The organism is Paenibacillus sp. JCM 10914, from assembly GCF_001315105.1.
Taxonomy (GTDB): Bacteria; Bacillota; Bacilli; order Paenibacillales; family Paenibacillaceae; genus Paenibacillus_AQ.
The window spans coordinates 346029-461371 of record NZ_BAZR01000002.1; the positions used below are offsets into that span (position 1 = coordinate 346029).

The 115343-nt window shown below is 46.7% G+C and carries 126 protein-coding genes, 10 pseudogenes and 1 riboswitch (2 of these 137 cut by a window edge); of the genes and pseudogenes, 108 read left to right on the forward strand and 28 right to left on the reverse strand.

The window, feature by feature from the left end; translation table 11 throughout:
• The 7 genes and pseudogenes from JCM10914_RS29715 to JCM10914_RS04965 all read left to right on the forward strand — a co-directional run.
• On the forward strand, nt 1–4908 hold the 3' portion of the coding sequence (locus tag JCM10914_RS29715) for an SDR family NAD(P)-dependent oxidoreductase (RefSeq protein ID WP_036716996.1). It extends 2133 nt beyond the left edge of the window; only the last 4908 of its 7041 coding nucleotides appear in the window; its start codon lies off the left edge, out of view; the stop codon is at nt 4906–4908.
• Complete coding sequence (locus JCM10914_RS29720; protein ID WP_231638492.1) at nt 4794–9227, forward strand: SDR family NAD(P)-dependent oxidoreductase; 4434 nt, start codon at nt 4794–4796, stop codon at nt 9225–9227. Before JCM10914_RS29715 ends, JCM10914_RS29720 begins: the two co-directional genes overlap by 115 nt.
• Nucleotides 9228–9299: 72 nt before the next feature.
• A pseudogene (locus tag JCM10914_RS04945) lies at nt 9300–9973 on the forward strand (MBL fold metallo-hydrolase).
• Between the two features lie 17 nt (nt 9974–9990).
• Nucleotides 9991–10653 (forward strand): acyltransferase domain-containing protein, encoded by a 663-nt coding sequence (locus JCM10914_RS04950; RefSeq protein WP_023958110.1) that lies wholly within the window; start codon nt 9991–9993, stop codon nt 10651–10653.
• 596 nt (nt 10654–11249) lie between these two features.
• Nucleotides 11250–11986: pseudogene (locus tag JCM10914_RS04955) on the forward strand (GTP pyrophosphokinase family protein).
• Nucleotides 11987–12342: 356 nt separating this feature from the next.
• Nucleotides 12343–13742 (forward strand): annotated as a pseudogene (locus tag JCM10914_RS04960) (protoporphyrinogen oxidase).
• Between the two features lie 19 nt (nt 13743–13761).
• Nucleotides 13762–14331: a DUF1697 domain-containing protein gene (locus tag JCM10914_RS04965; protein WP_023958120.1), complete on the forward strand. Its 570-nt coding sequence runs from the start codon at nt 13762–13764 to the stop codon at nt 14329–14331.
• A gap of 79 nt (nt 14332–14410) precedes the next feature.
• Here JCM10914_RS04965 and JCM10914_RS04970 read toward each other — a convergent pair whose 3' ends face one another.
• Nucleotides 14411–14821 (reverse strand): hypothetical protein, encoded by a 411-nt coding sequence (locus JCM10914_RS04970; RefSeq protein ID WP_023958122.1) that lies wholly within the window; start codon nt 14819–14821, stop codon nt 14411–14413.
• Between the two features lie 437 nt (nt 14822–15258).
• Here JCM10914_RS04970 and JCM10914_RS29725 point away from each other — a divergent pair, with 437 nt between their 5' ends.
• Together JCM10914_RS29725 and JCM10914_RS29730 are read left to right on the forward strand one after the other, a co-directional pair.
• The gene (locus JCM10914_RS29725) at nt 15259–17292 is read left to right on the forward strand and encodes a lamin tail domain-containing protein (RefSeq protein ID WP_023958124.1); all 2034 of its coding nucleotides are present in this window, start codon (nt 15259–15261) and stop codon (nt 17290–17292) included.
• Nucleotides 17289–20468 (forward strand): S-layer homology domain-containing protein, encoded by a 3180-nt coding sequence (locus JCM10914_RS29730; RefSeq protein ID WP_023958126.1) that lies wholly within the window; start codon nt 17289–17291, stop codon nt 20466–20468. Before JCM10914_RS29725 ends, JCM10914_RS29730 begins: the two co-directional genes overlap by 4 nt.
• A 165-nt stretch (nt 20469–20633) precedes the next feature.
• On the opposite strand, the gene JCM10914_RS04980 is transcribed toward JCM10914_RS29730, so the two are convergent.
• From JCM10914_RS04980 to JCM10914_RS04995, 4 genes are all read right to left on the reverse strand, one after another.
• A complete protein-coding gene (locus tag JCM10914_RS04980; protein ID WP_023958128.1) occupies nt 20634–21863 on the reverse strand; it encodes an aminopeptidase in 1230 nt (409 codons plus the stop codon).
• 144 nt (nt 21864–22007) lie between these two features.
• A complete protein-coding gene (locus tag JCM10914_RS04985) occupies nt 22008–22829 on the reverse strand; it encodes a carbohydrate ABC transporter permease (RefSeq protein WP_023958130.1) in 822 nt (273 codons plus the stop codon).
• A gap of 15 nt (nt 22830–22844) precedes the next feature.
• On the reverse strand, nt 22845–23804 hold the full coding sequence (locus JCM10914_RS04990; protein ID WP_023958132.1) for a carbohydrate ABC transporter permease: 960 nt from the start codon (nt 23802–23804) through the stop codon (nt 22845–22847).
• Between the two features lie 68 nt (nt 23805–23872).
• Nucleotides 23873–25129, reverse strand: coding sequence for an ABC transporter substrate-binding protein (locus tag JCM10914_RS04995; protein ID WP_023958134.1), 1257 nt, complete (start codon nt 25127–25129; stop codon nt 23873–23875).
• A gap of 230 nt (nt 25130–25359) precedes the next feature.
• Here JCM10914_RS04995 and yqeK point away from each other — a divergent pair, with 230 nt between their 5' ends.
• A complete protein-coding gene (gene yqeK / locus JCM10914_RS05000) occupies nt 25360–26019 on the forward strand; it encodes a bis(5'-nucleosyl)-tetraphosphatase (symmetrical) YqeK (protein WP_023958136.1) in 660 nt (219 codons plus the stop codon).
• On the forward strand, nt 25994–26722 hold the full coding sequence (locus JCM10914_RS05005; protein WP_036717095.1) for a metallophosphoesterase: 729 nt from the start codon (nt 25994–25996) through the stop codon (nt 26720–26722). Before yqeK ends, JCM10914_RS05005 begins: the two co-directional genes overlap by 26 nt.
• A gap of 56 nt (nt 26723–26778) precedes the next feature.
• On the opposite strand, the gene JCM10914_RS29185 is transcribed toward JCM10914_RS05005, so the two are convergent.
• Nucleotides 26779–26946, reverse strand: a complete 168-nt coding sequence (locus tag JCM10914_RS29185) for a hypothetical protein (RefSeq protein ID WP_023958140.1) — start codon at nt 26944–26946, stop codon at nt 26779–26781.
• A 219-nt stretch (nt 26947–27165) separates the two neighbouring features.
• Between JCM10914_RS29185 and pxpB the strand changes: the two genes are divergently transcribed.
• Genes pxpB through JCM10914_RS05025 form a run of 5 tightly spaced genes read left to right on the forward strand, consistent with a single transcriptional unit; the run spans nt 27166 to nt 30303 of the window.
• A complete protein-coding gene (gene pxpB / locus JCM10914_RS05010) occupies nt 27166–27891 on the forward strand; it encodes a 5-oxoprolinase subunit PxpB (protein WP_023958142.1) in 726 nt (241 codons plus the stop codon).
• Nucleotides 27888–28133: a hypothetical protein gene (locus tag JCM10914_RS29735; RefSeq protein WP_231638493.1), complete on the forward strand. Its 246-nt coding sequence runs from the start codon at nt 27888–27890 to the stop codon at nt 28131–28133. The genes pxpB and JCM10914_RS29735 overlap by 4 nt, the downstream gene beginning before the upstream one ends.
• Nucleotides 28043–28909 carry a biotin-dependent carboxyltransferase family protein gene (locus JCM10914_RS05015; protein ID WP_023958144.1) on the forward strand — a complete coding sequence of 289 codons (867 nt, stop codon included), beginning with the start codon at nt 28043–28045 and terminating at the stop codon, nt 28907–28909. The genes JCM10914_RS29735 and JCM10914_RS05015 overlap by 91 nt, the downstream gene beginning before the upstream one ends.
• Nucleotides 28891–29649, forward strand: coding sequence for a LamB/YcsF family protein (locus JCM10914_RS05020; RefSeq protein ID WP_023958146.1), 759 nt, complete (start codon nt 28891–28893; stop codon nt 29647–29649). Before JCM10914_RS05015 ends, JCM10914_RS05020 begins: the two co-directional genes overlap by 19 nt.
• Before the next feature lie 24 nt (nt 29650–29673).
• Nucleotides 29674–30303 (forward strand): pyroglutamyl-peptidase I, encoded by a 630-nt coding sequence (locus JCM10914_RS05025; RefSeq protein ID WP_023958148.1) that lies wholly within the window; start codon nt 29674–29676, stop codon nt 30301–30303.
• 73 nt (nt 30304–30376) lie between these two features.
• On the opposite strand, the gene JCM10914_RS05030 is transcribed toward JCM10914_RS05025, so the two are convergent.
• The 6 genes and pseudogenes from JCM10914_RS05030 to JCM10914_RS05040 all read right to left on the reverse strand — a co-directional run bounded on the left by JCM10914_RS05030 (nt 30377) and on the right by JCM10914_RS05040 (nt 34217).
• Nucleotides 30377–30778, reverse strand: coding sequence for an immunity 7 family protein (locus tag JCM10914_RS05030; protein WP_023958150.1), 402 nt, complete (start codon nt 30776–30778; stop codon nt 30377–30379).
• 19 nt (nt 30779–30797) lie between these two features.
• The gene (locus JCM10914_RS29740) at nt 30798–30971 is read right to left on the reverse strand and encodes a restriction endonuclease fold toxin (protein WP_023958152.1); all 174 of its coding nucleotides are present in this window, start codon (nt 30969–30971) and stop codon (nt 30798–30800) included.
• Nucleotides 30972–31053: 82 nt separating this feature from the next.
• Nucleotides 31054–31887 (reverse strand): hypothetical protein, encoded by an 834-nt coding sequence (locus tag JCM10914_RS29745; RefSeq protein ID WP_023958154.1) that lies wholly within the window; start codon nt 31885–31887, stop codon nt 31054–31056.
• 23 nt (nt 31888–31910) lie between these two features.
• Nucleotides 31911–32624: a PrsW family glutamic-type intramembrane protease gene (locus JCM10914_RS29750; RefSeq protein ID WP_023958156.1), complete on the reverse strand. Its 714-nt coding sequence runs from the start codon at nt 32622–32624 to the stop codon at nt 31911–31913.
• Nucleotides 32621–32818: a hypothetical protein gene (locus JCM10914_RS29755; protein WP_023958158.1), complete on the reverse strand. Its 198-nt coding sequence runs from the start codon at nt 32816–32818 to the stop codon at nt 32621–32623. Before JCM10914_RS29755 ends, JCM10914_RS29750 begins: the two co-directional genes overlap by 4 nt.
• 260 nt (nt 32819–33078) lie before the next feature.
• A pseudogene (locus tag JCM10914_RS05040) lies at nt 33079–34217 on the reverse strand (phosphodiester glycosidase family protein).
• Nucleotides 34218–34445: 228 nt separating this feature from the next.
• On the opposite strand from JCM10914_RS05040, the gene JCM10914_RS05045 reads away from it, so the two are divergent.
• From JCM10914_RS05045 to JCM10914_RS05055, 3 genes are read left to right on the forward strand one after another with little or no spacing between them, the layout of a single operon-like run.
• Nucleotides 34446–34814, forward strand: a complete 369-nt coding sequence (locus JCM10914_RS05045; RefSeq protein ID WP_036716998.1) for a GntR family transcriptional regulator — start codon at nt 34446–34448, stop codon at nt 34812–34814.
• Nucleotides 34814–35701 (forward strand): ABC transporter ATP-binding protein, encoded by an 888-nt coding sequence (locus JCM10914_RS05050; RefSeq protein ID WP_023958166.1) that lies wholly within the window; start codon nt 34814–34816, stop codon nt 35699–35701. Before JCM10914_RS05045 ends, JCM10914_RS05050 begins: the two co-directional genes overlap by 1 nt.
• On the forward strand, nt 35701–36384 hold the full coding sequence (locus JCM10914_RS05055; RefSeq protein ID WP_023958168.1) for a hypothetical protein: 684 nt from the start codon (nt 35701–35703) through the stop codon (nt 36382–36384). The genes JCM10914_RS05050 and JCM10914_RS05055 overlap by 1 nt, the downstream gene beginning before the upstream one ends.
• A 30-nt stretch (nt 36385–36414) precedes the next feature.
• Here the strand turns inward: JCM10914_RS05055 and JCM10914_RS05060 are convergent, their stop codons facing one another.
• From JCM10914_RS05060 to garR, 4 genes are all read right to left on the reverse strand, one after another.
• Nucleotides 36415–37740, reverse strand: coding sequence for a voltage-gated chloride channel family protein (locus tag JCM10914_RS05060; protein WP_081739733.1), 1326 nt, complete (start codon nt 37738–37740; stop codon nt 36415–36417).
• Nucleotides 37741–37813: 73 nt separating this feature from the next.
• A riboswitch (Fluoride riboswitch) is annotated at nt 37814–37875 on the reverse strand.
• Nucleotides 37876–37930: 55 nt separating this feature from the next.
• Nucleotides 37931–39367 (reverse strand): four-carbon acid sugar kinase family protein, encoded by a 1437-nt coding sequence (locus tag JCM10914_RS05065; RefSeq protein WP_023958172.1) that lies wholly within the window; start codon nt 39365–39367, stop codon nt 37931–37933.
• A gap of 82 nt (nt 39368–39449) precedes the next feature.
• Complete coding sequence (locus JCM10914_RS05070) at nt 39450–40796, reverse strand: GntP family permease (protein ID WP_023958174.1); 1347 nt, start codon at nt 40794–40796, stop codon at nt 39450–39452.
• Nucleotides 40797–40855: 59 nt separating this feature from the next.
• Nucleotides 40856–41740, reverse strand: a complete 885-nt coding sequence (garR, locus tag JCM10914_RS05075; RefSeq protein WP_023958176.1) for a 2-hydroxy-3-oxopropionate reductase — start codon at nt 41738–41740, stop codon at nt 40856–40858.
• A gap of 208 nt (nt 41741–41948) precedes the next feature.
• Here garR and JCM10914_RS05080 point away from each other — a divergent pair, with 208 nt between their 5' ends.
• Nucleotides 41949–42566, forward strand: coding sequence for a GntR family transcriptional regulator (locus tag JCM10914_RS05080; protein ID WP_023958178.1), 618 nt, complete (start codon nt 41949–41951; stop codon nt 42564–42566).
• Between the two features lie 75 nt (nt 42567–42641).
• Here JCM10914_RS05080 and JCM10914_RS05085 read toward each other — a convergent pair whose 3' ends face one another.
• Complete coding sequence (locus tag JCM10914_RS05085; protein WP_023958180.1) at nt 42642–43265, reverse strand: dihydrofolate reductase family protein; 624 nt, start codon at nt 43263–43265, stop codon at nt 42642–42644.
• Nucleotides 43266–43398: 133 nt separating this feature from the next.
• Between JCM10914_RS05085 and JCM10914_RS05090 the strand changes: the two genes are divergently transcribed.
• Nucleotides 43399–44262, forward strand: a complete 864-nt coding sequence (locus tag JCM10914_RS05090) for an SDR family NAD(P)-dependent oxidoreductase (RefSeq protein WP_023958183.1) — start codon at nt 43399–43401, stop codon at nt 44260–44262.
• Between the two features lie 2 nt (nt 44263–44264).
• On the opposite strand, the gene JCM10914_RS05095 is transcribed toward JCM10914_RS05090, so the two are convergent.
• A complete protein-coding gene (locus JCM10914_RS05095) occupies nt 44265–45125 on the reverse strand; it encodes a helix-turn-helix transcriptional regulator (protein ID WP_023958185.1) in 861 nt (286 codons plus the stop codon).
• Nucleotides 45126–45314: 189 nt separating this feature from the next.
• Between JCM10914_RS05095 and JCM10914_RS05100 the strand changes: the two genes are divergently transcribed.
• From JCM10914_RS05100 to JCM10914_RS05145, 10 genes and pseudogenes are all read left to right on the forward strand, one after another.
• Nucleotides 45315–47174 carry a beta-L-arabinofuranosidase domain-containing protein gene (locus JCM10914_RS05100; protein ID WP_023958187.1) on the forward strand — a complete coding sequence of 620 codons (1860 nt, stop codon included), beginning with the start codon at nt 45315–45317 and terminating at the stop codon, nt 47172–47174.
• Nucleotides 47175–47860: 686 nt separating this feature from the next.
• Nucleotides 47861–48798, forward strand: a pseudogene (cysK, locus tag JCM10914_RS05105) (cysteine synthase A).
• Between the two features lie 600 nt (nt 48799–49398).
• Nucleotides 49399–50121 (forward strand): SDR family NAD(P)-dependent oxidoreductase, encoded by a 723-nt coding sequence (locus JCM10914_RS05110; RefSeq protein ID WP_023958195.1) that lies wholly within the window; start codon nt 49399–49401, stop codon nt 50119–50121.
• A 41-nt stretch (nt 50122–50162) separates the two neighbouring features.
• On the forward strand, nt 50163–50798 hold the full coding sequence (locus JCM10914_RS05115) for a ThuA domain-containing protein (RefSeq protein ID WP_023958197.1): 636 nt from the start codon (nt 50163–50165) through the stop codon (nt 50796–50798).
• Between the two features lie 430 nt (nt 50799–51228).
• Nucleotides 51229–52185 carry an acetamidase/formamidase family protein gene (locus tag JCM10914_RS05120; protein ID WP_023958199.1) on the forward strand — a complete coding sequence of 319 codons (957 nt, stop codon included), beginning with the start codon at nt 51229–51231 and terminating at the stop codon, nt 52183–52185.
• 427 nt (nt 52186–52612) lie between these two features.
• Entirely contained in the window at nt 52613–52813 is a 201-nt protein-coding gene (locus JCM10914_RS29765) for a hypothetical protein (RefSeq protein ID WP_023958201.1), read from the forward strand.
• Nucleotides 52791–53399: an alpha/beta fold hydrolase gene (locus JCM10914_RS05130; protein ID WP_023958203.1), complete on the forward strand. Its 609-nt coding sequence runs from the start codon at nt 52791–52793 to the stop codon at nt 53397–53399. Before JCM10914_RS29765 ends, JCM10914_RS05130 begins: the two co-directional genes overlap by 23 nt.
• Nucleotides 53387–54433 (forward strand): ATP synthase subunit B, encoded by a 1047-nt coding sequence (locus JCM10914_RS05135; protein WP_036717004.1) that lies wholly within the window; start codon nt 53387–53389, stop codon nt 54431–54433. Before JCM10914_RS05130 ends, JCM10914_RS05135 begins: the two co-directional genes overlap by 13 nt.
• Before the next feature lie 198 nt (nt 54434–54631).
• Nucleotides 54632–55105 (forward strand): hypothetical protein, encoded by a 474-nt coding sequence (locus tag JCM10914_RS05140; RefSeq protein ID WP_023958207.1) that lies wholly within the window; start codon nt 54632–54634, stop codon nt 55103–55105.
• A gap of 185 nt (nt 55106–55290) precedes the next feature.
• On the forward strand, nt 55291–55611 hold the full coding sequence (locus JCM10914_RS05145; RefSeq protein WP_023958209.1) for a DUF3221 domain-containing protein: 321 nt from the start codon (nt 55291–55293) through the stop codon (nt 55609–55611).
• 65 nt (nt 55612–55676) lie between these two features.
• Here the strand turns inward: JCM10914_RS05145 and JCM10914_RS05150 are convergent, their stop codons facing one another.
• The gene (locus JCM10914_RS05150; protein ID WP_081739734.1) at nt 55677–56660 is read right to left on the reverse strand and encodes a DNA-3-methyladenine glycosylase; all 984 of its coding nucleotides are present in this window, start codon (nt 56658–56660) and stop codon (nt 55677–55679) included.
• Between the two features lie 147 nt (nt 56661–56807).
• Between JCM10914_RS05150 and JCM10914_RS05155 the strand changes: the two genes are divergently transcribed.
• The 17 genes and pseudogenes from JCM10914_RS05155 (at nt 56808) to JCM10914_RS05215 (ending at nt 68800) form a co-directional block, all read left to right on the forward strand.
• Nucleotides 56808–57413, forward strand: coding sequence for a bifunctional transcriptional activator/DNA repair enzyme AdaA (locus tag JCM10914_RS05155; RefSeq protein WP_036717006.1), 606 nt, complete (start codon nt 56808–56810; stop codon nt 57411–57413).
• A complete protein-coding gene (locus JCM10914_RS05160) occupies nt 57397–57942 on the forward strand; it encodes a methylated-DNA--[protein]-cysteine S-methyltransferase (RefSeq protein ID WP_036717099.1) in 546 nt (181 codons plus the stop codon). Before JCM10914_RS05155 ends, JCM10914_RS05160 begins: the two co-directional genes overlap by 17 nt.
• Nucleotides 57935–58647 (forward strand): annotated as a pseudogene (locus JCM10914_RS05165) (2OG-Fe(II) oxygenase). The gene JCM10914_RS05160 and the pseudogene JCM10914_RS05165 overlap by 8 nt, the downstream one beginning before the upstream one ends.
• Before the next feature lie 88 nt (nt 58648–58735).
• Nucleotides 58736–59554, forward strand: a complete 819-nt coding sequence (locus JCM10914_RS05170; RefSeq protein ID WP_023958220.1) for a radical SAM protein — start codon at nt 58736–58738, stop codon at nt 59552–59554.
• A 317-nt stretch (nt 59555–59871) separates the two neighbouring features.
• Nucleotides 59872–60300, forward strand: coding sequence for a DUF4362 domain-containing protein (locus tag JCM10914_RS05175; RefSeq protein WP_036717008.1), 429 nt, complete (start codon nt 59872–59874; stop codon nt 60298–60300).
• A 21-nt stretch (nt 60301–60321) separates the two neighbouring features.
• Nucleotides 60322–60390, forward strand: a complete 69-nt coding sequence (locus JCM10914_RS29770; protein ID WP_231638524.1) for a putative holin-like toxin — start codon at nt 60322–60324, stop codon at nt 60388–60390.
• A 99-nt stretch (nt 60391–60489) separates the two neighbouring features.
• Nucleotides 60490–60624 (forward strand): annotated as a pseudogene (locus JCM10914_RS29775) (radical SAM protein); the annotation flags it as partial.
• A 94-nt stretch (nt 60625–60718) separates the two neighbouring features.
• Entirely contained in the window at nt 60719–61645 is a 927-nt protein-coding gene (locus JCM10914_RS05180; protein ID WP_023958224.1) for a DUF2268 domain-containing protein, read from the forward strand.
• Complete coding sequence (locus JCM10914_RS05185) at nt 61620–62402, forward strand: MerR family transcriptional regulator (protein WP_023958227.1); 783 nt, start codon at nt 61620–61622, stop codon at nt 62400–62402. Before JCM10914_RS05180 ends, JCM10914_RS05185 begins: the two co-directional genes overlap by 26 nt.
• Before the next feature lie 437 nt (nt 62403–62839).
• Nucleotides 62840–63301 carry a hypothetical protein gene (locus JCM10914_RS05190; protein ID WP_052019628.1) on the forward strand — a complete coding sequence of 154 codons (462 nt, stop codon included), beginning with the start codon at nt 62840–62842 and terminating at the stop codon, nt 63299–63301.
• A 276-nt stretch (nt 63302–63577) separates the two neighbouring features.
• Nucleotides 63578–64099, forward strand: a complete 522-nt coding sequence (locus JCM10914_RS05195) for a GNAT family N-acetyltransferase (RefSeq protein ID WP_023958231.1) — start codon at nt 63578–63580, stop codon at nt 64097–64099.
• Nucleotides 64100–64664: 565 nt separating this feature from the next.
• Entirely contained in the window at nt 64665–64862 is a 198-nt protein-coding gene (locus tag JCM10914_RS05200; RefSeq protein WP_036717010.1) for a hypothetical protein, read from the forward strand.
• A gap of 358 nt (nt 64863–65220) precedes the next feature.
• Complete coding sequence (locus JCM10914_RS29780) at nt 65221–65316, forward strand: putative holin-like toxin (protein ID WP_227011709.1); 96 nt, start codon at nt 65221–65223, stop codon at nt 65314–65316.
• A gap of 1063 nt (nt 65317–66379) precedes the next feature.
• Nucleotides 66380–66523: a hypothetical protein gene (locus JCM10914_RS28755; protein WP_156332302.1), complete on the forward strand. Its 144-nt coding sequence runs from the start codon at nt 66380–66382 to the stop codon at nt 66521–66523.
• A 319-nt stretch (nt 66524–66842) separates the two neighbouring features.
• Complete coding sequence (locus JCM10914_RS05205) at nt 66843–67316, forward strand: GNAT family N-acetyltransferase (RefSeq protein WP_231638494.1); 474 nt, start codon at nt 66843–66845, stop codon at nt 67314–67316.
• A 257-nt stretch (nt 67317–67573) separates the two neighbouring features.
• A complete protein-coding gene (locus tag JCM10914_RS05210; protein ID WP_052019630.1) occupies nt 67574–67888 on the forward strand; it encodes a hypothetical protein in 315 nt (104 codons plus the stop codon).
• A 391-nt stretch (nt 67889–68279) separates the two neighbouring features.
• Nucleotides 68280–68800: pseudogene (locus JCM10914_RS05215) on the forward strand (Crp/Fnr family transcriptional regulator).
• Here the strand turns inward: JCM10914_RS05215 and hmpA are convergent.
• Entirely contained in the window at nt 68764–69972 is a 1209-nt protein-coding gene (gene hmpA, locus JCM10914_RS05220) for an NO-inducible flavohemoprotein (protein ID WP_023958237.1), read from the reverse strand. The pseudogene JCM10914_RS05215 and the gene hmpA sit on opposite strands and share 37 nt — an antisense overlap.
• Nucleotides 69973–70483: 511 nt before the next feature.
• Here hmpA and JCM10914_RS29785 point away from each other — a divergent pair.
• The 5 genes from JCM10914_RS29785 to JCM10914_RS05250 all read left to right on the forward strand — a co-directional run bounded on the left by JCM10914_RS29785 (nt 70484) and on the right by JCM10914_RS05250 (nt 74638).
• Entirely contained in the window at nt 70484–71071 is a 588-nt protein-coding gene (locus JCM10914_RS29785; RefSeq protein ID WP_036717012.1) for a fibronectin type III domain-containing protein, read from the forward strand.
• Between the two features lie 255 nt (nt 71072–71326).
• On the forward strand, nt 71327–71653 hold the full coding sequence (locus JCM10914_RS29790; protein WP_036717013.1) for a hypothetical protein: 327 nt from the start codon (nt 71327–71329) through the stop codon (nt 71651–71653).
• A 413-nt stretch (nt 71654–72066) separates the two neighbouring features.
• On the forward strand, nt 72067–72549 hold the full coding sequence (locus tag JCM10914_RS05235) for a hypothetical protein (RefSeq protein ID WP_036717015.1): 483 nt from the start codon (nt 72067–72069) through the stop codon (nt 72547–72549).
• 437 nt (nt 72550–72986) lie between these two features.
• A complete protein-coding gene (locus JCM10914_RS05245; protein ID WP_036717016.1) occupies nt 72987–74156 on the forward strand; it encodes a DHHA1 domain-containing protein in 1170 nt (389 codons plus the stop codon).
• A gap of 59 nt (nt 74157–74215) precedes the next feature.
• A complete protein-coding gene (locus JCM10914_RS05250) occupies nt 74216–74638 on the forward strand; it encodes a hypothetical protein (RefSeq protein ID WP_023958246.1) in 423 nt (140 codons plus the stop codon).
• Nucleotides 74639–74684: 46 nt separating this feature from the next.
• Here the strand turns inward: JCM10914_RS05250 and JCM10914_RS05255 are convergent, their stop codons facing one another.
• From JCM10914_RS05255 to JCM10914_RS05280, 7 genes are all read right to left on the reverse strand, one after another.
• Nucleotides 74685–75020, reverse strand: a complete 336-nt coding sequence (locus JCM10914_RS05255) for a hypothetical protein (protein WP_023958248.1) — start codon at nt 75018–75020, stop codon at nt 74685–74687.
• 218 nt (nt 75021–75238) lie between these two features.
• Nucleotides 75239–75856, reverse strand: a complete 618-nt coding sequence (locus JCM10914_RS05260; RefSeq protein WP_036717019.1) for a hypothetical protein — start codon at nt 75854–75856, stop codon at nt 75239–75241.
• A 393-nt stretch (nt 75857–76249) separates the two neighbouring features.
• Nucleotides 76250–77173, reverse strand: a complete 924-nt coding sequence (locus JCM10914_RS05265; RefSeq protein WP_023958252.1) for a ferrochelatase — start codon at nt 77171–77173, stop codon at nt 76250–76252.
• Between the two features lie 37 nt (nt 77174–77210).
• On the reverse strand, nt 77211–78230 hold the full coding sequence (locus tag JCM10914_RS05270) for an ABC transporter substrate-binding protein (protein ID WP_052019632.1): 1020 nt from the start codon (nt 78228–78230) through the stop codon (nt 77211–77213).
• Complete coding sequence (locus tag JCM10914_RS29795; RefSeq protein ID WP_231638495.1) at nt 78227–78544, reverse strand: hypothetical protein; 318 nt, start codon at nt 78542–78544, stop codon at nt 78227–78229. Before JCM10914_RS29795 ends, JCM10914_RS05270 begins: the two co-directional genes overlap by 4 nt.
• The gene (locus JCM10914_RS05275; protein ID WP_023958258.1) at nt 78481–79023 is read right to left on the reverse strand and encodes an ABC transporter ATP-binding protein; all 543 of its coding nucleotides are present in this window, start codon (nt 79021–79023) and stop codon (nt 78481–78483) included. The genes JCM10914_RS29795 and JCM10914_RS05275 overlap by 64 nt, the downstream gene beginning before the upstream one ends.
• Nucleotides 79020–80084 carry an iron ABC transporter permease gene (locus tag JCM10914_RS05280; protein ID WP_023958261.1) on the reverse strand — a complete coding sequence of 355 codons (1065 nt, stop codon included), beginning with the start codon at nt 80082–80084 and terminating at the stop codon, nt 79020–79022. The genes JCM10914_RS05275 and JCM10914_RS05280 overlap by 4 nt, the downstream gene beginning before the upstream one ends.
• A gap of 279 nt (nt 80085–80363) precedes the next feature.
• Between JCM10914_RS05280 and JCM10914_RS05285 the strand changes: the two genes are divergently transcribed.
• The 34 genes and pseudogenes from JCM10914_RS05285 to JCM10914_RS05435 all read left to right on the forward strand — a co-directional run bounded on the left by JCM10914_RS05285 (nt 80364) and on the right by JCM10914_RS05435 (nt 100162).
• On the forward strand, nt 80364–80858 hold the full coding sequence (locus JCM10914_RS05285; RefSeq protein ID WP_023958263.1) for a GNAT family N-acetyltransferase: 495 nt from the start codon (nt 80364–80366) through the stop codon (nt 80856–80858).
• A gap of 2 nt (nt 80859–80860) precedes the next feature.
• Nucleotides 80861–81151 carry a hypothetical protein gene (locus JCM10914_RS05290; RefSeq protein WP_023958265.1) on the forward strand — a complete coding sequence of 97 codons (291 nt, stop codon included), beginning with the start codon at nt 80861–80863 and terminating at the stop codon, nt 81149–81151.
• A gap of 65 nt (nt 81152–81216) precedes the next feature.
• Nucleotides 81217–81546, forward strand: a complete 330-nt coding sequence (locus tag JCM10914_RS05295) for a YobA family protein (protein WP_023958267.1) — start codon at nt 81217–81219, stop codon at nt 81544–81546.
• Nucleotides 81547–81570: 24 nt separating this feature from the next.
• Nucleotides 81571–82062 carry an NUDIX hydrolase gene (locus JCM10914_RS05300; RefSeq protein WP_023958269.1) on the forward strand — a complete coding sequence of 164 codons (492 nt, stop codon included), beginning with the start codon at nt 81571–81573 and terminating at the stop codon, nt 82060–82062.
• Nucleotides 82063–82144: 82 nt separating this feature from the next.
• Nucleotides 82145–82420 (forward strand): hypothetical protein, encoded by a 276-nt coding sequence (locus JCM10914_RS05305; protein WP_023958271.1) that lies wholly within the window; start codon nt 82145–82147, stop codon nt 82418–82420.
• The gene (locus JCM10914_RS05310; RefSeq protein ID WP_023958273.1) at nt 82390–82743 is read left to right on the forward strand and encodes a hypothetical protein; all 354 of its coding nucleotides are present in this window, start codon (nt 82390–82392) and stop codon (nt 82741–82743) included. Before JCM10914_RS05305 ends, JCM10914_RS05310 begins: the two co-directional genes overlap by 31 nt.
• A gap of 91 nt (nt 82744–82834) precedes the next feature.
• On the forward strand, nt 82835–83365 hold the full coding sequence (locus JCM10914_RS05315) for a YdcF family protein (protein WP_036717110.1): 531 nt from the start codon (nt 82835–82837) through the stop codon (nt 83363–83365).
• A gap of 70 nt (nt 83366–83435) precedes the next feature.
• Nucleotides 83436–83978, forward strand: a complete 543-nt coding sequence (locus JCM10914_RS05320) for a hypothetical protein (protein ID WP_023958277.1) — start codon at nt 83436–83438, stop codon at nt 83976–83978.
• Between the two features lie 152 nt (nt 83979–84130).
• Entirely contained in the window at nt 84131–84667 is a 537-nt protein-coding gene (locus JCM10914_RS05325) for a GrpB family protein (protein WP_023958279.1), read from the forward strand.
• Nucleotides 84668–84695: 28 nt separating this feature from the next.
• Complete coding sequence (locus JCM10914_RS05330) at nt 84696–85256, forward strand: chloramphenicol phosphotransferase CPT family protein (RefSeq protein ID WP_023958281.1); 561 nt, start codon at nt 84696–84698, stop codon at nt 85254–85256.
• A gap of 46 nt (nt 85257–85302) precedes the next feature.
• The gene (locus JCM10914_RS05335; RefSeq protein WP_023958283.1) at nt 85303–86121 is read left to right on the forward strand and encodes a GNAT family N-acetyltransferase; all 819 of its coding nucleotides are present in this window, start codon (nt 85303–85305) and stop codon (nt 86119–86121) included.
• 35 nt (nt 86122–86156) lie between these two features.
• A complete protein-coding gene (locus JCM10914_RS05340) occupies nt 86157–86684 on the forward strand; it encodes a GNAT family N-acetyltransferase (protein ID WP_231638496.1) in 528 nt (175 codons plus the stop codon).
• Nucleotides 86641–87678 (forward strand): phosphotransferase, encoded by a 1038-nt coding sequence (locus tag JCM10914_RS05345; protein WP_231638498.1) that lies wholly within the window; start codon nt 86641–86643, stop codon nt 87676–87678. The genes JCM10914_RS05340 and JCM10914_RS05345 overlap by 44 nt, the downstream gene beginning before the upstream one ends.
• Before the next feature lie 32 nt (nt 87679–87710).
• Complete coding sequence (locus JCM10914_RS05350; RefSeq protein WP_023958287.1) at nt 87711–88496, forward strand: hypothetical protein; 786 nt, start codon at nt 87711–87713, stop codon at nt 88494–88496.
• A gap of 407 nt (nt 88497–88903) precedes the next feature.
• On the forward strand, nt 88904–89083 hold the full coding sequence (locus tag JCM10914_RS31670; protein ID WP_148300180.1) for a zinc ribbon domain-containing protein: 180 nt from the start codon (nt 88904–88906) through the stop codon (nt 89081–89083).
• Nucleotides 89084–89199: 116 nt separating this feature from the next.
• A complete protein-coding gene (locus JCM10914_RS05355) occupies nt 89200–89991 on the forward strand; it encodes a hypothetical protein (protein WP_023958288.1) in 792 nt (263 codons plus the stop codon).
• Nucleotides 89992–90207: 216 nt separating this feature from the next.
• Complete coding sequence (locus JCM10914_RS05360; protein ID WP_023958289.1) at nt 90208–91236, forward strand: serine hydrolase; 1029 nt, start codon at nt 90208–90210, stop codon at nt 91234–91236.
• A gap of 120 nt (nt 91237–91356) precedes the next feature.
• Entirely contained in the window at nt 91357–91878 is a 522-nt protein-coding gene (locus JCM10914_RS05365) for a shikimate kinase (RefSeq protein ID WP_023958290.1), read from the forward strand.
• Nucleotides 91879–92159: 281 nt separating this feature from the next.
• The gene (locus JCM10914_RS05370; protein WP_052019637.1) at nt 92160–92624 is read left to right on the forward strand and encodes a VanZ family protein; all 465 of its coding nucleotides are present in this window, start codon (nt 92160–92162) and stop codon (nt 92622–92624) included.
• 461 nt (nt 92625–93085) lie between these two features.
• A complete protein-coding gene (locus tag JCM10914_RS05380; protein ID WP_023958292.1) occupies nt 93086–93364 on the forward strand; it encodes a hypothetical protein in 279 nt (92 codons plus the stop codon).
• 132 nt (nt 93365–93496) lie between these two features.
• Nucleotides 93497–94039 (forward strand): GNAT family N-acetyltransferase, encoded by a 543-nt coding sequence (locus tag JCM10914_RS05385; RefSeq protein WP_023958293.1) that lies wholly within the window; start codon nt 93497–93499, stop codon nt 94037–94039.
• 165 nt (nt 94040–94204) lie between these two features.
• The gene (locus JCM10914_RS05390) at nt 94205–94759 is read left to right on the forward strand and encodes a GNAT family N-acetyltransferase (RefSeq protein ID WP_231638499.1); all 555 of its coding nucleotides are present in this window, start codon (nt 94205–94207) and stop codon (nt 94757–94759) included.
• 26 nt (nt 94760–94785) lie between these two features.
• A complete protein-coding gene (locus JCM10914_RS31265) occupies nt 94786–94908 on the forward strand; it encodes a hypothetical protein (protein ID WP_269433837.1) in 123 nt (40 codons plus the stop codon).
• 356 nt (nt 94909–95264) lie between these two features.
• Nucleotides 95265–95834: an N-acetyltransferase gene (locus JCM10914_RS05395; protein ID WP_023958296.1), complete on the forward strand. Its 570-nt coding sequence runs from the start codon at nt 95265–95267 to the stop codon at nt 95832–95834.
• Between the two features lie 16 nt (nt 95835–95850).
• Nucleotides 95851–96027, forward strand: a pseudogene (locus tag JCM10914_RS28255) (HAD hydrolase-like protein); the annotation flags it as partial.
• 76 nt (nt 96028–96103) lie between these two features.
• On the forward strand, nt 96104–96418 hold the full coding sequence (locus tag JCM10914_RS05400; protein ID WP_023958297.1) for a hypothetical protein: 315 nt from the start codon (nt 96104–96106) through the stop codon (nt 96416–96418).
• A gap of 76 nt (nt 96419–96494) precedes the next feature.
• On the forward strand, nt 96495–97025 hold the full coding sequence (locus JCM10914_RS05405; protein ID WP_023958298.1) for an N-acetyltransferase: 531 nt from the start codon (nt 96495–96497) through the stop codon (nt 97023–97025).
• Nucleotides 97026–97074: 49 nt separating this feature from the next.
• Nucleotides 97075–97593, forward strand: a complete 519-nt coding sequence (locus tag JCM10914_RS05410; RefSeq protein ID WP_231638528.1) for a GNAT family N-acetyltransferase — start codon at nt 97075–97077, stop codon at nt 97591–97593.
• A gap of 48 nt (nt 97594–97641) precedes the next feature.
• On the forward strand, nt 97642–98214 hold the full coding sequence (locus JCM10914_RS05415) for a hypothetical protein (protein WP_023958300.1): 573 nt from the start codon (nt 97642–97644) through the stop codon (nt 98212–98214).
• A gap of 26 nt (nt 98215–98240) precedes the next feature.
• Complete coding sequence (locus JCM10914_RS05420; protein ID WP_023958301.1) at nt 98241–98561, forward strand: GRAM domain-containing protein; 321 nt, start codon at nt 98241–98243, stop codon at nt 98559–98561.
• Nucleotides 98562–98586: 25 nt separating this feature from the next.
• Entirely contained in the window at nt 98587–98940 is a 354-nt protein-coding gene (locus tag JCM10914_RS05425; RefSeq protein ID WP_023958302.1) for a hypothetical protein, read from the forward strand.
• A 33-nt stretch (nt 98941–98973) separates the two neighbouring features.
• On the forward strand, nt 98974–99150 hold the full coding sequence (locus JCM10914_RS29805) for a hypothetical protein (protein ID WP_023958303.1): 177 nt from the start codon (nt 98974–98976) through the stop codon (nt 99148–99150).
• On the forward strand, nt 99150–99587 hold the full coding sequence (locus JCM10914_RS05430; protein WP_023958304.1) for an SUKH-4 family immunity protein: 438 nt from the start codon (nt 99150–99152) through the stop codon (nt 99585–99587). The genes JCM10914_RS29805 and JCM10914_RS05430 overlap by 1 nt, the downstream gene beginning before the upstream one ends.
• 158 nt (nt 99588–99745) lie before the next feature.
• Nucleotides 99746–100162, forward strand: a complete 417-nt coding sequence (locus tag JCM10914_RS05435) for a hypothetical protein (RefSeq protein ID WP_231638503.1) — start codon at nt 99746–99748, stop codon at nt 100160–100162.
• Between the two features lie 91 nt (nt 100163–100253).
• Here the strand turns inward: JCM10914_RS05435 and JCM10914_RS05440 are convergent, their stop codons facing one another.
• A complete protein-coding gene (locus tag JCM10914_RS05440) occupies nt 100254–102548 on the reverse strand; it encodes an Ig-like domain-containing protein (RefSeq protein WP_023958307.1) in 2295 nt (764 codons plus the stop codon).
• A gap of 372 nt (nt 102549–102920) precedes the next feature.
• Here JCM10914_RS05440 and JCM10914_RS05445 point away from each other — a divergent pair, with 372 nt between their 5' ends.
• From JCM10914_RS05445 to JCM10914_RS05530, 21 genes and pseudogenes are all read left to right on the forward strand, one after another.
• Entirely contained in the window at nt 102921–103547 is a 627-nt protein-coding gene (locus tag JCM10914_RS05445) for a polysaccharide deacetylase (RefSeq protein ID WP_370570216.1), read from the forward strand.
• A 36-nt stretch (nt 103548–103583) separates the two neighbouring features.
• On the forward strand, nt 103584–104210 hold the full coding sequence (locus JCM10914_RS05450) for a DUF6320 domain-containing protein (protein ID WP_036717028.1): 627 nt from the start codon (nt 103584–103586) through the stop codon (nt 104208–104210).
• 44 nt (nt 104211–104254) lie between these two features.
• Nucleotides 104255–104854 (forward strand): GNAT family N-acetyltransferase, encoded by a 600-nt coding sequence (locus tag JCM10914_RS05455; protein WP_023958313.1) that lies wholly within the window; start codon nt 104255–104257, stop codon nt 104852–104854.
• A gap of 180 nt (nt 104855–105034) precedes the next feature.
• Nucleotides 105035–105682 carry a hypothetical protein gene (locus tag JCM10914_RS05460; RefSeq protein WP_036717030.1) on the forward strand — a complete coding sequence of 216 codons (648 nt, stop codon included), beginning with the start codon at nt 105035–105037 and terminating at the stop codon, nt 105680–105682.
• Between the two features lie 18 nt (nt 105683–105700).
• Entirely contained in the window at nt 105701–106246 is a 546-nt protein-coding gene (locus tag JCM10914_RS05465) for a hypothetical protein (protein WP_023958317.1), read from the forward strand.
• Nucleotides 106243–106551 (forward strand): hypothetical protein, encoded by a 309-nt coding sequence (locus JCM10914_RS29810; RefSeq protein ID WP_231638504.1) that lies wholly within the window; start codon nt 106243–106245, stop codon nt 106549–106551. The genes JCM10914_RS05465 and JCM10914_RS29810 overlap by 4 nt, the downstream gene beginning before the upstream one ends.
• Nucleotides 106548–106784, forward strand: coding sequence for a hypothetical protein (locus JCM10914_RS29815; protein WP_231638505.1), 237 nt, complete (start codon nt 106548–106550; stop codon nt 106782–106784). The genes JCM10914_RS29810 and JCM10914_RS29815 overlap by 4 nt, the downstream gene beginning before the upstream one ends.
• A gap of 17 nt (nt 106785–106801) precedes the next feature.
• Nucleotides 106802–107269: a hypothetical protein gene (locus JCM10914_RS28260; protein ID WP_081739739.1), complete on the forward strand. Its 468-nt coding sequence runs from the start codon at nt 106802–106804 to the stop codon at nt 107267–107269.
• Nucleotides 107270–107415: 146 nt separating this feature from the next.
• Nucleotides 107416–107787: a hypothetical protein gene (locus JCM10914_RS05475; protein ID WP_023958321.1), complete on the forward strand. Its 372-nt coding sequence runs from the start codon at nt 107416–107418 to the stop codon at nt 107785–107787.
• A 112-nt stretch (nt 107788–107899) separates the two neighbouring features.
• A complete protein-coding gene (locus tag JCM10914_RS28770) occupies nt 107900–108046 on the forward strand; it encodes a hypothetical protein (protein ID WP_156332304.1) in 147 nt (48 codons plus the stop codon).
• An 80-nt stretch (nt 108047–108126) separates the two neighbouring features.
• Nucleotides 108127–108663, forward strand: coding sequence for a GrpB family protein (locus JCM10914_RS05480; RefSeq protein ID WP_023958323.1), 537 nt, complete (start codon nt 108127–108129; stop codon nt 108661–108663).
• Between the two features lie 32 nt (nt 108664–108695).
• Entirely contained in the window at nt 108696–109166 is a 471-nt protein-coding gene (locus tag JCM10914_RS05485) for a DinB family protein (protein ID WP_023958325.1), read from the forward strand.
• 52 nt (nt 109167–109218) lie between these two features.
• A complete protein-coding gene (locus tag JCM10914_RS05490) occupies nt 109219–110001 on the forward strand; it encodes a GNAT family N-acetyltransferase (RefSeq protein ID WP_023958327.1) in 783 nt (260 codons plus the stop codon).
• 13 nt (nt 110002–110014) lie between these two features.
• Nucleotides 110015–110485: a GNAT family N-acetyltransferase gene (locus tag JCM10914_RS05495; RefSeq protein ID WP_023958329.1), complete on the forward strand. Its 471-nt coding sequence runs from the start codon at nt 110015–110017 to the stop codon at nt 110483–110485.
• Nucleotides 110486–110500: 15 nt separating this feature from the next.
• On the forward strand, nt 110501–110728 hold the full coding sequence (locus JCM10914_RS05500) for a hypothetical protein (protein ID WP_023958330.1): 228 nt from the start codon (nt 110501–110503) through the stop codon (nt 110726–110728).
• A gap of 21 nt (nt 110729–110749) precedes the next feature.
• A pseudogene (locus JCM10914_RS05505) lies at nt 110750–111449 on the forward strand (YjjG family noncanonical pyrimidine nucleotidase).
• A gap of 89 nt (nt 111450–111538) precedes the next feature.
• Nucleotides 111539–111931 carry a zinc ribbon domain-containing protein gene (locus JCM10914_RS05510; protein ID WP_231638506.1) on the forward strand — a complete coding sequence of 131 codons (393 nt, stop codon included), beginning with the start codon at nt 111539–111541 and terminating at the stop codon, nt 111929–111931.
• A 31-nt stretch (nt 111932–111962) separates the two neighbouring features.
• The gene (locus JCM10914_RS05515; protein WP_023958333.1) at nt 111963–112610 is read left to right on the forward strand and encodes an HAD family phosphatase; all 648 of its coding nucleotides are present in this window, start codon (nt 111963–111965) and stop codon (nt 112608–112610) included.
• Nucleotides 112611–112926: 316 nt separating this feature from the next.
• Complete coding sequence (locus JCM10914_RS05520; RefSeq protein ID WP_023958334.1) at nt 112927–113553, forward strand: YqaA family protein; 627 nt, start codon at nt 112927–112929, stop codon at nt 113551–113553.
• 54 nt (nt 113554–113607) lie between these two features.
• Entirely contained in the window at nt 113608–114849 is a 1242-nt protein-coding gene (locus JCM10914_RS05525) for a glycosyltransferase (protein WP_023958335.1), read from the forward strand.
• 19 nt (nt 114850–114868) lie between these two features.
• A protein-coding gene (locus JCM10914_RS05530; RefSeq protein WP_023958336.1) for a DedA family protein crosses the window boundary here: on the forward strand, nt 114869–115343 show its 5' portion. Its footprint extends 161 nt past the window's final position; the window shows 475 of its 636 coding nt (coding positions 1–475); the start codon lies at nt 114869–114871; its stop codon lies off the right edge, out of view.

Here is a 115343-nt window from a genome sequence, read left to right on the forward strand (position 1 = left end):
AAAACCAATGGAATTACGGCTCCAAGCGGAATTGCTCAGAGTAATTTATTGCAAGAGATTTATGCTCAATATCAAATAAATCCCGAAGAAATAGAGTACGTCGTAACCCACGGCACGGGCACAAAGTTGGGCGATCCTGTAGAAATCAATGCATTGAATGAAGCTTTCAAAGCGCATACGGGAAAACAGGGTTATTGTGCGCTTACCTCCTCGAAGACGAATTTCGGACATGCCTTTGCAGCTTCCGGTCTGGTCAGTCTGATCAATCTGGTGCTTTCTATGCGCCATGAACGGATTCCGCCAAGCCTCCATTTTGAACAGAAGAACGATTACATCCATTGGGATGCCAGTCCGTTCTATGTTAACAGGGAAGCGAGAGCCTGGAGCAGCAAGGATGGAGCAGCCCTTACCGGGGCAGTAAGCGCATTTGGCATGAGCGGGACCAATGCGCATATGGTTCTGGAGAGTTATACAAGGGATAAAGGGGAGGTGTCCAAGGAACGTCCACCATACCATTTGCTTGCACTGTCAGCGAAAACGAAGGAAGCACTCGATGAAAAGATTCGGGATATGGTTCAAACGCTTGATCATGAGACATGGAATGAGGAAGATCTCCAGCATATAAGCTATACGTTATTGAAAGGACGCCGCCATTTCAGCCATCGCTGCGCCGTGGTCATTCAGGATTTAGGCGATGCGAAGTATGTGCTGAAGTTGTCTGCTGGCAGCGAGAAAGCGCCGAATCTATTTAAGGGCAGAGTTTCAAGGGACTTTACCGGGCAAAAAGCGATGCAATTATATATACAGGAGCTTCTGACCAAGATCCGCACCCAGCATCATAATAAAAGCGCATTTCAAGAGACGTTATTTGCGCTGGCGGATTTTTATTGCCAAGGGTACGACATCGAGTGGAATCTGCTGTTTGGCGAAGATCAACCTTATAAGGTAAAACTTCCAACCTATCCTTTTGAAAAAGGGGAGTATTGGGTGGATTCTGCTGAGACAGCGGTAAACGAGGCGGCAGCTGCATGGGTGGAAAAAGAGACGGGCTTCGATTACGTGGTGGAAGCGGAAGAGCATCCAACTGCTAGTCACATAGAGGATTTGGAGCCGGAATTTAATGAAGAACAGGCTCCTCATCAGGGTAGCGTGGATGAGGAAGCGATGGTATTAGCAGCCTCAGCGCGATTAAGAATGCTCCTTGGAGAGGTTACCGGAATTTCCAATGATAAATTGGAGGATGAAGCTTCCTTTGAAGAATTAGGACTGGATTCCTTGATGATTACTGCACTGAATCGAAAAATCGAGTTATGGGTCGGGAAATTGGATACCACCCTCTTTTATACGTACAACAGCATTAAGGCATTAGCCGCTTATATAGCCCAGGAGTACAAGGAAGTGGTATCCAAGCTCGTCGGTACGGCTGCGGCCGGGCAGGCCCTGAAGAACCTGAAGCAAGTTGAAACACCAAAAAAACAAGCTTCATCGGCCTCCAATCCAATAGCCAGATCGTCTAACCAACAGGTAGCTTTGACAGAACGCCAAGTAGACATGCCTACGGATATTGCCATTGTTGGAGTGGCTGGCCGCTATCCGAAAGCAGATACGCTTGCGCAGTTCTGGAATAACCTGTACGAAGGAAAGGACTGCATTGAAGAGATTCCGGCAAGCCGCTGGTCGCTGGAGGGCTTCTACGAGCCGGATCGGACGAAAGCCGTTGCGAAAGGATTGAGTTATAGCAAATGGGGGGGCTTCTTAGATCGCATCGATCATTTCGATCCTTTGTTTTTTAATATTTCGCCAAGAGACGCGATGTATATGGATCCTCAGGAACGGCTGTTTCTGGAGGTTGCCTGGGGATGCATGGAGAATGCGGGTTATACCCGGGAATCGTTGAAGCATGGCGGGTATGGCAATCAAATCGGAGTTTTTGTAGGTGCTACCTTTAACAATTATCAGCTGTTTATGGCCGATGCGGCCAAGCAAGCCAATCAAGATATGTATCTGGCGACGAGTCAGATGTTCTCGATTGCGAACAGGGTGTCCTATATCATGAACTTCACGGGACCAAGTTTAACGGTGGACACAGCCTGCTCGTCATCTCTGTATGCTGTTCACTTGGCTTGTGAAAGCATCCGAAACGGGCAGTCCAAGATGGCTATCGCAGGCGGCGTTAATCTGTCCCTCCATCCAAGCAAATATATTACGTTATGCCAGGGGCAATTCAGCGCCTCGGACGGAAGATGCCGTGCTTTTGGTGAAGGCGGAACAGGCTATGTACCTTCTGAGGCGGTAGGCGCCGTCTTTTTGAAACCTTTGCAAGAAGCAATCAAGGATCACGACTACATTTACGGAGTCATAAAGGGCACCGCGGTCAGTCACGCGGGCAGGACGAACGGTTACACTGTGCCAAGCCCGGTGTCCCAATCACAGGCCATCGAGAACGCCCTTAGCCAAAGTGGAATCGACCCAAGAAGCATCAGCGCCATTGAGGCTCACGGTACGGGGACGGCGCTTGGTGATCCGATCGAGATTAAAGGTTTGACGGATGTTTTCGGTAAGCACACCAAAGCAACAGGATATTGCTCCATCTCCTCGGTCAAATCGAATATCGGACATGCAGAGGCAGCGGCTGGCATCGCACAGCTTACCAAAGTGCTGCTTCAATTAAAGCATCAAACGCTGGTGAAAAATGTCATGCATGGTCAAGGGCTAAATCCTAACATTGACTTCGATCTGACGCCTTTTGTCGTGCAGAGGGAAACGGCGTATTGGGAACGGCCTACAATCAATGGACAGGAGGTTCCGCGCCGGTCCGGAATTTCGTCCTTCGGTGCAGGGGGAGCCAATGCTCATATCGTTGTTGAGGAGTATATTCCTGAGAACAGCCCTAAGGCTCAGATTGCCGTCCATTCACAAAGCCCTGCATTGATACTCTTATCTGCCAAAAATGAAGACAGACTCCGGGAACAGGCCAGGCAGCTGTTGCACGCGATCAGCGAAGAACAGCTGACAGACGCAAGCTTGCCTGATATGGCGTACACGCTTCAAGTGGGACGCGAGACCATGGAAGAGCGCTTGGCCATGATCGTTGAATCCATGGACGATCTAAAGGCGAAATTGCACCAATTCATGGAGGGCCGAGATCATATCAAGGATATGTTTAGAGGGCAGGTCAAGCGCAATAAGGAGACGATGTCGCTCCTTGAGGCCGATGAAGAAATCCAGGATGCCATCGTTAGATGGATCCGGCGAGGAAAGTACGCCAAACTTCTCAATCTATGGGTGAGAGGGCTGAGTGTGGACTGGAGCCAGATTTATGGCGATGTTAAACCTAGCCGCATCGGCTTGCCAACCTATCCTTTTGCCGGAGAACCGTACTGGATACCTGAAACGGAGGCACAGGCCGGAACTAGCAAGCCTTCTGAAGCATTAGCGATGTCTGTTGTTCATCCCTTACTTCATCAGAATACTTCTGATCTATCGGGGCTGCGGTTTACTTCGATTTATAACGGGAACGAGTTTTTCCTGAAGGATCATGTCGTGAAGGGATCGCCAGTCCTGCCTGGAGTGGCTTATCTCGAAATGGCGCGGGCGGCCGTCGAACAAACGGCTGGGGAGATGCTGAAGAAAGACCGCACGGGAATACGGCTTAAGAATGTGGTTTGGGCCCGGCCCATTGCGGTGAGGGATAAACCCGTTCAAGTCTATATTGATCTGTATCATGAAGACAACGGCGAAATTGCCTACGAAGTATACAGTAGTGAACAAGAAGCTGCCAGCGAAGCGTTCCTGCATAGTCAGGGAAGTGCGGTATTATTCAGCTTGGATGATCATGCAGCGCTGGATATCAAAGCACTTCAGGCTGAATGTAATCGAGATGTCATCTCTTCAAGGCCGATTTATGAAACATACAAAGCCATGGGCATTCATTACGGTCCGGCTCACCAAGGGATACAGGAAGTCTATTTAGGAAATGGTCAGGCGTTGGCTAAGCTGTCCCTTCCGGCTGTGGTTTCCGAAACAAGTCAATCGTTTACCCTGCATCCCAGCTTGATGGATTCGGCTCTGCAAGCAACGATTTCTATGATGATGAGCTCAGATCCTGCATCGTCCGCTGCGTTGAAAGCGGGACTTCCGTTCGCACTTCAGGAACTTGAAGTATTGGGCCGCTGCCCATCCGAAATGTGGGCTCTGATCCGGTACAGCGAGGGAAATAAAGCAGAGAGTAAAGTGCAGAAACTGGATATCGATTTATGTGATGCTCAAGGGAATGTGGTTGTAAAAATGAAGGGCTTTTCAACCAGGGTGCTTGACGGTGAAGTGAAGTCACAGGGCGTTTCAGAGACGCCTGGTACGCTTATGCTTGAGCCGATCTGGAGGGAGCAGCCTGTTCCTCGGATAGTAAGCGCTCAGGGTTATGCCAAACACCTGGTCTTCCTGTGTGAGCTCGGTCTGGACTTGCAGCAGAGTTTGAACCGACAGATGAGTCAGGCACGCAGTATAACGATGGAATCGTCTCAGGAACGAATGGAGGATCGGTTTACAAACTATGCCAGCCGGATATTTGAAGAAATCCAAGCTGTCCTGAAAGAGAAGCCGAAAGATAAAGTTCTGATTCAGGTTGCATCTCTATCACAGCATGATCGGCTGCTGTTCTCGGGTCTTTCGGGATTGATGAAGGCAGCACAGACGGAAAACTCCAAGCTGGTATGTCAATTTATCGAAATAGAATCAGGATCGATCGAAATGATGAAATGGGCTGATGTATTCATGGAAATAGCCACCATCCATTGGATCAACGCATCCGATATCGGGACGGTAAACGTTGGATTGCCGGATGGGGCGAGCTTCATGCCGACGGTCAGGAAGCGGTTGCTCCATGGAAAGACCGGGGCATCTACCTGATCACGGGTGGTGCTGGGGGTCTGGGCATCATTTTTGCCAGAGAAATCATGAATAAAACCAGAGAAGCCGTGTTGATTCTTACCGGACGTTCGCCTCTGCACGCGGGGATGCTAACCGAACTGGAGGAACTGGGTAATCGGGGTGCAAAGGTGGACTATAGACAGGTGGACGTGACGGACAGGCAGCAGGTTTCCGCCTTGATTCAAAGCATCCATGATGAATATGGACATCTGAACGGCATCATTCATGGAGCGGGCATCATCCGGGACAATCTTATTCTTAGAAAAGACGTGGCAGAGCTGCAAGACGTGATGGCCCCAAAAGTAAAAGGTCTCTTAAATTTGGATGAAGCCAGTAAACATATTCAACTGGATTTATTTATTGCCTTTTCTTCTGTGGCCGGGGCGACGGGAAATCCGGGCCAGGCTGATTATTCTGCCGCCAATGCGTTTATGGATGCCTTCTCGGAGTATAGAAACTCGCTCACCGCATCCAAGCAAAGGCATGGACGAATGTTATCCATCAATTGGCCGCTGTGGAAAGAAGGCGGCATGCGTGTCGGCGAGGATGTTGAGAAAATCATGATGAAGAGTTTGGGCACCGTCCCTATGCAGACCTCTGCAGGAATTCAAGCGTTGTATCAGGGACTGGCTTCGGGAAGAGATCAGGTTCTGGTGATGACAGGCATGATGTCACGAATGAAACCTAGAATGCTGCCTCCAGCAACCGCGATCAGTCCAGCAACAGCCATCACTCCACAGCCGAACATGACGGCTTCCGTCAAACATGAAGACGGCACCCTGCGGGATAGCGTAGAGACGGCATTGATGCAGAACGTGTCCAAACTATTGAAGGTTAAGCTGGAAGATATCGATATTCAATCGGAACTCAGCGAGTATGGATTCGATTCGATCTCGCTTACGCAATTCGCCAATATGCTGAATGATGCCTACGGCCTTGAATTGACACCGACCGTGTTTTTTGAATATACGACGCTGGATAGTTTTGCCGAATACTTGATCGCGGAACATCCGGCTGCATTTGCCGCAGAGAATCCATCCGACGTTCAGTCGGACGTTTCAGAGGTTCAGACAATAGAGGTCGAGAAGGAAGCTGTGACTTCCATCAGAAAATCGCGCTCCGGGTGGGCACCGAAAGTGGTCCATCCTGTACTGCAAGCGCAGGTTTCTCAAGATTCTCAAGACACCCCTTCCGAATCTGAGCCGATTGCAATCGTGGGTATCAGCGGCCAGTTTCCGATGGCACAGGATGTGAATGAATTCTGGAAGAACATCGTGGAGGGCAAGGATTGTATTACGGAAATACCAAAGGAACGATGGGACTGGAGGGAGTGCTTGGATGATCCTTCGGAGGCTAACGGGCATACCAGTTTACAGTGGGGAGGCTTCATTAAAGGCGTGGAGGAATTTGATCCGTTATTCTTCGGCATTTCTCCGAGGGAAGCCGAAATTATGGATCCCCAGCAGCGTCTCCTGCTGACCCAGGTTTGGAAGGCGGTTGAAGATGCCGGTATAGCGCCGAGCAAGCTGTCGCAAGATCCTACGGGCGTATTCGTAGCCGCAGGTCCCGGCGATTATATGAACATTACTTCGATTTCGCAAGGGAATCCTCAAGCGATGACAGGGGTAGTTCCATCCTTGATTCCGAACCGCATCTCCTATGCCTTAAATTTGCAAGGGCCGAGCGAATATTATGAAACCGCTTGTTCCTCAACGTTGGTAGCCTTGCATCGTGCAATTCGCTCGATTCGCAATCAAGAATGCGAACAAGCCATTGTCGGTGCCGTAAACTTGCTGATCTCTCCCATAGGCTTCATTGGTTTTGATGCCATGGGTTACCTTAGCCCAGATGGACGCGCTAAATCTTTTCAGTCCGACGCAGACGGGTTCGTGCGGAGCGAGGGGGTTGGTGCGATGATCATCAAGCCTTTGTCAAAAGCGATCAAGGACAATAACCTTATTTATGCGGTAATCAAAGGAACAGGCGTAGCCCATGGGGGCAAGGGGATGTCATTGACCTCTCCCAATGCTGCAGGCATGAAGGCAGCGATGTCCCAAGCCTTTAAAGGCTCGGGAGTCCATCCCCAGACGATATCTTATATCGAAGCGCATGGCATTGCATCCCCAATGGCGGACGGCATTGAAGTGAATGCTCTGAGATCGGGATATCAGGAGATCTCGTCATACGCCGCTCCGTCTTCAACCGAATCGCCTCGGGACAATGTTTGTTATATCAGTACCCTGAAGCCTGCATTGGGTCATGGGGAGGTGGCTTCCGGTATGGCTTCGTTGATCAAGGCCGTACAGGCGATAAGGCATAAACTTATCCCGGGGGTGGTCGGATTTACAAGGCCGAGCGAACATATTTCGCTGGAGGGCAGCCCGCTGCGAATCTCTGCAGAGCATCAAGAATGGGAAGCCTTAACCGGTGTTTACGGGAAGACGATTCCACGGCGTGCAGCGATAAATAGCTACGGGATCGGCGGCGTGAATGCGCATGTCATTCTGGAAGAGTATATTCCTGCAGATGAAGAGAGCCCTCGGGATGACCCTTCCGGTGAGCCTCAGATTATCGTGCTGTCGGCAAAAAAACCAGAGCGTCTAGAAGAATATGCTTCGCAGATGCTTGAATACGCAGAACGCCATGCCGGATGCTCATTAAAAGATTTGGCATATACCTTACAGGTCGGAAGGGAGCAGATGGAGTTCCGTTTAGCCTTTGTAGCCAGCAGCAGGGAGGAGCTGATCCTCGGTTTGAAGTTATTCCTGAAAGCGTCACAGAATCATTCCGGGGAGCGTGCATCCAATCTCGTCATTTTCACGGGAGATGCCACCTTCTCAAGCTCCAAGACGGATGCAGATGCGGTTCAGGCGCTTTTTGCAGCCAACGACTTGGCCAATATCGCTTCGCAGTGGACAAAAGGCGGGAAATTCCCTTGGGAAGGGCTCCATGCAGGAGAACGAGTCCATCGATTGTCTCTTCCCGTTTATCCATTTGAGAAGAGAAGGTGCTGGCCCAACCTTGACGATGTGCGTGAAACGGAAACCGATCCTTATATAAGCGGCCGAGTGAGTGAGATCGTATCGAGGATACTGGGAATGGAACCGGCCGAGTTGAATCCGGGCCTGCCGTTGGATCAATATGGACTTGACTCCATTCTACTGATGCAGTTGCTACAACAGCTCCAGAATCAGCTGGATCCCGGGGTTGACCTTGTCAAGCTGCAGGAGTGCAGGACGCTGCAGGATATTATCGGCATCATCGAATGGACGCCGGAGGAAGACAGACAGCACATACCCAAGCCGCATCATGAGTCTATTGCACCCGTCAATTGGCCGCAATTTCCCGAGCTCATCCTGCTTAACAAAGGAACGCAAGGTTTGCCCGTATTTTGGTTTCATGGAGGCTTGGGCGGCGTCGAAATGTACCAGAAGCTGGCGCTGCAGAGCGGGCGGCCATTTTACGGAATTCAGGCGAGGGGCTGGTTGACTGACCGTCCCCCATTAAAAGGGGTGGGAGCCATGGCCGCTTATTATGCCCATATTATTCAATCGGTTCAGCCCGTCGGTCCTTATGATTTGGGAGGATACTCCTTAGGCGGGGTTCTGGCCTATGAGGTGACGCGTCAATTGCAGGAGCTGGGGCATTCAGTGAATTCGGTCGTGATGCTGGATTCACCATACGGCAAGGAGTTCCAGCAAGGAGCCGTCTCAAGAACGACGGCCGTGTTGCAGGCGGTTAACCTGGCACTTGCTTCAAGGAATTTTGAGGAGCCGGATCAATTTATCCAGACGCTGATTCATAGGGATGAACTGGACTTTAATGTTGAAGAGTCGAAACTGCTCGAGCAGCTTATTAAGCTCGGCAATACACGCGGACTAACCAAGAGCGAGGATCAGATTATGTCCATGATCGAGGCGAATATCAAGATACAGCATGCTTACCAATTCGATCAATTTGCGGTAATGCCGCTCGCTGACCCTAATGCCGTAACCTGCTACTATTTCCGCAATAAGGGCGGCCTGATCTTCGGGGAGCTGGAGCCGTACTTCTCGACAACCGAAGATTCATCGGCTCTTGACCAAGCAACCTATTGGGAAGAGTGGGAACGCCAGTTCCCGGATCTGCACGTCATGGACATTGATCCTTCTAATCATATGGTGCTGTTGTCGGAAGCTAAATCGTATGAAACGATTTTTGCATTTTGTGAAGAGTTATATTCTGAGCATGGCATAACCCAGGAGTTTCTCCGCAAGTTTAAAGACCTAACGAAAGATTTACACGGAAGCAAGGTTTGAACAGATCCCGGCTAAGCTGTGATACAAGGCGCTTAGTCGGGAATTTTCATGCCCTATGCGAAAGGAAGGACAATGGTTAATTACGAAGTGTTTGCACTACGAACGGTCTCGCTCCCCTATATTAATTATTGTTACATCGTTTTGGACAAAAGCAGTCGTTCTGCCTTGTTAATCGATCCTTCGTGGGAACTCGATGCCATTCTGGGCAAGCTGAACGATATAGATGCAGACGTGAAGGGAATTATGTTGACGCACTCCCATTATGATCACGTGAATTTAGCACTGGTGCTGACGGAGATCTTTGAATGTGATGTCTTCATGTCGAAGGCGGAAATCGAAGACTACGGATTCCATTGCACAAACCTGGTAAGCGTATCGGATCAAGAAGTCATCTTCATCGGGGAAACAAGAGTCACTTGCCTGTGGACTCCCGGGCACACCTCGGGCAGCATGTGTTTTTTGCTTGAGGACTGTATTTTTACAGGGGATACTTTATTTATAGAAGGCTGCGGAGCATGTAATTTTAGAGGCGGTTCAGCGAGGCGATGTTTGAGAGCGTTCAAAAGATTAAATCGTTGGCAGCTCTGGACTTGCGCGTGTATCCCGGACATTCCTACGGGGCCGAGCCTGGGCAGGCCATAAGCAAGCTGCACGATCTGAACATCTACTTTCAATTGAATTCGCGTAAGCATTTTGTGGATTTCCGAATGAGGCCGAATCAGAAAAGCGTCTTTAATTTTCAATGACATGGGAGTGAATGAAGGTGGGGAAATCCATCGTATTTTTGTTTTCCGGGCAAGGTTCACAATACTACCAGATGGGCAAGGATTTATTTCGGGATCAACCGGTGTTCCGTCACTGGATGCAGCATCTGGACCAACATTATTATGGGATTACTGGGAACTCGGTCATCGACGAGCTGTACGGTAAGGATTATCCAATAAGTCAACCGTTTGATTCATTGCAACTCACGCATCCCGCTATATTCATGATCGAGTATGCCTTAGCTCAAGTATTCAAGGAGCAACAGATCTACCCCGATTATGTACTAGGCACCAGTCTGGGCGAATTTGCGGCTTGTACGGTTGCCGGAGCGCTGGATTACGCTTCCGCATTGGAGAGTCTGGTCGTGCAAGCAGATATCATTCAGAACCATTGTGAACCCGGAGGCATGATGGCTATCCTTGATCAAGTGTCGCTGTTCCATAACGAACCGGAGCTTTATCGGAAGTGTGAGCTGGTTTCCGTTAATTTTGACACTCATTTTGTCGTTTCAGGAGGAGCAGCAGGCCTCTCCGAAGCGGAGTCTTATATCAAAGCTCGTAGAGTAATGTATCAGCGATTACCTATTCATTATGCTTTCACTCTAAATGGATCGATCCTGCCGGAGCGCCATATCAGCGTTATGCAGCCTCGTGTTCCTTAAAGTCTCCTCAATCAGCAGTCATATCATCTCTAACGGGAGGAAGCTGCGCTTCTTTTGAACCTGCATATTTATGGAATGTTGTGCGAGAACCAATCCGGTTTCGCGAGGCTTTGAATTCTTTGTTGCCCCTGGAGGATAAGATTTTTGTGGATTTGGGACCAGGGGGAACCCTTGCAACCTTCATAAAGCACAATCATCCATTATTTGTCCCGGACGGAGTCCAGAGCATCCATACCGTGTTGAGTCCTTTCCACAAGGATAAGAGCAGACTGGAGCAGGTTATATCCAAAATAAAAATGGAGCGGGTAACGACATGATTGCAGAGCGCGGCTCGGTGTCGAAACCGATATTATTTTGCGATTGCCCGAGAAATAATGAACACGCTCAAGCTCAATAATCGTAATGGACGTAAAGCAAATCAAACAACAGCATATCGGCATTTTATGAAGACGGGGGCGACAATTTTGTTGCCCCGTCTTTTTGGCGTTATCGCACTAAAGTTGCAGGCACCCCTCCTTTTCAACTAATATTTAGAGAGGGAACAGAACGATCGAGTCGGAACGACTCTGAATCACACAATCGAAAGGAAGTATCCCATGAATTCTTTGCAAATCGAACAGCTCAAAATCATTCGGAATGAAATTACCCGATTTATGATGAAATACAAATTCGCATTAGATGAGATCGAAACCAAAATGGAAATATTGAAAGAGGAGTTCCAGGCTCTTCATGATTATAGCCCGATTGAACATACGAAATCTCGATTGAAGACACCGGAAAGTATCATGAAGAAGCTGATTCGCAAAGGGGGGAATATATCCTTATCGTCCATTGAGGAGCAGATCAAGGACATCGCGGGCTTGCGAATTACATGCTCCTTTATATCCGACATTTATAAAATTAGCGAAATGCTCCAGAATCAGAGTGATTTGACGGTTCTTGACGTAAAGGACTATATCCAGAATCCTAAACCGAATGGTTATCAGAGTCTGCATCTGCTTGTCCAAGTACCTGTCTATTTCTCAGACCGGGTGGAGAAGGTATGCGTGGAAGTTCAGATCCGTACGATTGCGATGGATTTCTGGGCGAGCCTGGAGCATAAGATCTTCTACAAATACAATAAATCCGTTCCAGAACGGCTCCTGGAAGAGTTAAAGTCCGCTGCGGATACGGCGAATGCCTGGATCGCCAGATGGAGCAGTTGCATCTTGAGGTGCAGGCCATCAAAGATTCACATTCTGACGATTCACTGCTAGAGGACCTGAAGAGCATTCAGATTAACAACCGTAAATACCAGCTACCTGCTGGTTTGCTTGAAATTCTGAACGATTAAAAGAAATTGGATCGTAGTGGTTCATTCTTCTGTCACCGGGTATATATATCCTAAGTGGGAAGTGGAAGTCGATCATACCAGACGGAAAAGATGACGTTAGTCGGAAATGCCGAAAGGATGTAGATACCCATGGAGAACTTAATCTGGAATAGAGATGGCCCAGCCTGAAATATTCCGAAATGGTTAGCCTAGCAATTGCAAGATTGCATGGATTGAATGAACCGCTTCCCACTCCTTAAAAACTCTGTGAGCGTATGCTCGCGGAGTTTTTGTTTTTTGCGCAATAACTAATATAATAGAAGGTACAACATTTGAAATTAGAACCAAGAGACTTACATAGACTGAGGTGTACAGTAATGACAACTACCGTAGTGATTGGCGGAGGGATAACCGGACTTTCTACCCTATATTATCTGCAAAAAGAGCGGAAGCGTCAGGCGCAACAAATGAACTTGATCTTGATTGAAGCGAGCGAAGCGCTCGGCGGCAAAATCAGAACGGTGCATGAAGGCGACTTCATTATGGAGACGGGTGCGGATTCCATCGTATCACGCAAGAGCAACGTAGCTCCGCTGCTCGACGAGCTGCAATTAACGAGTCGCGTGGTATATAACGCCACAGGCACTTCGTTTATCTATACCGACCAGGGACTGAAGAAGATCCCGGAAGAAAGTGTATTTGGCATCCCGCTTAGCATGCAAGCTCTGGCTGAGAGTGAACTTGTCTCTGCCGAAGGCAAAGTTGAGGCTTTGAAGGACTATTATACGCCGAACAAGTCGTTCACGAAGACCGATTCGCTTGGTCATTTTCTGGAAGCGTTCCTCGGCAAGGAACTGGTCGCGAAACAGATTGCCCCGGTCATCTCGGGCGTATATTCAGGAGACTTGTATGAGTTAACGATAGCCTCCACGTTTCCGTTCCTGCTTGATTACAAGGATCAGTATGGAAGTATTATGAGGGGCTGGCGGAGAATAAAGCAAAGTATCTGGGAGCGGGCAACAAAAAGTTTCTGTCGTTCGATAACGGTTCGGCTGTTCTGATTGAAGCGCTGGAGCAGCATTGTATCAACGCGGGGGCAGAGATTTACACAGGGCGAATGGCGCAAAAGGTGGAAAAAACGGCTAACGGGTACGAGGTGCTTCTGACTGACGGCATAAAGCTTGAAGCGGATTATGTAGTGCTTAGTACGCTTGCATCAGCTGCGCAGTCGATCCTGCAAGATCCGCGGCTGGATGAGAATTTCGATCAGCTAATCACCAAATCACTAATCAGCGTATACGTCGGCTTCGATATTAAGGATAGTGAGCTGGCTTATGACGGGACAGGCTTCATTACGACGGAAGGTACGGATTTGAAATGTGACGCTTGTACCTGGACAAGCCGCAAATGGGAGCATACTTCGAAGAATGACCGGCTGCTCATGCGCCTGTTCTACAAGAGCTCGAATCCGAACTATGAACGCTTGATTCAGCTTTCGGATGATGAACTGGGACAGGTCGCGTTACGTGATATCAGACAAAGTCTAGGTATTACGGCAGAGCCCGTATCTTGTGAGGTAACGAAATGGCATGACAATATGCCGAACTATCATTTACAGCACAGACAGGTCGTAGAATCACTGGAACAACAGCTGGACACCTACTATCCTGGCGTCATTCTCGCCGGTTGTTCCTACTATGGTGTGGGCATTCCTGATTGCATTGCGAACGGTGAACAGAGTGCGCGGCTGGTTATGGAGCAAGCATCGAAATCTTGAATGAAGGAAGCGGTGGGTGATGATGACAACTTATATTGCGCTGCTCCGCGGTATTAACGTTGGCGGACATCATAAGATCAAGATGGCGGATTTACGTGCTTTGTTCAACAGCCTTGGCTATGATCACGTACAGTCTTATATACAGAGCGGCAACGTCTTGTTTCAATCATGGGAGAAAAAGGAGTCCCTGCATGAGCAGATCGAAGAGGCAATTCTGAACGAATTCGGTTTTTCAGTCCCTGTCATTCTGAGGACAGCAGGCGAAATCGAAGAAATCGTTAGTTCATGCCCATTTCCGGAAGAGTGGATCCTGGAGGCGGCAAATGCTTCGGAACATGAAAGCCTGTATGTTGTGATGCTGTCTGAACCTGCAACAGATGATAGACTAGCATTGCTTCAATCTTATGTGAATGATTATGAACGGATTGAGGTAGCAGGAGAGAATGCCTATCTGCTCTTCAGGGATAGCGTACGTCATTCGAAGCTGGCCGGTCAGCTCCATAAGCTGGGAGAACCCCAAACGATGCGGAATTGGAAAACGATGAACAAGTTGCTCCAGTTGGCCAATGGTATTCGAGAGGATGAGTAGCGGACTGGAACTAAATATAACGCTAAGAACAGATGGACACGTCGGTGCGACGATCCATCTGTTCTTTTTTAGCATGAGACTAGAGAAACTGGAAGCATAGCACCATGACGAGAGTACCTAACGCAAGCAGGACCGTCCCGGCAAACTTGAAGTATTTAATTCTCATGTACTGATCGCCGCCATCGCCTAAATTTTTGTATAACCAGGATTGTCGATATCGAATGAGGGAAATACCGATTGCAATCAGAATGACGGCAGCCATGAATCCGAAAGCGAACAGATGGACTACTTCTGATATACCAATCAGAAATAGTAAGATCCCAAAACCAATCGAAAGAATGCCTCCACGCTGCATCCGTAGCAAATCTACATCGGTCTGCTCCACATCCTCGGGAATTCTCGATAACCACCTCGCCCAATCCGAATCGGGTTCCTTGATCGTATGTCTGCCCAATAAAGCAAAAGCAACTCCCATAATAATCCAGAACAAAATCACCACTCCTTACAGATCTATTACGATACAAATCGATCCAGGGTTCCATCATATGTAAATCGGGATCATATAATCAACTTATGTGAAAGGACACCTCATCCTTGAATAGACCAAGCTAACTATGACTTATGGTGCTTGAGAAGCAAGTGTTTGCTGAAAGTATAGGTCTATTCTATCGTTTCTCACATTTTACATAAAGTGGTTTAAAAAGCGGCAGAAATATGCAATTATGAATCAGGGAGGTGATGAATGACTTGCTAGATTCACCTCATCCTGTGCCGGGTGTCAAGCACCAAGAGCGCGAGGATGTATAGCATGAAGATGTGAGGATTTTGTAATGTAAACGCTTTATTTTTGATTAGGCTATCCCATGGAGACCTGGAGAATTGGGAACTTGAGAATGGTACAACAAATCATTTCTAGGAGGTTTTCCATTGTCTAAGATCGTCTTAAATCGCTTTCTGATGTATTTCTTGATTCTTTGCATCGTTGCATCCGGTTCGCTTACCGTGGGCCTTGATCAAGCGTCAGCGCAAACAACGAAAGCACAGCCATTGGTACCCGAATTATTAATTACCGAGCTTGTACCTGATTCCACGAATGTAGGCACGGCCGATGGATATGAATTTATTGAGGTATACAACAATACCGATCAAGAGATCGATTTCAGCAATTATAAAATTCGCTACCGCTATCTCGAGAGCGATACGCTGTGGGCGCATGTTCCGGATAAGGTAACGATTCCATCCGGAGAGACGCTCGTATTCTGGATTATTAACGCCCAGAACGCGAAATCGACGATTGACGATTTCAATGGCAATTACGGCACGAATCTGACCGAGAATACGCAAGTTGTCAAAATATTCTCCGGCGGCATGTCCAACTCGCGTATGAGGGAGCTGCTGATCGTAACGAATACCGGGCAGCCTGTTGTGTCGGCCTTTTATAATGACGGGGAAGTTCAAAACGGTGAGGATCTCGGAATCTTCTACAAGTATCCCGAGAACGGCAGTATCAAGATGCAGCGTATCTCTTATCTGCAACATAAGGCAACACCAGGTTCATTAGCACATTCTATCGTACCTGATTCACCGGTACATATTGATACCTCGCAAGAGCCGACCGTTATCAATTGGACGGATACAACGAGCATTGCTCCTGGTGAAAATTTGGAGATTTCCGCACAAGCTCATGATCAGCGCAGGGTGACTACGCTGGAGCTCTCCTATCGAACGGATGGACAAGGCGATTATCAAACGGCACAGCTCGTAGGCGATGAACAACAAGGATATCGCTATACCATCCCTTACTTGGAGCTGCTCGGTAAGAAGGAACTGGAATATTTCTTTACCGTGTCCAATACGTTCAATGAGGTTGAGAGCGAGAAATATACCGTTGATCTGACAGGCGACGGCTCATCCATACGGCTGAATGTGGAGGAGCAGCAGACGGTCAGCGGAGTCACGTATCTTCGGGGTGCGGCCGATGGCGCCGTCCCGGCGGACCTGCAAATGACGGTAGCTGGTCAACCGGTTCAAGGAACGCCTGCGCTGGAATATGCCGCTTACTTCCTGTTTGAAGCGGACGGTATCGACGATGGCATTAACACGGTCACCGTCGGGAATGACATCCTGTACCAAACCGAGCCGAATATTGACGGGTATCAGACGATCGTGGCACCGATAGATCCGCAGTGGCTGACAGCAGGTCCTAACACAATCACGCTGCGTGCCGGCGACAATGACAAAACCTATTTTGACCACGATAAGCCGACCGGCAATCTGGACGACTTCAATGCCCGTAACATAAGACTGCTGCTTGGTGATGGAACGGTGATCACCGATCCGAACAACAATAACCCGTCCCAAATCTATGATCTTGGTGACGACGGACGCTTTTTGCCATTCGTGCCGTTCACCTTCGCAATTCCTGCCGACAAGTTGAACGCGGTCTCTTACGGCTGGGATACGGCGGGACTGGCCGACGGTCCGTATACGATCTCCTTGACGGCGGATAATCAGCCTGAGGTATCCGTTGAGGTACTGGTAGATAACAACGGACCTGAGATCGATATATCGCTGGAAGATGGAAGGACGTACAGGGACAACATCGTAATCAACGTCACTGCGCTTGATGCCGTATCAGACGTTGAGAACGTAACGGTGAACTTGGACGGCAAGCCGATTGCTGTGCCATTCCACACTTCTTCCGCAGAGCTTACCCCTGGTGAGCATAAACTAGAAGTGACGGCCGTCGATACACACGGAAACCGTTCGGAGAGAACGGTTGCGTTCCATACACCGGAGGAGCATCCGAACGCCCCTGTTCTCGTATCGCCAACTGATCGCGATTCCTTGAGTGGCCTGACCGCCGAGTTGAAGGTTCAGGTTAGCGATCCGACGGATGATCCGCTGGAGGTATCCTTCCATCAGGCCTACATGTATAACGCTCTAAGCATGAGCATGTGAGGATATACAAGAATGCAACGGATCAGGAACCGCCCAAGGAGCAGACGCCTGCGGGCGAGACGGAACTGACGAAAGAAGAACGGGTCTCCATCGCCGAATCGAATGATCAATATGTAACGGTGGATTCAACCAATCAGTTTCCCTATATTCGCTTCGAAGTAGAGCTCCAACATCAGGTTGAGCCAGGCGATCAGATCGAAGTGAATTGGGAAGGGCACACGCTTGAAGGACGCAAGGTAACGATGTATGGTTTTAATCATGCCACGAACCAGTGGACGGCGATCGCGAATCATATCGCGAAGTCGGAAGATGATTTTACGCTGGCTGGAGAATTGGCTGTTGACGATTATGTCCGTAACGGACAAGTGGACGTCATTGTACAGGATGAAATTCCTACACGCGACAAATATGACTACACGTTTGCCTGGGTATCGGATACGCAGTTCTTGACGGAACTTTATCCACACATTCAACAGCAGCAGTTCGACTGGATCGTGGATTCCATCGATGAGATGAACATCAAATATCTGTTCCATACCGGTGATATCGTGAATGATCCGACCGCGGAGTATCAATGGAAACGGGCGGATGAATACATGAAGTTGCTGGAGAATGCGAACCTCCCGCATGGCGTGCTGGCCGGTAATCATGATGTGGGAAGTTACGACTGGGATTATACGACCTACAGTCAATATTTCGGAGAAGCCCGTTATATGAATCAACCATATTACGGAGGATCATATAAAGATAACCGCGGTCATTATGACTTGATCTCGGTTGAAGGTAATGACTTTATAATGATGTACATGGGATGGGGCATTGAAGATGAGGATATTGCCTGGATGAACGAAGTGCTGGCCGAACATCCGGACCGGATTGCCTTCCTCAGTTTCCATGATTATATGCTGGCTAACGGCAATCGCTCTGCGATCGGCAATAAGCTGTTCGAACAGGTCGTTGTTCCGAACCCGAACGTGGTAGCCGTCCTTAGCGGTCACTACACAGGAGCAAGTCTCAAACAGGATAACCTGGACGATAACGGGGACGGAACGCCGGATCGGACGGTCTATCAGATGCTTGCCGATTATCAAGGGCATGCAGAAGGCGGCATGGGCTTTATGAGATTGCTGCATATAGATCAAGATCATAATCAGATTTATGTGAATACGTACTCGCCGTATAAGGACGAATATAACTATTATAAAGATGGTCGTGACGAATTTATCATCAATCTGGATCTGGAGCCACACGTCAAGCGAGTCGCAACGGATACCATCCAGGTGAATCATCTGAGGGCTGCAACGATTGGCGATATACAACAAGTGGCCAGCGGTTCCGAAGCGACGCAGTCATGGAGTGATCTTCAGCCTAACTCGGCCTATGCTTGGTATGCTATTGCCGAGGATGCATTCGGCGGAAGAACGGTGTCGGACGTCTGGACGTTCACAACCAATGAGCAGGGAGATTTAGCTGCTCCAACGAATCTAACGGCGTTAGAGGTGTCTTCAACGTCCGTGAAGCTTGGATGGGACCCGGTTAACACTGAACCAGGACAATCGATCCAGTATCATGTCTATCAAGATGGTGCACGAATGGCATCCGTAACGGATTCCGTATATGATGCGGGCGAGCTAACACCGGATACGAGATACGAGTTCTATGTCACCGCTGAGGATGAGCAAGGTCATGAGTCAGCGCCAAGCGAAGTAGTTGAGGTATATACCGCTGCGGAAGTGGACCCTGATGCACCCGTTTGGGGGACTGGCGAGTTAACAGCGGCCGATATATCAACGAATCAGGTAACGTTGGAATGGCCTGAAGCTGCTTCCAATGCTGGCGTGGAAGGGTACCGCATCTATATGAACCAGGGAACGGAGCCTGTGATTACTGTCACGAACGACGTATACACCCACAGCGTGACGGGTCTAGATCAGGGAACCCGGTATCATTTTACGGTCAAGGCTTATAATAAGGCAGGCGAGAGTGCCGGACTGCATAAGACGATAACGACTGCCATCGATCGCAGCGAGTTGACGGCGTTGATTGAAGCTGCACAGCAGAAATTGGATTCTACGAGGGAAGGGAACGCGCCTGGAGAGTATCCTGCTGTCGCAAGGACCCAGTTCCGTTCAGCGATTGCACTTGCGGTCTCTGTAGCGAATCAAGCCGATGCGACAGCGGATGAGGTCGAGTCCGCCCAACTGGCATTGGAAGCGGCCATACGAACGTATGCGGCATCTGTCATGCCGTATCCGGTAGATCCTCCGTCAACGAATCCGCCAGCGATGGAGACGGATTTCCGTTCGGGCAACGCCGGCTTGAAATCGCTGGAGATTGTCATTGATGGCGTCATTGCCGCCTTGACTCCGGCATTCAGCGAACAAATAACGAGTTATCGATTGGCTACGGAATCGTCATCGATTAAGTTGAGGTTCGACGTAGCACATAACGGAGCGAAGGTCATGCTGGGTAATGAGGTGCTGAATCCGGATCGTGAAATCGCTTTGAAGGAAGGCGATAACGTCCTTGAACTGGTCATCATCGCCGAGAACGGCAACAAGAAGAGTTATACGTTAACGATTCATCGTAAAGCAAAGGAAGATACGGAAGGGCAGAAGCCTGAGCCGCAACCCGTACCGGAGCTGGAGGACATCAAGGGACATTGGGCTACAACCGCCATTGAAGAGGCACTTACGCTCGGTATCGTGAATGGCTATCCGGACGGTTCATTTAAGCCGGATCGGAGCGTGACGCGTGCCGAATTTATCGTCATGATGGCCAAGGCGCTGCAAGGAACAGCGATGAATGAGCTTTCATCAGACTTCAGCGACTCTGAAACGGTCGGTGCTTGGGCGAAGAATGCGTTGCAGTGGGCTTTGGATGAAGGGATCGTGAATGGCTATCACGATAACAGCCTCAGACCGAATCTTGTGGTTAACCGGGCAGAGATGGCCGTCATGATCGTGAGATATTTGGGATTAACCAGTCTTCAGAGTGAGACTGGGTTCCGCGATCAAGACCAGATTCCAGCTTGGGCATCGAAGGAAATAACAGCGGCCGCCGAGAACGGGATTGTAAACGGACGTTCGGGCAATCGATTCGCACCTTCGGAAGTTACGACACGGGCCGAAGCGGTCATGGTCATTCTTCGTATGCTAGAGCAAGTACAGAAGTAATGTAAGGCGAGTTTGAAACAGGCACCCGCTTAAAGCTCATGCTTTAGGGGGTGCCTGTCTTATGTCAATACATCGGCCAGCCCTGGGCTTCCCAGTTCAGGTCATTGATCAGCTTTTGTTCGTCCATATTGTTATATCCGTTTCGAAAATCGTATTAGAACGAAATCAAACCCATTGTCCCGCACGGAATACCGGTTCAACCGTCCCGTCGGGTAGTTCTCCATCAATATCCAGTTCGGCGGAGCCCATCATGAAATCGACATGGGTCAAACTTACATTCGCGCCCTTAGCGAGCAGTTCTTCCTTGCTCATCTTAGTGCCGCCCTCGATGTTGACCGGATAGGCGCTGCCCAGTGCAAAGTGACACGAAGCGTTCTCATCGATCCCGGTGTTGTAGAACACCCGATTCAGCTGAGAAATGGGGGAGTTGTGCGGAACGAGTGCCATTTCTCCGAGATAAGAAGCGCCTTCGTCGGTTTCAAGCAGCGTGGTCATATGCTCTCTGCCGGATTCGGCATCGTACTCGGTGACCTTACCGTCCTTGAATGTCAGCTTCAAGCCTTCAACCAGTCGTCCATTCAGGTTTAACGGCAGCGTGCTCGTCACGGTTCCGTTAACGCCGGTACGGTGCGGCATCGTATAAATCTCTTCGGTTGGCATATTGGCTACAAAATATACGCCTGATTCGTTCTCATCACCGCCGCCAAGCCATTGATAACCCTCAGGCATCTCGACGCGCAGATCCGTACCCGGAGCACGATAATGGAAACTCTTGTAGCGTTTCGCATTCATGGCGTGCTGGCGCTGCTTCAATTCGCTGATATGATCGCGCCATGCGGCCACAGGATCATCGCTGTGGACACGGGTCATCTGGAAGACGGCTTCCCACATTGCCGGCACCCGTTCTTCTTCCGGCAGGTCGGCATATACCTTGTTCGCCCATGCCCGGGTCGGAGCTTTGATAAGCGACCAACTGATCTTGTTGTTGCGTACATAGACTTGATATTTCTCATTAGCCACCGCCGCTGCTCTCACCGCCGTCGATACTTTGGTTGAATCAATGCCGCGGAACAGTTCCGGGTCAGGTACCTTAATCCGCAGGATGGCGCCGCCGCCTTCAGCGAGCTGCTGCATCGTATCGGCTTGCCATTGCGGGTAATAGCCGAAGGAGTCGTCCGGAGCTTTCTCGTATCGAATGCGGGTAACGGCTTCGTCTTCCCAGTCGACTTGCACGTATTTGGCACCGGCATCATAAGCCTTGGCGACGATGTGACGTGTTAACGCTACGGTTTCAATAGGAGCATTGACGAGCAGAACTTGGCCCGGTTGTATGTTAACGCCAACCTTGACAACGAGCTCTGCGTATTTCTCCAGATTTTTCTCGAAATTGTCCATATGTAGCTTTCCTCCATTTCAGATGTACATCTTATTCTATCATGTTCAGTTGCGACACTGCATACGAGAATACCCGGAGGTCTGTTGGAGGAAGAAAAAGGAGCTGTCCGATCTCGGATTAACCGCCTCGGCAGCCCCTTGCTCTTAACTCTTAATCGCGCCTGCGGCGATGTCCGAGATGAACTGTTTGCTAATGAACAGGAACATCACGATCAATGGAATCACCGCGAGTAAAGTTCCGGCTATGACCATGGAATAATCCGTGGTATAGATTCCGTTCAAGGACGAGAGAGCGACCTGAAGCGTAAACTTGCTCTCGTCGTTTAGAATAATGAGCGGCCACAGATAGTCGTTCCAGACTCCGATAAAGGTAAAAGCCGCCAGGAACGATAGTGCGGGGCGCAGAATCGGCAGCGATATGTTCCAGTACAGCCGGAAGAAGCCGCAACCGTCGATTTTGCCGGCATCCAGAAGTTCGGACGGCACGGATTCCGAGGCGTATTGACGAATCCAGAAGATGCCGAAAGCGTTCACCATGCCCGGTATAATGAGCGCTTTGAACGTGCCAACCCAACCGAACTGGGCCATGATGACAAAGGAAGGAACCAGCGAGAGTTGGGCCGGGGCCATCATCGTGGCCAGGAGCAGCACGAACAGCCATTTTCTACCCGGGAATTGGAACTTCGCAAACGTAAATCCGGCCAAGGAGTCGAAGAACAATACCAGAATCGTTACGGCCGAAGCGACAAACAGCGTGTTCCAGAAAGCACCAAAGAAATCGATGCTGCTTAGTACCCGTGAGATATTATCGAATAGGTGCGGTCCAAACCACAATTTTGGCGGATAACTGTAAATATCGGACGTGGTGCGGGTGGCCATGACCATAAGCCAGTAGAAGGGGAAAATCGACAGGAGCAGTCCGGCGATTAACCCAAAATGCAGCAGAATGGATTTCCATTTGAACATACGATTCACCCCTAATCAGTCTTTGGCTGGATTGCCTTGTACCATTCTCCAGTTCACGATGGAAAAGAGCGCGATCAACACGAACATGCCCCAACCGACAGCCGCACCATAACCAAAATAATTGTTCACGAAGGCTTCGCGATATAAATACAGCACGACGGTTAGCCCACCGCCGCTTACGCCGCCGTCATTGCCTACCAATACTTGCGGTTCCGTAAATATTTGCAGGCCGCCGATGGTAGATGTAATGACCGTAAACAAAATGATTGGCCGCAGGTTCGGAATCGTGATTTTGAAGAAGGACTGAATACCAGAGGCTCCGTCGATCTTGGCCGCCTCATAGAGCACAGTGGGAATGCTCTGAAGTCCTGCCAAATAGATGATGGCGTTATATCCGGCCCAGCGCCAGATCACCATGACAGAGATCGCGAGTTGAATCCCCCAGGTTTTGTTTAACCATTCCACGGAGTTCAGCCCGATCAGGTTCAATACATAATTCAGCAGTCCGTAATTGTTCGAGAACACAGTGCCGAATACGATGGCAACCGCAACGAGCGACGTGACGTTTGGCAGGAAATAACCGATGCGGAAGAAGGTGCGAAACCGGACGAAGGAAGCGTTGAGCAGGAAAGCAACGACGAGCGCAATGAACAGCATCGGGATCGTAGAGTAGATCCAGATTAACAGCGTGTTGCCAACCGATTTCCAAAACTCTGGATCGGTAAGCATGAATTGATAATTGTTCAGTCCGTTAAAGGTCATCTCGCCGATTCCGTCCCATTTCTGGAACGAAAGAAACATTGAGAATGCAATCGGGAACAAGCCAAACACCGCAAACAAAATATAGAACGGGGATATCGCCAAATATTCTTTGCGGTGTTTCCAGATCTGTGCTGTCAAACGTTCTTTGGACTTTTGGCGTTTCGGTAAGGGAGCTTTCTCTGTCGGTGTGTGATTCAGCATCGGATTACCCATGGTACAACAACCTCCTGTTTACCGTTGTTAAGTACATGATTGATGGAATGCTTAAGAATCTTCTTTAGTTACCGCAGCAGTTCTTTCTTGGATCTGGCAAGTGCATCTGCCCAAGCACGGTCCGGATTTTTCCCTTGTAAGCCTACTGATGTCAGCTCGCGTCCAACAATCCCGTTTATGTTGGCGTATTTGTCGCCGAAGAAGACAGATTTGACGTTCTGCGCCGATTCCGAGAAGACCTCACCGGTTGCTTGATTGCCGAAGAAGGGCTCTTCCTGTTTCATGATGGGTGTATCCAGAGACTTGGTCGCAGAAGGGAAGAGGTTGATATTAGTAAACGCTTCAACCTGATTGTCTGGATTCTGGATCCACGAAATGACATCAAATGCTTCTTGGGGATATTGACTATTATTCATAATGGCTAAGAAGGAGCCGCCATTATTCCCATCACCGCCAGGAGCCCTGGCTGTACGCCATTTGCCTTCCGTATCGGGTGCGGCATCCATCAGGATTTCCTTCATCCATACGGCACCGACGAAGGAGGCGACCCTTCCGTTGTTCATCGCGGCATTCCATTCGGAGGAGGAAGTTGTCACATTAGCGCTCAGTTTCATTTCCGCAGCTTTGACAGCGGTGTCCCAGGCGGGTTTCATGGACGAGTTCGGGTCTTCCCCGATAAACGTACCGTCTTCGTTGAAGTAGATGTGCTCGGATTGGGCGATATATTGGGTGTAGATGTTATTGATGTTGTCCAGCATTTTTACCTGGTCATTGAAGTGTTCCTGGAGCTGTTGCCCTGCTTCAAAATACTGGTCCCAGGTACCCATCTGCTCATGCACAGCCTCCGGATCAGTAGGAAGACCGGCTTCCTCGAATAAATCCGCCCGGTAGTAGAGAGCCGTCGGACCGGTATCGATCGGTAATGCCACCATGACGCCATCAGGGGATACGCCCAGATTCCATTTCCAATCCAGGTAGTCTGGTTGAATTTCTTCAGCTCCCAGATCATATAGATCGTAGAAATGCTCGGAGCTGTTGAACAGTTCCGCGACCCAATCATTAATGGCTACAATATCGGGTCCGCCAGAGCCAGCCGCCAGCGTCGTCTTGATCTTGGATCTGAAATCGCCACCAATCTTCTGGGCATTAATGCGGATGCCGGGGAACTGCTGCTCGGCCGCTTTGATTACTCCATCATCCAAGCTTCGATTCCAGTACCAGAGTGTAAGCGTTTTCGTCTTTTCCGTTGACGAAGGACCCGCACACCCGCTAATTACCATAATCAGAACCAGTAATCCCAAGCTAATCATCCTGTGCGTGTTCACGATTGTCAGCCTCCTAACATGGTGAATGTCGGTCAAACGTAATCTTATTTACTTACCAAGCACTTGTTACAAATATATGATTCAATTTACAAACCATTGACTATAAAATGAAACATTCACTTGTGAAGTAAATATTGACATATGAGACTTCAAACCTAATTTGAATTCAGTTATTATGGAGAGATACGAATGATTTGGCAAAAAAATTAATGGCTGAGGGGGCATTCACGATGAACACTTACCGAGAATTGCGTACACCTGTGCTGACCGGTCATCTTCGTGAAGATGTGTTTCGTTTTTTAAATGATCATCAGTGTCCGAAGACAGCAGATCACGTACTGAGGGTAGGCGATGAAGCGCGAAGAATCGCCACGCTCTATAGCGCAAATCCAACGGCAGCACAATTTGCAGGTTACCTGCATGATATAAGCGCTGTCTTCCCCAGTCATACTCGAGTGGAGGTAGCTCGCGAGATTGGAATCGATGTACTCCCGGAGGAAGAACAATTTCCGATGATTATTCACCAGAAGATATCGCAATTCATGGCGGAGGATCTATTCGGGATTACGGATACGGAAATATTGCATGCGATAGGCTGCCATACTACCTTGAGAGGGAATTCATCACGGTTGGACCGGGTGGTCTTCGTCGCCGACAAGATCGAATGGGATCAAGTTGGGTGCCCGCCATATTTAAAAACTATACAGGATCAATTACATAAATCGCTTGAACATGCCGCTTTTGCGTATCTTCAATATCTCTGGGATAGACGCGACTCACTAAGGGTTATCCATCCATGGCTGGCAGATGCATATTATGACTTAAAGGATATGCTGAGTCGAGATGAAAGGAGGCAAGGGTATGATAACGAGGATAGCATTAATCTCTGATATCCATGGCAATATTCCGGCGCTGCGGGCCGTATTGGAAGACATTAAGCGGCGTGGGGTGGACACCATCTATTGTCTGGGCGATCTGGCCGGTAAAGGCCCGGATGGGCATGTCGCGGTGGATCTGGTTCGAACGCATTGCCAGCAAGTCGTTCGTGGCAATTGGGATGATTTCATTGGCAAGGATACAACCGATACCGCGCTGCGATGGCAGCAGCAGAGGCTGGGCGGGGAGCGGCTGCAATATTTAGGCAACCTTCCCTATACGATTGAATTCGTGATGAGTGGCAAGCGCATTCGATTATTCCATGCATCGCCTCGCAGCGTATATGAGCGGATACAGCCTTGGGACGAGAAGGAGAAGCAGGCAACGCTCTTTCACGGCTCTGCTCTTTGCGCAAGCGAATACGTGGCGGATGTGGTTGGTTACGGGGACATTCATAATGCCTATATTCAACACCTGGATGGCAAAACGCTATTTAATACCGGCAGCGTCGGTAACCCGCTCGAACTGCCGGAAGCCTCATATGTCATATTAGAGGGGTACTACGAAAGCAAGGAGCCTGGACCGTTTACTATACAATTCATACGGGTTCCCTACGACAATGAACAAGCCGTTCAGGATGCAATTCAATCGGGCATGCCGTATCCAGATACGTATGTGCTGGAGATCAGAACAGGGAAGTATCAAGGTAAGAAATAGGAAACCCCACGATTGATCGGCATCATGCTAATCATTCGCAGGGTTGCTATGGTCGATTATTGTTCGTTCTCAGCATGTTGATCTGCATTCGGTTGCTGTTCGAACACCTCAGCTGCTTCCTCAGCAGAGAATTCGGTTTCGAATTTCCCTGGAACCGGCATTTGATTCAGCTTCGTGGTCTGAACCTCCGCTTTTGTCGGTTGGTTGTGGTCTGATTTGCTCATGATGGCACCTCCTTTATCAAGAAACGACAAAGTTATTCTGCCAAGAATGTCCTGTTTTTATGCAAAATACCAGCATTTGATCTGCTTCGACTGGATCAAATGCTGTTTTTCTTATCGTTACGTATTCAACGGGACTCGGGTAGTCTGCTATCATAGAAGAAGTATATTTTTTATAAAGAAGGATTGTTTCTGTTTATATACAAGAATGGAGTGATTGGCATGCATAAGTCCTATTCGTTCTATCCGCTGGGTGACTCCGCGGTTCTTGTTCAATTAGCCGAGAAGGTAAGCCTGTCTGTACACCGGCAAATCATTCGCCTTGTTCGGCAGCTCGCTCAGTACCCTTTTCCCGGATTTATTGAGTGTATCCCTTCATATACGACCGTTGCCGTCTATTATGATCTGGAGCAGGTCGGTCCAGCGGAGGGCTTCGATACGAGATATGCTTATATCTGTTCCTTACTGGAACCACTGCTGGAACAAGACGATTCCGAGAAGATGATGCCCGGCAACAGTGCCGAGATTATCGATGTTCCTGTGTGTTACGGCCAGGAATTTGGACCCGATCTGGGCTACGTGGCGGATTGGAATAAGCTGTCGGTGGAGGACGTTATTCGCATTCATACGGAGCAGGATTACCTGATCTATGCGATCGGATTCGCCCCGGGCTTCCCCTATATGGGAGGAATGTCAGAACTTATAGCTACGCCGAGAAAAGAAACTCCCCGACTGCAAGTTGCTTCAGGCTCGGTAGGTATTGCAGGGACACAGACCGGCATCTATCCAATTGAAACGCCAGGAGGATGGCAGATTATCGGCCGCACGCCGCTATCTTTGTTCCGAACGGATCATCGCCCTCCGACGTTATTGCAGGGAGGGCAATATATCCGCTTTCGTTCCATCGGCCGTGCGGAATACGAACGCTTAAAGGATGTGAGTAGATGAGCCTAAAGATTCTAAAACCGGGGATGCTCGCTACGATCCAGGATTTGGGCAGGTACGCGTATGGCAAGTACGGGATTATTGCGGCAGGCGCAATGGATGCTACGCGTGCCAAGTCGCAAATTGGCTGGTCGGTAACGAAACTGACGCGGCCGTGCTTGAGATTACATGGTCCGGTTTGGCGCTGGAGATTCAGACGACGATGTGGCTGTCCATTACCGGGGGAGATTTATCGCCGAGAGTAAATGGAAGCAAACTGCCGATGTGGCGTCCTGTACGCGTTAAGGCCGGAAGCGTCTTGAGCTTTCAGATGCCGATTACAGGATGTCGCGCTTATCTGGCGATATCTGGTGGGTTTCAGGTTGATCCAGTCATGGATAGTTATAGTACATACATTAGGGCTGGTATCGGCGGTTACGAAGGCAGACCGCTCCAGAAGGGGGATGTCCTACATACACGTCCATCCAATCTACCTTTAAACCCAAATGAAGACAGCCGTCTTGATGATGGCGATTATTATGCGGTACCGTGGTCGGTCTCCGCTGAGGATTATGCACTGCACAAGGAGCAACGGAGGGTGCGGGTGCTGAGAGGGCGCCAATTTGAGGATTTTGACAACCAGAGTCAGCAGCACTGGCTCGGCCAAGCTTACCAAGTTACACCGCAGTCGGATCGGATGGGCTACCGTTTATCTGGTTCACCTTTGCAGTTGATTAGCGCCAAGGAATATATATCCGAACCGGTATCGCTTGGAACCGTGCAGGTTCCTGCCGATGGGCAGCCGATCATTCTGATGGCAGATCGACAGACGCTGGGAGGTTACCCCAAAATCGCGCAGGTGATCTCAGTGGATATTCCACGTATTGCACAGATTCCGCCTGGCGGCAGGCTGTTATTCGAGGAAGTAACATTAAGCGAAGCGGAATCATTATATTGTCGTCGCAGCCGGGAGATGCGTGTCATGGAGTATATGATCAGGCTTAAATTGAAGGAGGAAACAGGATGGTTGTCGTCGATCTGAACTGCGACATGGGAGAGAGTTTTGGGAATTACGCGATAGGCTCCGATACCGAGTTGCTGGGCTTCATAACATCCGCGAATATTGCCTGCGGCTATCATGCCGGAGACCCTGCCGTGATGCGCACAACTGTTCAAGCAGCAATGGCAAGCGGCGCGGCAGTCGGCGCACACCCGGGACTGCCTGACCTTGCAGGTTTCGGCAGAAGGAAGATGGAAATTACGCCACAGGAAGCGCACGATATGGTTACCTACCAGATCGGAGCATTGATGGCGTTCGTTCAACAGGAAGGTGGTACACTGCATCATGTTAAGCCCCATGGCGCTCTGTATAACATGGCAGCCGTATCAAGACCGCTGGCAGATGCGATCGTCGCGGCTGTGCAACGAATCAATCCAGCGCTGATTCTATACGGGTTAGCGGGAAGTGAATTGATTATAGCGGGTGAAGCGGCCGGACTCTGCACGGCCAGCGAAGTATTCGCGGATCGAACGTATCAAGACGATGGGACGTTAACACCAAGACAGCTTCCGGGTGCGGTAATAACCGATTTGGAGCAATCGCTAAACCAAGTATTGCGCATGGTGAGAGACAAGACTGTGATTACGCTATCCGGTTCAATCATTCCGATTACAGCGGACACGATCTGCATTCACGGGGACGGTGCACACGCCTCTGTGTTTGCAAAGACGTTACGTATCCGGTTAGAGCATGAAGGGGTGCTTGTCCGCGCCATGTCTTGATAAAAAGATATAGGAGATGTGAACATGAAAAAAATACTGGTATCCGGTTTTGAACCCTTCGGTGGCAGCTCCATTAATCCGACCGAGCGTTTGATTCATGACATTGCAGAATATTCCTTTCATGAAGCGATGATAAGGACGATCCTGCTCCCCGTTAACTATGATGAATGCGCGAAGATCCTGTTGCAAGAGATGAAGGAGTATCGGCCAGATGCTGTGATTGCTTGCGGAGTTGCAGTTGGGAGAACGGCGATTACGCCGGAGCGGATCGCGATCAACGTAAAAGATGTACCGACCGAGTCAACCGTTGCCGATAATCGTGGCGCAAGACCACAGGATGAACCGATCGATTCGAAGGGGCCGGACGGAATATTCTCGTCCTTGCCGATCCGCGCCATGGTCAACCGGTTAAAGGAAGCGGGAATCCCGGCAACCATATCCAATACAGCGGGTACGTATATATGCAATAATACGATGTATGCTTTATTAAATGAGATACGCAGCGAGCAATTAAGCTCATTAGGCGGCTTTGTACATTTTCCTGCTTCTACGGAGATGGCGCTGGACAAGCCGACCGTGCCCACGCTATCGCATGAAATCATGCTGAAGGCACTGCACATCATGATCCAGACCACCCTTGATGAATTGAGATAATCCGATCGAAACCCCCGTCATTTCTGAGAAATTGACGGGGGTTCTTATATTTCATCGGAGGGATACGGAGTTCTTAGTCGACTTCATCCTCAATAACCGGAATGCAAGGAGAGAGGAAGGGATCAGGCTGCTCCGTTAGTTGACCGCGTGCCAGCACCATGACCCGGAATTCGTTATCGAGACCTTGGGCATTCTCATCATCTCTCGTGTAGAGGAGCCCGTATGAGCCTGGTGCGATCCGGGCGATCAATTGATACAACGAGGCGATCTCATCGGCCTCAGCGCCTTTGCGATTCGTGAAGGCGCCCACGTGCAGATAGTATGATCCATTCACTGCATTTAATGATAATAAACCGCTGCCCCAGTTGAATTCCGTAATCTTAAGCTGAATTTTCTGAATGATTGTATCCAGTTGCCCTGCATCAACTTCAGCAGGACTCTCCTGAATCGTGGCCCAGCCGTGAAATTCATACATGAATGCTCACTCCTCGTCGTTATAATGGATCGGTATCGATATGGACGTCTATTCCATATCTTTGGCTGTATTCATGTAATTTGTCAATGACCGATTGGGCAGGCTCCCCTTCAAAATGGTAATACACCTTTTTGCCGGTCTGCTCGGCAGCTTCAAATGTTGCCTTCATCTGGTCGCGAACTTTCTTGTTCACCTGCTGCAGGGCAGGCTTGGTCTGTGCGATGTATTCATGCTTATGGCGTCAAATTCACGGCCGATTGGATCGGAATCAAACTTCATTCTGGATTCGCCACCAACCGTTCGGCAAGCGAGTCCGCAGCGGCATCCGGTTTGTTCACCTTCTGCAGCTCTCCGGAATATCGCGGGATTTCTTGTGGTGTGCTGCCGGAGTCATCTGACTTCTCATCGCCTTGCTTATTGTCATTGGGTCGTTCCTCGTCCGGTTTTTTCGCATTCGGTTGAGCAGTATTTGGCTCATCCGGTTTATGTGTTGATGGGGTATCCGGTTCACGGCGTGATTTCCAGCCGATTTTCTCGGAGAGGGAATTCAGCCACTTTCTAGCTTGCGGCCCCAACTTCCTAGATAGCCAGTCGAATCCTTTGCCTATCGGAATGCGGCTAAGCAGGACAGCAACTACGACAGCGGCCGCGTTCTGAGGCGATAAGAGTTTCTTCGGGTTCCGAATATATCCGGCGATTTCATGTCCACCGCCGGCGATGCCCGCTCCGGTCAGTGCAATGCCTAGTGCCGGCCAGAAGCTGACGAAGAGCAGGGATAAGGCGAAGGCACCGATAACAAGGCCAGCTTGTTCCCAGCCGCTCAGACGATCCCACCAATTCTGAAGGGAGTCGAAGAGGCAGGCGAAACAAGAAGCGTCGTTTGCCAGCATCCTGGTGTTCAAGTTGGATAATAACGCGGCAGCCAGGAGCAGAAAGCCGATAGCACCCAGAATTGCGATGCGTCTTCGTACCTTCTCCTGAACATGTTCCCTTTGAGTAGCGGCTTCCTGGTTCCCATACAGGATCGAGTAGCCCAGCTCGCGCCGATCGCGATAAAAAACGATGAGGTCAATCAAACGTTTACGGTCTGTAAACAGTTTGGTTATCATGTGCCATAGTTCCGTCATCGGATTTATGATGGTTTCGCCTCGAAGAAAGGGCAGCCGTTCACGGACACGGTGCAGATCCAGTAGTCCTTGAGCAAGCCTGCCATGAGCAGCAGAAGGAAGAAACCTTCGGTTCGATAGCCCTCGCCGGTCCATTCATGTATGGTCAGGATCCAGTCTGGCAGGCGATTCTGACCATTCCAGGCAGCATGATTGAGGATCGCCCAGCATAACAATAGTGCGGGGAAGACGTAGACCCAGCGAGTGAGACAGCTGGTGTAACGGTAAGCGATGCCGAATCCGAGTGCTATCATGGCACTATGTACAGGATGAGTTACGTTCATCATGGTCGGAATGAAACTTTCTTCGAAGTAACCCGGGAATAGATCGAACAATTCCCAATGCAGCGTCTTGCCCCCAAGAAAAGAAACTCCGTAATGGCTCTGAGTCAAGCGCCTCGATAACTCTTCTGCGAATTGAAATCCAATACCCGGTGCAGCGCCCAGCAGAACATAATCACTTAGGCTGAGCGAAGTAGCTCTTCTGGAAAAGAATAAGAATAGTGCAAGTGGAAGTAGTTTATAAACTTCTTCGATAATGGGCGTCATAACGGCAAAAGACCAGGTGTCGGTTGTTTGTCCACCAAATATCAAATGAAGTCCTTGCATCGTCCAGTTGGTTAGGGGAATGACCACAAGCACACCGGACAGGACAAACAGGCTGACCTGTTTCCAGGTCACCGTCTTGCTTGGCACAGGAACCAGAATTGCAACACCACGTAAAGGGACCACATATATTGCAAGAGCATCGTACGCGATTCTTTGACCAGCATGAGACTTATCACAAGCACGACAAGGGACAGCCAGGAAAATAGATGATAGGTCTTGACGATAAATGGATATTTCTCGATCCATGCGCTCCATACACGATGCACGCTTTCGAACGCGTCCCTGGTTCTCGTTCGAATGATCTTCATTGAAGATAAAATGGTTTTCGCCCCCTCACTGAATGCGCCTCGAAATACCAATCGAACACCATGGACAGTTTGCTATATATTTACACAAATGGTCTTGAAGAGAAACAATTTCTCGACCAGCATATGCGGCAACAGAGCAAGGTATAGCTTCTCAATATAAAAAAACTCCTCTAGTGTCCAGAAGAGAATATCCTGGAAACTCGAGGAGTTGTTGCGTCTTACTTATATTTAACCACGATGGCATTGCTGATTTGCCGGCCTGGTGTCGTGATGTAAGAGCCATTATAATACAGGCCGCTTGATGCCCCGCCATCGAGGTTCATCGCTTGATATGCACCGGCTTGTTTCATTATTTCAGCCAGCTGAGGAATGGTTGCCCCTCCGGTCGTTAACAATATCAGCTTGTGATCCTTCGTAATCCCGAGTGCGCTTCGCGCGCCACCGCCTGTCAGAATCTTCGGATCTTTGAATCCTTCCTTCTTCACGTCCAAGGTCACTTTGCCATCCGTCAGTAATCGCGGACCGGCTTGCAGGGCCCCGCTCATACGTCCTGAATCGTACACCGCCTTGAAATCAAGCCCTGGTATCATCGAAGCCAGATTGTTGTGATCGTACGTGAAGATGGTTCGATTATCGCCTGAAGCTTTATGGAGAATATTTCCTTGGCTAATAAGATAACCATAGGGTGCTTTATAAGCCCCGGAGGTATAAGCGTCAAAGAATGTCCCGTTAATCGCAACTACCGCATTGCTTCGTTTGGCCATGCTGCGCAGATCTTCGACTTTGCCAGCTTTGTTGCCCGCCAGAACAACGTCAAGATTAACTTTGGGGTGAAGAAGCGAAACCGTTACGACGTTCGCTTGAAAAGAGCGAGACCCCACCTTAAACGTTTTGCGCTGAGAGGTAACGGGATTCGAATTACTCGGTATGAACTTCCCGGACAGAACGGGAAGCGTGTGTATGCTCGTACCGTCCGTCAGACTCACGGTTGCGCGGTTCGAGCCCCAGCTTGACTTGAACCCCAGGTATTGTTGAATGAACTGAAGAGGGACGTACGTACTGCCGTTTTCGGAGAAAGGCGCAGCTTTAAGGTTACTTTTTTGCCATCTACGTAAGCAGTTCGACTACCTAAGTTGAGGGTAAGCTGTGTATTCTCGCTGGAAATATCAAGCTTCTTCTCTGATGCTTTATAAGAGACCTTTACACCATCATAAGTCTTGAGTAGTCCTACCGGAATGAAGGAATGGCTGTTCTTATCCACATAGGCCATCATTTTGGGTGTGGCGGCAGATGCAGCATAATGCGGTGTCATCAGCGTGAACATAAGGATGACGGTGAGTGCAATGATTCGTTTCATGTTTCTTTCAAACTCCTTTGTTATGTATCTATTTTCCATTTCTTATGCCCCTTCTATATCGGCTGAACAGGACTATTTATTTAGGACTAAAGTCCGTGGATTAGAAAATCTGCTGTTAGAATCCTCGGAGAGTCTATTGACATATTACTCATTCTCTTATATGGTTAATTACATGAGTAACTAACCAATTATGCAATGAAGGTCATAAATGAAAGTGGTGACAAGTAAATGGCATTTCAGATTGATGACAGCAGGCCGATATTCATGCAGATCGCGGATAAGATAGAGGACGATATCATTGAAGGACGATTGCCGGAAGAGTCTCAGGTGCCGTCAACGAATCAGTTCGCAGCCTTTTACCAGATCAATCCGGCAACCGCAGCAAAGGGCGTGAATCTGCTGGTTGATCAAGGGATTCTGTATAAGAAGCGGGGGATTGGAATGTTTGTAGCGACTGGCGCTCAGCATGTGCTAATGGAGAAGCGGAAGACGGAGTTTTACGAACAATATGTTGTAACGATGGTGAAGGAAGCGGCTAAGCTTGGGATTACGAAGGATCAGTTATCGGAAATGATCCGCAGAGGGGAGCAGGGGTAATGAGCCAACCGGTTATTGAAGTCATAAATTTAACGAAGAGATATCATGATGCTACGGCCGTCGATCAGGTAAGCTTCCGAATTGAAGCAGATAAAATCTATGGGCTGCTTGGCAGGAACGGAGCAGGGAAAACTTCAATCATGCAGATGATCACTTCGCAGTTATTTGCAACGAGTGGAGAGATCCGGGTATTCGGTGAATCTCCTTATGAGAATTTAAACGTGATCGAAAGGATTTGTTTCATTAAGGAAGGTCAGAAATACTCGGATTTGTTTACGGTTCAAGATGTGATGATTGTAGCTTCCAAAGTGTATGCGAATTGGGATCAGGCCTATGCGGAACAGTTGATTGGGTTGTTCCGATTGCCAAGCAAACGCCTTGTTAAGCGACTGTCCAGAGGGATGTTATCCTCTGTCGGTATCGTTGTAGGCTTGGCCAGCCGGGCACCACTCACGATTTTTGATGAGCCTTATCTTGGACTTGACGCTGTTGCCAGAGAGATGTTCTACGATCTATTGATCGAGGACTACACCGAGCATCCGCGCACCATCATATTGTCCACGCATTTGATCGATGAAGTCAGCCGATTGTTGGAGCATATTATCGTGATCGATGATGGACGAATTCTGCTGGATACGGATACGGATGAATTGCGGGGACGTACGCATAACGTAATCGGGCATCAATCTGCAGTGGAATCGTTCATACAAGGCCGAGATGTTATTCATCAGGAAGCTTTGGGTTCAACGATTTCGGCTATGGTCATGGGAGGATCGGAAACCTCGATCAAACGTGAGGCTGAGCAAGCCGGCCTGGAAACAGCACCTGTATCTCTTCAACAGCTCATTGTTCAATTAACGAAAAACAGAAAGGTGGGGAACCGCTGATGAAAGGAATATCCAATGTACTGCAGATTCATCTAAGACAGAAGCTGACATGGTTCTATTTGCCATGGGCCGTCGTGTTATTCAGCTTTATGATCAACATGCTGGTGAGTGCATTGATTGGTGATGGGGCTTTCTATACGGGTGGTCTTATAACGATATTCGTCTTCATGTTTGTTACGGCGATGACGACGACGATACAGCTATTCCCGTTCTCCATCGGATTCAGTATTCGCCGAAGTGACTTTTTTGCAGGCACGTTAATTTTTATAATGTTGATCAGTATGATCACAGCGATTATCCTGTTGCTGCTTGGAGGTATTGAAGTCTGGACCGGGGCATGGGGCGACAGTATTTACTTCTTCCATCTGCCGTATCTCCATGATGGTCCTATACTGATTCAGTTTCTTATGTATGTCATTCTGCTCACCTCGATTTCACTGATTGGCGTGGGGATCGGGAGCTTCTTCTTGAGATTTAGGGGAATTCGAACGTTTATCATGCTTGCTGTCGTTGCTGTCATGTTGTCCGCACTCGCCTTAATCGCAACGAGTGGCGGCTGGTGGAAAGCGATATTCGATTGGTTTGCCGATAATACAGCGTTTCAACTGTCGCTTTGGTTCATTCCAATATCATTTGTAATTGCGATCTGTTCACGCCAGTTTTTGCGTAAAGCTACGGTATAACTAGGTAAAACGAACGCAGATCGTCTGGATTTAATCAGACGATCTGTGTTTTTTACGTTGTCGCTGGTTTTCTTTGCTGTCAGCCAAAGTGGTTCCTTGAAGATAGGATAGGAGGGGGTGCTTGGGGGTGCCGATTTGCTGGGAAGTATAGATGCCCGAATGCCCGGAGAACAGATAGCTGATGATGCAAGCCATGAACATATATAAGGCACCCTCCCCACCGAATAACTCTATTCCCATGATGAAGCACGCGATCGGCGTATTGGTCGCACCGCAAAATACAGCAATGAATCCTAAAGCGGCCAGGAAGGGAGCCCCCAACGAAATCCAATCGGCTAACGCGTTCCCAAGCGTGGCCCCGATGGTGAACAATGGAGTCACTTCGCCGCCTTGAAAGCCAGCCCCTAAGGTGAGTGAGGTGAACAGGATTTTCCCCAAGAAAGCCAGTGGCGAGACTTCGCCAGTGAAGGATTGTTCAATCAAGGGCAGACCAAGCCCTAAGTAATCACGCGTTCCCAGGAGGTATACAAGCCCGATGATGATCATACCGCCGGCAGCACTCTTTATCATCGGATTTTTGAACAAGTAACTGTACCACCGCTTCAAGGAATGGGTGAGCTCGCTGAACAATCGACTGGTCAAGCCAAACAGAATGGAAGCCAAGATGATCTTAAGCACCAACGTCAGGCTAAGTGGCGGAATAGGTCCAATGGAGTAATGCAGGTGGCTGACTCCCCATAGAGATGTCGCTGTAATATTCCCGACCAAACTTGCAATGAATGCTGGTATTAAAGCCTGATGCGAGATTAGGCCGATGGCAAGAACCTCGAGTCCAAACAGCGTTCCCGCCAGTGGTGTACCGAATATGGAGCCAAAACCACCGCTGATGCCGCAGATCAGTAAAATTTTGCGATCTAGCGGCGTCACGCGAATGAGCTTGCCGAACCACTCCGATAAACTTCCGCCCATTTGAACGGCTGTCCCTTCACGCCCCGCAGATCCCCCGAATAGATGCGTGATCAATGTTCCCGCAAGTACCAGGGGTGTCATTCGCAGTGGAATGGCTTCGGTGCCGCCATGGATCTGATCCAGAATGAGGTTGTTGCCTTTGGAACTATTCTTGCCCATTTTATAATAGAGGTAACTGACGGCTGCACCCCCGAGCGGAAGCAAGAACAACAGCCAGGGGGTGCTTACACGCAGGGTGGTTACATAATTCAGACTATGGAGAAACAAAGCAGATGCACTGCCCGTCATGATCCCGACGATGCCCCCTAGAGCGATCCATTTGAGGAAGTAACCACCGAGCAGAGCAATCGGCCATCTTTCAGCAATATTCAGCCATTTCGTTCTCATCATTCGTTCACCCATTTCTGTTCATTCGCCGCTAACCTATATGTACACAAACAGACTCCTACCAGGGTAGCGACCTCTGGTAGGAGTCATTAGCTGCAAACAGCGGTTATGGCGAACTCCATCGCCTCATTTGATTGATATCATTGTAGTGGAAAGGATGCCCAGACGTCAAGGGCTGAAGGAATATGCACTACCCTTCAAGCATGACCGCCGTATCCATCAACGTATGTTCGGAGCCAACATTGCCTGGGAAAATGACATAGTACAGGCCGGGAAACTTGCTCTCCTCACCGGTGATCCATACCGGAATTCCTGGTTGAATCTGCCCTGCTACCGTTGCCCGCTTCACGCGTAGTCCCTTGGTGCCGATATCGCTTGAGGTAATCCCGCCTTTGGCGATGATATATCTCGGTCTGGCCTGTAATCGCTGTACAATGCTGGTAACCGCGTCCGAGATCTTCACCGATTGTTTCAGTTCTTCTTCCTTCATGCCTTCACCTAGATCCAAGCGTTCTCTTCTTGTATAGACTGTAACGGTCTTGCCAGCGGCAATACCGGTTTCCGTCTCTGTAATAACACGGTCAACTTCCGCTTGGAAAGCCTTGTCGTCGGTTACGAGGTGAACATTGAATTCAATGAAGGTGATGAAGTCGCATGTCATGAGCTGTTCAAGCTGCTCGGTTGTCTTTTTCACATGAGAACCGACCAGAATAAGCCCGCCGCTTCCGGATTGTCCGCCGACAACTTCCTCTTTACTGAGAAGAGGTCTATCCGTGACGCCGCCAATGACTTTGGTGAAGGTCGCTGCGGTTCGGAACAGAAACTGCTTGCCTTGTTTCATTGCCTTGACCAGCGCGATCGCAAATATTTTGACGTCCACGTCATCCGCTGCGTTCACGACCACTTTATTAAAATCGTTAACCTGCATTAACTGAGCGACAATTCCTTCAATATTCAGAGCGCGAAGGCTATCGAGCGTAATGTAGGTCGTGTCCGATGCTTTGAACGTTCCTTCGGATTTCTCTTCCACCCATTTTCCTAAGTCGGATTGGGTGTAGCCGAACGTTCGATCACGGGCGAACTCCGTTTCTCCCGCAGGCACGAGCTCTTCGCCGTATTGCACATAGTGAGTGTTATCGATCGTGAAGCGACCTCCCGCCTTGAAGAAAGGCAGGATGACTTCACCGTCGTAAGCGGCGCCGAATTCGTCCTCCAGGGTACGCTTTAACGTCTCCGTCTCGAGCGGGTAGTGACCGCGAAGGGTGGAGTCACCGCGACTGACAATGAGATAAGGCTTGTTATTCATCGCCATGGAGGCTTCGGCAGCGTGACGGGCGATTTCGCGATGGACCGCTTCGGTTTCACTGGCGATCAGGCCGCGTGAATTCGTCAGGATGAAGAACATCGATTGTTCCTCAGCGAATCCTTGCTTCATGGTATCGAGTGACCAATCGGTATAGACCGAGATATCATGTACGGTTTGCACGCCGGTTGGATCATCGTCGAGTACGATGATTTTATGATCGAAGCTTCGTAATTCTTCTTGTAGTTTAAGTTCAACCTCATTGCTGTCTACAGCAGGCAGTCGATCAAATACGTCTCTCGCCAATCTTTTTCCAGTATCCATTAGGTTTCAACACCTTTATCTGTATAGTAACTATTTATCTATTAATGATTGTGAATTTGAAGCAATTATAAATTTGCAGCTCTTACAATCCTGGCAAAATACCGCTGAACAGACTTAACACATAGACGGTAGCTAGTGCGGTTAAGCCTGCGATGAAGCCGCCAAGCGTCCAAACTTTCAGCGTCTGAGGCACCGTCAGTTTACCGAAACGATTCACCACCCAGAACCCGGAGTCATTCGGAAGGGACAGACCGATACCGCCGGCACAAATCGCCAGTCCAAGTAGAATCGGGGATACGCCCAAGTCCACAATGAGTGGTCCCATAATCGTGGATGTGGTAACTAGCGCAACCGTGGAAGAACCGAGTGATGCACGCAAAATCTGGGAGAAGATGAATGCCAGCATTAATACCGGAATGCTCCAGCTCTGCATCGTTGTAATCAGGTAGTCGCCAATACCACTATGGTTGATAACCGCACCGAAGGCACCGCCCGCTCCGGTAATGAGGACGATCATACCTGCCGTTGCGATCGCTTCCGAGTATAGCTTGTTGTAATTTTCGGCGATATACGGACGCAGTGCAATAATGGCTACCAGAACACTGATCAACAAGGCAATGTTCTTGTCCCCAATGAAACCGAAGAATGTCTCAATCGAAGTGCCGGGAACCAGCATTTTCGAAAAGGTATTCGCCAGAATGAGTACGATTGGCAGAGCCAGCATCCCGAAAGACAAGCCTGTGCTGATTTGTTTGCGTTGGCCCAGTTCTTCGTTCTCTATTGCTTCATCTTCAATCGTGGATTCCGTCTTCACACGCTTGCCAATAAACATGCCGTAGAGGAAACCGCCGACAAGTGTAGCAGGGATGGCACAGATGATGCCGTAGAGGATAAAGAGACCCAGGTCGGAACCCGTGTTCTCCGCTACGATCATCGGACCAGGCGTAGGTGCAATCATGTTGTGAGACGTGATCAAACCGATGCCAAGTGCGGTAACGAACGTTACGATAGAGATTCCTGTACGTGTAGCCAGGCTTTTCAATAGACCGCTCAAGATCACGAATGCCGCATCGAAGAAGACAGGAATGGATACGATGGTCCCTGAAACGGCCAGGCCGGCAGGCGAGTTCTTGATTCCGAAAATTTTCAGAAGTGAATCGGCAATTCGTTCGATAGCGCCGGAGGCACCGAGGAATTGACCGAAGATTACACCGAGGCCGATCAGAATGCCGACCCCGGTTAAGGTGCTCCCGAAGCCGGAAGTTACAATGCCCGGAACTTCCTTCAGCGGAATGCCGATGCCAATGGCTGTCACAAATGCAATGATCGTTAGTGCGAGAAAGGGCTCAACCTTCCATTTGATGATGAGTAGGAACAGCAAAGCTAATGCGATGATGAAGGCTGCGATTAGCATAGGTCCTGTTAACATGCGTCTTCCACCTTTACTTGTTTAATGTGCGGGTCATTTCCTGCAGATCTCTTGGATTCTTACTTACCGACTTCCACGTTCGCGAATTTCTCATAATATTTAACGATTCCCGCATGATCATGATCTTGCTTGCCTTCATCCCGCAGCGTTTCGAATATATGACGCACATGTTCGGTCAGTGGAAGGGAGAGCTCGTAGGCTTCTGCCGTCTCCATCACATTCGTTAAATCCTTCAGGTTAATATCCACGCGTCCACCAGCTTTGAAATTGCGTTCCAGAATCATGGGTACTTTGGCGTCCAGTACAGCGCTTCCAGCGAGTCCGCCGCGTATGGCGTGGTATAACTTCTCAATGTCAATTCCGGCTTTGGCTGCAAGTACAAGTGCTTCAGACATGGCTGCAATGTTCACATTCACGATGATCTGATTGGCCAGCTTCGCCGTGGCACCACTTCCGTTCGGACCGACTCGGGTCACATCCTTGCCCATAGACAAGAGGACAGGCTGAGCCTTGGTAAATGCGTTTTCATCTCCGCCAGCCATAATAGCCAAGGTACCGTCGATCGCCTTCGGTTCACCGCCGCTAACGGGAGCGTCGATCATCTCGATGCCACGTGCTCTTAGAGCATCTGCGATCTCGGTGGCGACGACAGGAGAGATGGAACTCATGTCGATCACAATCGATCCAGCTTTGGCGCCGTGAACGATGCCGTTATCTCCAAGGATGACGCTCTTCACAATCGCATTGTTTGGCAGCATGGTGACGATCATGTCGCAGGTTTGCGCTACGGCTTGCGGAGATTCGGCTTGCTCAGCTCCCGCTTGGACCAATTCCGCTACTGCTTCTTGGTTAAGGTCATTGACGGTAAGTTGGTACCCTTTCTTAATGAGGTTCAGGGCCATCGGTTTGCCCATAATTCCGAGTCCTACAAATCCTATTTTCATGTTGACGTGCCTCCAGTAAAGTGAGTTGTAAGTGTTTTCAAAGAGTATTGTACACATAATTTTTAAAATTGTATACAAAATATTAAAAATGGATACAAAAAAATATTGGAATAAGCTTTCAAAGAACGATCGTTATCTTTATAATTTAAAAATAGTCTTTGTTTTCAGGACATTATTTATGTGTGTGGGAAAAGGAAGGGAACCGATCATGCGCAAGTCAGAATCACAATCCGCTTTTATTCAATGCTATGAGCAGATCAGGGATAAGATATTGAATGGGGATTTGGCCGGAGGTACGAAGTTAGTGGAAGAGCGGCTCGCGGAAGAAATGGGTGTCAGCCGGACGCCGGTACGCGAATCCATTCGGAAACTGGAGCAGGAGGGTCTGATCAAACGCAAGCGTGTGGTTCAGCCTACGGTGGAGGATCTGCGTCACATATTCGAGGTCCGTATCTTACTGGAGGGCTACGCTTGCCGCTGCGCGGCTTCTTACATGGACGAGGAAACTGCCGAGCGGCTGCAAGAATGCATCGATGTCGCGCGGACCGGCGACGTGAAGCAAACCATGGACGTAAATAAACGATTTCATGACATCATCGTTCAGGCCAGCCGGAATCCTGAAATCATTGACATCATCGACCGGATGCAATCTATCATCTATCTGTTTCGGCGTGCAGTGGTCTACCATAAGCGCCCGTTCTTAATTGACGAGCATCAGTTGATCTTGGACGCCATTCGGAAGCATGATGCGCCGGAGGCGGAGCGGCTGATGCAAGAGCATCTGCAAGCGGATCTCGATTTTTATTTGCATCTCGGGAAAGGCTAGAATGGCAGCTAAGGTTTAGACGTGAAAAGGATCGAAGACAATCTCTGAAAAGAGATGATGTCCTCGATCCTTTTTTCAATCGTGCTGAATGTCGTACCTCAGATGAATGACTTCCGCGGATTTAAGAATTTCCGTGTTGATGAACGTACTCGCGATGCTGTCCTCAAGATCGTTAAATAATCGTTCACCGCCACCCAGCAGGATGGGAACCTGGCTAATCAAGATTTCGTCCAACAATCCCGCCCGCAGAAACTGTTGAATCGCTTTTGCACCACCGGCAACTTTGACGTCTTTCGTTCCGGCGGCTTCTTTGGCCAGGCGAAGAGCCGCTTCAATCCCTTCCTTGACGAAGGTATACGTCGTACCGCCCCGTTTCACTTCGGGTGGCAGTGACTCCGTCGTTAATATGAAGACGGGTATATGAAATGGAGGCTCCTCTCCCCAGAAAGGGGAGCCATGATCAAACATGGTCTTGCCCAGGATGACCGCTCCCGTTCTGCTGTTGTGTGCTGCCAACAGTTCTGCCTCGGGGTTCTGTTCGCCTCCGTCCAAACCGTGAAGCTCACGCCAACTGGCTAGCTGGTAGATCCATTCATGCAATTTCTCCCCTCCGCGTCCCAGCGGAAGCTTCAAACTATGGTCAGGACCGGTAATAAAACCGTCTAGCGATATCGACATTTCAGCAAATACTCTGGACATGTCCAGCACTCCTTTTTCTCGGGTTTAGTTATTATTAAAAATCAATGTATCATGCTTACGTGTCAACGGTTTCTTATGATTTGCTATTCTTCATAACCGTCATGGCTCCGGGGAAGACTAGAGAGAGTGACAGATGTTCGATGTTATGGAGTTTCTGTTGCGTAACGAATCAAAGATCCGGATTGGAAAGGGGAAGAAACCACATGGATTTAGGATTACAAGGTCTAACAGCCTCGTGACCGGCTCTACCTCAGGCATCGGGAAGGCGATTGCCATGTCGCTGGCGGGTGAGGGAGCTTCCGTGATTGTCAACGGAAGGCATGAGGACAAAATCAAGAAGACCATCAAGGAGATTCATGATCGGCATCCGGATGCGAACGTAAGATACGTGACGGCTGATCTGGCTACGGAGGCCGGCTGCCATCAGGTGAGGGAGGCGAATCCCGTTATTGATATTCTCGTGAATAATTTGGGTATCTTCGAACCAGCCGATTTCTTCGATATATCCGATCAGGACTGGTTTGCGTTCTTTGAAACCAATGTTATGAGCGGTGTCCGCCTAGCCCGGCATTATTTGCAGAATATGTTGAACCGGGATAAAGGTCGCATTATTTTCATAGCAAGTGAAGCGGCGATTATGCCCTCGCAAGAAATGGCGCATTATAGTGCAACCAAGACGATGCAGCTTTCGTTATCTCGCAGCTTGGCTGAAATGACGACGGGGACCGGGGTGACGGTCAATACGGTCATGCCCGGAACGACGCTGACTGAAGGTGTGGAGACGATGTTAAATAATTTGTATGCGGATGAAGGATTAACGATGGAACAAGCCGAGAAGCGGTTCATGAAGGAGAATCGGCCAACGTCGATTATTCAGCGACTAATTCGACCGGAGGAGATTGCGGATTTCGTTGCTTATCTCAGCAGCCCGAAGTCATCGGCCATTAATGGCGCCGCGCTTCGGGTAGATGGGGGCTTGGTGCGCAGCGTGTTCTAATGTCAGGAACGGTAATTCTGCCTGAAAGCTTTCGGTTTGAAACCGGTATGCTTAGAGAAGCAACGTATGAAGTATGGAAAAGAACCAAAGCCACATTCTTCTGCTACGCGACCGACCGGATCATTAGTATGAATCAACAAATGCTTCGCTTGTTGAATACGATGCCGGGTGAGATATTCCAGCGGTGTACAGCCGAACGTTTTTTTCATGCATATGGATAGGTAGTTCTGGTGAAAATGCATGGCTTCGGATAACCTCTGGTAACTGATAGCCTCTTTATAGTGTTTCTTAAGATAGTCGGCTGTTCGCTCAGCGATAACGTAATGCGGGCTCCATGGATAAGTTTCTTCTTCTTCAGCTTGCAGTAGTTGCAGAAGCTCTTGCAGGATCTGCTGCTGCTTCCACCGGGCGGAAGAGGAAGGAGATTGTTCAAGCCGCTGTAATTGTTCAAACCATGGATATACTTGCTCCTTCGCAGGGAGTTCCCTGCATTTCGGCAAATAGAAGGAGAAGTTTGCAACGGATACATCGGGTTGATCCGATTGTGATAAGGCAATCATGGTCGGTTCTTCCGATTCGCTCCAAGGACCCAACGTCTGAAAATGCAACCAATAAAAATGAGTCACATCTTGACATGGACGATATGTTCGATGGGCCGCGTCCGGTCTTAGAATCAGATATCGGCCGGAGGTAACGCTGTAAGGAATGCCCGCATCCTCTATGAATAAAGCCCCTCTCGTCACTACAATCAAATCAAATACGCCGATGTTAAACCGGTCTGGATGCTTTCTGCCTGTCTGGTACGTATCTTCTCCACCGACGATATAATGGGGTAGCGGCGGTGCCGTGAACTGAAAGATCATCCGTTACCAAGCCTCCTGTCTTCGTTGCTTTTTTCTATGATAACGGTTTCTTTGGATGGAATTCAATTCGTGATCAGGTTGTAATTGGATAAAAGCAAGTTGTTTCTGAATATCGGACACCCTCGGTTGAAGTGGTATATTTCAACCAGGGCGCGATTATAAGTCAGGGACAAGGAGCGTGAACAGTCGATGTTGCATAAGACGGCTTTTGAACATTTACCGCTTGGGGCGATCAAACCTCGCGGCTGGTTAAAAGACCAACTAGAAATTCAGGCAAATGGTTTGACGGGGCATCTGGAAGAACAATGGAAGGATGTCGGTCCGGACAATGGATGGCTGGGCGGACAAGGGGAAAGTTGGGAGCGGGGGCCGTATTATGTTGACGGCCTGCTTCCATTAGCGTATCTGCTGGAAGATGAGAGATTGATTCAGAAGGCAAATCGCTGGGTCGAGTGGTCGCTTGCAAGCCAGCAGGAGAATGGCATGTTCGGCCCGAACCGCATTACATCCGTGAATCAGGATATCGATAAGGAGCAGGACTGGTGGCATTATATGATCATGCTGAAAGTGATGATGCTGCATGAAGAAGCAACGGGTGACGAGAGGGTTCAGCCATTCCTCACGAAGTTCTTCCGTTATGTTCACTCTGTGATTAAGCAGCAGCCGCTGCGGGGCTGGGCCAAGACCAGGGGAGCCGAGATGCTGTTATGCATCGTATGGTTATATCGGCGAACGGAACAACCTTACTTGCTGGACCTTGCCGATATCGTGGCGAAGCAGACAACGAATTGGAGCGAGATCTTTCACGATTTTCCGTTCTGGCGAAAGGTGGAGCAGTGGGATTGGACGACACATGTCGTGAATGTCGCGATGGGCATCAAAACTCCCGGCGTATTATTCGAATTGAACGGGGAGGAAGCAGAACGCGTAAGCGTGCATCAAGGCATCGATTCGTTGATGACCTATCACGGTCAAGCCCATGGCATGTTCTCGGGAGATGAGTGGCTGTCCGGCACACATCCGAGTCAGGGAGTGGAATTATGTGCCGTTGTTGAGTACATGTTCTCCATGGAACAGTTAACGCGAATCTTCGGCGAAGGACGGTTCGGGGACATCTTGGAGAAAGTAGCCTTTAACGCGCTGCCGGCGGCAATCTCCGCCGACTGGACTTCACATCAATATGATCAACAAGTCAATCAGATGCTGTGCAACGTTGCGCCTCGAGCGTGGAGCAACAGTCCCGATGCCAACGTGTTCGGCTTGGAACCGAATTTCGGATGTTGTACCGCCAACATGCACCAGGGCTGGCCCAAGCTGGCCTCGCACCTCTGGATGAAGGATCAGGAAGACGGACTCGTTGCGGTATCCTATGCGCCTTGCACATTGAGTACTACGGTTGGACACGGGGTAGCGGCTACCTTAGAAGTCTCAGGGGAATATCCGTTCAAGGAGCATATTCGAGTCGAACTGGGATTAGAGCGTCCGGTGTCGTTCCCTATTTCCCTCCGAATCCCGGAATGGTGCGATCATCCGGTCATTAGCGTCAATGGTCGTGTATTGCCGATCCAGGTCAAGAACGGTTATGCAAAAATCGTACAAGATTGGCATAACGGCGACCGCCTGGATGTTCACCTTCCTATGGAAGTGAAGACGACGTCACGAAGCATGTACGCGACGAGCATCGAGAGGGGACCCCTCGTCTATGTGCTGCCGGTGAAGGAGAATTGGCAAATGATTCAGCAGCGCGAGCAGTTTCACGACTGGGAGGTGTATCCGGCATCACCGTGGAAATATGGTCTGATGGCGAATACGGATTTCGAAGTTCAGGAAGGGGATATGGTTCGCCAACCGTTTCTGGCCAAGAACGCACCTGTGCGCGTGAAGGTCAAGGGTCAGTTGATTCGTGATTGGAAGATGGAGGGCAACAACGCCGGAAACCCTCCGCTGCATCCGAACACTGATGGACAGCCCGTTACAGAATTGGAGTTAGTTCCATATGGAAGCGCCAAGCTGCGAATCGGCGAGTTTCCGTTGATACGGAAATTGTAATCGAATGGCTACCAGATAACGTAAGCCCTGAAAACAGAACAATTGGTGGACAGAGCGGCAGACTAGAAATTGGTCTGCCGCTTTAATGATTGAATGATTACCAATCATTAATCGACTCTTCAGACCAAATATATGATCACTCGCCAAGCAAACAGCTCAGGAATTGTATCGGCAGCTGTTTGCTTTCCCATAGGGGTTATTCCAATGTATTTCAGCTGGACAGTTGGTAGGTATCACATCCATCCGCTGTGAAGCATTATTTAATGAGGTCACGCGACTGATCAACGCAGGCGGAGCAACCTTCAGAACAAAAGCGTTCAAAGACATGGTATCCAATGCTTGACTGGAACCAGCCAGCATCATCGCCACAATCAATACGCCTAGCCCATTATTGCATCACACCGATGATGACAAGTGGCTTGATACTTATCCGGTCATACAGCCGCCCGACAACCTGAGCTTCAGCTTACCACCCGTCAGATTCAATATAGTAAAGACTGTTGAAATCAGATGCTAGAGGGTGAGATCGATTCGACCGATCCCTTAGCGCTGGAGATGTTAAAGGCTTTTCCGTTTAGTCTGGTTCCTGCTTGGGAAATCGGTATGACAGGATTGTATTTATCTTCCACTGGTGCTATGGTTAATTTATTAATCCAACTAATAGTATTGGAATTGGAGGGATGGTCTTGCCTAAGATTGCAAAAAATCTAACCGAACTCATAGGTAATACACCTTTGCTAGAGTTAACTAACTATTCTGCTAAGCAGCAGTTGAGTTCATCGATTATAGCTAAATTAGAATACTTTAATCCGGCTGGAAGCGTGAAAGATAGAATCGGAGTCGCTATGCTAAAGGATGCGGAAAAGCAAGGGCTTATCAATCAGGAGACTGTAATTATAGAGCCGACTAGCGGCAATACAGGTGTAGGTCTTGCTTTTGCAGCAGCAGCATTAGGCTATCGATTGATCATCACGCTACCTGAGAGCTTTAGTCTGGAACGCAGAAAACTATTAATCGCACTCGGAGCGGAACTGATTTTGACGCCTGTGCAGGAGGGGATGTCAGGTGCCATTCGCAAAGCCGAGGAGTTGGCAGCAACCATTCCGAATTCATACATACCACAGCAATTCATGAATCCAGCTAACCCTGGTATTCATAAAACAACGACTGCCGAAGAAATCTGGAGGGATACGGACGGAGAGGTTGATATATTTGTGTGTGGAGTAGGAACGGGAGGTACCATATCCGGAGTTGGTGAAATCTTAAAGGCGAGAAAGCTACCGTAAAAATCATGGCCGTGGAGCCAGCGGATTCACCCGTTCTTTCAGGTGGCAATCGGGGGATGCATAAGATTCAAGGTATAGGAGCAGGTTTTGTACCTGATAATTTCAATAGTGCTGTAGTCGATGAAATTATTCAAGTTGAGAATGAACATGCATATCAAACAACGCGAGATCTGGCTAAAAGTGAAGGTTTGTTAGCAGGAATATCATCAGGCGCAGCGGTCTATGCTGCTTCCCAAATTGCCAGGAGACCCGAATCTAGCAACAAGGTGATCGTCGTCTTGCTTCCGGATACAGGGGAAAGGTATCTGTCCGTTGAAGGTTTGTTTCCTGAGCAATAGAATAGGATCAAACTCTATAGCCGGGAGAACGTGACAGCCCCTGGGGCAACCCCGAGACCCAAATGTTCTCGCACTACTACCGACGAATCACAACTGAGGTGGTTGAGGCGACGTCCTGCATTATCAGTGAAAGAAATTCCTGCAAAAATGCAGGAATTTGCGGGCTGAAGCTGCGATATATACCAAAAGCCTGCAAATGTGCAGGCTTTTAGCTCGAATTGGGGCTAATTGGACAAATAAGGGATAAAAACCTGCATTTTTGCATCTTTTTCTGCTGAAGGGATAGATACTGATGAAAATAACTGCACATACGCATCTTTTTACGTATTCACGGATATGCAGAGTTTGAGCTTTCTCGGAAAATGGCCGATTGGAAAGATTGCACAGCATGGGTCAAGTACACGAGTGGAGATAAGGTACTGGTCTGGCTGGTAATTCGCTCTAGAGACCAAGATGGATCAGGATGAATCTTAGATGAATAGAGTCGAATTCAAGTGGCGCCAAGCGGAAGTTTTTTACAAATGGCCGAAAATAACGTACTATTCTATCAAGAGGCTCTATCTATTATTATGAATTCACATAGGAAAGGGTGCTGACGTTATGAACCGAATTGCTTGCGTCACCGGGGCTGATCGCGGCTTGGGCTTAAGCCTGACACGCTGGCTGCTCGAACATGGATTTACCGTATTTGCAGGGCGCTATATGCAAGAATGGGAAGAACTTGATCAGCTGAAACGGATCTATCCGCAGAAACTAGAGCTTGTAGCGCTAGATGTTGGCAATGCGGATAGCGTTGAACAAGCAGCTGCTGCGATAGGGGACAAGGCGCCCCATCTCGATCTTATCATTAACAATGCCGGCATTACCAAGGCAACGGATCAGGCGACGGTTGAAGGGGATCTGGATTTCGATTCGATGATGCAAATCTATAATGTGAATACGCTGGGTGCCCTTCGGGTGAGTCATGCCTTAATGGAACTGCTGCTGCAAGGAACCGACAAGTTGATCGTCAATATATCTTCGGAGGCGGGCAGCGTTAGTCGCAATCAAAGAAATGTCATGTACGGTTATTGCATGTCCAAGTCAGCGCTCAATATGCAATCTTCGATTCTGCACCAGCATTTGCGGCCGCAAGGGGGACAAGTGATGGTCATCTATCCGGGATGGCTGCAATCATACATGGGCGGGGATTTGAACATGTCTGCGCCGATTTCACCTGACGTATCCGCGGACGGCATTATGAAGCTGGTTACGAATCATGAAGCTTATAAGCGTGAACAACCGATTTTTCTGGATTATGAGGGTCAGGAATGGCCGTGGTAAAAAGGCTTGCCAGCCAGTATAACAAAGAGAGGTGCTGAATCATGAAAGCGATTGCGTTAGGACAGTACGAAGGAGCGCGGTATCATCCGTTCACTCTCGTTGATGATGAGATCAAGGCGATATTCTCGGATGTGATGGAGATCGAGTGCACAGAGGATTATGCTGCATTGCAAGCGGATAAGCTGAAAACATATGATCTGTTTATATCGTATGCGGAGTTCTCCGATCAGGAGATTACCGAAGAGCAAGCACAGGCGCTGGTATCATATGTGGAGGATGGCGGTGGCTTGCTTGTAATACATAACGGCATCTCGCTGCAGAGAAATAAGCAGCTTGCGCAGTTGATTGGCGGACGATTCACGGGGCATCCCGAATACACGGCCTTGCCGATCCGTTACAATCAAGGATGCCATCATCCCGTGATTGCGGGATTGCAGGATTTCACGATGGACGAGGAGCCGTATCGATTCGAGCTGAGCCCGCATGAGTCGACGATCATCATCGCGGATTATGAGCATGAAGGAGAGCGCTGGCCCGCGGCGTGGGTACATACATATGGCGCTGGACGGGTGGTCTATCTGATGCCGGGGCATCATCTGCCCTCGTTCCAGATCGAAGAGGTGCGGAAACTTATTCGTAATGGCGGCATGTGGGCAGCCGGTAAAGGCGGGGCTTAATTATCGGATTATTAGCGTGATCAGTTGTCAGCAGGACATCGTCATGTGGCGTTCCTCGGGATGAAGAAACATTATACGGCTTCCGGGAGAGCTGGCTTCGAATGAAGCTGCCAACCCAGAAGGTCAAGTATTCGAGTCGGACGCGCATCCACTGGCTTAGACAGAAAGTGTTGGCAGGCAAGAATGGTTAGCCAATAATAGTGTTGATAAAATTTAGAGCAGAGCAGCTCCCATATTACCGTGAGTAGATACGGTTTATGGGAGTTTTTTGTGTTTGAAAGTAATTTAAATTACGCTATAAAGAAATAATAATTGACTTATACCGTAATTTAAATTACCCTTTGAAGTAACGATGCGACGTGATTTTTTGTTATTAAGTTCTCGCCCAAATAACGATGCATCGTTTACATAGGGACGAGGAGTGTGAACAATGGCAAAGACGCATGTATTGACCCCGACAAGTGCGACATTGCATGGTTTTTTCAGCAAGGATCTGCAGCCGGCTATCCATATTCAATCAGGAGATACGGTAGTGTTTCAGACGCTGGATGCCTCGTGGGGGGTGGTCGAGAGGTCCGCACCGGGTGCAGCCCGGCAGAAATTCACGGAACGAACGCCGGAACGGCAAGAGGAGCGGTTTGGGCACGCGCTGCTGGGACCTGTGCACATTGAGGGCGCAAAGCCGGGGCAGACGCTGGAAGTCCGGATAGATGAAGTAATTCCTGGTTCGTGGGGCTGGACAGCGGCCGGAGGGTTTCCAAGTTACTGGAACGAGAAGCTCGGAATGACGGAAGGGCCGGAGCTCACCCTGGACTTTCGGCTGGATGCCAGAACGATGACCGGGCGGAGCCAGTTCGGAAACTTCAGTTACAGCGTGGGGCTGAAGCCCTTCATGGGCATCATGGGAATGCCGCCACCGGAAACAGGCAAACATACGACCTTTATTCCGAGGCCGTATGGGGGCAATCTTGACTGTAAGGAGCTGACGGCCGGGAGCATTTTGTACCTGCCGATTCCGGTGGAGGGCGCGTTATTCTCAACGGGAGACGGTCATGCGGCGCAGGGAGACGGCGAGGTTAGCGGTCCGGCGCTCGAATGCCCGATGGAGAAGGTGGGCCTGACCTTCCATGTTCGCGATGACATCGCCATGAAATTGCCGCGGGCGAAGACGCCCTCGGGCTGGTTGACGATGGGATTCCACGAAGATCTGGATGAGGCGATGTGGATGGCCCTCGGGGAGATGCTTGATCTTATGACGGAGCTATATGCGATCTCTCGCACGGAAGCGTACGCCTATGCCACCATGACCGTCGATTTGCGAATAACGCAGGTTGTGAACACGGTCAAGGGTGTGCATGCTTTTCTGCCATTTGATGCGTTGAGGTGAGCGCGTGCACGTACAGGAAGTTATATTTGACATGATGATGAGAGGTTATGGAGCAGGTGGGTAGGAAGGCGCAAGTGGAGATGATGTAAAAAGATATGATTGACTTGATGCCTAGAAGCATTTGGGGCAGAAGGTATGACGGTAAAAAGACGCTTAGGGCACGTAGTTGGCTTGGCATAAAAGCTGCGAAAGTGCAGTTTTTTATGAGCAAAAGTGGTTCGCGATCGGATATTGCTGCAAAAATGCAGCTTTTTCAGCGCTTTCATCGATTATGGAGGATAAAACAACAAAAAAGATGCACTTTAGCAGCAATTCACCTCTTATCGGTTCATTTCCATCGGAAAAGATGCACTTTTGCAATCATTTGTGACTGACAACAAAACAACCCCAAGCACAAACTGCGCATAATGATGAGGAGGAAATACAGATGCAAATATTCGAAAGTATGATAAACAATCAAGGCGTCAATCTTCATGTGACCGAGGTATATCGAGACATGAAGCAGGAGCTGCCGCTGGTGATCATTCCCGGATTATCCGAATCGGCCCGAGGATTATGTGCATGTACTGGAGCAGTTGGCGCCAAGGCATACGATCGTTATTACCATGCGAGGTCGTGGCCAGAGTGATTCGCCGGTATCTGGATATAGGCTGGAGGATCATGTTCGTGACATTGATGCGGTGATACGGCATCTGGAACTTGAACAGTTCATTCTGATGGGCTATTCCCGCGGCGTGTCCTACCAGCTAAGCTATGCTGTCCAGCATCCTGAGCGCATTCAAGGATTGATCATCGGCGATTATCCGGCTGTTCATACGCAGTTGCCGCCAGGCTGGGTGGATTTCTTCGCATCGTTGCCGCCTTGGCGAGGGAAGACGTTGTATGAGCGAATGACGGTCGAAGCCGTGCAGGCACTTCAGCGAGAATCCAGCAAGGTCGAGTTATGGGACGAGTTGCCCAAGCTGGAATGTCCGGTACTCATAATACATGGCGTAAAACCGCATCCCGGGTTATCATTAGAAGCAGTGGAACAATATAAGCGAGTGTTGCCACATGCGATTGTGGTAGCGTTCGAGGAGCATGATCATAATCTGTTCGAGCCGGATGTGGATACATTCGTCCGCACAGCGGATTCATTCATGAATGAGATCAGCAATAGCAACCATAATTCATCGACAACGAATACAAAGGGTGTACGCACTTGGATAATCTAAAGCTCAATGTAAATCTATTAAGACAACGGGTACCCAACCTAACCAGCGCAGCCAAATCCGTGGGTTTGAGGCCAGCGACGGTATCGAATTTATGCACGGGAAAAATCCCGGTAGGGCGCGCCGAAGTTCGCACCATCGCAGCGCTTGCGTCCTTGGCAAAATGCAGCCTGGATGAGCTCATCCTGCGCGGGGAGACGGTCGATATGATCGAGACCGGCATCAAGCCGCTCGATCTGTTCGCACCGCTGGCGAAGGGCGGCACGGTTGGACTCGTCGCACGGCCAGGGATGGGGCAGCTCGTCGTGCTCGGCGAACTGTTTTACCAATTCCGACAGGAGGGGTATTTGGTGATCCTGCTCAAGCCGGATGGTGAGTACCCGGAATTACAGGATATTCTGGATGACGTGGAGCAGGTCACGAATACGATCGATGAAACCTACGAGATCATAAAGTCCGCGGGACTCGGCAAGGACGTGATCTTCGCCGCGGATCGGGAGCATGTCATGACGGGGAAGATCTATGATCTTCAAGAACGTCTGCAACAGGCAGGTTTATACAATGTCACGACCTTTCTGGTCGATCTGAAGGGTGCAGTTGTGGACGAGGATATTCCTTATGGTCCGCTCGAAACCTTATGGTACTTCGATGCCGATCTGGCGGCAAGGTATAAGTTCCCGGCAGTCAATCCGCTCTATTCCACTTCATCGGTGTTGGAAGGAGTTCACCTCGATCAGAATCATGTCTCCATCCAACAGCGAGCGCAGAAGCTGCTGCGTCGTTATCGTGAACTGCGTTCCTTGGTCAACGTAAGGGGACTGGCGGCCATACCTTCGGCAGATCTGAAGACGTACGAACGTGGAGAGCGCTTGGAAGCTTATCTAACGCAGCCGTTTCATGTGGCCGAGCCCTTCACAGGCCGAGCCGGGGAGCGGGTTGCACTACAAGATATGTTACATGACGTACAGGCCATTCTGAATGGCAGCATGGATCACCGTTCCGTTGAGAGTTTGACCTGGATCGGCACGATCCAATAGTGACATAATCCTAGCCGGATGGGGAGAAGACCGCTATTTGCGGTCTTTTTTTTTCTTCAAAATAAGTCAATATCTCATTTTATTGATCGGAAATATCAGATATTTGCACAAATCCACATAAAATAATGCGGATGTCCCATAGATGCTCATGGCGGTGCAGTATATAATATGAGCAGTTTACATAGAGGAGAGATGGAGATGAAGAGAAAAGGTTGGCTTATCGCATTCGCTGTGGCCTTATTGTTGACGCTCGTCGTGGTTCCGGTTCAACAGTCGTTCAGTGCCGAGGGGAACCCAACGGCAACGGCTATTACGCAAAGCGCGCTGAATGATCAGTTCCACCTGGATCATGTCGTGAAGATTTACGTGCCTTCCACCGTGAAGGGGGACATCCCGATTACGGATGCAGCACATCAGAAGATCGTCGATCAGACGTTAACGAAGCTGTCCGGCTGGTTTGGCGGTGCGACGGCAATTCCGGGTGAAGGTGCATGGGTGGACAACAACAAAACCCTGATCAAAGAAAAAGTAACGATCGTCTACGCCTTTGCTGAGAAACTGGATAAGGATTCCCTCAATCAAGTGGTGGACTATGCGAAGAAGCTGAAGAACGATCTGTCGCAATCCGCGATCTCGCTTGAGGTGGACGGCAAGCTGTATTTCATTGAATAGCCAGACTTTATATCGATGAGCAAGGCTCCGAGATATTAGATCAAGGGATGTTCTCCTCCAGCCAGTAATGGCTGCGTAGGGGAACATTCTTTTTTCTTGTTCAAATTACAGGAGTTCAGGTTGGAACTAAATTGCGGTTTGTTGCGTCGAATCTTATATAACGAAGATTATATGGGAGCGTGATCATGAAAACTTTATTAAGCTCGTTGTTCGTTGCGTTATGGATGTCATTCGTGTTAATTGGATGTGGTACGGATGCAAATCAGCTTATTCATGGGGAGATGCAAGAGGGCGTGAGTATCCATGAAACTTTTCAGGCCGTAGTTATAGAGCAAGACGAGACAACCATTACTGTGGACAATTCGGGGTCAAAATATAGGCTTATCACGAAGGATATAGATTACGTCGCCGAAGTTGGTGACCAAGTAAAGGTATGGACTACAGAACAATATGAGGAAAGCAATCCGGCCCAGGGCGAAGCAATAAAAATTGAAAAAGTGAAGTAATGGGAAAGAGTGCTCTAGTAAGGGCACTCTTTCTATGAATATGAATAGAAGCTTATGCAGGATGGCTAATATAGAAATCTCCATAGATAAAAGGTGGCGTAGGACTCCCAGTTCACCCAAGCAGCCGCCAGTGTTTGAATCTCCTTCTTCGTCGGTTTCTGCTCCATGCCCAGCACATGCTTGATCGCGTTGTGCAGCCCGACATCATCGATCGGAAAGGCCGCCGGCATCCGCAGGCAGCGCATCAGCACATAGTTGGCGGTCCACGGACCGATTCCGCGGATGCTGACCAGTCGTTTCTCCGCTTGCTTCAAACTGCTCGATTCGAGCAGTTGCTCCTTCGTCAGTTCCCCTGTTGCCATAAGCTGCGCGACCCCGATGAGATACTCGCATTTTTTGACCGTCATCCTCAGCCCGTCCAGGTCCTGCACGTTCAAATGGGCGATATCCTCGGGCCGAGGGAATAGCCAGTAGATCTTGCCTTCGCATTCCACTCGGTGGCCGAACGTTTCCACGAAGCGCCTTTTTAGCGTATAAGCATAGGTCAGGTTGATTTGCTGTCCAAGGATACCCCAACAAAGCGCCTCGAATAGATCGGGAATTCCCATATTGCGCAGTCCGTAGAAGGATTGCACGGCTTGACTGAGCAGGGGATCGGTCTTCGCCATGGCGTAGAACGGCACCAGATCGGTGTTCAGATCGAACCAGTCGCGGACATAACCCGCGATTTCCGCACGCAGGCTCGGGTCGACTGGGGCCGTGTCGCCCAGAAAGCGAACGAGGATCGCCTGCTCCTTAGGCTCTGCCGTGACTTCGATCACAACGGTCTCTGAACCAAGGGCAATAGCCCGGTAGATCGCATGGTCTCGGATATGATACAGACATTCGTTGGGCGATCGCTGCAAATAGTTGAGGTTCTCGATAAAGCTGAATTCTTGCGGTACGTATAGCTTTAACGAATGCTGGTGATCCACCCAGCTGTCTGGTGGTAGGTGGTTGTCTAACCTATATCGTTGACTGTCGTCAGGTAATGGATTGGGTTCTATCATCGTCACCGGTTCCTTTCGTTCATGAACTTATCTATACTAGTTGTAACATATATGCGGATCGTATAATTTCGTTATCTTGCTCTTACATTCCAAAAAGCGTACAGTGCATCCAGCCTGTGGTTATAATGTTAGCGGAGGTGATGAACCGTGGCAAACCGAATTGCGCCAACAGAAGCACAGTGGAAGGCGATTATCGACAATGACTCGCAGAGTGACGGTAAGTTTTTCTATGCAGTGCAGACTACGAAGATATTCTGTCGGCCTTCTTGCAAATCCAGACCCCCGAAGTATGAAAATGTGCGTGTATTCCAATCTGCTGCAGAAGCGAGATCCGAACAGTTTCGGCCATGCAAACGATGCAAGCCGACGGGGGAGCGTCTCCCTGATCAGGAATGGATCGAAATCGTCACGACTTATATCGATCAGCACTACACCGAGCATTTGACGCTCGATGTGTTGGCTGAGATAAGCCATGGCAGTCCGTATCATCTGCACCGGATTTTCAAGCGTGTCAAGGGTGTGACTCCGATGGCGTATATCCAGGCATGCCGAATCGATAAGGCGAAGGAGCTTCTTCGGCATTCCGATGCATCGATCTCGGATGTCGGTCATCAAGTAGGGATGGAGAATTCGGCTTACTTCATCACTCTGTTCAAAAAGAAGACGGGGGTGACTCCGCTTCATTACCGCGAATTAACTCAAGTGAGCCATACGAATATGGAGGTGCAGGATGATGATGGAATCGAGTCATAAGGTGATTCGTTGGACGCTACTGGCAAGCGGCATCTGGAATATGTATATCGCAGCTACGGAGCAAGGTTTATGCTATGTCGGATCGCCGGATAAGCCGCTTAAAGAGTTGGTAGACTGGGCGAAGGCGAGATTTCCTGGATTCAGGATCGTTCAGGATGATGCAGCGCTGCAGCCTTATGTAACAGAGTTGACGGAGTATTTGCAAGGGAAGCGGGACCGGTTCGAGCTGGCAATGGATTACAGGGGTACTGCTTTTCAATTGGCTGTGTGGAATGCGCTATGTGACATTCCTTATGGGCAGACCTTCACGTATTCGGACATTGCCAATCAGATTGGCAGACCTGCAGCCGTTCGGGCCGTTGGGGCAGCGATCGGAGCTAATCCAAATCTCATCACCGTGCCGTGCCATCGGGTGATTGGCAAGAGCGGTGCTCTGACAGGGTATCGGGGTGGGCTGGAGATGAAGACGCGTCTGCTGGAGCTCGAACGGGAACATGCCTTGATCAAGGAGAAGACGGAGTATGCCTAGACCTTTGTCAGCACGCATAGCAGGGCTGGATTGGGAGGCATTCAGGCAGCTTTGGATGAACAGGGATATGCCCGTATCCCAAAGCTGCTGACGCCGGAAGAGTGCTCGGAGATGATGAACACGTACACGGAAGAGGAGCGGTTTCGCCGTACCATTGACATGGCCAGGTATCGCTTTGGCGTGGGAGAGTACAAGTATTATCAGGCACCGCTGCCCGAATGGCTGCAGCAGCTTCGGGAGGGCTTCTATCCGCATCTTGCGCAGACGGCTAACCGCTGGCTATCCCAGCTTGGAGGGGAGGAACGATACCCTGCAAGCTTGAGTGAGTTCCTTGACCTATGTCATGCGCAAGGGCAGGAGCGCTCCACACCGCTTATTTTGAAGTATGAAGCGGGGGGATACAACTGCCTGCATCAGGATTTGTACGGCGATGAGTTCTTCCCGTTTCAGGTCGTGTTCGGGCTGAATAAGAAGGAAGTGGATTACGACGGTGGCGAATTTCTGCTAGTGGAACAACGGCCGCGAGCCCAGAGCCGCGGGCATGTTATTACCTTGGAGCAAGGTGCGGGGTTGATCTTTCCGACCAACCATCGTCCCGTGCAGGGAACGCGGGGGTATTACCGGACGACGCTGCGACACGGCGTCAGCACGATCACGTCCGGGACAAGGTACAGCCTTGGCGTTATTTTTCATGATGCGAAGTGAGGTGCAGACGTGCTTGGATTCACTTCATTCAGAATGTGGGGTGGGACATCTTATAATAGAAGAAAGTATAGACAATGGGGGGTCTTGAGTGAAGCACGAAGTGAATTATAAAACACCGAAGACACTGCTCAATAAAGGAACCGGATTTCTGAATGGATACAGTCATACGTTAAATCCGTACACGGGCTGCACCTTCGCTTGTTCATATTGTTACGTCAGACAAATGCCGGTGTCGCTGTTCCGCGCAGAAGAGTGGGGAAGCTGGGTGGACGTGAAGCTGGAGTCAGCCGCGATTCTTCGTAGAGAACTGAAGCGGGCCAAGAGCAAGGGACCCGTCACGATCTTCATGTCTTCCAGCACCGATCCGTATCAGCCGGTGGAGGCTAAGGAAGAAGTGACGCGGGCGCTGCTCGAAGTGATGGTGGGGGAGCCGCCGGATTTCCTGTTCGTGCAGACGCGTAGTCCCTTGGTTCGGCGGGATATTGACCTCTTACACAAGCTTGGGGATCGAGTACGGGTGAGCATGACGGTGGAGACGGACCGGGAGGATATCCGTAAGCATTTTACACCATCGGCGCCGCCGATTGGCGGCCGCTTGCAGGCTTTGGCCGCGCTGCGGGACGCGGGCATTCCGGCACAGGCGACCGTGGCGCCGGTGCTGCCGAGCTCGGAGGCTTTTGCCGAGAAGTTGAAGCCACTGGTGAACCGAGTCTGCATCGACGATTACTTCATGGGGGATGGCAGCGGTGGCAAACGGACGAAGAGACTACCCATCGAGCAGTTATACGAGGAACTGGAGCTTACGGAATGGTACGATCCAGACGCATACCGAGTCGTGTACGAGCGGTTCCGGCAGGTTTTTGCGGAGGAGCAGCTATTTATTAGCCAGTGCGGATTTGAGCCTTGACTCTCACGTTACGTGATAGTTCATACTCTGCATTGCGTTCAAATCGTTTATATCGTCAGGTGCAAAGAAGTGCCCCTCAAAAGGAAATTATCCTAAGAGAGGCATTAATTATGATTTGAGTACCAGTAAACCTACTTGTATATTAGAACTGGGGTTGATATTTATTGAATGTTTCCTTCTTAAGTTTCTCTTTCAAGTTTCTTTCTTCATGATTAAGTGAGTTTAATTCAAAAGTATCGTCATTATCAAGATTAAAGTATCCATAGTTGAAAATTAATCAATAGAATATAAATAAAAAGCAGAAGGGGGCTGGTGGAATGCTGGGTAGAATGTTACTTACTTTAAGTTTTCTAACTATGTTATTGTCTTGTAGTAATCAAACCGAGAATTTTAGTGGCGATGAATATGGAAAAGTTACTACTATCAGTTCGAAGGGGATTGAAAATGTTGAAAATTTCAAAATGTTTATTCAAGAAATTAAAGAAGGCATTAATTCCAGTATTAGAATAATTAAAATTACAAAGGAAGGTGACCCTGTGTATCATGATTTGGTGTATAAAGAGGAAAAAATATTCTACAAATATGACAATACAGAGGATAGGGAAGGTAACAAATTAGTGTTAGAAACTGTTTGTTCGGGAATAACAAATTCAAAAGATATCAAAAACGATAATGTAACATATTACTTAGACGGTTGTGCTGACAATAGACTCACTGGTTTCAAAATTACATTAGACTCAGAATGACTAGACTAGATTTCTATTGATTTGTATATATTCGGATCGTTTATTCTTGCTCTTTTAACATACATTAATTCTAACAACAAGAGAAAGTAAAGACCGACCCTATGATTTGCTGGTCGTGCTAGGATTCACTTCATTCAGAATGTGGGGAGGGACATCGTATACATAGAAGAAATTGATAACGTGTTTTGAGTGAAGCACGAAGTGAACTATAAAACGCCAAAGACACTGCTCAATAAAGGAACCGGATTCCTTAATGGATACAGTCATACATTAAACCCGTACACGGGCTGCACCTTCGCTTATTCATATTCTTACGTCAGGCAGCAGTTTTATATTAGCCAGCGCGGATTTGAGCCTTGACTCTCACGTTACGTTATAGTTCATACTCTGAACTATCAATTCGTAGAGGTGAAGTTAAATGAACATTAAAGCATTGCGCTCAGATCAAATTTATCGCCAAGTGATGTTAGCCCCGCCAGCCGAGAAGACCGAACTATACCGGGAGCAGATGCTGGCACCGTTCATGAAGAAATGGGAGATTCAGCATATCCCTTATAAAGCTGCGGAACCGCATGGTTTTGACGTGATCACGATGAACAATTTTATGGGCCTTGCGCCAGAAGAGATTACCTCGGAGATCAGAGCGGAGCTGGAGCTCATATCGTCCGATGCCTTGTGGCAGGAATGGGAAGCGGCCGTTAGTCGAAGCCTGAGCTTATTCACGGAGAACGGCGTGAAGCTCGCGGTATCCGACTATTTGTTCACGATTCTCCTGGGTAATCCGAAGAGCGCGTCTTTGATGTTAAATGAAGGGTATAGCGGCGACGGTGGTATTCCCGGTTATATTTTGTGCACGTTGGTACCGGATGCGTATACACTGCCTCGCATGAAAGCGGCATTGGCGCATGAAGTCAATCACAATGTCCGCTACCAATACATCCAGTGGGATCACACCGTCACCTTAGGCGAGTTGCTCGTCAGCGAAGGGCTGGCGGAGAATTTTGCGACCATGCTATACGGGAAAGAGTTACTCGGTCCCTGGGTTGCGAAGACTGACGCGGAAACGCTGAATCGTCAGATCAAGACTGTGTTGAAGGATCGGCTGGACGTGACGGGTTTTGACCAGATCGCACCGTATCTGTACGGCGACGAATTGGCCAAACTCCAGAACTTCGCACCGGTCGGCATGCCGTACTGCGCGGGTTATGCCTGCGGATATTATTTAATACAATACTATTTAGAGAAGACGGGAAAATCGATCGTCGAAGCGACCATTACGCCGGCGAATCAAATCCTGGACGAAGTCAGAGGATACTGGAATGAAACAACTACTATTAGCGGTTAAAGATATCGTGCAAATCACCGGCATCACCACCAGAACCTTGCATTATTATGATGAGATCGATCTGCTGAAGCCTACGCTCGTCGCCGATAACGGCTATCGTTACTACGATCAGGAAGGCTTGGCGAGACTGCAGACGATCTTGTTCCTTAAGGAAATGGACGTATCCCTCAGAGAGATTGCGGACATCTTGAAGCTGCCGCTCGAAGAGCAGCGAGAGTTATTGAGGCAACACAACCATGCGTTACGCTTGAAAAAACAGCGCCTTGAACGGATCTCTACGGCATTGGATGAGTTTGTAGCGGGGAAGGACGTCTACCATTTGGGCATTTTCAAGGATTCCACTATTCTGCCCTTGCCAGAGCAATACGCGCAGGAAGCGAAGTGGCGCTACGGCGAGACGGAAGCCTACCAAGCTTTCGAGCAGAAGCTGCAAGAGCTAGCCTCTTCCGAAAAAGAGCGCCAATTCGCCGAGTTTGAGCAAAATATGGAGCGCGTGTTTAGAAGACTAGCCGCCTGCATACATCTTTCTCCGACTTCGGATGAGGTACAGCAGCTCGTCGCAGAGTGGCGGAGCTATCTTGACCAGTCGATGGATTGCGATGCGCATTTGTTAACGTGCATTGCGGATACGTATCAATCCGATGCACGGTTCAAGCAGTACATTAATCAGTTCAGTGAGCAAGGGGATTTGGCTGGGTTTGTGTGTGAGGCGGTTGGGTGGTATGTGAAGGGGATGGACGAGAGATATATGCTGTAATGAGAGAACTAGTTGAGAAGACTGATACAAAAAGTGTGATAGATTCGAAGGCCGAGTAGGAGATTCGGTCTTTTTTTTCATGGTTTGGGAGGTGCAGGATGTTGGATGTGGTAATATAGGTAAATAGGACCAAGTGAGCGAGGAATGAGCGGGTCTTTGGATTGGGTAGGCGGGTCAAATGAAATTGGAGACGTGATATGTGGCTGAAAGCTGAAATGGACTGCGTTTTGCGCATGGAGAGCGGTAAGCATGGCTTCACCGTCAGTTGCTAGACGATCAACGATTGTGCTGGTGCAGGGTAGGATTCAAGAATACAGCGAACGTGTGTTGGATTTGCGAAGTTCTTAGAATCGCGGTATTTTGGTGGATTAGCGAAGTTCGTAGATATGGAGTTAGCTGAAATTTCCTAAATAATTATAGAACAAGGCGTTGATAGAATGGACAAAAATGCACGTCAATTTAGAATAAAACAACTAAAACTAAAGATCAAAAAAGAAAATCAAACTTCATCATTATTTACTGAGTGTATTGAAGCTTTAGGTGAAGAAATTAGAGTATATAGTTTAGATGAATCAGTTAGAATAGTAGCCCTTATGGTTGTAACTTTTCCATTTACTAATTGGGGTAGGGTTGATTGGAAAGAAATTGAGAATAAAACCTTATTAAAGAACTTGAAAGAATTAAATGAAGGATTCAAACTTGATTTAAAAAGGGAATATTATGTTATTTGGGATGAAATGAATTTATCCGTAATTGAAGCAAAACTAGAAGATATAATTGATAATGAAGATGATGTCGTAGCAGTAGGATTTGATACTTGGATAGTTAATTTCGAAATGAAAACAATTATAGAAGTGCATCATGAAGGCGAAATACATATAGGAACATTAAATTTTTAATCGAAGGTAATGCTCCGTAGAGGCAACATCAGCTAACATTATATCCACGCATCGGAGCCTGGCGGCTCCTCGGTCCGCCCGAAGCAGAATGGCAGAGGAGTGGAATCAGGCGGACACATCCGCACCGACTAACCGCATCGCGGCCGGCTGCTGGCGCAGCCTTAAGTCGGTGGGACGTCGTGGATACAGTAACGTTATCAGAAATTCCTTGAAAGGATTAGATTAAACATACTTATAAAAGTGGAAGTGGCTTGTCTTAGGAGAGGAGAGAAGAAAATGATTGAATTACGAAAAATAACCGGGGATAACATAGATGAAGTAATAGCATTTGAAGTTGGAGAAAACCAGAAAGACTTTATACAAACTACTAACCTCAGAAGCTTTGCAGACGCTCATATGTTGAACACAGACGGGATACCAGCGACTCCCAATGCCATTTATGCCGATGGAGTTGCGGTTGGATTTTTGATGTATATTTATGATACGTTGGATCATGAATCATTTGATAATGAAGTTTTTTACGGGAAGAAGAGCTATTTTATATGGCATATTATGATTGACAAGAGTTATCAGGGGAAAGGATATGGCAAACTTGCCTTTGAAAAAATGTTGATGGATATTGAAAATATGCCATATGGGGAAGCAGAATATGTAAGCCTCTTTTATCGAACAAGTAATGTCATAGCTAAAACATTATACGCTTCATTTGGTTTCGTAGATACAGGAATCATTCAGGATAATTCGATGTTGGCGATTAAAAAACTAGATGGGAAAATAACAGAATCCTTAGTAGAATAGGCTTTCTAGGGGAGAAATGTAATCTATCAACGTCTCGACTTATAACAACTAAAAATAGCCTCCTTAATTAACAGAATTTTGAAACTTAGTATTAGCAAAAAATATAATACTTATAAAGCAATCAAGCGCGATTGTTATAGAATTACTAGGTAGAAAATGATCAATCTTTATTATAAAAATCGCATAGTATTTCACAAAGAATTAACTCGTTTTGATCAATCATTTTTCAAAGCGAGTTCTTATCATATAAATATAATATGGATTTTGAGGATAGTTTAGATCAAACTTTAATCCAAACCAACATTAAGAGAATTAAAGAATGTTGAAGGTGAATCAAAGTTGCCAAGGAACTTCTGATAACATAGTATCTACGCTGCGGAGGACGAGCCCCCTTGATCTGCCTGAGGTAGTTCGTGGAAGTGGAATCAGGCAGATAACCCTGCGAGGCTAAGTCCGTCGGACCCGGCGCGTTCGCGCCTTAAGCCTCTCGGTTCGTAGATACGGGAACGTTATCAGAAATTAATGCCAGTAGAATATGTTTTGAATGATAGTTTGGGGGTGTGAAATGAAAAGAAAACTTGCAGATCGATTGGATTGGAATCGTGTATTACATCGAAAATTTATAAGCAAATTTGTTGATGAAGTCGATTTTAAAGGACATATAACTTTAATAAGTATTTATCAAGTAAAGGAATCACTTAGAAGAAATATTAAAATAAATGAAGATGACTATAGACTGGCAAAGAGTGTAATGACTGATTAATAAAAGAAATTGAAAGAATGGAAAACAATAATATAAAGAATAGTACAAATCATTTTGAATACATTTTGATGGAATCTCAAGGAAGGCATTAACATCCGATAACATCATATTCACGCATTGGGATTTCGCCCTCGGCCCTAGAAGCGGCTTCAAGGAAGGCGTTGCTGTGGACACACCCGGCATTCGCCGGGCGTCGTGAATATACGAAACGTTATCTGAAAGGGCTGCGAATTGGATTAAAATGAAAAGATCAAAGTCAATATATAAGAACGCTTGTACGCAGATTTAAATAAAGGTAAAATATAACTACAATTGAATCTTGGGTGGGCATGGTTTCCCTTCGAAAGGAGGTGAAGCCATGGAAGTAAAGGATGCATTAACGATAATGTTCCTCTTTGGATCATTCATTCTTGCACTTTTAACTTACATTAACAATAACAATAAGAGAAAGTAAAAACCCACCCAAAGGTTAGCTGCCGAAGGTGGGTTTTGTTCCTGTGACTTAGAAGGGAATAAACCATCCAAGCCAATTGTATGGACCAAGTGTTAGCAGCACTTGGTCTTTATCAAATATATAGTATCATATTTGAAAAGATGTATCAAAGCATTGAATGAAAATGAAAACATTATTGAAAAGACGAATTAAATTATATTGAAAGCGATTCGAAGAAGGCATCCCCCTCAGATAACAATATATCTACGCTTCGGGCCATTCGGGCCTGTTATTTCGTATCATTTAGTATTTCGATTTATGAAAATAAAATATCGACTAATGAGATACTCTTTTTTAATTTTTGTGATATCTATCTTATCAATGATTTACGGATTAACTTTAGGATTAGCGTGGAAAGAATCTCGCACGTTGTCAATTGGATTTATAGTTTTCTTTATTTTTATGTTAGGTGTATTGAAACTCATGGATTTTCTAGTGAACAATCAAGCTAAAAGAATTTTAAAACAGAAAAATAATATTGAACCAAACGGTTTATCTTGGCGAATAGAAAAGTTCGAAGAGATGCAGTTGAACCTTATAAAAGAATATTTAGTCAACGCCTCGCTATATAAAGAGGATTAAATTAAATTGCTGATAGAAATGATTGAGAAAGACATTGATAGAAGAAGACTTTCGCCACTTATTAACCCCGGAATTTTTTAGTGAATGTTATTAAAAGATTCTCTAGTGAAATAAAAGAAATAATTTTCACTGATGATAATGTTTATAAAAAAAAGTTGTTAGAAAAACTTAAAGACATATTGATAGGTTATAAAGAGAATTGAAACCAATAAATATTGACTTCACATAACATAATATTCACGCTGCGTACATTCGTCCTTGGTCCGGTATTCGCCGGACACCCAGCCTACGCTGGGTCGTGAATACAGGAACGTTATGTGAAATCAGCGCAAGAAAAAATCAAATAAAACCTATTCAATTAACTAACAGGCGGATAGAGTAGTTCTTTTGTCCAATTTGTATGAATAATTAAATGCGGTTGTGTCGGGAGGTAGTCAGAGAGATGAATTCTTTTGAAATCTATAAAGCAGTTCGAACCTGGGAAGATATGCGAGTCCTTGAAATAGATTTGCTAAAACGAGGGGAAGATAAAGATCATTCAAAACTTCTTAAATGTAAAGAGGTTATAAGGGGAAGGGCTTTATAAAACCCAGAAACGGAAGACTCTATACATATGAAAGACAATGATTTTGAGTTAACTCGAAGAAGCACCACGCTTCACATAACAACATTCAGCAGCAGCCGGATCTTATACTCCAGACAATTATCATGTGAGCTTTGAGCTCAATGATTGGATCGGAGCTATATCTATTCTGAGTAACATTATTTATTTGATAAGCAAACAAATTTTATTCGAAATTCCATATATAAAGTGAAGTTAAGAAACAAAGAATTTGATGAAAGAAATAAAAACAATCACGAATGATAATAAATTTAAAAACCGAAAGCTTTGGTGGTGATTTGTAGTGATTGAATTCAGACAATTTAAAGAAGAGGATTCAGTGAGTGTCTGTTTAATAATGAAAGAATACCCAATTCAGTTTCCAACGTTTGTAATCGACCGTTATTCGCTTAGGTGGGCTCACTTTGTAACTAATGAAGGTGAGTCTAAATCAAACTTTTACGTAGCTACTAAGTTTAATAAAGTAATTGGACATTCAGGCTTCATTTATAATATAGAAAAAAATATGTATGAGATAGTGGGAGTTGTTGTTTCTAAGGATTATTCGAGACAGGGAATAGGAAGAGAATTATTAGAGATTATATGTTCGTGTATTAAAAAACTCGGCAGTCAAAAAGTAATACTGTATACATTAGGACATCCCGAGAATCAAGGGACGATTGATTTTTACAAATCAATTGGATTTGAGTTGGTGGACTTTGAAGAAGATTTCTTCGTTCAAGGTTATTCCAGAGTGACTTTTTTTAGAAACTTATAAGATAAATCTGAGAAGAGCAATCCTTCAGATAACAACATATTCACACATTCTGAAATTCTGCCCTTGGTCCGACAGAGGAATTTTTGATAAGCGGGATTAGCTGGACAACGCTGCACTGGATAAGTCTGATGATCCAAGCTCTGACGCTTTTAAGCCAGTAAAGGTTCGTAAATACAACAACGTTATGTGTAGTTAGTGCTAGCACTAGAAGATCATAAATTCATATAACCATAAAGCCAGAAGGGATTGATTAATAGATGAATCATAATGATCAAAATTCAATATCCTGGTTTGTTGAAGAGATGCACTTTGAGACAATTCGAGAAGCGCGTGAATGGGTTTATAGTGGTGCTTATAACGATATAGGTTACTTTTTTGATGGTTATAAAACGAAAGACCCAAAATTAGCTTATGCGCTATTGTTTGAACTAGTAAGATCAAACACAATTCATGGGCATAGACATGATGTTCATTGTGATGAGGAACATCTAGAAGGATCAATTACCTATAAGGTCTGGATAACTAATAAGAAATATGACTACCCCAAAATTACAAATGATCCAATTAAATAGTTCGAGAAAAATCTATAATTGAGAGTTCAAAGCAGGCAATAACTACGCATGACAATATATCATGCGAATCGTTTTTTAAATCCCTCAAAACGCCTCCAGCCCTTATCCACAAGGCTTTGCACCACCCCACTACTTCGCTGGTCTCGGTATAACTTGTCGTAACTCACATCAGTCAAATAAGCTTGCCGATATTGAAAGCGGTCTTTTTATCGAAGTGAAAAATATAAACGCTGTCTATACTTTTTGCTAACTTTGCTCAAGAAATGAACAGAGGCTGTCCTAAGGATCAAATTTATACTTATACAGCACCTCCATCAACGGCTCTCCCTTGAACCCCTCCTCCTGCTTAAGCTATGATGAAATCGTGTCAAGCAAGAGGAGGAACAAGTACATGATGGTTCACAAAGGTGAAATTTTATTTCGGCAAGGAGAGGCCGTTCCTTGTTTCACGTTAAAAGCGGCATGCTGAAGATTGAGCGCTTGCACCAGGACGGCCATGCCCTGCTGGTGAATCTGATTGTGCCCGGCGAGACGATACCGCATCACTCGCTGATTACCCCGAAGCCTTATTTCGGGACGGCGGTAGGTCTAGTCACGAGCGAAGTTGAAGTTTACCGCCTCGAGGACTGGTATCGATCATTGGAACAAGACCCAGTTCGTTACCGAACGATCGCGCTCCAGCTTCAGGACAAGCTGAGAATGATGCAGGTGCGGATTGACCAACTGAGCGCAATCGAACCGATCGAGCGGCTACGCAAACTACAGCGGTGGTTTGAACAATATATTTCGCCTTCCAGTCTGACGGATGTACTGACCCAGGTCGAGATTGGCCAACTGATCGGCCTGCGTCGGGAGACGGTGAACCGTTTGCTGCGTCAAGAGAGGCTGGCCACCGGACCAAAGAACTCGTAACGGATACGATCCGATGGGATGCCAAGCTTTAAGAGAGCGTCATTCATCGTCTTCATGAACGGGATTGGACCGCAGAAATAATACGTTGCCGATGTGCCTGGCACCGTGTCCTTTAGCCATTCCCAATCCAGCACACCCACTTTATGATAACCGGTATCCATTTCTTCCGGGCTGCTGTAACACCAGCGGTACGCGATATTCGGATATGCCTGTGCGAGATCCTCGACGTGCTGCTTCATAGCATGTACGCGACCGTTGCGGGCTGCATGGATGAACATGACTTCCCGTTCGGGCTGCTGCTCGGCAATGGTGTTGAGCATACTGATCATCGGCGTGAGTCCGACACCGCCGCTAATCAGGACAACCGGAGAGCGGTCGTTCAAGTCGAGCGTGAAATCGCCCGCTGGGGCGGAGAGCTCCACCCTATCGTTTTCCGATACCGCATCGTGGAGATAGTTAGAAACTTTCCCTTGCGGGGTTTCTAATCCCTCGGCCTCACGTTTCACTGATATCCTGTAGTAAGGCTTCCCGGGCGCATCGGACAGGCTGTACTGGCGGTTTAGCGTAAAAGTCTCATCCGAAATCTGCAATCTCAAGCTGACATATTGACCAGGCTCAAAAACGGGTAGCGGGGTGCCGTCTGCAGGAACCAGATAAAAGGAGGTGATAACATCGCTCTCCTGTATTTTCCGTTCGACCCGGAACGGTTTGAATCCGCTCCAGCCGCCGGACTGTTTCTCCGCTTGTGCATACATCTCATTCTCAACGGTGATGAAAGCATCTGAAATGACTCCGTAAGCTTCCTTCCATGCATCCAAAATCTCGTCGGTCGCCGCATCGCCAAGCACTTCCTTGATCGCTCCAAGCAGATGATGTCCGACAATCGGATAATGCTCCGGCTTCACGCCGAGGCTGCGATGCTTGTGGGCAATCTGTCTCTCGGCTGGCAAAATGGTTTCCAGACGATCGATATGAAGCGCTGCCGCATAAACCGTATTGGCTAGTGCGGCTTGTTGTTTGCCCCGCTGCTGGTTCGCATGATTAAAAATATTTAGCAGTTCGGGATGCGCCTTGAACATATTACGGTAAAATGTAGAGGTAATCGTCACTCCGTGTTGTTCCAACACAGGCACCGTCGATTTAATCGTGGCAATGGTTTTCTCGGTTAACATAGGCTGAGCCTCGCTTTCGTCTAATGAATGTCTTCATTATATTGAAGCTAACCGAGAGCGATTGTGATTCAGATCACTTGAAATGGCAACGATTTGTGACATTCAGCAATTAAGCCATAGACTGACGTCGGCTCTACCGCCTTTGTTTTGTACTGCCGAAGGGAAGCATCTTACTCTTCCGAATTTTATAAGTATCAGGGAAGTGACAACATCCAAACAGAATTGCTTTCAAATATTTGAGGAAGGAAATTAAAGAAAAGCAAAAAATGAAGGCAAGACTACACAGTAAGAACGAATTGTTGAAAACAGGCTGATCGTTTATGCAGAACGAAATGAAATCACTACGACGTTTAACAATCGGCATACGCATCATGTTAACTAGGTTTAATGGGAGATAGGTTTGGTAGAGTAACTACTACTGGAGGGCCTTTAACGACAGACCAAATCTTGAATCTAAGATTTGAACCAACAGTCATCATCGAAAAGAAATAGAATGAAAGAGGGATAGACCATGCTGAGTATTGTAAAGGGACCTTATTTGCAGCGGCCGACAGTGAACAGCATGACAATCATGTGGGAAACATCGGAACCGGCTTCTTCAAGCGTTAGCGTATTAGTGGCGGAGAGAATCCATAGTGGATATCAAGGGAATTACAAGACTCCGACAGAAATACGATCCACCGTTTCGAAGGAAGGTTATTCTACGATTCATCAGGTTACTGTAGATCATCTAAATCCCAGTACAATTTATTTTTATCAAGTTTTATCAGAGAATGAGCAAGGTAGCATTGAATCAAGTCCGTATCCGTTCAAAACGGCTGTGCAACAGGGTGAGCCTTTTTCTTTTACCGTGACGAGTGAAACCGGAGGGTATAGCGGCTTTGATCGATCCAATGGTCAAGTTAATCAAAATATTTTCGACCAAATGCTAAAATACAGACCAGATTTCACTCTATTTGTTGGTGACGTTGTGAACGACGGAGATCATTATGAAGATTGGGAGATGTATTTTTTCGGTCCGGGTAAGGATTTGCTGGTAAGCACTCCTTGTTATAATAGCCTAGGTAATCACGAAAAAAAATGCTTCGCTATTTTATGATTTTTTTGCTTTTGACCCACCCCAAAATTTCTATTCGTTTGATTATGGAGATGTTCACTTCATCTGCTTAGACAGTACGGATTTCATTAATCCTGAAAGTTACCCAAACAGCTCAGGTATCATGAGCCCAGGAAATGCACAGTATGATTTCTTAGTTCGCGATCTGCAGTCTACTTCGGCAAGATGGAAAATAGTATTCTTTCATTATCCACCGTACGTATCTGGCGGGTATCAGGTAGAGGATTTGAGACAACTTTGCCTATATTCGAACAGTATGGGGTTGATTTGGTCTTTAACTCTCATACGATTGTCTACGAACGAAGTCATCCATTACGAGCTGACAAGATCGATTACGATGAGGGGATCGTGTACATTGTAGCTGGCGGAGCCGGAGCGATGCCAGAATGGCTGCTGCCGAAAAGAGATTGGCACACATCACAATCTTTGGCGGTTCCGCATTTTATACAAGTGGTGGTGACAACAGACCATTTAATGTTGCGTGCAATCGATCATGAGGGCAGACTGTTTGATTCGTTACAGTTAAAGAAAGGAATGAACGGCAGAAGATTATTCCTTGGCTAGCTCAAGTTCATACATCTCTAAATTCTCGTTAGAGGCCCATGCGACTGCGCGTGGGTCTAATTTCGTTTACTATATTGCGAAATCCAACATATTCCTTCATAAAACTGACATTTTGCCAGCAGCCGCAAAGGACTGCTTGTTAAAGCTGTAGATAATGTATCCTTCACGCTTGCGGATAATTACATATTTAGGGTAATCCAGGAGATTCGCCAATCCGCAATCGGATTATACGAAAGCGCTGCTGAAGGCAGCTATCTATTAAACGAGTAACAGTGAAAACCGTAAGCTTGTACGCTTGCGGTTTTTTTTAATACCTCTTCGTCTGTAACTGATTCGTCCCTTTTCCTAAGTTATGAGTTTGTATGTTATATTTGAAGTCATATTTAAATTAGGTGTTCTAAGGAGAGAGCAGAATGCTAGCATTAAGGTTCACTCAAAAACTTATAAAAGACATGAAGGTAGCACCAGAAGAATTGGCAGAGGATAACCAGATATTTAGCTGGCATGTCAATATTCTTCAACTAAGAAGGAAACATATTATCTTTGTGAATGACGCTAGCCGATTATGTTTAGTCATCGATGGCATTAGGAGTTCTCAAGTTGATAAGTTACAGGAAAAGTTTAGAACGGTTCTGAGGGAGTATTTACTTTTCGAAGGATTCAAGAAGAACATGATTGACCAGTACTTTCTTGAAGCAGGAGAAATAAATATAGGTAAAACAAATAGTAAGAGTGTGATAGGGACCATGAGCGAAATGACTTTTTACAGTAGTCATAAGGAGTTTGACCATCCCTACGAACTCATTTCGTGGTTAAATTCAATCATTTTAAAACCCATTGGTTACGAAAAGCCCATCCATGTATTTCAAAGAGAACTAACAAGCAAATATCAGTAAAGTAAATGGAGATGAATGATTATTAGTGACAAGAAACTAAATCAATTTACATTGGAAGATGTTATTCAAAGAAAAGTACAGTTCACAAATACGAATACCATATTCGACAAAACAGACTTTAAAGATAATGATGAAGGCGAATTACTGGCTTATCATGAAATGCTGTCAGATGTAAGAGGAATGACGGAGTGTGAGTTCGTCAATAAATACGTGAAGATCATTAAAGAGCTTGGAGCAGTTTGAAAACAATGCATTTACAGATGAAAGAGAAATTGAAAAGAAGTCGGGATATAATAACGCAATTGTTTCCGTTCTAAAGTGCATCAATCCGATATACGAGTATGATTTAGAAGATTAGCAGTGGAACTGTTATGATAGTAAGCTGATACTAAAGAGTATAAGTACATAGAATTTTAGAGAATTGTGAGGAAATGAAGATGACGACAAAGCTATATTACGAATCCGCTTATATCCGAGAGTGGGAGACTCGAATCACGCACAAGCTGGAACGGGAGGACGGAACTTATCTGGTCTTGGAGGAGACCGCCTTTTATCCACATGGTGGTGGGCAGCCTTGTGACCTGGGGTGGATCGATAAAATTCCGGTACTTGATGTCGTTCAGGAGGAGGGAGTCATTCTACATAAAGTCGAGCGTATTCCTGAGAAGGAATCGGTTGGCTGCCGTCTGGATTGGGACCGAAGGTTCGACCATATGCAGCATCACAGCGGCCAGCATCTGCTCTCGGCTATGTGTCTGGAGGTATGTCAGGCCGAGACGCTCAGCTTCCACCTGGGTCAGGATTACGCCACCATTGATATCGCGCGATCTGGCCTGTCTCAAGTCGAGATGAAGATGCTGGAGTTGGAGATTCAAGGTCAGATCTACCTGAATCGAAAGGTAACGAATTATCGGGTGAGCCAAGAGCAAGCTGCCGCCCTGCCGCTGGTCAAACAGCCGAAGGTAACCGACGATATCCGGATCGTTGAGATCGAAGGAATTGAATATAACGCTTGCGGTGGCACACATGTCATGGCAACGGGTGAGATCGGAATGGTCAAACTGCTGAGAGCGGAGAAACAGAAGGGGCACGTGCGCCTCTTTTTTAAGTGCGGATATCGGGCATTAACAGAGTTTAATATCGGAACGGAGATTCTCGGCAGTCTGTCGGTTAGATTCAATACGTCTAAGGAAGAGATTCTGGACCGGATTGAGAAGTGGGATCAGGAACAGAAGCAGCTTCAGGCTGAATTGAATGCGGTGAAGGCCGAAAATGATGCTTATTTGGCTGAGAAGCTATTGGCCGAACGTGAAGGCAGTCTGATCAAGTATGCATTTGCGGACAAGCCGCTGAAGGATATGCAGAACTTGGCGGCGAAGCTCAGCGAACAAGCTGATGTCATTGTGCTCTTTGTGTCCAACGCGGATCATAAGGTGGTCCTCGCCCAAGGCGAAGAGAGCGGGCTTGCGTGCGGTGCTTTTTTCAAGCAACATTTGGCCGAGTACCGTGGTAAAGGCGGGGGTAGCGATAAGTTGGCACAGGCCGGATTCTCTACTTCGGAAGATGCGATGGCATTTTACCATTATACGGCGCAATCAATAAATTAGCCTGAAGAGAAGAAGTGAGGCTCTGTTGGGTCCTATGAGTATCATTGGGAGGTGTGAAAATGAGATCAATATTCGGCATATCTTTATTGTTCGTCTGCATCTTGATGATAGGCTGCGCTGCGTTAACCCAAGAGCCCCCATCGGCGGCAGGACAGACAGGTGATCAAAAGATACCTTTTCTCACAGGTTCCAATGAGTGGAATCATGCAGTCGCTGACGCGCCGAGTCCGGACGATTTGGTTAAAGACCAGACTTATCATGAAGTTGAGCCGAATGCCGAGATGACGTTTGAGTTCAACGGGACGAATCCTAGACAGGTCAAGGTAGCATGGTGGGAGGGCCACGAGACTCATGACCTAACTCAGAAAGACGACGCCTTTGTCCTCCCGTCTGAGCCAGGAAAATATGTGTTGTTGATGTGGGGGGAGTGGCCCAATAACGGGAGAGTTAGTTATGTAACGGCCATTGAGGTGAAGGAGTAGGCAGATCTTACCTAGATACGATAACCATGCTGCCTTCACTTCTGTTTCACCAACACAATCCCAACCCCAATAACCCCAAGACCCACCCACGTTTTCCAAGAGGTACCTCCTTCATAAACCAATACCCCATCCCGACGGAGATCAGAACCTCCATGCACTTGGCAATGATTAGAATGAAGCTTAGTTGATGAAACACTTTGGCACCGAACTTCACGCCGTACCCGATGCTGAGATTGGCCACGAAAAAAAGCGGCAGCATCCAGAACTGAAATTTGAGCGTAGTCCAGAAGTGAGGATCGATGTGTTTGCTCTGGTACGCGAAAATGATGTTGATGCACAGCAAGCCGGCGAACAAGAGGCCAAAGCTGACTAGATATAGCACGTCATTCTCCCTTTCGGTGAAATGTTAGCTATACTATTTCCCTAGGCCAACATTTTTATCCGAGGGCATGATATGATTGAAAAATGTCGCACAGATCCGGCTCCCCGAGCCTTTCTGTGCGACATTTTCTATTTCCCTAGGCCCGCTTGTGTTCAATGAGTCGCTTAACAATCGTTTAAAAAACACTTATGTATATTTTGAATCATAGCTCTCTTGTTCTATACGCGAATGTCAATACTAATATTCTGCTGTGCTTGAAAGTTAGTATTCTTGTTCTTGTCAGCATCTTGATGCTGCCTAAGTGTATCCGTAGCGTTTACAGATTGATTAGATACGGACACATCTTCCTGATCATCAACCTCTCCGGTGACAACTTTCTGGTTATCATTCTGAATACCCTCTTTAGTGGCTTCGATCTTTTCACTTATTTTACGATCCAATTCCGTAATTCTCTTTTCTATGTCTAGTGCTTCTTCAGTTTTCGATTTATTAACTGTCAATTCTAGATTCTTTCTCATTTCCGATTTGCCTGGGTCCCCGGGTTCGTTCTCACCTCCAAGAAGTTCTCTTCCCTTTCTTACTTCATGCCTAAGAGTGTCAGCTTCCACTTTCAGTGATCTACGCACGCTTGCCATTTTGGTCAATTGGTCATGTAGATTGCTAGCTTGTAAAAGCTTTTCCATTGATACGCCTGATACATCTTGCTTACCTGCATCCATTTCGATTTTTTTACTTGAATCTTTTTTTTGAGAAGAAGCACTGTTGTCATTTTTACTGTCCTCAGTCTTCTCCATTCTTTTCTGCATAATTTGAGATTCAAGTAACTGCATATCCATGGTTAACAGTTTAATTCTTTCATCTTTTTGTTTAGAGTCCAGCTTTTCGTCTGATCTAACACTAGCGATTTTTTCATTAATAATTCCTTATTGATTGATTAGCTGCTCGATCTCCCGGTCAATGGGTGACATCATATTTGTTCTAGACTTTACTGGCGTAGTAGACTGTGATTTGCTCGAGATGTTTGAAATTAGAGGCATTTAAACACTTCCCTTAAATGAAATGGTAAATATTTCTTTGCGATTATTATCGGATGTTCACAACAGAAATATTAATATAAAGTTCAAAATTGAAGGAAAGGCATCTCGGGTTCTTTCCCAGAGTAATAAGGGCTAATACTGATATTAGTATTGATAGAAGAGGGCAATGGCCCTCTTCCTTTTAGATGATTGTCATTTGTCGGGTGAGTCCATGTATCCATAAATAAGCTCAGATAGTGCTTCAACATAGTCAGCTGCATCGTTCAGGAATTCTGTCGCCACAAATTCCAGTCCGCAGTCTGCAGCCTTTTGACTGCTGTGGACTCGACAATCGTAGACGGCTTCCACATTTTCCGTCAGGGATAACAAATCACAAAGGACAACCGCTTTTCCCGACTTGTTGGAGACATCCTCAATGACGTCAAGCACATCGGGTTCCAACCATTTCTGAGTGGACGGTCCCGCACTGCGATAGGCCAACTGATAGCGATTCCAGCCCGCATCTGCAGCAACGGCGGCAGCCATATCACGAAAAGAAGCGATAAACTCGGCATTGGACGCAGGTGATCCAGGCTGGCTGTGCGCAGTGAAAAGCACGGTGGCTTGCTGGCGAGTTTCAGCGGACAACCATTGGAGAGCTGCTTGAAGACGCAGGCTAATGGATTGGACAACGCCGGGGAAGAGATGCCAATGATTGATTTCCACAACTGGAATATCCGCTCCAATCGCAGCGAGTGTCTTACGCACGCGATGGTGATAGGCTTTTGTTCCGCTCCTGGAATAGAGTGGCGATGTAGGAAAGGTGAACAATTGGGTGAACCCAGCCGATGCGATTTGCTCAACGGTCTCCTCTATAAATGGGGAGGTATGTTTCGACGCTTGATATATCTGAACATCCTCTCCTGTATATTGACGTAGTCTCCGCTGTAAAGCGATCGCCATTCGGGAAGTAACCGATCCCAACGGGTCGGCTGTTCCCATGGAGCGAAATCGCAGCAGGGCTTCTTCCATCTTGCCCGGGGGCGGCGTTTGACCATGGAACAAGTGCGTGTAAAAGGCAGGCACTTCATCGATAGACTTTAGCGAAGCATAGGTGAGTAACAATACAGCTTTCATGAGATGTTCCTCCTAGTGACTGATTCGTTTCATTTAGTCAAAATTGACCAGGATGGAGCCAGCGGGCAAGTTCCTCCAGCGTATCGATCGTATAGCGATTCGGATTCAGCAGCTTACGTGCCGGCATGTGCAGGACGCGCTCGTTTTGAACGGCTTGGAGGGTAGACCACCCTGGTGTTTGCACAATCTCATCTATGTCGTCCGTAATCCCTTCCTGCCATTCGATGAGCAAGATGTTGTCCGGATCGGCCTTGATCACTTGTTCGATGGTAGCTTTGGTTGCACGGGTTAGACCGAGATTGTCTGCCGCATGTTCGGCTCCTGCACGGCGAACCAGATCGTATGAGATGTTGGAGGAACCAAGCAAATATGGGCCTGTTCCAGGGCCAAGTGGCGAGACAACGAGAACGTTTGGTTTATCTACCCCATGAAGCGTCGAATTTATTTTCGAAAGCCGATCTTTCATATCTTCAACGATGGAAGTAGCCTTTTCTTCTTCTCCAATGGCGGTACCGATGGTGAGGATATTGTTCATGATCGCATCTAGCGTACTCCACGATTCTAAAGTAATGATGGGAACACCGGATTGCTCAAGAATTTCAGTCGCCTCTTTTTCTTTGTCATGCAGCTTCGTCATGATTAACAAGTCGGCCTCGTAAGATAGTATTTGTTCGGGATCCAGCGAAGTGGCACCAGCAATTTTATGCTGCACCTGCTGCCCTTCTTCGGTACGAAATGCTAAGGAATGATTCTCGATGCTCTTCGGAACAACTACAACGCGCTCGGGATTTGTCAATTCCAATACCACTTCGGCTGCATCAAGGGATAGGGCTGCAATCCGTTCGGGTCTAGCGGGGATCGTGATGGAAGTTCCATTAACATTCAGATTTAGCGGGTATGTATCCAGTGTATCTTGAACTGAAGCAGGATTTGCTCTTGTCGGTTCGGCTTCAGAATGGGTTATGGGACTGGTTCCCGCTCCACAACCGATGATGATGGTTAATAGTATCAAAACCAGACACATATGCAGCTGACTTCGTTTGGTGGTATTCATCATTTCTCTCCTCCATTATGTGATAGTTTCGATGCCGTAATGGCGAGCGAGCCGGTATACGGGTCTGGATAGATATGGGCTTCTACTTCGTAGGCAGCACGGATTGTAGAAACGGTGAGGATCTCTGCCGGTGTACCAGCGCCAATCACTTTGCCTTCGTTAAGCAGGATCAGTCGATCGCAGAAGCGGGCTGCCAGATTAAGATCATGCAAAGCGGCCACAACCGCCAATTCTTGATCCGCCATCTGGCGCATTAATTCCAGTACATGCAACTGATAACGGACATCCAGTGCTGAGATTGGTTCATCAAGCAGCAACAGTTCGGCTCCTGGGCGAGCGCTTTGGCAATAAGCACTAATTGTCGCTGCCCCCCGGATAGCTGCGTTGCGGGGCGATCGGCTAGATGAAGCGTGCCGGTCTGCTCCATTGCCAGTTTTGCCATTTCACGATCGTATGAAGCCTCTGAATATGAACGGGACAAGTGGGGATATCTGCCCATGAGCACGATCTCGCGCACGGAAAAATCATAATCAATGGCTGTGTTCTGCGGGACATAACTTATAAGTTTAGCGAGTTCCTTTCGTTTGTAGCTTTGAATTGCTTTTCCTGCGACGGATATCGTTCCTGACGATGGAGAGATCAAACCAGAAAGCGTCCGGAGCAGGGTGGACTTGCCGCTGCCGTTAGGTCCGATCAGACCAACACACTCCCCTCTCTTAATAAACAACGAGATGTTGTGCAGGATCGGCTGGCCATCCATTTTGCAGGCGATGTTGTCTCCAACGAGCATGTTCATTCAGCATGACCCCCTCGGCGTGATTGGATGATGAGCGCAATGAACACTGGCGCTCCGATAAAAGCGCAAACGACCCCGACCTGCAAAGTTACCGGTTGAAGAACCATTCTTGAGATGACGTCCGCCAAGACAAGGAAGATAGCCCCTCCAAGTGCACTTGCCGGGAGAAGGAGCCGATGATCTGGACCTGCGAGCAGCCGGATCATGTGTGGGACGACTAGTCCGACGAAACCGATGATGCCACTGACAGCAACGGCCGCACCTGTCAACAATGACGAGAGAATAAGCAGAAAATGACGAATGGATCGAATGTTAATACCAGTGCTCGCGGCCTGTTCGTCGCCAAGCAGCATCATATTCAATTGACGGCTGAACGCAAGCATAACGAGGCACCCAATCACGATAGGAGCGCTGATTAACTGCAGATGCTCCCAAGTTCGGGCTTCTAATCCGCCCTGTAGCCAAAAGATTATGCTTCGCAGCTCCTGATCGTTGCTGGAACTGGCGACTATTACACTGATCATGGCGGATAGAAGCGCATTGATCCCAATGCCAAGTAAGAGTAGGGTTGCGATGGAGCGGCTGCGGCTGCTTTTCCAGACGGCCAGAATAACAAGAACCGCAATAACAGCCCCAATAAAAGCCGACAAGGGTAATACCCATCGCCCAAACTGGCTCCAGCCGAAGAACAAGGCGCACACAGCCCCGACCGCAGCACCGCTAGAGACGCCAACATATCCCGGTTCAACCAACGGATTTCGAAACACTCCTTGCATGACGGCACCCGAGATACCTAGCGCCAAACCAACCAAGGCCCCAACAAGTACGCGCGGCAGTCGAACTTGAGATACGACTAGCCATTCCCGCTCCGAGTAGGCGATAGGAATATACATACCCAGCTTTTCGAACAAGATTGCTGTTGTTCGACTAAACGGAATGGGTACCGGCCCTACCGAGCAAGCGATGATGATCGCTGCTATTAGTAAAAAGCATAAACTCAGCAAAGCGATAAGTGACTTACTACGTCGAGTAGAAACTAGAACAAGTTCTGATAGCTTCATGAGGTGTTCCTTTCGTAAGTAGTAGAAGATTATTTTGTCCTAGGGAAATAAAATTACCTATGTATAAATAATTTTCCCTAAGGCAAAATTATTTCCTGGTTATTCTACAACACAATAATAAAATCACGCAAGAGTTTTTTTGCATCTAAAAGTTCGAAATTTTGGATTCCGGCCGGCGCTGAAGTTTTGGGATTGTCCGCATATGTTATTAGAGGTAAAATATAACTATTGATCCCACCTGACGTAAAGGTGGGTTTTCATTTATAGGGAGTGAATAGAATGTACGATCATAGACTTGCTGTAACAAGCGATTTTGATATTATAGCGACGTTTCCACAAGATGCGCGCGAGCTGTTTTTCATGTATCCGAAAGGAAAGTATCCGATCGATCCTCAAGCTCTCGAAGAAGTCGCTACCGTGGGCTTGAACCCGACGGTCGTGACCCATAACAACCAAGTTGTCGGTTACGCCAACCTCTATGATGTGGGTCAGTACGAGTGCTGGCTCGGGAATGTAATTGTCTCGCCGGCTTATCGGGGCAAAGGTGCGGGTCGTTACTTGATTGAGACGATGCAGGTTTTCGCCAAGGAGGAGCTGCGTGTTCAGCGTTTTCGCTTGGTCTGTCACAACATCAATACAGCAGCGCTGCTGTTCTATACGAAGTTTGGCTTTACGCCCATTGGTTCCGTCATCATGCAGGATACGGAGGGACGAGAGATCGTAGGGATCAAGATGGAAATGGATTTGGAACATATATATAAGAAGGAGGCATAAACATGAAGGTGAACAAAAGGTGGCTGGCGGAAGCGATTGTCGCAGCGCTCTTGGCTATTGTGCTGTTGATAGGCGGATCCATCGTCTCCGGCATGTATCTGACGACGCAGCATGTGCCGGACATCATGGAGAGTTATAGCAATAATGTTTATACGCTTCAATCTCAAGTTTCGTTTGGCGTCATTAGTCCTGGAAAGGGGACCACAACCTTACTTGGTGTGGGTGTATTTCTGTTCGTGGTAGGGGTGTATTACGTGGTCCGGGTGGGAGTGAATCGACGGGTACGGAAATGAAACGTCATTGATTGCGATAAGAGAGGAGCCATGATTGGCTTCAACAGGACCAGGAGGTATTCTCGATGAAGAAGAGTCTCACTGCATTGCTAATCCTGCTCATGCTTGTCGGATGCCACGCTCCCGTAGAGGAAGGGCAAGGGTATGTACTTGAGGCAAACGAGTCGCGAGTGTTGGTCATTGATGAACTACACCCAGGTCAATCCTGGCAGGAAATTATGGAGGACTATCAGGGTTCAGCCATCTGGCTGACCACGAAGAAGAGTCGTCACTTGGAGCCCGGTCAAAAAATTCGTTACAAGATCAAGGGCGGCATCGAGCATTCCTATCCGGCACACGCTTCGGCCAATGCTGTGAAAGTAATAGAGGAAGCACCAAAGTCTTCAAAATTATAGGATGATAGAAAGCGGGGGATAGCCATGTTTTACGTCAATGCCAGAGCCATCATCGAACGCGGCGATGGGGGAGCAGGGGAGATCATCATTCAAACCCGAAACAAACCGAATGAAGTGGCGCTGGAATTGCCCGGTGGAAGACTCGAGCTATATGAATCTATATACGACGGACTGAAGCGCGAAGTTTTGGAGGAGACGGGATTAACCGTCATAGGTATCGAGGGGAGTGATAAACGAATCGATACCCGCGGTATTCAGCCGGATTTTGAGGTGGAATGCGTGGAGCCGTACTGCGTATATCAGACGATTAACGGTCCGATCGATTCGATCGGGATGTATTTTATTTGCACGGTCCAAGGTCAGCATCAGGAAACAGGGGACGAGACGAAGGACGTCAGATGGGCCAGCGTGGATGAGGTGTACCTTCGGATGATCGAGGATCCGCTTCAGTTCTCAAGCGTGGATCGAGCCGGACTCCGATACTATCTTCAGCATCGACACGGGAAATCTTTTTGAAGTTATAGAGTACATACATCGGGAGACCGTATTTGCTTTAACGGAGGAAGAGTGGAATGCTCCAGTCGAAAGGGGTATGGAGATGGGAGAACGACCGCAATTAGTTTTGGACCTGGCGGGGGTATTGATCAGCAATTTTTCAACTGCCACTTGGCAAGCGCTATCGCTGGATTCTTCCGAAGCACTACAGACATTAATCGAGCAGATCGGGATTATTCGAAAAGATCTTTGGCGTGGTCACTTAAGCGAAAATGAATTTTGGGAGTGGCTTCAAGAGCGGGTTCCATCATTTCAGGCTGAAGCAGCAGGGAGCACCTCATACGTTCATTGGCAAGCTTGCCAGCTTGGGAACGGATAGAGGAATGGAACTGTCATGCCGATATCCATATATTGAGCAATCATTGCTCGGAATGGGTAGGAGCTCTGCTGGAGCCGCTTAAACATTTTACGAAGAGTATCACCATCTCCAATCAAGTAGGGTTATGTAAACCAGAGATAGAGATTTATGAGTTTGTGTCGAGATATTTTCCTGCGGGTATCTCTTCTAATCGAATTCTGTATATCGATGACCAGGACAAAAACCTTCGCCCTGCGAAGATGCTTGGATGGAATACGATGTTGGCAGATCAGGAGCAACGCTGGATTGAAGGTGTGAATGAATGGTTAGGCACTCAAGCTTAGGTGAGAGCAATTTAGCCCAAATATAGATGTGTCAGGTTACAGGAGGTGGATTGAAATCTTCTCTTTTCCGTTTGATCGTATCAGCGACTTTATGTTCTTTGAAAGCACAGTACGTCCTGCGAACGTGATCTTAATTCCAGGATCCAGTCAACCCCAGCTTATGGAAGCTGCCGCAGATTTATACCATCAGGGCTATGCCCCGCATCTACTGCCTTCTGGTGGCGCAACACCCTTTGTGCGAACGACGGAGTGGGAATTTCTGAAGGATATCGGAACATCGCGGGGTGTACCGTCGGAAGTGATCCTCAGAGAGGATCAAGCGACGAATACATTCGAGAATGCAAGGTTTTCATTGGATGTATTGCAGCAGAACCATATCTCCACGAGCCATGTGATCCTGGTCTGCAAAAATTATCATGCTCGGCGTGCGTTGCTTACCTATCAATTCATATTTCCACGTGAGACCGAGTTCAGTGTACGACCCGTAGTAGATCAATCAGGAATCACTAAAGACAATTGGCATCTAGATGAGATGCGAATTGAGAAAGTGATGAATGAACTAGAGAAGGTCGGAAAGTATTTCAGAAAGGCGATTTATCGGCTTGGTCAAGAAAGGATTTAAGTTGAACCGACTTCAAAATAAAGAGGGAACTCGCACGATGTGAGAAGTTTACGAGTGATGGAGGAAATACATGAATAGGTTATATCGTTTTTTACCTTTCGCTGCCGCGCTTCTCATTGTAATCTGGATGTATAACGATAAACCGGACAAAGATCCCACGGAAAAATACGATGGCGACGCTTTAGTCATTGGGGTCATTGGAGAGGTGCCTGAAATCCGCGAACAGCACATACGCTTCCGTGAATTGACGTTGGATCACTTGGTGGAACGAAGTGATTATGCAGCCGGTTTAGATGCCATCTTCATTACAAATGAGAAGCTGCCTGAGGCAGCGGAACCTCGTTTTGCAGCCGTCTTTAAGAGCGCGAATATCCCTTTCTTTTTTATTGGGGCGGAGAAAGGCCATTTCCCGTATATAGACGAAGAACTGTCATTTGAAGATATGCCGGATCATGGCTCTGGGATGTATGGTTCCGGATATTATCAGCTAAGTGGCAAAGAGCAGGTCTGGGGCTTTGGACTTTACAATGACACGATAAGCGATTGGAACGTGCGAGGAATGTACTCGCGTATATTAGGTAAGATCGAAACGATCAAGCTTGAGGGGATATAAGACTCTGACATTATTTTAGGCTTCTCGAGATTTCGGGATCATTTACGGATCAGAGATGTATTCGATTTTGAGCTCGGAATAGGAGATAAGCCTTTGAGGGAGCGTCTAGTTGATTAAAGCATAGCCTTTAACACTTGAGAGGGGGGATAGCGTTGACATCCAAGCCCGTCATCATTGAAGAATATAATGAGAAGTGGCAGATTATGTTTGGAGAATTAAAAGATATAATAGCGCAGCATTTAGGAGATTTACCGTTATCCATCGAGCATGTTGGAAGCACAGCCGTACCCGGGTTACCAGCCAAACCGATAATAGATATGGACATCGTTATCCCATCCGTGAACTTGTTATCGCAAGTGATTGATAAGCTTAGTGAACTCGGGTATTGGCACGAAGGAGATTTAGGCCTTCCGGGCAGAGAGGCTTTTGCCAGAAATGACAATCGCGTTCCGTATGATGCTGGTATGAACGAGAAGATGACTCATCATTTATATGTTTGCAGTAAGGGCAGTGTACCTCTCAATGAACACTTAATGTTCAGGGATATATTGAGAAAACATCCAGCACTCGTAAAGGATTATGCCGACCTCAAAATGCAGTTAGCTGAGCAATTTAAGTATGATCGCGCTGCGTATACAGAGGCCAAGACTTCATTTATTAGATCCGTTTTGTCGAACGGAAGGTCTTAGCGTAATTGTTCGCAAAGCGGGTGAGATAATGGAAAAAGGACAAGTTATTTTTTTGAACGGAACGTCCAGCTCGGGGAAAACAAGCCTCACGAAGAAACTGCAGGAGTTATTGGAAGCGCCTTATTTTCACTTGTCGGTAGATGTGTATGAGAATATGGCACCGGATCAATTTCTGGAGAAGAACTATTGGGATACCCTTCGAACATGTGCTTCCATGATGCACAACAGTATCAAAACCTTCAGCGATGCAGGAATTAATGTAATTGTTGATCATGTTATTTTAGATATTCCTGAAGAGGAGGGCTGGCTGAAGGAATGTGTAGCGTTATTGGTAGATCATCCTGTCGTATTTGTTCGAGTCAATTGCCCGCTACATGAGCTGGAACGTCGAGAAAGAGAATGTGGAGACAGGGAGATTGGGCAGGCCAAATGGCAAATCGAAAGAATTCATGGACATGGAGTTTATGATATGGAGGTCAATACATTTGAACATCCGCTGGAGGATTGCGCCAAACAGATTATGAATTTCAAATTGCGATGTGATCAGCAAAGTGCATTCACAAGTTTAATGAAAGCATATTCGTCGTAACGTCAGATAACATCGTGTAGAAATTAGAGCATTGAGGGGATCTACAATGATAACAGAACTTAATAGGCAAGAGTTTCATAAGATAGAACATATCACCGATACGTGTAAAAATATTGAGGTTCGGGCTGTAGTGAACGGGATTAATCCGGGGCGCCTCTTGGTGGATCATCCAACAGAACCGACAACAGCGTTGATATGGATTCAAGGTCAACAAGGTTTCCAACTTGTGGGGGATACACAGAGCAAGGTTTTTCTGGAAAGTCTAGAAGGGTACATGAGAACCCACATTGAACCCGAACTAAAGAAACGAGATATACATTGTGTTGAAATTGGCGTGGAAGGGGATGCCTGGGATAATACGATACAATCCATTTTCCAACATCGCAAGATCTCTAGCGATGTTCAACATGTGTTTAGTTTAAGGGAGAATGAAGAGTCGGCAGATATTCAAGATCCAGATCATGGTATCACGATTCGGCGATTGGATGTCCATTCACTAAAGTCTGGTCAATTGGGGAATCTATCATTTTTAGAGAGTAAAATATCGCGTTTTTGGGATTCTATGGACTCTTTTTTTCAGTACGGATTTGGATTTTTTGCCGAGAAGAATGATCAGGCGGTGAGTGTATGCTTTTCGGGATTTGTTGCAGATCGAATACATGCAATCGATATTGAAACGCTGGAGGGGTACAGAAGGAGCAATTACGGAACAGCCGTAGCTAATGCATTTGTTCAAGAGTGCCTGCAACAAGGAATCCATCCATATTGGGACTGTACACCTGATAATACAGGATCTATTCGAATAGCACGGGCCGTTGGATTGACGCCTGATTTTGACTATCGGATTTTCTGGTATGGGATATGAATACATACATTCGAGAAATAACGGAGAAAGATCCATTGATCATCTCGGCTGCTTTTCGAGAACAGGGTTGGGACAAGCCCATATCTCTGTATGAGAAATATGTGGCTGAACAGACAAACGGAGAACGGATAACGTTAATAGCAGAGATGGATGGAGTATTTGCTGGCTATGTGAACGTGATCTGGGAATCTCATTATCCTGCATTTAGGGAAAGGCATATCCCTGAAGTAAGCGATTTTAACGTTCTATTGAAATATAGAAGACTAGGTATCGGCATGAAATTAATGGATAGAGCAGAAGAATTAATTACTGAAAGATCAGCCGTGGCTGGAATCGGCGTGGGGGTCTTCTCGGATTATGGAAACGCTCAAGTGTTATATGTTAATCGGGGTTATGTTCCAGACGGACAAGGTATACACAATGGCAAAGGATACATTCAGTATGGGGATCAGATCGTAGTAGATGACGATATTGTGCTGTATTTAACTAAAGAATTAGGAAACTCAACGAACCAAAGTCATGGAAGATCTGAAGGGAATAGATCCAATGAATCATCCGTATAATTTACAATTCGATAAGTTGATCGATGTTTTAAATCTGGGTGAGATTAGGACTGAACCAGTAGCCATTTCGGGCGGATTATTGCACAGGATGTATTCATTAGAAACAACATCAGGGCGGTATGCGATTAAAGCGTTAAATCCACAGATTATGGCGAGAGAAACAGCCCTTCCCAATTATATTTTTTCAGAGAAAATCGCTAATATAGCTGTTAATCATATACCTGCTCTACCGGCCAAAATAATGGATGATCAGTTCGTTCATACCGTGGATAATCAAAGCTATCTTGTTTTTGATTGGATCGATGGGTATAGCTTGAAATCACATGAGGTCAACGTCGTTCATTGCAAGAAGATGGGGGCCATTCTGGCAGATATCCACAAAATAGATTTTTCTTCAATCGAGAAGAAGATGGAACATAATGATCATAAACCAGTAACAGATTGGAATGCCTATTTACGTCAGGGAGAAGCAAAGCAATCGGATTGGGTACCATTGTTACTCGAAAACATCAACCCATTGTTCATCTGGAGCGATAAAGCAAATCAATCCTCAGGATTGTTAGCAGCTGAACAGGTTATCAGTCACGGAGACTTAGAACCTAAAAACGTGATGTGGGTTAAAGAGCATCCAGTAATCATAGATTGGGAATCGGCAGGATATAGAAATTCAATGACGGATCTTATTGAAACCGCTATTTATTGGTCTGTGGATGGATCAGGGGAGATTAAAAAGGAAAGATTTTTGGCTTTTATATACGGGTATCAAGGGGAATTTGGAAGTTTACAAGCAAACTGGAGAGTTATTTTAGAGCACGGTTATTTGGGGAAGTTAGAATGGCTGGAATATAGCTTAAAGCGTTCGTTAGGGATAGAAAGTGCAGATGAAGAAGAACAGCACTTGGGAACATTACAGGTAGCTGAAACCATTCATGCCTTAAAACAGTATGAAGATAGGATATCAGAACTTGAGGTCTGGCTAAATAAAGAAGTTTGAGTTGATCCTAATCATTAAGTGGAGGAATTATAGTGTCTAATCATATGAGTTCAATCGGATTCGAAGTCTATTCACAGGAAGATTTTGAAAGGTTAGCTGAGCTTGTTTATACTTCAGGAAAGAGAATGATAACCAAGAAGGGGATATACTCATACTTAGAATCAGGAAAGGGAATAGAACTATGGCTTCAGATGAATAAAAGAAATGAAATTATTGGATTGAATCCGCATTATTCCGGTTTATCGAGGATTAGAGTGGGATTAACTAATGAACTCATGAACGATTCTAATTCTATACTTGACGGAACATTTCATGCTTGGGCTGATCCAGCAGATGAAACCGTAGAGTCAGGAAGCTATCCATTTGTCTTTGATATGCCTAACCGAGCTAACTTTGGAGATATTCAAGTTCCACAAATCCTAAATATTCAGTTGACTGCTTTTGCACATGAACTTAGCGTGTATGATGATGAAGACCATTATCTTGAATCACAAGAAAGTGAAATGAAATTTGCCTCAGAATCTTTCATACCTTCAGGTCTATTCGGAAATGAAGAAACACCAAGTGCTACAGCAATATTTTCCGGAAAAGTGATTGACACTTCTGTTGTTACTAATGAGCATACTGGAGCTACATTTTACTGGGCACTAGTCAAAACATTAGGTGGTGAGATCGATGTGGTCGCAGATAAGGGGCTACTACGTAAGGAGATGATTCCTGGCGGAATTATTTCAGGTTCTTTTTGGTTGAGTGCAAAGTTCCTCGATAATCCATTGACCAAGAAAAAGTCTTTGCTTCAAGGCTTGCTTGGTAGATGATCATCTAACATCATGTTATAAAGGTGATTAGGATGGAATTAAAGAAGAAAATCTTATGAAAGATGAAGATGAAATTCAGAAAGCTTAATACTGCGCCTTCATAGATCCGTATAACACTAGCTCAGAAAAGCTATTACTGAAATTAGGATTGAGGGAAGAGGGATTGTTGGAGAATTACTTTTTTGAGAAAAACAGTTTTGTTGATACACTCCTCTTCTCAATTCATAAAGCAAGAATATATGGATCTTTTGATTCACGTAACATCGAAGTTTCAAATGAGTAGACTGACGTTATTTTAAAGGAGAGAACAAAACATTGCCAAAACGAAGAAGTCTACTAAAATCATTAGCTAAAAACATTAAAGAATCCATGGGACCCGATAGTTACCAATCTAACGGGTTGGGTTGATGGTTATATGCGTCCATTGCAAGTATGACAAATTTGATCACGGATATGCGCAGTTGAATACTTCGTTTCTGACATTTTTGAACTTGGACTTTGCGAACAAGTCCGCGAATATCTTGACATGCGATCGCTGTGGCTACGTTCATTGGTTTAATAAAGATGTCAAAAGAATCGAAAGCTAGCAGCGATATGGAAGTAATGCAAAGTCTTAGAAAGATTAACTGTATACAATTTGAGTAGATCAACTAAGTTTGAAACATAACACTCGTATTTAAATGAATGAGGAAGGAGAACATTAATGTTCGGGTATATCCATGAGTTTAATGATTATTATATAAAACTCTTACAACTTGCAGCTTATTCGAAAGATAACAGTGATCCATCTTGCAAGTTTAGTTACCAATCCCAGACGGATCGTGAATTAGCCACGCTGAAGAACTCATATCAACTAGATACTATTGCTGGACATGGAGATGAGATTAGTCAGTGGAAGAATTTAACCCAATGGCTGAACGGGCGTCATCCTCATGGCAATGTTCAGCCACCGGATCTATGTAACGCTGTAGAAGTTCTTAAGCTCTCAGATGATAGCCCCGTTACCATGAATTGTTACGTGCTGGCTACAGTATTGAATGAGATGTTTCTTAGCCTGGGATATCATTCCCGAAGAGTTCATTGCAGATCGTACGATGCTTACGATTTAGATAGTCATGTTGTTACGACGGTCTACTCAAAGACCTATCGGAAGTGGCTCTTCTTTGATCCTTCATGGAACTGCTATGTGACGGATGATAACGAAATGATTCTGAGTCTGCAAGAATTTCGCAATCGCCTCATGAATAATCTTCCTGTCTGGGTCAATGGAAACCCTGCTGAATCAGAATGGAGCACGTTCTATAAAGGGTACATGGCGAAAAATATGTTTTGGTTTAGTTGTCCAGTTGATAGTGAATTTGATGGGCAAGGAAATAGTCATTGCGTGCTGCTTCCCGAGCATTTCTTACCCATGGAATTGACGCGAGCGCTGCCTTCTAACATGAAGCATATTATTACAAGAAATCCCGATCATTTTTGGATACAACCATTATAGATAAGATCTGGGTGGAGGAATTGCGATGTAAGAGCGAATGAAAAGGGAGATATATAATGAAGAAGTTCAATCTTCTAATATCATTACTACTGTCGAATTAAGCAAGTGTGATGATTACGAGTCAACTGACATTGTGCCAATCTTTACGGTATACAAACCATAAGCATTGAAACGAAGTACTAATCACAGAAGAAATTAGAAAGGAAGTGCTACACGATGAATCTGTTTCAATCCGTTGAAAAAATAATAGAGCAATATAACCATGAACAACCGTTCTCAGGAGCCGTATTGGTTCAAAAAGATGGTCAGTACTTTGAGCAAGGATATGGATATGCGAATCGCGCCGAGCGCTTGCCCAATCAATCCGCGACACGATTCGGAATCGCATCGGGATGTAAAATTTTCACGTCGGTTGCGATTTGCCAACTTGTGCAAGCAGGGGAATTATCTTTTGATTCCTATTTAAAAGATTGTTTGGATGTCTCTTTTCCGAAATTTGATCCGGCCGTTACTATTCATCACTTATTAACGCATACTTCAGGCATACCGGATTATTTTGATGAAGAGCTTATGGATGATTTTGAAGAACTGTGGCGGGCTCTGCCTATGTACTCGATCCAATCGCCTAAAGATTTTCTGCCGCTCTTTCAGAATAACGAGATGAAATTTCCGCCGGGAGAAAGATTCTCTTATAATAATGCTGGTTTCATTGTATTAGGGTTAATAGTCGAGCAGACGACCGGGATGGCATTTACGGAATACGTGGAGAAGAACATTTTTCAGCCGTGTGGGATGTCGGACTCGGGTTATTTCAGAATGGATCAACTGCCTGAACGAACAGCCCTTGGCTATATCGATCTGGATGATGCTACTTGGAAGAGTAATATTTATTCGCTACCTGTACAAGGCGGCCCGGATGGGGGAGCATTTACAACGGTTCATGATCTGGGACGATTCTGGGATACATTGTTTCAACATCAATTGTTGTCTCCAGCCAACACGGATATTTTATTAACACCACACGCTATGGAAGACGATGACATGTATTATGGTTATGGTGTCTGGATGCTCAAGCAAGATCATGGCGTTTTTAAATATTTTGTTATGGGGAGTGACCCTGGCGTCATTATGCAGTCTTCTGTGTACCCCGACAGTAATATCCATGTGCATATTATAGGTAATATAGATCGAGGGGCAGGCATGATCGCTGCCAAAATCGATGATGTGATCGCTGAAGGAGAGTAATAGTGCGGCGCGGCTGTAGGAGGATTTGAAAAAATCCTTTTATGCATGTTCATGCTCATCATTCTTAATGGGTGCGTATAGCTTAACTGGATCAGTGACATGGTGTAGGAGATGATGTTATTGGAATCCACGAATGTATGGAACATCGTGTTAATCGGTATGTCCGGAGCCGGCAAGAGTACATTAGGCGTAAAGCTTGCTACAGCATTAGGGATGGATTTCGTTGATACCGATATCATTATTCAACAACATGAAGGCCGGACGCTGCAAGAGGTTATGGATCAAGAGGGCATGGAGTATTTTATGCGCATTGAAGAAGAATTGGTGTCCGGAGTGCAGTTAAGTCATTGCGTCATTGCGACAGGTGGCAGTGTTATCTATTCAGAAAAGGCCATGGTCAATCTCAAGCAGATCGGATTTATTATGTATTTGCATGTTCCATATGAAGAAATCGAAAAAAGAATCACCAACTTAACAACCAGGGGCATTGTATATCGGCGAGGGAACAACCTAAGGGAGATTTATGAGGAAAGGGTGCCACTTTATATGAAGTATAGTGACATCACGATCAATTGTGATAATAAGGATACCGAACAATGCGTCCGTGAGATGAAAGAGGAATGGACAAGATTCGATACCTAGCATGCCTACCGCTCCAGAAATTAATCAGATCAATGTGAAATGGGTCCCACTCCAACAGCTGCAGCATATCCAACTGGTTCCTAACATCGCTGATCAAATCATCGAAAATGCCAATTCGAAACGAAATATTGAATTAATAGAAAATCTCCGGACTCCTGGTGGGTGTAGGAATTGACGAGGGAGACGGAATGGATGTATACCAATGAGGAGGTTCCTTCATAGATTTCCGCAGTCTAAGATGCCGCTTATAGTGGTTATACGAGTGGAGTTGGGACATAACCATGAAGAACCAAACAAAAACAATTATCGCCTGGCTAATATTTTTTGGATATAGCAGTTGCTTAATATACTGGATGTTTCGAGGGTTTGATCGAGTTCCGCATTCGGATTATAGATACAATTACATACCACTCCGAACAATCTTTGGCTATCTGCTTCATATCAATCCCAACAACTTCATAACATCGCTGATCAACCTGGCAGGTAACATCGGTGTGTTTATTCCTTTTGGTATCTTACTTCCGTATATTATTAAAAAGCTAAGAAGTTTCACATGGTTCTCCGCTTACTTTATAGGTGCCGTGATGGTTCTTGAAATCATGCAGACCATCCTCAGAGTTGGTACAGGTGACGTGGATGACGTGATCTTAAACTATATTGGTGGATGCCTTGGATTCTTGTTATATCGAGTCGGGCTGTCACCAAATAACATTGACAAGGATACTATCACAAGATGTCAATCGTGAGCGTAGCCTAATCGTCTTGGGTGAGCACATCATTTCGAAACTTATCTCAGCGAGATGTATGCGGATTTTTTGAGTAGCTAATTGTTAGGGTAGTATCCAATTAACTACAACAGGGGGTGTCACATCATAATCACAATTCAAGAAGTAGTTGAACGCCAACAGTTAAGAATCGATATTTTGAAGCAGTTATACGAAAATTTTCATTCTGGAGGTCCGAAACCTTTCACTGCGATTGAAGCTTTGGTTGGTACGAAGGAGGAACTGTACACAGACAATGAGCGTCACAAAGCATTTCACTATCTCTCCAGCAAGAATTGGATTCATATTTCATCCTTAGGTGGCAATCCTGAGCGACTGTCTGTCTTTATTACAGCCGATGGTATCGATATTGTGGAATCCTTGTATACAGCAAACGTGTCAATCGGAGGACCCCCGAAATTCTAATACTTTGGAGTGATGACATGGAATCAACCAATTCTAAGCTGCTCTACTACTTTATCTGGACACTCGCAGCAGGCGTCTTGCTGTATTTCGGAGAATCTGTGCTGCAGCATTACATGGAAAAGTCATATAAAACCTTCGAAATCAGCGGTACGATCTGGGTGTCGGTCATTGTACCGTTTATTTACGGATTGCACATGGCACTATTGGATGGGTTGCCTAGAGCATTCAGACCGAATTGGCCATTATTCATATTGGTGTTTCTTCCTTCATTTCTGTTGCTCATGTACCGATCTTGACCATCCATATCGAGATTATTAGGTTTAGACCAATCTATGAGTTTGCCACGTTACACCATGGTATAATATTTGGAATCCTTAGCGGATTGACGCTGATACGATCACAAACAACGAACAAGAGGGTGGGGCATCATGATTTACGATGACATTAATCAAACGATCACTACAGAAAGGTTGCAGCTAAGATTGTTTCAACCAGCAGATGCCGAAACGGTGACCAAGCTGTGTAACAACTACAGTATATACAAAGGTACGCTGACATTGCCGTACCCGTATACGATGGATTGCGCTATATCCTGGATTGAAACGCATGTACATAATTTTAATACAGATAAGTCTTACGAGTTTGCAGTATGCGACAGACGGAATGGAACATTATACGGTGCCATCGCATTAACGAACCATGCACGCTATGAGAATGGCGAAATCGCTTATTGGATCGGTGAGGAGTATTGGGGAAAAGGCTATGCGACGGAAGCTTCGAAGGCCATGATTGATTTTGCTTTTCAGGTAAAAAACTTTCATAAGGTCTATGCGCGGCACTTTGCTTCTAATCCGGCCTCCGGGAAAGTCATACAAAAGATAGGCATGATTCAGGAAGGTATACTGCTTGATCATGTCAAAAAAGATAATCAGTTCGAAGATCTCGTGTATTACGGGATTTTGAACAATTAGCTGATATCAACAACAATGAACCCGACCTAAGACGACCATAATCTCAGGCCGGGTTATTTTGTAATTATCACTTGGAAGGAAGTCGCAACTGAAGCATTATGATCCATTGTAAAGCACTGTCTTAATTTACGCATTATTCAATCTAACACTACAGAGAAAATGGTGATGGACATGTTCAAATTTAACATAGACGAATCAACTTCTTTATCTCTGTTGGATATGAAGGATGCAGAGAAACTATTTGAATTAATTGATAGAAACAGAGAATATATCGGCCAGTGGTTGCAGTTTCCGAGCATCACCACGCATGTTGATGATTCCAAAGCCTTTATCGAAAGAACGCGTAAACGATATGTAGAGGGCGATGGGTACTGGTTAGGGATATGGAGCAGGAACGAGCTTGTTGGTTCTATCGGTTATTTGTACATTGACCTAGAGAATCGTAAAACGGAAATCGGTTACTGGTTAGGCCAAGAATATGAAGGCCACGGATATATGACTAAAGCAATCAAGGTACTGATAAATCATGCGTTTGAAGAATTAGAGATGAATAAGATTGAAATCGGAGCTGCCAGCGATAATGCCAAGAGTCGTGCAATTCCTGAGAAGTTGGGCTTTATATGCGAAGGTACAATCAGGGACTATGAATATCTTAATGGAAGATTCCTGAATCGCGTCATATATGGACTTAAAGTCGATGAGTGGCAGGAAGCAACTTAGAGATCGGGGGAAAAGGAGCAGTTACAATGAGTACAAACATTTTTCTCGTGCGACATGCTATTAAGGAAAAACGGAAAGGCGATGTATCCATTACGGCAGAAGGATCATACAAGCGCAGGCCACGGCCGGATATTTCTCCAAGCTTATGATTGACGCCATAATAGCGGTCCAAAGGGCAAAAATAACTGACTATATTGCTCAAGCGACGAACGCACCCGTGACGGTGGATGATCGTTTGCGCGAACGCCGATTGGGGGGATCTGCCTGATCAGACGTTGCAACCTGGTGATTGTTACTCACGGCGGCTTAATTACCGATTATCTGACCACTCATTTTACCGAACATGATCTAAAGCTGTGGCATCCTGACTTCATTCAGATTCAGAGTCAACTCGTATCCGAGTGTTCGATCACTAAACTCCAATATCATGATGGAGATCTGAAGTTGAAATCATTTGCTTCAGTCACGCACCTGGATATTGATCAGGTTAGGAGGACATAACGTAATGGAAATTATGGAAATTAGACGATTAGAACACATGACAAACGATATTCAGCAGTTGCTTGGTCAAGCAGGATATACATCGTATCACCAGTACCAAGTGAAGCGAGAAATGGCACCCGAACGTCTGTCCATTCACATCCAGCGAGTCCCAATAGATCTACCGTATCAAAAGTCATATGAAGGCAGCCCGGAAGATATCGAGCGATATAAAGAGGTCCTTCCGATGGGATATTCGTTGGGCGGCTTCGTCGATGACGAGTTGGTGGCCATTGCCGTATGTGAACCGTCCGACTGGAACCATACCTTGAATGTGTGGGAATTTCATGTCATGGCATCATTCAGAAGAAAAAACTTGGGAATGAGCTTGATGAACAAAGTGATTGAATCGGCCGCTGCCGCCGGCTTTCGAGCAGTGGTTGTCGAGACGCAGCATACGAATGCGCCGGCAGTTGATTTTTATCTCCGCTGCGGCTTTGAGCTTGACGGCATCGATATGTCTTTCTACACGAATGATGATCTGGAGCAAGGCGAGGTTGCTTTTTTCATGAGAAGAAAGATCCAAAAGGCTTGAATGTGATCGATGGACGGATATCCTTGCTGGAAAGAGAGCAGGGTGCATGACGATCCTAGTGCTGACCGGAGCTGGGCAGCGAGATTTAGAAAGATACCGCAATCAGGAGTATTTTGGAAAGTGGGCTGAGACTTACCCCGATTTCATTGCTGCTGACGTCAATCACGCAGTTTGTAATTCAACGTGGTCGTAAAAGCTGCTCTGATCGAAAAAATGAAACCCCCTGCCAGTTACAGAGTATTAACTCAGAGGTGGAGGTGTTGTTTGTAATGAAATTCAATGTTCATGGTAGAACTCTACATGTATCATTGTGGTTGGCACTGAGTACGATTCTGATGTTTCCGGGCACACATGAGTCGGGGCCAGAACGAGCTGAGTACGGATTTCCGTTGCGTTTCTTTACGGATTATATGATGAATTCAAGTCACGAATCGACAATCTGGTATATCCAGGGAATGAATTTTCAAGTGGGTAATTACTTTCTGAATGTCGTGCTGATTTACAGTGTAATTCGAATCGCAATCTTTATTAAAAACAAATGGTTCACCAAACGAGCAGATCATGAACCTTCAGGTGATATATGATAACCAGATTTACGGCAACCAGATATCCGGAGTGCTGAAGTTTAGAACAAGATCAAGAAATGAGGAACATGTATATATGCGAATGATCGATTTGTTAGCTGTGGATACAAAGAAGATATACCAAGCAGCGAAGCTTCTACATGATGCTTTTGAGGCATGGCCAACGATGGATTCTGCACTTGACGAAGTACATGAATCATTCGGGGATGAACGAATCAGCAGGGTCATGGTCAATGAACAGGACGAAGTGATAGGCTGGATCGGTGGTATAAGTACATATAATGGCAACGTCTGGGAGCTGCACCCTCTGGTAGTTCAAGCAAAGCTTCGAAATCAAGGCCTAGGGCGGAGGATGGTGGAAGATTTCGAAGAGCAAGTTCGCCAGCGTGGCGGGATAACGATTACGCTCGGTACGGACGATGAGTTTGATCTAACAAGTTTAGCCCAGCAGGATCTCTATCTTGACATATCGGGTTATATTAAAAATTTTCAGACCCAAGAGCATCCCGCGGGCTTCTATATGAGAATTGGTTATACCATCGTTGGTGTCGTACCGGATGCCAATGGATTAGGTAAACCTGATATCCTTATGGCCAAGCGGGTCTAATATAAACACCATCCGTATGACGGGAAGGAGCTTGATCAATTTGATTACGGTGCAAAGGATGCATGTAGACCATGTCCAGCAATTAAGCGAGATTGATCGATCAGAATATATTGAATTCATATATATCATGAAGAATGGTCACTTGGAACGAGTGGATCAGAACCATGAATGCCCCAATTGGGATTCGGATTTGCTCGCGGAGCTGCAACAAAGATATGTTGATGAGCTTAAGCAGGGGGGCGTGGCGGTCGGTGCTTATGATGGGGAGCGGTTAGTTGGATTTGGAGTGCTTTCTTCGAAACGTAGAGGTGTGGAGCAGAATCGTGTTCAAGTAGACTTGATGTACGTGACCAGGCATTATCGGAAGCAAGGGATCGGCACGCGGATCATGGACCAATTGGCGCAAGAGGCAAAGGCCTGGGGTGCCAAATATCTATACATCTCATCCACGGAGACCCAATCAGCGGTTTCTTTTTATCAGAAGAATGGAGGCAGTATTACTACGGATGTAGATCCGGAACTGTTCGAGAAAGAGCCGATGGATATCCACATGATTAAAGAGCTTTAGTAGTGTTATTGATATAGAATGGCAGGATTAACAGGAGGGACTTGTGGAATGATCATCCTGATCAGCGGGGTCAGCAGTGTCGGCAAGACGAATATGGCGCAACAGTTACTGGAGAAGTACCATGTTCCTTACTTGTCTATCGACCACCTGAAGATGGGGCTGTACCGGGCAGATAAGCGTTGCGAATTTACACCACTGGATTCGAATGAACACATCAGCCATAGATTATGGCCCATTCTGAAAGGTATTATAATGACCAACATTGAGAATGAACAGCATCTAATCATTGAGGGCTGTTATGTGATGCCTCATCAGATAGCGGAGTTTGAGAAAGATTATTCCGAGCGGATCATATCGGTGTTTTTAGGCTTCTCATCGAGATACGTCGAACAGAACTTCCATACCCGTATCGTCAAGTATCGCAACGTGATCGAACAACGTCAATCTCTTGAGGAGACTCAAGTTCCGGAGTATATTCAAGAGCATGCCGACTTTCGTGACAAGTGTTTGAGAGCAGGTGTGGCCTATTTTGAGATCGATAATGACTACGACTCAGAAATAGCTGCTGTCTATGCATATATCGACGCGGAGATAAGGCAGATGGAACAACGAATATCCTAGATCACTTAACAAGGAGGGGATATGACATGACTAATCAACAAAATAATGAGTCCTCAGAGTTTGTTGTCAGGGAACGACTAGCAGCCAATCTGTTTCGTGGCAAGGAAGGGGTCGGCGGCCGACTTAATATAACGAATCGCAGATTAAGTTTCAATCCACATGCCTTCAATCTTCAGACTCAGCCTGAAGAGATTATGATCGAGGATATCGTGAGGATCGATAAAGGCAAGTCGTGGGGGTTTATTCCTAATATTATGTTGATTACAACGAAGAATGGGAATGTTTATAAATTCGTTGTATATAAGCGAGATAAGTTGATCGAACTGATTAGCAGTTATATGTCTTGACGATATGAAGCAGCAGCTTAAGTTCATGTTGTCCGTTGCAATTGCGCTCTTTATGCTCTTTCATATTAATCAATGGATGAAGCATGACCCAGAGATATGGGAAACGGTTGAGAATGTAGAATGGAGCGCGGGTGGCGCGGGGCTCTACTTTTACGAGGAGAATCATCAAAAGTACGGGCTTTATATGATGTATGGGAGCGGGCTGCCCGTTGCCGGGCAACAGACAGCCAAGATTAAGATCATTAATCATCGCGAGTTGAAGATGGATTTCTTGCCGATGGGCTATAATCAAGTCGTTGAATCCAAGAGAATCTACCTAGTCGACGGAAAGCTGATGATGGACGGATTAAACTATGAGCGCCTTGAAACTTTCAGATGACTGTGTCGATGATTAATATGGGAGGGAGCTAGATTGGAGAGGAAATTTCAAGCGCTGTGTGATCTCGGAAGACTGTCTTATCCGATGGAAAGCTTGGAGAGTCTCGGGATGTCGAATCAGATAGCGGAATCACTAGCCCGATGGGGAATGCCGAACTTTGATCAACAGCAATCCCCATTAGGCTCTTGTTTCATGAAGCGCGTCCGCTAATGGCTACTGATGGCGATTACATTGCGATCGGAAGAGAAATATGGAGTGAAGGGCTGCATGTTGCAATCAAAGCAGACAAGGGAGCGATATGGGCGGTAACGGAGGGCGGTAAGAAACCAACCTACATGAATGCCTCAATTGAAAGTTTGCTCACATTCATGGACCGAGTGCTCCTATTTAATCAGAATACCGAACGTTTGGAGCCACAACTTCCTCCCACGATCTTGACAGCGGAACAGGCTCGCATTCGGTTGGAGCAGTTTAGAAGAGGCGAGATCAAGCCGAGACCTCGCCCAGATGCCTCGCAGGCTCAGCGTGAGTGGAAGGCGGATTTCGGACAATTAAAGCGAGAGTTGAAAGCCATCGATCCTGTTGCCGTGCGTTCTATCTCATGGTGGGGGATCATGCTGGAGGAAATGGAGGATCGCTTGCGGTAACCAATTATGATAAGTAGACAATTCCCTAAAGCCACATCAGCGGAAACGAATCAGCTTTTTCATTACTATGAGGCTTCCATCGGCCCCTTTCGCAATTTATCTGCTCTGCCCGAAGAAGAAGCAGATCAGGTACAGCGAAGTTTGCGGCAGCTCCATCGATGTTCGCAAGCCAACGTTTTGATGATTATATGGTAGTACGGCGTCAATTAGAGGCTCAAGCAAGGGCTTTATTCTTGGCTAAAGGTGGAAGCCCAGCGAATGCATATCCTCACTATATGACGCTTGGGCCATGCGAATGGATTAAGGCATGGTACGAGAATGCCGAGGTACTTCAGATTCCGTTAGATGAGTTCGACCCGGCGAGCATTAGTTTTACATATGGGGATTTATTTCCGACGATGCGCTATCAGGACGAAAAGCCCTATCGAAAAAACGTATATTCCATAACAGAAATCTTCAAGCTCATTGACGAGTATGGATGGCCGCAGGTTTGGAACCGGGACGGTGATCATGGACCGGAGCGATACATCGAGGTACAAGTATGGGATGATGCAGTGATCCGGCGATTCTTCTGATTCCACCCGGTGATGTAAAGGATCTGTTAGATCTCTATTTGTATATATACAAGAAGAGCCCGGAACAAAGGTCCGGGCTCTTTCTTTATTGTTACGGCCCCCATATTACGGTTGGATAAGGAAGCGCATCGTATGCGCTAGCCCAGTAATAGGAGTCCGCCATGATTCGCCGTGGGAGAAAGCCGATCTCGCCTTGCGGTGAGGCGATGGCTTCGGATTGAGATTGAAATACGCCACTCGCATTTGTTACTGCGTTAACATATTTGCCTGCCATATGGGTGAATCGACCGCTGACCTTTGCCGAAACCGGCAGCCCTGTGTCCTTATCCGTCATCTGGATATTAACTAGAGCCATGTTAGCTGAATACGTAATGGTCATATGACTGATAATCATCGGTTTGAGTGTGGATAGGGATGTCGTTGCCCATACCGCATCGCTTGGAAGGCTCTCATTGCCACTCATATCCACGGCGGTGATCTTGTAGTAATACATCGTGTTCGGAAGCAATCCGGAATCTTTATAAGTGAGTCCTTTCGTTGTTCCGGCGTAGGAGTCAGGACCAATCTCAAAGGCCGCGTCAGATCCGCGATAGATTCGATATTCATGGACGGCGTAATTATCAAGCGCCATGTTGTAACTTAGATTAATCCGCTGAAAATCGAAAGGATCAGCCGTAACACCATCAACCTTACTGGGGGGCACTTGATCTGAAGGAGGTTGCCAAGTGTAGCCGCCAGGTCCCCATTCACTAGGTAAATCCAGAATAGAGGAATAATGGTGGATAGCAATGCCACCGAAGGCCGGGTCATCTAGAAAGGCGGCGTATACCTTATTCAGTTCCTGCTCCATATAAGTTCGGCCTTCTTCATGGAAAGTGATCGTCTCAGGATCTCCGCCGTCTGCAATATCTTTCGTCTCGACTCCGACAATAACAGATCTAGGTTTGCCGATTGCATTCGCATACGCTAATTCGCCAAGGGCTTGAGCGATGATACCAGCACTGCCCTCGGCCTGATCGCGGTAGTTCATAATAGAGATGTAATCGGCTGTATCTTGTATATGCTCAGATAGCCATTTGGTTTCTCCGTTCCAGGGGATGGAGCTTGCATCCGCCGAACTATCGTACCAGCGCGGAATAGCAGCTCCGATCGGCAAGCTTAACCCGGAGGCTAACTTCCGATCCATCAGATGCTGCAGCATATCCAGATACTGAATCTGAACGGAGGGCTTTGCCGATTTGAAATCGGGCAGAATGTAGGGCTCGGTATCCAGATTTACCCCATCGAAGCGCGCAGATTCTTGGGAGGCGATGTTGTAGTTAAGGACTTGCTCCAACTCGCTGACGGCATGGGTTCGGTACCGACTATAGGCACCAAAGTAAGGAGGTGTTGTTCCGCCAGCAATTAAGGCTTGAACGTAAAACCCTTCCTCATGAGCCCATTCGATGAACTGTTGTACTTCGACGCGGTATGTCTCCAGCATCTTTACGCCTTGATATTCGCCAATGCCGAGATAAAGCGTTGTGATCGGTCGCTGATTAAAAGTCGATGTATCCTTTGCCATGGCCGAGAGAATGCTGCGAGCATTCGGATGTATAACCAAGGGATACGATGCGTTCTCCCAGATCCAGATCGCCCGATCCTGATCCGGCAATGGTTGATCCCCTATCGGATTATGGTTCATCATCATGCCGGCCCCATGATCATTCATCGATGTATCCTCACCGGTTCTAGCATAATTCGTCAGGCTGTAACCTATGTTTCCCAGCGTATCGGTTGCCCTTGCTTCCAGGCTGTGTAGCTGATGACCGGCAGGCTCGGTTTCCCACGGAAAGATATATCCGTTCTGTGTAGTCGGCACCTGTAGCCATGGACCTCCGTCGACACGCAATTCGACGAGAGCGATGGGATTGTCGCCTTCAACGGTAACATGAATATCCACGTCATTTGTAATAAGAATGTCCTCTTCAGGATTTGTGATCTGAACAACAGGAACATTCGCCTCAGGATTATCGATATGCAGATTAATCCAGGAAGACCATACCCCGTAACGTGTCACCACATCTTTAGATTTAAGGACAATTTCAACGTTCCCATCCAAGCGAGTGGTATCCAGTTTATAATACCAGGTGCCGCTGTCGTCTCCATTCGGGTCATCCATTTGAACATCTGTCACCAATATTCCGTTAACAATAAGTTCGACTTCATATACACCGGAATACGATCCGAACAGCTCGGCTGCGCCGGGCTCAAGCGATTGTCCATCCTGGTGAGAATCGATGGTGATTAATGCTGCAGCTTTTGCGTGTTGAGTTGGAATACAGATTACTACAAGAACTGCCACCAGGAACAAGAGTCCACACTTTCTCCATTGCGATAAGATCATCTTATTCACACCCTCGTCAGTTTGATGTAAGACAAATTGACTTATACGACAGCGGCAGGGCTTTGGCTTACATATAATTACATAGATGTGTTATTTTGAAGCGCTTACTGTTTAATATTGAGAATGAGTTTGAAATAGAACGGATGTAGGTTTGGTGTTAGATAATTTTTTTTCGTCAGGATTCATGTTGTACGTAAGAACTCCTCCTTAAGATGGAGAATCATGTTGCACCCGAGACGGTGTTACATGTCGGAGATGTCTTGTATGATGTAGTCAATGGATTAAGCTAACATAGGTATTGAACGAATTATTCAATCAAAAATGCTTGATTGTTAAACGATAACAAGCAATTTCAAGTCTGTTATCGAGGAGGTGTTCTTGTTGCTGCACAAACTGCTTAAAGCCTTAATGCAGAATATTTGGATGATATGGGAGCGATGCTTCGCCTGGTCATCCCGATTCCGCGGATCACATATTTCCCGCTTTGGGATATGTACCGTCATGATTAAGAAATATAAGGGTGATCCCATCCTTTGTGTTGATTCTACGTTGATTGAGCAGGGAGATTCTATCGGCGAACTCCATTTAGATAATAGGATGATTCTGGAGTACATCAGATCTGAAGGTGTAGACCGTGCAGCACTGAAGATTGCGAGACTCGGTCGTCAAGCCATGAAACAGATTAGCCAGGCTTATGAGCATCAGCCCGAATTCAGGAACGTCAATGCCTTGGTTGGCATTACGTTATTACACCGTGGATTGACGCATGGCCTTGGATTCGAGACACAAGCGATGAAACCTAATCTCTTCCGCAAAGTAACGACGTTCTATTTACGTTGGCTCTTAGCGGTGATGCATCCAGACGGAAAGCTTCGGATAGAACGGGGGAGCGAAGCCTTGGTTCCGATGGTGTTGATTCATACCCGAACGTCTCTTCTGGCTCGCTTTCCACCGAATCCAACTTCACATAATGATAATAGGGAGATGAATGCGGATTAGAACTGCGCATCATCTGTATGATTGGGGGATGAGGAAATGCGTTGTGATAGCTGTGATGTCATCGTTGAAGCTGGAAATCTCAGATGTCCGCAGTGTGATCCTAATCCGAATGGCATAGAAAAGTCCTCTCAGTACACTGCTGTATTCACGCCGAGAGCGAACAGTCTTCTCTCCAAATGGATGATATTTACGGTGGCAGCGGTCATATGTATCTCCATTCTTATCAATGTAATGGCTGACATGGGTGTGTGGTGGAGTCTGTACTTGATGCCATGTGTGTTGTATGTGTGGCTGACTGTTATGCATACGGTAATGTCCAAGTATCATCTTGGTGCCAAAATCGTCATTCAGTATCTGGGATTGTCCGGAGCACTGTTATGGATCAATGTGCTATCCGGTCATGAGTTGTGGTCCACGGGTTACGTAATTCCATTCATGGGGATCGTTGCTACTTTACTGATAACCATTTTTTGTTCATCAAAAAGAAGTCACTGGCGCGAGTTTTCCAGTTACTTGTTGACTATGATCTTTCTCGGATTCGTTCCGTTATTATTCTATACTTTAGGCTTATCAGATATATTATGGACGGCCATATCGGCTGCGGTATATGGTCTGTTGACCGTTGGAGGCATGTGTGTGCTCGCAGGCAAGGAATCTCCGTAACGAGTTAAAGTGTCTGCTATATGTATAATTAGGAGGAAGCAGTGATGACTACCAGTATTATTCATATTCGAAGAATGGCTGATATCGATCGAGATGTTCGCGATGAGGTGGCTGAAGTATTCGTGGACGGTTATTACAGTGAGTTGTCCTACTTTACGAAAGACCGGAACTTATTAAAGCTCGCATTCCGTGATTTATTTAGTCCTGAGGTGTTCTATCTTGCAGAAGTGGAAGGCGAGGTTGTCGGTATCTTGGCCTGTGCACACAATAAACAACGGGCGATGCCGGTTGAGATAACACCGCTTCAGAACGCTCTAGGCGAGACAACGGGCGAGCTTGCCTATAACGTTATGAAGAAGGAATTCAACTCTCCGATCCCTTACGATAATGAGACCGGATATATTGAGTGTGTTGCGACCTCGGAGCGGGCACGTGGGAAGGGCGTTTCCACTGCACTAATGAAATATGTGATGGAGGAACTGCCATACAGCCGGTATGTATTGGAGGTAACGAATCGTAATGAAATTGCGCACCGGATGTATCAGAAGCTTGGGTTCCAAGAGATCGAGCGTAAAGCTGAAGATCATGCAGAAGAGTACGGATTTGATGACCGAATATACATGGCATGGTTCAGAAGAGAGTAGTTCAAGTGGTGAGTAAGTAAGGAATCAAAGGCTCCGATATCATAGGATATAGCCTCGTTCAGGTAATGGGCGAGGCTATTGGTGTGCAATGCTGGATTTTTTTCGTACACAATCAGGAATCGACATCATATGATGATGAAGAACATGTTCCTCATTAGGCTTTGTGTGGAGGTGGCATCATTGTTATCGGTTCTTGTATTTGTAATTGCCGTAGGTGCTGCTCTGGCCAGTGTCGATACGACCTGCGGTTTAAATGTACTGGGCAGTCTGGATAATACGAAAGTGAACCGTTCCAGATATGCGCTTGTGTACATATTGTCCTGTACTATAGGTGGGGCGATTACGGGGCTGGCTATCGGGGTGATTCATTACGTTCTTGCACTAATCCCCATTGATCCGTATCAGAACTATCTGATCATCACGGGATTAGCTCTATTCTTACTGCTTGAGATAATCCATAGAACCGGTTTGCTGCCGTCTGGCAATTTCGTCGTGCCTTCCGAATGGATTTATAATTCCGGTTACCGGTCCGCTGCCTTGTGGGGAAGTATTCTGGGGCTCGGTTTTATAACGCTCCAAGCAGGGGTGCTGTTTCATGCCTACCTTCTGCTTGCGCTGTTCATATCACCATGGTGGCTGAGTGTATTGGCAGGTGCCGTTTTCGGATTGGTTCGTGCCAGCGTGTACAGTTTTCCATTCTTCCGGCGTGTCGTCTATCGCATGCTTGATGAGAGAATATATAATGTAACACTGCTCACGGCTATCAGGCAGGCGGTAACGAAGCTTCTGATTCTGGGGGCGATTGTCTGGATGATTAGTTACTCATAGTAAAGGAGCATAGACCTTATGTATGAGCTGCTCATTCTACCTTTGACACTACCGATGTTATTGTCGGTTACGGGATATGCTTGGGGCCGAATATTTGCAGATGTCGATCCATTCCCGGGAACTGCAAGAACACATGCTTTGCTTATATTAGCGCAGACGCTGAGTTTGATTTTGGTATATGTCTATCAAGCCCAGATCAGTTTGTTCATCATCTCCATGCTATATTTCATCCAAGGCGTCGGAGTGGTTTATTTTCTTGCTACTAGAGGGAAGGTGGATTGCGGTTGCCTAGGTCCTCAGGTTCGTTCCCAACTGGGAGTCCCGCTGGTCGCATTGAACGTGTTCATGGGAATGCTGGGCCTTGGATTAGGCGTTTGGGGCTGGATCGAATTGGATTCGCTGATCGTATGGGAAGGCTTGCTTCAACTCTTTATGCTGCTGCTGCTGGCTCTACTCCTGATTGTAGGTATTCCCGATGGGCGGCATGCCATCAGTCTGTATCGGAAGATGGCAGCGCCTCACGATGCGCGAATGAAGCGTGAGAAGGAGGGTCAATCAGCATGAGTACGTTTTTCTGGATATCGTATGTTGTGTTGTGGTTATTGGTTGTGCCATTAGTCGTCTTGAATCTGATCTTGTTCCGTCAGCTTGGCATTATGGTTATGGGAACGGCCAGGGGCATAAATCAATCGGGGGTACCGGTGGGCAAACCACTCCCAAGCGTTACAACCACGATTTTGCAAGGTGGGGAATGGTCAACCAACGAAATACATGGCACACCATCCTTAATGCTGTTTGGCTCGCCTACGTGTAAGGAATGCGCTGCATCATGCCTGACTTCAGAAGAATCGCCGAGTTACATAACGTGAGGCCAATTCTGCTGTTATTTTCCTCAGAAGAACTGGCACAAGATTATGTGCATAAGATTGCATATGAGGGGGATGTCCTTATCGTTACACCGAAATTCGCCGATGCTTTGGATGTACAAGTAACGCCGTATGCCTATGCAGTTGATGCGAGCGGTGTCATTCGTCACAAGGGCTTAGTCAACAGTAGGGAGCAGCTTGAAGCGTATGTTAAGGCAGCAAGTTCTTCTTCGTAAGAAAGGGACGATGTATCGTGTGGCGCAAACCGGAGAATAAGGATGAAGAGACGCAAGTATTCATCAGTCGAGTTACCCGTAAAATGAATCGTAAGACGCTGTTGAACAAGTTTGCTCAGAAGACGGCGGAAACCCTTGCCAAAATGTTGGTCCGTCCAGATGAAGAATTGGTCAAAATCTCGTTCGCGGCGGGTCCATGTCATCCTCCACACGGTCAGTTCTGCAGCGGGTGCGGCATGGATGCTTCTTGTCCTTCTGATTATGTGAGCTGTACACCGAATACGGTGATTACAGACTGCAAAGGTCTATGCCCATACCCCTCAGGTTGGTGGTACACAAGCGACCCTGTAGGTCAAAGAGCGAAGTGTCAGGATTGTATTTCGCAATACGTGAATCCTTACATTGGCATCAATTTTTGTTATCAAGGCGCACATGTGTATGGCAGATATGTCATTTGTGCGTGTCGGTCAACTTTACTGTATTAGATCTTGCAAAAGCTTCTTAACGATAGCATGTTAAGGAGCTTTTTTGGTATGGTATAATGTGATTATCTCATGAAAAATGTGGAAAATATGTTATCTGAAAAGTTGAGGTATTTCCTAAAATATGATCAGTAATGAAGGAGCTCAAATTGAAGAAAGTAACGATTATAATGATTTTGATTTTCCTTACGGGTGTTGTGTATGCTGGGTATGCATACATTCAGGATGATGAAGCCAAACCTACGCCTGTTGAGGCCATTGAAGTTGTTAGAGGTGAAGGGTATGTAGATTACATCATTCACCAGCAGCCGGCAGATGAAGGGGAGATTATCTTTTTCCTGCGGAACATCAAAGATGATAACGTCGTTGTTAATGCGGAGTATGTTCAAAAGACAAGACGCGGAGTGGATATGGGGGTTCGGTGGAGGTTTTACGAGCTCGGATCCAAGGATAAATCTACCGCACGCAGATGCGCAATATTCCACATTCTCAATGATGTATTTACCAAGCACGAAAGGTAGCGACATGTTTGTGTCTCCATTCCCTATGGTATGGGGTACAAGCTCTGAGCCAGGAGTCTCAAGAGTCGTTGTTAAAGACTATAATACCGGATTAGAAAAGCAGGCAACTACTGTGAAAGTTAGTGATTTGTTTACGTTGTTCTACGTATTGATTGAGGAAGATCAGGGGCTGAAATTCGATATTATTGCATATGACGGTAACGGCAAGGAGCTGGCCAGAGAGATCATAGACGAAGGAAACAGGGGACAGAATGAATGACGAAACAATTCACAGGTAATGAACCAGGCTACGATGGCGTACGTTCTTATATGTGCAATTAGATGGGAGACTGACTTAATATGGAACATCAAGAAGACTGGCCTGTATGGGCAACAGAAGCAGTTACTATCGTTGACGCTGATCCGGGTTGGCACGATAAGGGCATTCAAGAGGCTAATGAGCTTGGCTTATTATTATCATCATATGGTGTCAGCCAAATCGAGCATATCGGAAGCACCTCGATTCCAGGTCTGGCGGCTAAGCCTATCATTGATCTAATGGCCAAAATCCATTCGTACGAGCAATTACCTCAAATCATCGATCGTTTAGCAGAACATCGTTGGAGCTTCGTATCGCCAGAGCTTGATGGCCGATCATATCGAAGGTTTTTCGTGAAAGTAAAGGATGACCGGAGAGAATGTCATCTGCATTTAATGCTTGATGATGAGTCAAGGTGGGATAAACAGATCATTTTTCGTAACCGACTTCGGGAACGGCCTGAACTTACCGCACAATACGCAGAGTTAAAGAAGAGCTTGGCAGCGGCGAATCGAGATGATCGCGAATCGTATACCACTGCCAAATCGGAATTCATCAGGCGAGTATTAGACGAGTAGATGTCATTGGATATGTGGAGGAGAGGTCTGCAATGTATATGATCTTTCAGTACAATTGGCAAGTAAGGGAAGAGTGGTTTGATTGGTGCGAAACGTTAACTCACGAGGAGCTTGTTGACCAGAGAGATGGAGGGCTAGGTAGCATTCTGCATAACCTATTCCATATTGTGGATATCGAACAGGCTTGGATTCGGGGGCTTCATCTCGGGACACCGGAATATCATTATAATTTCAATGACTATCCGACCCTGTCTGAGGTGAGAGCACTGTCACAGCAATGTATTCCTGATATTCGACCTTTCATCGAGCAATGGCATGAACAGGATGAGGCCGAGCCCTTTGGACCATTTACTTACGGCGAAGTGATACGTCATGTAGCCGCACATGAGATACATCATATCGGGCAATTATCGGTATGGGCCAGACAGTTGGACAAACAGCCCATTACGGCCAATTTGATAAGAAGAAATCTTGGATATAAGAACAGCGATATTATTGAATAATCATCCATTTGTATGTATATTTATTCTTAATAAGAATTAGGATGTGATATGCATGCACAAGAGGATTGAAGAATTTGCATTAAATGCGTGGCCTGCGCTTCAGACGATGGTTTACCGTGGTTGGCTGCTGCGATTTGCGGATGGCTATACCAAGCGGTCAAACTCCGTAAGTGCGATCTATTCCGAGGATTCTAGTAATCTAGTGGATCGAATTCAGTATTGTGAAGATGTTTATGTTAAGTCAGGGCTGGATGTGGTATTCAAAATAACACCGTTCAATCCTCCGGTACTGGATCAAGCATTGGAGGCAAGGGGTTATTCGAAATTCGACATAACCATCGTGAAGGCATTGGAACGACTGCATGACGTTGAGCTGCCAACATATCCAGAAGTGGAAATAATGGACGAGTTGAATGATAAGTGGTTGGATGCATTACAGCAAATTACCGGATTGTCCGATCAGCATCGAGCCGTTACTCGTCAGATGCTCGAGCCGCAAGCGGCTACGGAATATGGATATTTTGCGTTGTATTACAAGAGCGTTCCTATAGCTTGCGGACTTGGTGCAATTGAGGATAGCATGCTCGGCATTTACGACATTGCCACCTCTCCCGACTTCAGAAACCGTGGGTTCGCAAGACAACTTTTACTACATATGATTCAATGGGCACAGCAAAAAGGAGCCACCAGCAGTTACCTGCAAGTGGTCGCCAATAATGTCGCAGCGAATCGTCTTTATGAAGGACTTCACTACAAAGAAATATATCGTTACTGGTATCGTCATCTCAGCAAACAGCAAGTTGCGATGAACGAAAGCCAATTACCGTTCAGATGAAGCTGATTACAATTTGAGAAATGGGCTTCGCTCTGCTTATTCAGGCTGTGATGTATCCAAGGAACAGCGATATGAATGGATGACGAAATACGAAATTCCCGAGAATCGTCAGTTTCTGCAGGCCGTTCAAGATGGTGGAGATGTTGGTGAGCTTCGCCTTCGCTTAGCTATCGTCTTGCAAGCGACGGGTGAATGTATCGGTTGGTGCAATACTGGGCCTAAAGATGAGCTGCCACATCCGAATCGCGAAATTATGTACGGTATATCGAATCGATATTACAATAAGGGCTACACGACCCAGGCTGTACGCGGACTGATCCAATATTTGTTCCAGCACACTCAGGTAGCGGAGTTGAGCGCCGTTGCCGCGCTTCATAATCATGCTTCGAATAAAGTGCTTCAAAAGAGCGGGTTTCAGTATATAGGTGAGATCGCGCTTGAAGATGGACAGCATCATTACTATAGGCTGAGCAAGACGGAGTAGGGAGGGAAACTACTTGTGAGAAATATGGCCTTGGGTGTAGGTATTTTTATCATCATCGAAGTTGTGCTATTCATGCTGCTTTCCTTCAATCTTGAAGTTCTCATCCTGACGGTAGCTGGTGTAATCATCACTTTGTTGACGTTATTGCTCATTAACCAATCGAGACTCTTAAAGCATCACCAGGAGCAGATGAATCATCTTAGAATTCAGAAGATCCGAGAGTTGAATGAAGAGAGATCCTGAGATTACATAGGAGGCATAGCTTTGTCGTACAAGATTATTTTGTTTGATGCAGATGATACGTTGTTTGATTACGCTCGATCGGAAGGCTTTCGCGTTGGCGAGTGCATTTGGGGAGATTAATCAAGAATGCACACAAGTTATTGTAGATAGCTATAGACGAATTAATCAGCAATTATGGAATGAGTTTGAACAAGGGAGTATTACGCAGAATGAACTGCGAACAGCTCGATTTGAACGACTGCTAACGGAGCAAAGGATTTCATGTGATAGGGATGCACAAGCATTCAGTGATACCTACATAAAATATCTTGGACTAGGCTCTTTCTTGATGGAAGGAGCAGAACAACTATGCCATCGTCTTACAGACCGCGGTCAACGGATGGCCATTATTACGAATGGGATTAAGGAAGTGCAGTTTAAGCGAATTGGCGGTTCAGCATTATGTAATTCCTTCGAGTGTATCGTTGTCTCCGAGGATGCAGGGTTTCAGAAGCCGCAGGAAGGGATATTCGATTACGCGTTCCAGAAGCTGAATGATCCTAACAAGGAAGATGTACTGATTGTTGGAGATTCGCTAACCTCAGATATTCAGGGTGGAGCGCAATATGGTATCGATACTTGCTGGTACAATCCATTACGGAAACCGAACAACACGACCATTAAACCTAAGTACGAGATTCATGCATTGGCGGAGCTTCACGATCTTCTTGATCATAGCTGATTCTATCATGAGTGAGATTGGCCGGTATCATTATCAGTATGGTCGGCTTTAGTCGAAAAGGATAAATCTAGAACTGGGGGCTGTTCTTGATGATGGTTCAATGTCCGTGGTGCGCGAGTGAAGTGATACTGGATGACGGCATATGTCCCGAATGCAGGCACGAAGTATTACCAGAACATCTGGAATCTTCAGACTTTGATGGTACAATGAATATACGGAATCAATCGAATGTCGAACATCTCCATATTGAGGATCTGGTGGCCAGTAAATTCATGTGCAGACGTTGTGGACACCTAGAGTGTATCACGCAGGAAGTCAGCATGAGCGGCACTGGCGTGAGCAAAATTTTCGATATCAATTATAATCACTATCTGTTCGTATCCTGCACGCGTTGTGGATTCGTAGAGGTAATTAATCCCGATGTACTGAGAGGCCATAAATCAGGTACACTGGAAACGATATTGGACTTCATTTGGCGATAAGCATATAACATGACAACAGAGGAGAATTGACATGATACAAGCGTTTATTTTTGACATGGACGGCGTTATTATTGACAGTGAACCGCTTCACTTCGAGGTGGATATTCAAGTCATGAATAATTTCGGGTCTGCGATAACCCACGAACAACTGGAGCAATATGTCGGAATGACAAATCCGGAGATGTGGAAAAGAATTATAGATGAGCACAAGTTGGCTCAAACCGTTGAAGAAATTATTGAATACCAACTTCGGCAAAAGATAGATCTTCTGACCGCTCGAGAAATGCACCCGATTGAAGGCATTCGGGAGCTTCTGGACAGACTCAAGGCGCATGATATCCCTGCAGCGATTGCTTCATCTTCGCCGCCGGTGTTCATCAAAGCGGTTCTTAACAAATTCGATCTGTTAGATCGTTTCGAATTTGTTGTCAGTGGGGAAGAAGTTGAACATGGTAAGCCTGCACCTGACGTTTATTTAAAAGCAGCGGAATTACTTGGTGTAGCACCTGCACATTGTATGGTTTTGGAGGACGCCCGTCATGGAGTGGCTGCGGCAAAGGCGGCAGGTATGGAATGTATCGGTTACGTGAACCCGAATTCGGGCAATCAAGACTTGTCCCAAGCGGATTTTATCGTGAAATCTATAAGTGAAGTCGTACAAATCTGCGAACTCAAATGATCAGCATCTTGGCAGCACTGTCCCTGGAGGGCAGGCTGTCTTTTATATTTCAACAGGTTTTAAGAAAGGCCCAACTTAATATCTATAACACTCGTCTATATTATATCTGCTATTAGTATCTGGACTTAAGTCTAGGAAAAATATCGCCTGAAGGCGGAAGAGATGAAACGACTTATCATGATATCCTTACTTTAACGATACATTTGAAGAGAAGGGTTATCTCCTTATATGAATAAGAACGAACAAAAGATTCATTGTATGTCAGCTTTATATTTAAGTCGAGGAAAGAGCGGCTATGCAGAGGGGCTAAACGTTGATGGATTTTTTACGTAATCTCGGTGACATTGGTTTGTTTATTCATGCGATGATTGATGCAATTATTTTTCCGATTCCCGCATTGTTCTCGCAGATCTCATTAAGTGCCATTAGTCCGGATCGGGCAATATGGTTAGCTACCGTGGGTTTTGCAGGTTGTTTGATCGGTACTCCGATCGGGTACGGGATAGGCAAGGTGTCAGGAAATTTGGTTCTGAATAAAATCTTGAAGAAAAAATGGTACGACTCAGCTACTGCATTATTTACGAAACATGGAGAAGCGGCTATTTTGGTCGGGGCTTTTACCCCCATCCCGTTCAAGATATTCACGATACTATCAGGATGCATGAATTATCCGTTGTGGAAGCTTCTCAGTTATGCTGCCATTGGTCGGGCGGTGAAGTTCTATGCCGTAGGCGTGTTGTTCTACGTATATGGTCGTGCCGCAGAAAATATGGTGGATGGCGTACTTACCTATATTTTGCTTGGAGTAGGTGTTCTTGTCGGGGGAATCTGGTTCTTGGTGCACAAGTTAAAGCTTCGTAAGAAAAAGCGTGCTCAAGCGGAGAGCATGCTTGTACCAGAATCGAAAGGTACTGTCGATGTATCCTCAGGCGAGAATTCATAATTCAGAGCATCCAGTCACCGCATTATATAAAAAGCAAGATAAGGAGTAATTTCGATGAGATCCATACATGAGCCGAAAATTTTAATATTAACCGGAAGTCTGGGAGAAGGTCATAACCAGGCCTCGAAAGCCATTGTGGAGTCAGCCAAGAGAAACTACCCTCATATGAAAGTTAAGGTTATTGATTACATGGAACTGACTCATCCAAAACTGCACGTGGCGGGGCAATTCTTCTTCGTTCAATGGATGAAGCATTTTCCAACGATGTACGGCTATCTGTTTCAAAAAACACGAGATGAAAATACGCTGATCCATATGCTCAAGCGCTTAGGTTCGTTTAGTCTTCATAAGCTGGGCACGATGATTGAGGAAGAGGATCCTTCGATCGTGGTCAGTACGTTTCCTCCCGCCGCCGCAGGAATGTCTATGTTGAAAGCGATGGGGTATACAGACATTCCTACAGCGACAGTCATTACGGATCATACAGACCATAGCTACTGGGTACATTCGCATACGGATCACTATATGGTTGGATCGGATGTGGTTCAGACCGCTTTGCTACGGAAAGGAATATCGAATCAGCATATCTCCGTTACCGGTATTCCGGTCAATCCGATTTTTAGTCAGCCCGTCGATCGAGATCAATTACGTACTTATTATGGATTGCAACCGTCTGAGCAGGTCATTTTAATTATGGGTGGCGGCGAGGGAATGATCGACAGAGAGATTACAGAACTGATCAAGGATCGGAATTATCCAAGTCATATAAGATTTATGATCATCTGCGGTCGTAATATCAAATTGTATCAATCGCTTCAAGATGAATTGGCTGGGCTTACTCAAGTTACGGTCATGGGATATATCGATCGAATGCATGAGTTAATGGGAATCGCGGAGCTTATCATAACCAAGCCTGGCGGATTAACCATATCCGAAGCGTTAACGATGGAGCGACCGATGCTATTGTTCAAACCGTTGCTTGGTCAGGAGCAGGATAATGCCGATTATTTGGTTGGCATTGGCGTAGCGAAACAGGCGCTGTCCGGGGAACTTCAGGAGCAATTACTCAGGCTTCTATCTAATCCAATGCAATTGGAAGCGATGAAGAGAAACGCTGCCCGTTCTACGCATAAAAATTCCGCTTTAGCGGTAATATCCAGACTGGTGGATATTCAACAGCGGTATCGTACACCACGTGAACGTTATGAGGAAGCATTTAAGTTAACCTATGAACCGATGCCTAGTGAGTTACTGGCCAATGAATATGTTAGCCATCATTATGATGGCTTTCGGTAAAAAATAAAGGAGTAGCACCATGAATTTATTGGAATGGATAGAGCGCATGTTTGAGCAATATGGCTATCTGGTGTTACTAATAGGATTGCCGCTTGATTTCATTGCGCTCCCGATCCCACCGGGCAATAGTACGTTGACATATACAGGTTTCCTCACCTATAAAGGTATCCTTGAGATCATTCCGGCGGTGGGGTCGGCTTTTATCGGTGCTGCACTAGGACTGACCATCACATATATGTTAGGATTTAAATTCGGTATGCCACTCATTGAGCGATATGGGAAATGGTTATTCATTAAACCTTCTCTTGTGGAGAAGACACAGAAGTATTACGAGAAGTATGGCAACAAGCTGCTGGTGATTTGTTTTTTCATACCTGGGGTGAGGCAGTTTATTGGATATTTTCTCGGGATGATTCGTGTGCCATATCGAATGATATGGATCTACGGCTATGTTGGTGTTGCTTCATGGATTATAGGATTTTTCAGCATTGGCT

Coding starts and splice junctions, on each gene's coding strand:
- JCM10914_RS05085 (WP_023958180.1), bottom strand. CDS start 43,265: ATGTCCAGAGTATTTGCTGAAATGTCGATATCGCTAGACGGTTTTATT.
- JCM10914_RS05245 (WP_036717016.1), top strand. CDS start 72,987: ATGACGACAAAGCTATATTACGAATCCGCTTATATCCGAGAGTGGGAG.
- JCM10914_RS05095 (WP_023958185.1), bottom strand. CDS start 45,125: ATGATCTTTCAGTTCACGGCACCGCCGCTACCCCATTATATCGTCGGT.
- JCM10914_RS05300 (WP_023958269.1), top strand. CDS start 81,571: ATGTTTTACGTCAATGCCAGAGCCATCATCGAACGCGGCGATGGGGGA.
- JCM10914_RS04985 (WP_023958130.1), bottom strand. CDS start 22,829: ATGTTCAAATGGAAATCCATTCTGCTGCATTTTGGGTTAATCGCCGGA.
- JCM10914_RS05390 (WP_231638499.1), top strand. CDS start 94,205: ATGGACATGTTCAAATTTAACATAGACGAATCAACTTCTTTATCTCTG.
- JCM10914_RS05145 (WP_023958209.1), top strand. CDS start 55,291: ATGAAAACTTTATTAAGCTCGTTGTTCGTTGCGTTATGGATGTCATTC.
- JCM10914_RS05270 (WP_052019632.1), bottom strand. CDS start 78,230: ATGATGAATACCACCAAACGAAGTCAGCTGCATATGTGTCTGGTTTTG.
- JCM10914_RS29745 (WP_023958154.1), bottom strand. CDS start 31,887: ATGATAACCAAACTGTTTACAGACCGTAAACGTTTGATTGACCTCATC.
- JCM10914_RS05120 (WP_023958199.1), top strand. CDS start 51,229: ATGGCAAAGACGCATGTATTGACCCCGACAAGTGCGACATTGCATGGT.
- JCM10914_RS05395 (WP_023958296.1), top strand. CDS start 95,265: ATGGAAATTATGGAAATTAGACGATTAGAACACATGACAAACGATATT.
- JCM10914_RS29785 (WP_036717012.1), top strand. CDS start 70,484: ATGCTGAGTATTGTAAAGGGACCTTATTTGCAGCGGCCGACAGTGAAC.
- JCM10914_RS05090 (WP_023958183.1), top strand. CDS start 43,399: ATGTTCGATGTTATGGAGTTTCTGTTGCGTAACGAATCAAAGATCCGG.
- JCM10914_RS05510 (WP_231638506.1), top strand. CDS start 111,539: ATGATGGTTCAATGTCCGTGGTGCGCGAGTGAAGTGATACTGGATGAC.
- JCM10914_RS05140 (WP_023958207.1), top strand. CDS start 54,632: ATGAAGAGAAAAGGTTGGCTTATCGCATTCGCTGTGGCCTTATTGTTG.
- JCM10914_RS05385 (WP_023958293.1), top strand. CDS start 93,497: ATGATTTACGATGACATTAATCAAACGATCACTACAGAAAGGTTGCAG.
- JCM10914_RS05450 (WP_036717028.1), top strand. CDS start 103,584: ATGCGTTGTGATAGCTGTGATGTCATCGTTGAAGCTGGAAATCTCAGA.
- JCM10914_RS29765 (WP_023958201.1), top strand. CDS start 52,613: ATGCAAATATTCGAAAGTATGATAAACAATCAAGGCGTCAATCTTCAT.
- JCM10914_RS31265 (WP_269433837.1), top strand. CDS start 94,786: ATGAGTACAAACATTTTTCTCGTGCGACATGCTATTAAGGAAAAACGG.
- JCM10914_RS05345 (WP_231638498.1), top strand. CDS start 86,641: ATGGAAGATCTGAAGGGAATAGATCCAATGAATCATCCGTATAATTTA.
- JCM10914_RS05110 (WP_023958195.1), top strand. CDS start 49,399: ATGAACCGAATTGCTTGCGTCACCGGGGCTGATCGCGGCTTGGGCTTA.
- JCM10914_RS05315 (WP_036717110.1), top strand. CDS start 82,835: ATGTTCTTTGAAAGCACAGTACGTCCTGCGAACGTGATCTTAATTCCA.
- JCM10914_RS05060 (WP_081739733.1), bottom strand. CDS start 37,740: ATGAGAACGAAATGGCTGAATATTGCTGAAAGATGGCCGATTGCTCTG.
- JCM10914_RS04980 (WP_023958128.1), bottom strand. CDS start 21,863: ATGGACAATTTCGAGAAAAATCTGGAGAAATACGCAGAGCTCGTTGTC.
- JCM10914_RS04965 (WP_023958120.1), top strand. CDS start 13,762: ATGATGACAACTTATATTGCGCTGCTCCGCGGTATTAACGTTGGCGGA.
- JCM10914_RS05480 (WP_023958323.1), top strand. CDS start 108,127: ATGGAACATCAAGAAGACTGGCCTGTATGGGCAACAGAAGCAGTTACT.
- JCM10914_RS05130 (WP_023958203.1), top strand. CDS start 52,791: ATGCGAGGTCGTGGCCAGAGTGATTCGCCGGTATCTGGATATAGGCTG.
- JCM10914_RS05405 (WP_023958298.1), top strand. CDS start 96,495: ATGCGAATGATCGATTTGTTAGCTGTGGATACAAAGAAGATATACCAA.
- JCM10914_RS05235 (WP_036717015.1), top strand. CDS start 72,067: ATGCTAGCATTAAGGTTCACTCAAAAACTTATAAAAGACATGAAGGTA.
- JCM10914_RS05330 (WP_023958281.1), top strand. CDS start 84,696: ATGGAAAAAGGACAAGTTATTTTTTTGAACGGAACGTCCAGCTCGGGG.
- JCM10914_RS05030 (WP_023958150.1), bottom strand. CDS start 30,778: ATGTATGAATTTCACGGCTGGGCCACGATTCAGGAGAGTCCTGCTGAA.
- JCM10914_RS05360 (WP_023958289.1), top strand. CDS start 90,208: ATGAATCTGTTTCAATCCGTTGAAAAAATAATAGAGCAATATAACCAT.
- JCM10914_RS05210 (WP_052019630.1), top strand. CDS start 67,574: ATGAATCATAATGATCAAAATTCAATATCCTGGTTTGTTGAAGAGATG.
- JCM10914_RS05520 (WP_023958334.1), top strand. CDS start 112,927: ATGGATTTTTTACGTAATCTCGGTGACATTGGTTTGTTTATTCATGCG.
- hmpA (WP_023958237.1), bottom strand. CDS start 69,972: ATGTTAACCGAGAAAACCATTGCCACGATTAAATCGACGGTGCCTGTG.
- JCM10914_RS05180 (WP_023958224.1), top strand. CDS start 60,719: ATGAACATTAAAGCATTGCGCTCAGATCAAATTTATCGCCAAGTGATG.
- JCM10914_RS05465 (WP_023958317.1), top strand. CDS start 105,701: ATGTATGAGCTGCTCATTCTACCTTTGACACTACCGATGTTATTGTCG.
- garR (WP_023958176.1), bottom strand. CDS start 41,740: ATGAAAATAGGATTTGTAGGACTCGGAATTATGGGCAAACCGATGGCC.
- JCM10914_RS05335 (WP_023958283.1), top strand. CDS start 85,303: ATGATAACAGAACTTAATAGGCAAGAGTTTCATAAGATAGAACATATC.
- JCM10914_RS05280 (WP_023958261.1), bottom strand. CDS start 80,084: ATGAAGCTATCAGAACTTGTTCTAGTTTCTACTCGACGTAGTAAGTCA.
- JCM10914_RS05045 (WP_036716998.1), top strand. CDS start 34,446: ATGGCATTTCAGATTGATGACAGCAGGCCGATATTCATGCAGATCGCG.
- JCM10914_RS29735 (WP_231638493.1), top strand. CDS start 27,888: ATGAGCCTAAAGATTCTAAAACCGGGGATGCTCGCTACGATCCAGGAT.
- JCM10914_RS05080 (WP_023958178.1), top strand. CDS start 41,949: ATGCGCAAGTCAGAATCACAATCCGCTTTTATTCAATGCTATGAGCAG.
- JCM10914_RS05440 (WP_023958307.1), bottom strand. CDS start 102,548: ATGATCTTATCGCAATGGAGAAAGTGTGGACTCTTGTTCCTGGTGGCA.
- JCM10914_RS05190 (WP_052019628.1), top strand. CDS start 62,840: ATGGACAAAAATGCACGTCAATTTAGAATAAAACAACTAAAACTAAAG.
- JCM10914_RS05490 (WP_023958327.1), top strand. CDS start 109,219: ATGCACAAGAGGATTGAAGAATTTGCATTAAATGCGTGGCCTGCGCTT.
- JCM10914_RS05265 (WP_023958252.1), bottom strand. CDS start 77,173: ATGAAAGCTGTATTGTTACTCACCTATGCTTCGCTAAAGTCTATCGAT.
- JCM10914_RS05370 (WP_052019637.1), top strand. CDS start 92,160: ATGAAGAACCAAACAAAAACAATTATCGCCTGGCTAATATTTTTTGGA.
- JCM10914_RS05070 (WP_023958174.1), bottom strand. CDS start 40,796: ATGTTAACAGGACCTATGCTAATCGCAGCCTTCATCATCGCATTAGCT.
- JCM10914_RS05430 (WP_023958304.1), top strand. CDS start 99,150: ATGGCTACTGATGGCGATTACATTGCGATCGGAAGAGAAATATGGAGT.
- JCM10914_RS05150 (WP_081739734.1), bottom strand. CDS start 56,660: ATGATAGAACCCAATCCATTACCTGACGACAGTCAACGATATAGGTTA.
- JCM10914_RS05025 (WP_023958148.1), top strand. CDS start 29,674: ATGAAAAAAATACTGGTATCCGGTTTTGAACCCTTCGGTGGCAGCTCC.
- JCM10914_RS29810 (WP_231638504.1), top strand. CDS start 106,243: ATGAGTACGTTTTTCTGGATATCGTATGTTGTGTTGTGGTTATTGGTT.
- JCM10914_RS05055 (WP_023958168.1), top strand. CDS start 35,701: ATGAAAGGAATATCCAATGTACTGCAGATTCATCTAAGACAGAAGCTG.
- JCM10914_RS05285 (WP_023958263.1), top strand. CDS start 80,364: ATGTACGATCATAGACTTGCTGTAACAAGCGATTTTGATATTATAGCG.
- JCM10914_RS05425 (WP_023958302.1), top strand. CDS start 98,587: ATGTTGTCCGTTGCAATTGCGCTCTTTATGCTCTTTCATATTAATCAA.
- JCM10914_RS05200 (WP_036717010.1), top strand. CDS start 64,665: ATGAAAAGAAAACTTGCAGATCGATTGGATTGGAATCGTGTATTACAT.
- JCM10914_RS04990 (WP_023958132.1), bottom strand. CDS start 23,804: ATGGGTAATCCGATGCTGAATCACACACCGACAGAGAAAGCTCCCTTA.
- JCM10914_RS05275 (WP_023958258.1), bottom strand. CDS start 79,023: ATGAACATGCTCGTTGGAGACAACATCGCCTGCAAAATGGATGGCCAG.
- JCM10914_RS05260 (WP_036717019.1), bottom strand. CDS start 75,856: ATGGATATGCAGTTACTTGAATCTCAAATTATGCAGAAAAGAATGGAG.
- JCM10914_RS05295 (WP_023958267.1), top strand. CDS start 81,217: ATGAAGAAGAGTCTCACTGCATTGCTAATCCTGCTCATGCTTGTCGGA.
- JCM10914_RS05435 (WP_231638503.1), top strand. CDS start 99,746: ATGTTCGCAAGCCAACGTTTTGATGATTATATGGTAGTACGGCGTCAA.
- JCM10914_RS05115 (WP_023958197.1), top strand. CDS start 50,163: ATGAAAGCGATTGCGTTAGGACAGTACGAAGGAGCGCGGTATCATCCG.
- JCM10914_RS05100 (WP_023958187.1), top strand. CDS start 45,315: ATGTTGCATAAGACGGCTTTTGAACATTTACCGCTTGGGGCGATCAAA.
- JCM10914_RS05415 (WP_023958300.1), top strand. CDS start 97,642: ATGATCATCCTGATCAGCGGGGTCAGCAGTGTCGGCAAGACGAATATG.
- JCM10914_RS05515 (WP_023958333.1), top strand. CDS start 111,963: ATGATACAAGCGTTTATTTTTGACATGGACGGCGTTATTATTGACAGT.
- JCM10914_RS31670 (WP_148300180.1), top strand. CDS start 88,904: ATGGTTATATGCGTCCATTGCAAGTATGACAAATTTGATCACGGATAT.
- JCM10914_RS05420 (WP_023958301.1), top strand. CDS start 98,241: ATGACTAATCAACAAAATAATGAGTCCTCAGAGTTTGTTGTCAGGGAA.
- JCM10914_RS05485 (WP_023958325.1), top strand. CDS start 108,696: ATGTATATGATCTTTCAGTACAATTGGCAAGTAAGGGAAGAGTGGTTT.
- JCM10914_RS05250 (WP_023958246.1), top strand. CDS start 74,216: ATGAGATCAATATTCGGCATATCTTTATTGTTCGTCTGCATCTTGATG.
- JCM10914_RS05305 (WP_023958271.1), top strand. CDS start 82,145: ATGGGAGAACGACCGCAATTAGTTTTGGACCTGGCGGGGGTATTGATC.
- yqeK (WP_023958136.1), top strand. CDS start 25,360: ATGAACACTTACCGAGAATTGCGTACACCTGTGCTGACCGGTCATCTT.
- JCM10914_RS28755 (WP_156332302.1), top strand. CDS start 66,380: ATGAATTCTTTTGAAATCTATAAAGCAGTTCGAACCTGGGAAGATATG.
- JCM10914_RS05065 (WP_023958172.1), bottom strand. CDS start 39,367: ATGGATACTGGAAAAAGATTGGCGAGAGACGTATTTGATCGACTGCCT.
- JCM10914_RS05175 (WP_036717008.1), top strand. CDS start 59,872: ATGCTGGGTAGAATGTTACTTACTTTAAGTTTTCTAACTATGTTATTG.
- JCM10914_RS29185 (WP_023958140.1), bottom strand. CDS start 26,946: ATGAGCAAATCAGACCACAACCAACCGACAAAAGCGGAGGTTCAGACC.
- pxpB (WP_023958142.1), top strand. CDS start 27,166: ATGCATAAGTCCTATTCGTTCTATCCGCTGGGTGACTCCGCGGTTCTT.
- JCM10914_RS05020 (WP_023958146.1), top strand. CDS start 28,891: ATGGTTGTCGTCGATCTGAACTGCGACATGGGAGAGAGTTTTGGGAAT.
- JCM10914_RS05355 (WP_023958288.1), top strand. CDS start 89,200: ATGTTCGGGTATATCCATGAGTTTAATGATTATTATATAAAACTCTTA.
- JCM10914_RS05380 (WP_023958292.1), top strand. CDS start 93,086: ATGGAATCAACCAATTCTAAGCTGCTCTACTACTTTATCTGGACACTC.
- JCM10914_RS05195 (WP_023958231.1), top strand. CDS start 63,578: ATGATTGAATTACGAAAAATAACCGGGGATAACATAGATGAAGTAATA.
- JCM10914_RS29780 (WP_227011709.1), top strand. CDS start 65,221: ATGGAAGTAAAGGATGCATTAACGATAATGTTCCTCTTTGGATCATTC.
- JCM10914_RS05455 (WP_023958313.1), top strand. CDS start 104,255: ATGACTACCAGTATTATTCATATTCGAAGAATGGCTGATATCGATCGA.
- JCM10914_RS05050 (WP_023958166.1), top strand. CDS start 34,814: ATGAGCCAACCGGTTATTGAAGTCATAAATTTAACGAAGAGATATCAT.
- JCM10914_RS05290 (WP_023958265.1), top strand. CDS start 80,861: ATGAAGGTGAACAAAAGGTGGCTGGCGGAAGCGATTGTCGCAGCGCTC.
- JCM10914_RS05525 (WP_023958335.1), top strand. CDS start 113,608: ATGAGATCCATACATGAGCCGAAAATTTTAATATTAACCGGAAGTCTG.
- JCM10914_RS05320 (WP_023958277.1), top strand. CDS start 83,436: ATGAATAGGTTATATCGTTTTTTACCTTTCGCTGCCGCGCTTCTCATT.
- JCM10914_RS05400 (WP_023958297.1), top strand. CDS start 96,104: ATGAAATTCAATGTTCATGGTAGAACTCTACATGTATCATTGTGGTTG.
- JCM10914_RS05185 (WP_023958227.1), top strand. CDS start 61,620: ATGAAACAACTACTATTAGCGGTTAAAGATATCGTGCAAATCACCGGC.
- JCM10914_RS05160 (WP_036717099.1), top strand. CDS start 57,397: ATGGAATCGAGTCATAAGGTGATTCGTTGGACGCTACTGGCAAGCGGC.